The sequence below is a fragment of the Enterococcus sp. DIV1090 genome, assembly GCF_050537975.1.
Classification (GTDB): Bacteria; Bacillota; Bacilli; order Lactobacillales; family Enterococcaceae; genus Enterococcus; species Enterococcus faecalis.
Map to the genome: position 1 here is coordinate 2,452,501 of NZ_CP172917.1, position 115,343 is coordinate 2,567,843.

Genomic DNA, 115,343 nt, shown 5'->3' on the forward strand with positions numbered 1-115,343 from the left:
TGCTTTTCACCTTTCCCTCACGGTACTGGTTCACTATCGGTCACTAGGGAGTATTTAGCCTTGCGGGATGGTCCCCGCGGATTCCGACGGAATTTCTCGTGTTCCGCCGTACTCAGGATCCTCCTAGGTGTTGTCAGCATTTCGTCTACGGGGCTTTCACCCTCTTTAGCGGAATTTTCCAAATCCTTCAACTATACTAACAGACTACCATATTGGAGTCCTACAACCCCAACAAGCAAGCTTGTTGGTTTGGGCTCTTCCCGTTTCGCTCGCCGCTACTCAGGGAATCGAATTTTCTTTCTCTTCCTGCAGGTACTAAGATGTTTCAGTTCTCTGCGTCTACCTCTAATCAGCTATGTATTCACTGAAAAGTAATATCCTATAAAAGATATTGGGTTCCCCCATTCGGAAATCTCTGGATCATAGCTTACTTACAGCTCCCCAAAGCATATCGGTGTTAGTCCCGTCCTTCATCGGCTCCTAGTGCCAAGGCATCCACCGTGCGCCCTTATTCACTTAACCTTATCAACCTTACGGTTGGGTCTTGATCACTTCTTCTAGCGATAGAAGGTTAATCAATAAATAAGCAATTGAACTTATTAAAAAACTCATTCAACGCGGTGTTCTCGGTTTGTTTTGATTCTTTTTACTTCAATATCCAGTTTTCAATGAACGAATCTGATAGCAAAAGCTATCAATGGAGCCTAGCGGGATCGAACCGCTGACCTCCTGCGTGCAAAGCAGGCGCTCTCCCAGCTGAGCTAAGGCCCCGAACTTATTTGATTGAGAGTAGACCTCTCAAAACTGAACAAAGTAAAGACGAAATGTGTATTTCCGTAATATTCCTTAGAAAGGAGGTGATCCAGCCGCACCTTCCGATACGGCTACCTTGTTACGACTTCACCCCAATCATCTATCCCACCTTAGGCGGCTGGCTCCAAAAAGGTTACCTCACCGACTTCGGGTGTTACAAACTCTCGTGGTGTGACGGGCGGTGTGTACAAGGCCCGGGAACGTATTCACCGCGGCGTGCTGATCCGCGATTACTAGCGATTCCGGCTTCATGCAGGCGAGTTGCAGCCTGCAATCCGAACTGAGAGAAGCTTTAAGAGATTTGCATGACCTCGCGGTCTAGCGACTCGTTGTACTTCCCATTGTAGCACGTGTGTAGCCCAGGTCATAAGGGGCATGATGATTTGACGTCATCCCCACCTTCCTCCGGTTTGTCACCGGCAGTCTCGCTAGAGTGCCCAACTAAATGATGGCAACTAACAATAAGGGTTGCGCTCGTTGCGGGACTTAACCCAACATCTCACGACACGAGCTGACGACAACCATGCACCACCTGTCACTTTGTCCCCGAAGGGAAAGCTCTATCTCTAGAGTGGTCAAAGGATGTCAAGACCTGGTAAGGTTCTTCGCGTTGCTTCGAATTAAACCACATGCTCCACCGCTTGTGCGGGCCCCCGTCAATTCCTTTGAGTTTCAACCTTGCGGTCGTACTCCCCAGGCGGAGTGCTTAATGCGTTTGCTGCAGCACTGAAGGGCGGAAACCCTCCAACACTTAGCACTCATCGTTTACGGCGTGGACTACCAGGGTATCTAATCCTGTTTGCTCCCCACGCTTTCGAGCCTCAGCGTCAGTTACAGACCAGAGAGCCGCCTTCGCCACTGGTGTTCCTCCATATATCTACGCATTTCACCGCTACACATGGAATTCCACTCTCCTCTTCTGCACTCAAGTCTCCCAGTTTCCAATGACCCTCCCCGGTTGAGCCGGGGGCTTTCACATCAGACTTAAGAAACCGCCTGCGCTCGCTTTACGCCCAATAAATCCGGACAACGCTTGCCACCTACGTATTACCGCGGCTGCTGGCACGTAGTTAGCCGTGGCTTTCTGGTTAGATACCGTCAGGGGACGTTCAGTTACTAACGTCCTTGTTCTTCTCTAACAACAGAGTTTTACGATCCGAAAACCTTCTTCACTCACGCGGCGTTGCTCGGTCAGACTTTCGTCCATTGCCGAAGATTCCCTACTGCTGCCTCCCGTAGGAGTCTGGGCCGTGTCTCAGTCCCAGTGTGGCCGATCACCCTCTCAGGTCGGCTATGCATCGTGGCCTTGGTGAGCCGTTACCTCACCAACTAGCTAATGCACCGCGGGTCCATCCATCAGCGACACCCGAAAGCGCCTTTCACTCTTATGCCATGCGGCATAAACTGTTATGCGGTATTAGCACCTGTTTCCAAGTGTTATCCCCCTCTGATGGGTAGGTTACCCACGTGTTACTCACCCGTCCGCCACTCCTCTTTCCAATTGAGTGCAAGCACTCGGGAGGAAAGAAGCGTTCGACTTGCATGTATTAGGCACGCCGCCAGCGTTCGTCCTGAGCCAGGATCAAACTCTCATAATAAAAGTTAGAACAATCTTGCGATTGTTAAGCTCAATTTGTTTGCTAGCATATTGCTTGCTTGTTAAAAATGTTTGTTGTCTTGAATTGAATCAAGACGCCCTACACATTTGGTTCGTCTATTCTTTGTTCAGTTTTCAAAGGTCTACGTTACCTCGCAGCAACTTTTATATCATAACAAACTTTCGTTTGGATGTCAAGAACTTTTTTAAAAAAGTTTTTTTAAGTTGTTTTGCTCGGTTGTTGTCGTCTGTTGTGACAACTTCTATATCTTATCATCTCGCTTGTTATTTGTCAACAACTTTTTTGTTGTTTTTTCAAACTTTTTTCGAGATATTTGAAATCAAGAATTGTTATTTAATTATTGATTTCTGAATCGCTCAGCTGTGTGACTCGCCTTGCGACATGTAATAATATATCAAGATTTTGATGTTTGGTCAACACTTTTTTTCAAAAAAATTAAAAGAAGTTTTCAATCTGTTTTCATTCTTTTCAATTATTTCGTTTTTAAACTTTTTAAATCCTAATTGTCTATCAAAACAGTTTGATTCCTTACTAAAAATCGAACAATTTGAATCATATATTTGAAATAGTTCGATTAACTTTTTTACGTACAACATAAAAAAAGAAAGAATCTGTTCGATTATCGACAGATTCTTTCTTTTTTGTTTAAAACATTGGGACACCTTCAATATGATATTTTGACCAAATCGTTTTTAATTCTGCAGGTGCTACCCATGTATAGTCTTTATCCATTTCATTTTTAAGTGCTTGTTCATCCATCTCGAAGACAAACAGCGGAACATTTTCTTTATTGATATGCGCGTTAGTTAATTCTACTAAGCTAATTGAAGTAACGTCCAATTGAACCTCTTCTTTGAACCATTGTAGCATACTAGCTAAACCCGTCATCTCATCAGAAACTTTTGCCATCGCAAACTCAATCGCTTCACCTATTGGATGCATCAAAAATTTTTTACTACCATCGTTTAAGTTCAGTATGATTGTTCCAGCGACTTTTTTGTTAGACACGACATCCACCTCAATTAATTTTTAGATTCACTAACAAAAGAAATTGTAACACACTTTCTGAAAAAATACAGAATTATTTTTCAAGCAACTTATCCATTGCTTCATCAATCCACTCTGGAAGTTCTTTGTCTAAGGTTGCAAAGCCAATTTTTTTATTCTTATCCGTAAAATATTTTTTGCGTCGATGGTTCACTGAATGAACTTTGTCTTCAAGGGTCCGTAAAGATAAGCTAATCTTTTGAGAATATTCATCAACATCAATAACTTGAACGGTTACTTTTTGTCCAACGGTTAAGAGTCCATGGATATTTTTGGTAAAGCCAGCTTGTACTTCCGAAACATGAATCAGTCCTTGTGTTTCTTCGTCTAAAGAAACAAATGCGCCATATGGTTGAAGTCCGGTAATTGTGCCAGAAAGTACCATACCAATTTTGTACTTCATCAAATTTCCTCTTTTCATACGATAAATTTCTTTTTCCGTTTCTACTCATTTAAAATAATAGCATTTTTTCAACGTTTGTGCATTATTTCTTCCCTAGTTGTTAAAACTATTGTTTCATCTTTTAAGCAAAATCTACTATACTATAGGAAGTAAGACTTTATATAGAAGAAAAGGAGTTATCTTATGTTTAATTTTAATGAAACCATTGATCGTCGCCACACGAATTGTGTTAAATGGGACACCGTTGAAACGAGTTACCACGAAAAAGATTTACTACCTTTATGGGTTGCTGATATGGATTTCAAAGTACATCAGCCTATTCTTGATGCCTTTTCACAAGTTATTGAACAGGGCATTCTAGGATATGCGATTGCACCTAATGAACTGTATCAAGCAATTCAAGATTGGCAACGGCAACACCATCAATTGATTGTTGAAAAAGAAGAAATTTTGTTTAATAGTGGCGTGGTACCCAGTTTGGCCACAGCCGTTCAAGCGTATACAGCACCTGCTGATTCTGTCATGATTTGTGATCCAGTCTACCCCCCTTTTGCAGATGTGGTAAAACAAAATGAGCGTAGACTTGTGCGCCATTCTTTACTAGAAGTTAACGGACATTATGAAGTTGATTTGGTTAAAATGGAACAACAGATAATCGAAGAAAAGGTGAAACTGTTACTTTTTTGTAATCCCCATAATCCTGGTGGACGTGTTTGGACAAAAGAAGAATTGCTAGCAATTGGCCGTTTATGCCAAAAACACCAAGTAACTGTGGTTAGCGATGAAATTCATCAGGATTTGATTTTCAAACCGCATACCTTCACTTCCTTCACTGTCGCTGATGAAGCATTTAAAGAATTCACTGTTACCTTAACAGCGGCAACCAAAACCTTTAATTTAGCGGGGATTAAAAATTCAATGCTGTTCATTCCTAATGAAAAACTACGGCAATCTTTCGTATCTTTACAAGACAAAAATCATCAAGGCGGTATCAATACTTTTGGCTACGTGGGAACGGCAGCTGCCTATCAAACAGGGGAGGAATGGCTAACGGCATTACTTGATTATTTAAAAGAAAATATTGATTTTGCCCTTTCTTTTTTCCGTGAAGAGCTGCCTAGCGTTCGTGTAATGGAGCCTGAAGGGACCTATCTTTTATGGTTAGACTTTAGTTCTTATTCACTAACGGATCGAGAACTTCGCGATACCTTAATTCATAAGGGGAAAGTGGTTTTAAATCCAGGAATTAGTTTTGGTCCCCAAGGTTCTCAACACATGCGTTTAAACTTAGCTTGTTCAAAAGAAACTCTCGAAGAAGGCCTTTTACGTATCAAAAAAGCCTTTAATTAAAAACAGCTGTCCTAGTTTTTAGGACAGCTGTCTTTAATTCTTTCTTTTGCGTTTAGCTAAATAAACTCTGACGAACCAGATACCTGAAAATAGAAGTAAAATTTCTCCAATTATGATTGTATAAAATCCTGGTTCATGAACGATTCCTTGCTGATCTACATACGTAAAAAACGTTCCTATAAATGGGAGTATTACTGCAAACAAAGCCAAGGCCATTGGATATCTGTATTTTTCTAACAAATTTGCTTCCTCTCCTTCTATTCTTTAACTCAGTATCCTATAAAGACTTCATTAAAAGAAGCGATTTGGATGCTTTTAAAAAAAAGTTAGTCGTTTTAAGAAAAAAATAAAGAGTACCAACGAATTTGTCCCTCGTTGGTACTCTCTTTTTCAATTGGTTAAACTTATTCACCAATGATTTCAACTGTGTCCATCACGACGTCAAATGTTGGACGGTCTTGGGCATCCCGTTGGACTCCACCAATTTCATCCACTACATCCATACCATCAACAACATGACCAAAAACAGTATGACGGAAGTCTAACCAAGGTGTTCCGCCTTGTTTGTAAGCTTCAATAATTTCTTCTGGAAAACCAGCATCTTCTAACTGACTCATCATTTGAGCTGGAACATTTTGATTAGTAACAACAAAGAATTGGCTGCCATTTGTGTTAGGACCAGCATTTGCCATTGACAATGCGCCACGCAAATTGAAAACATCCCGAGAAAATTCATCCTCAAATGCTTCTCCATAAATACTTTCGCCGCCCATTCCTGTTCCGGTTGGGTCACCGCCTTGAATCATAAAATCAGGAATCACACGATGGAAAATAACGCCATCATAGTAGCCCTTTTTCGCTAATTCAACAAAATTTTTAACCGTTTTAGGCGCTTGTTCTGGGAATAATTGAACAGTGATGTCGCCTCGGTTTGTTTTAATGACCGCTTTTGGGCCTTTAGCATTTTCTAAATCTAATTGTGGAAATTGTGACATGAGAATGTCCTCCTAGATAATTATTTTATAGTTCCATCATATCGAAAAATGCTGAAAATTGCTATGATCTTTTTCCAATGATTAAAGAATGCTTTGATTCGTTAGCCAAACTTGCTTTTTTCGAAAAGCCGTGCTATTTTGTGAAGTGTTCGCAAAACGATCAATAGTTGTCTCAACCCTAAATGAATTAGGAGGAATTTTCAAATGTCTGATGAAAAAGATATTTATGATTTAACGATTATCGGCGGCGGTCCTGTTGGATTATTTGCCGCTTTTTATGCGGGAATTCGTAAAGCGAAAACGAAAATCATTGATAGCCTGCCACAATTAGGTGGTCAGCTAACAATGCTGTATCCCGAAAAATATATTTATGATATTCCTGGATTTCCTGCTATTAAAGCCGGTGAGTTAATTGCCAATTTGGAAAAACAGATGCAGCCATTTCAGCACGATGTTTGCTTGGAAGAAGAGGTCACACACCTTGCACAGGAAGCAGATGGACTTCTGCGCTTAGAAACAACTAAAGGCACACATTATTCTAAAACGGTTATCTTTGCGATTGGTAACGGCGCTTTCCAACCTCGACGTTTAGCTATCGAAAATGTTGAAGCCTTTGAAGGTGAGTCAATCCATTATTATGTGACTGACATGAAAAAATTCGCTGGCAAAAAAGTTGCGATTGCTGGTGGCGGCGATTCTGCAATTGACTGGGCTTTAATGCTAGAAAACGTTGCAGAAGAAGTATCTATTATCCATCGTCGCCCACAATTTCGCGGCCACGAACATAGCGTGGAACAACTGGAAAAATCTAGCGTTTCTATCAGAACTCCTTATATCATTAGTGATATTTTAAAGGAAAACGAAACGTTCACAGGCATCCAATTAACGGAGACAAAAGGTGCCCAAACATTGGATCTTCCTCTGGATGATTTAATTATCAATTATGGCTTCACTTCTTCTTTAACACACCTCAAAGAATGGGGATTAGACGTTTCTAGAAATGCTATTAATGTTCATTCCGATATGTCAACTAACATTCCTGGTGTATACGCTGTAGGGGATATCTGTTCCTATGAGGGAAAAGTGAAATTAATCGCTACAGGATTTGGTGAGGCACCTACTGCCGTAAATAATGCTTTACATTACTTACGGCCCGATGCTCGACGTCAACCAGTTCATAGTACAAGTTTATTTGAAAACGGCGTACCTAAATAAGGTTAGCACTAGACTTTAGCAGTTTTTAAGCCAAGGACAAAAATCTAAATCGGATTTTTGTCCTTGGCTTTCTGCTTTACTGAAAAGCCTTTCTTTTTCTCTTTTAAATTTATTTTTGATACAATAAAAAGTGCTAGGAGGAAGAAAGATGAACCAACCAATTATTTATTTAAATGAAGTATTCAACGAAGAACAACTGGAACAAGTGAAAGCTGTGGCGCCCAATTATCTAGTTAAAACATCTACCGATTATTTATCCTCTGCTGAAGAAGAGGCCATCGAAATTATGTTAGGCTGGCATAAAGAAATTGGTCCGCGTTTATTAGCCTCTGATACTAGTCACCTAAAATGGATTCAGCTCATTTCTGCTGGTGCTGATTATATGGATTTTGATAAATTAAGAGAAAAAGGCATTCTGTTGTCTAATGGTAGCGGAATTCATAGTGTTTCTATCTCAGAACATGTTTTAGGCGTTTTATTAGCACATACCCGCGGACTGCAAGAAAGTATCCAACAACAAATGCAACACATATGGAATCAAACAGCCCCTTCCTATCAACAACTTTCTGGGCAAAAAATGTTAATCGTAGGCACTGGGCAAATCGGACAACAATTAGCTAAATTTGCTAAAGGTTTAAATCTTCAAGTTTATGGCGTGAATACCTCTGGACATGTGACGGAAGGCTTCATTGAATGCTATTCACAGAAGAATATGAGTAAAATTATCCATGAAATGTCCATTGTTGTGAACATTCTTCCTTTGACTGAAACAACAAAACATTTATACAATCAGGCACTTTTTGAAAAAATGGCTCCTGAAACAATTTTCGTAAATGTTGGTCGCGGCGCCTCAGTAGCAACGAACGATTTGATAACTGCCTTAAACAATAAAACCATTGCTTTTGCTGCCTTAGATGTCTTTGAAGAAGAACCTCTTCCCGAAGATAGCCCTTTATGGGAGATGCAGAATGTTTTATTAACACCTCATATTTCTGGCATGACACCGAAGTTCAAATCAAAATTACTGGCGATTTTTATTCCAAACTTAAATCAATTTGTGACGGATCAGACCCTCGTCAAAAACCAAGTTTCCTTAAAAAAAGGCTATTAACTCAAAAAAGGCCTTCAACCATCTTTCAAGTAATTGCATGGTTGAAGGCTTTTTTTTGCTATTTTTTACCAGATAACCTTGAAGTTATCATTTGTCGATGCTTGAATGATTGGATGTTTTTTCAAATATTCTGCAATCAGTTCCGTCATATCAATTTGAATTTCTCGAATAATTTTTTCAGGTTGGAACATTTGATAGTTTCCGCCACCGACTGCTCGGTATTGATTTGTCACGATTTCCAAAACATCTTCTGCTTGCACTGCTTTGCCATGATAATTAAGTTTCGTCACTCTTTCACCAAACGGTTGTCTTAAATCAAGCGTATACTCAATGCCTTCATACATATCATAATTATAGTATTGTGGTTTTGGATCGACATATTTCGGGTTGAAAATTGGTTGGCCTTTTTCTAACACAAAATAAGTAGCGCTTTGTTCTAACGCTTCACGGAGGTCTTGTCCAGTGACACGCAATACAGCCAAGGTATTTGGATAAATATAGTTGGTAATGATATCGCGCATCGTAATTTGGTTATTAAACCCTTTGCCTTCATTGTTAAAAAGTGCAGTCCCTGAAATATCCGTTCCGCTTGAAGCCATTTGGACGTTATTAATAAATTCTATATACGGATGTTCTTTGAGGCGTACGGCATTCGGATTTTGAATCGTCATATCCCCTTCCACATTTCCCACTGGTTGATCAAGCCACTCTTCTACCTCGTCATGTAACGCTGTTGTCAAAGCTAAAACTTCTGCATCTGGTTGTTCGTTTCCAACAGGATGAATAGCTGCGTCACTTCCAATAACGCGATAGCCTTTAGCCATAGGTTCAATTTCTAAAGTAATTTCTCCAACAAAAGCTCCTCGAAAACCTGGTTGAATCACAGGTATTCCATTCAGTTTTGTAGCAATTTCTCGATGTTGGTGACCAGTGACTAAGGCATCAATCCCAGGAACTTTTTCCAATAAATCGTAGCCTTCATTTTCTCCTGTTAGTAATTCCGTGGGTTCCCCTGTTTCTAAATCTTTTTCAAAACCGCCATGGTAAGCGACAACAACTAGATCCGCTTCTTCCCGCAGTTTTGGCACGTATTCTGCCGCTGTTTCAACGACACTTTTAAACGTTAAATCTTTGACTGTTGCCGGCTGTTCCCAATGAGGAATATATTGAGTCGTCACGCCAAGGATGGCTACTTTAACCCCTTGTTTTTCTATGATGACATACGGCTGACCGAAATAAGGTTGTCCATCTTTACCAAGAATATTGGCAGCTAAAACTGGCTGTTGATAACTGGCAATCGTTTCCTTTAAATAATCTAATCCGTAATTAAATTCGTGGTTACCTAAAATGCTAACATCATAATTCATTTGATTAATGATCTTAGTGATGGCTTCCACTGAATGTGTTTCTGCTTTTCTTACGTAGTAACTAAGCGGCGAACCTTGAATAAAATCCCCATTTTCAATTTGAAAAACTGGTCCTTTGGCAGACGCACGTAACTTTTTCAGCATGGTTGCTGCTTTTGCGGTTCCAAAAGGCAAATCCATCTTTTTTTCACTATAACTTGTTGGCATAATATACCCATGCATATCACTTGTTGCTAAAATTTTTATTTGCATTTTGTTTCTCTCCTTCTTCCGCCCAAAAGAACAGGAAGGTTAGAACACGAGCCATAACGACTCAGATCCCAACCTCCCACGTCTGTTTATTTATTGATTATTGGTTCCATGCTTGTTCAAATTGTGATGTTGCATCTTTCAATAATTTTTTCGTGTCTTTATTTGATGAAGCAAAAATACTTTCCATAATTGTCCGCATTTCATTATAGGCTGAATCAGCATTTTCTTCTACTGGGATAGCGAATAAATCTTTTACTGCGTTTTCAAGTTGTGCAGGTACTTTGGTTGTCTTAGAATTTTTGTACTCATCACTGTGTAAAACAGATTCTAAAATTGGCATATAACCTGTTTGTTGTGCCCAGTACAATTGTGAATCAGGCGTAGCTAAGAATTTCATGAATTCAAATGCCGCTGTCCGTTGTTCTGGCGTAGCACTATCGAACATATAAATATCTGTTCCTTGTTGTAAGTTGATTTTTTCAGGACGTGGTGCAACACCGTATTCATAGCCACCAGCTTCAGCATCTTTTTGAACAAAACCAGCACCAGCAATACTACCGACAAACATTGCTACCTTTTTGTTTGCAAATGGGCCAGATAAATATTTATCTGAACCAGCTGTGCGGAAGTAACCTGCTTCGATACCATCACGGTAATAGTCCACGACTTCTTGTGAATCTTTGCTTGTTAAATCTAAGTCTTTATTAAAATCAACGCCTTTGTTTTTCATTCCAATTGCGTAATAGTTATTTAACGAGTCAAAACCAGCACCAACGACTTCTTTGTTGGATTTTTCGTAAATTGTTTTAGAAGCTTCTTTTAATTCCTCTAATGTTTTCGGTACTTCAACACCATATTCTTTCAACAAATCAGCATTATAGAATAACATTTCTGTCGATTTATTAAATGGAATGCCGTATTGTTTGCCGTCGATTTTGGCGCCATCTAACAATACTTCACGAATTGGTTCTGCATCTTTCCAGCCGATTGTGTCATCATCCATATATGGTTTTAAGTCCACTAACATTTCATCTTGTGCAGCATTCCATAACCAGCCTGGGTACGCTTGCGTAATTGTTGGTAAATCTTTTGGTGAAGTTAAAGTCGAATTGATTTTGGCTTGTAAATCAGGGTAAGCAGATTGATTTTGTAATTCCACTTTAATTTTTGGATTTTCTTTCATGAAGTCTTTCGTTAATTTTGTTAACGCTTCTTCTTGAACCCCATTCATTGCATGCCAGAAAGTGATTGTCGTATCTTCCTTCACTTCTTTCACAATATCGTTTGATTCTTTGGCCCCATTACCGTTACCACAAGCCCCCAATGCGAAAATAGCTGCGGTTGCTAACACTGTTGTTGCTAGAGTTTTGAACTTCATTTTTTTCTCTCCCTTAAAAAAATTTATAAAACAATTTGCTCGCCACGTTCTGGCAATATTCTTTCACCATACGGGTTTTCCAGTTTTTCTGGTTTTAACGTATGGATTGGAACCAATACTTGAGGTTCAATCAATGCAATAATTTTATCCAGATCTTCTGGAATTGCATGTCCTGAACAAGCTAAGCGGACAAAAGTAATGTCTTTTTTAGCCAACAAATCTAAAAACACGCGATACTGTGGATCAAAGTCCCCTAACGGTTGTGCATCACTGTGAATGTATAAACTACCTTCTTGGAGGTTGTCAAACTGGTTCACAACTTGCCACAAATAGTCTGTTTTGTCCTTTAGTAACGTGTCATACGGGATTTCTAACGCTGGATTCAATTCTGGTATTTTACCAGATTCAGCATAATAATAACGAACTTCTATTCCAAATACTTCAAGTAACAACGCAGCCATATTTGCTTCTAAAACGACTGTACGTGGTGACTTTTCAATAATCTTAGCAAAACGTTCCACGTTTGCTGGATAACCATTAAAGGTAATTTGTCGATTCGGGTTTTCTAGTTCTAAACGAACCAAGTGCTGAACAAGATCTTCTTCACTGACAACCGCTATTTGGGCTGGATCTGGTTCACGTTCTGGGAAGCTAATGCTTACGCCTTCCATCATTAATAATTCAGTATGTTTAGCTTTTTCACAAAAAGCTAAAGTCTCTTCACGATTATGGCCATGTAAGCGCAAATCACCTGTGTATGTGATGAAATGGTCAGGCGTGCGAATCAGTAATGCCGAAGCACCGTACGCATCATGATCAACAGGCACGATTTCCACTGAAATTTCGCCAACTTTAATCACATCGTTTTTATTAAGACCAATCATTTCTCGGGTAAAATTCTTTTCTTCAAACGGTGATGGAATCAAAAAATCACCTTTGCGATTTAAACTATTTAGAATCATTTTCGTTTCTTTTAGGGTGTACAACGGAACAGCTGGGTCTAAATAATTAATCATGCGTGAATGATCTAAATGGGCATGAGATAAGAAAACAGCGGTGTGTTGATACTCTTTGTCTTCTGCACCATGATATTCATAACCTAAACGTGGATCATATAAGTCTTTTAATTCTGGCACTAAACGATTATTAATTAAGGTTTCAATGTGATCATCGGGCAAATCTAATTCTGGTCGAAATTCTGTACCAAAATCAAAGAAGATGTGGGCATCTTTATACGCCACTTCAATCACGGTTCCTCCAATTGTTAAAATGCCACTGTGAAAAGTCACAGTTGTTTTAGCCTTTGATTCCATTTTTTGCAACTCCTCTGATAATTTCTTTTCTGAAAATCAAGTAAATAATTAAAATTGGAATAACGGTTAATGTTGCAGCAGCCATTTGTAAATGTACGTCACTACCGCTCTCTGTCGCAAAGGCCGATAGTCCATTATTCAATAGACGGTATTTTTTCTCGTTCGTCACCAATAATGGCCACAAGAAAGAATTCCAACTAGAAATAAATGTTAAAATCCCTACTGTTACCAACGCTGGTTTTGACATTGGTACTAAAATACGCCAAATATATTCTAAATCACTAGCACCATCAATCTTGGCAGCCTTGTAAAAAGTATCAGGAATACCTTTTAAATAACCATTTAAATAGTAAATATAAAAAATACTAGTTAAAAATGGAATAATTAAGGCGCTGTAAGTATTTAACAAACCTAATTGCGCAATCGTTTGATAATTGGTAAAAATAATAGATTCATACGGAACCATTAACAACGAAATCATCAAAGCAATGACCACATTTTTAAAACGGAACTTCAAACTCGTTAACGCGAATGAAGCTAACACGGCGGTGACTACCGTAGCAATCGTTGTAACGCCTGAAACAAAGACTGTGTTCAAGAAATACCGAAGAAAGGGTGCTTTTTGAAAGACCTCTGTGTAGTTTTGCCATTGTGGTTGTTTTGGAAACATGGTTGGCGGCATGCTGGTCGCTTCAGAGTAACTCATTAAACCAGCTAAAATCATATAGACAAATGGAAATAACGTAATAACGGCTAAAATGCCTAAGAAAACAAATGCGATAATCGTTAAAACTTTTTTCATTGGCTTATTGCCCCACTTTCTTTAAGAGTTTATTTTGTAAGAAAGTGACCACTAAAATAATCACAAATAAAATCACTGTGGCGGCCATCGCAATTCCGGGACGCCCTGCAATGTGGAATTTGTCATAAATATAGTACACTGCGGTTGTGGCACTATTGGCAATCCCCGCACGACCACCGAATAAAGCATAAACTTGTGTATAAACTTTAAAGGCGCCAATTAAATTGACCGTTAATAAAAAGGCAATGGTCGGGACTAGTTGCGGAAACGTAATACGTCGGAAAATTTCGCCGTCTGAGGCGCCAAACATTTTCGCTATTTTAAAGTGTTCTTCATCAATATTTCTCAAGCCCGCCAACAAAATAATAATATTAAATGCTAAACTCGTCCAAACCCCAAAAATAATCAATGTTGGCATACTCATTTGAACATTATCTAGCCAGTTGACAGAAGGAATACCGAAAAAGCCTAAGACGTAATTGACAATTCCATAATCGCCATTAAAGAAGTAACGGAAGACAATCCCAATGGCAATCGTACTCGTTACATAAGGCATAAAGAAAATCGTTTCAAAGAAACTCTTATGTTTAACTTTTTCAAAGATAATCCAAGCAATTGCTAGGGAAATTATCAAGGCAATCGGTACCACAGCAAATGCATAGAGCGCTGTATTTTTTAACGCTTTATAGAAGATTGGATCATTCAATACACGTTGATAATTTTCTAAACCAGCGTAGCGTTGGTTAATTAAGGAACCTTTTTGGAAGCTCATCCACAAAGAACGAAACAGCGGATAAACGCTAAACAGTAAAATGATTCCTAATGATGGCAGAAGGAAGAGCCATGCTTTTGGTTGATTTTCTGGATTGTATTTTTTCATTAGTAAACCCGGTCTCCCGCTTCGTTAAAGATAAATACTTTTTTATATGAAAAATCAAAAGATAAAGTGTCTCCTTCTTCAATCGCTTCTTCTACACTTACAATTGATTTCACTTGTTCATTTCCTAATGTAAATCGTAAAATACGTTCTCGACCAATCAATTCCACTAAATCTGTCGTTGTGGTAAAGAGACCTGTTTCAGTTGGTACCACATCTTCTGGACGAGAAGCAAACGTATATTTCCCGTCAGTCATTGGCATTTTAAAGCGTGCTTGCTCAAAACGCTCAAGCGGAATTTCAAAACTTTCGTGGTACATTTTGCCGTCTTTCACTTCAACAGACAATAAATTAATAATTGGGTTACCTATGAACTGAGCAACAAATAAGTTATTTGGTTCTAAGTAAAGGTTTTGAGGTTCATCATTTTGTTGAATAACCCCTTCGTTTAATAAAATAATTTTATCACTGATTGATAGCGCTTCCTCTTGGTCGTGCGTTACAAAGATTGTTGTAATGCCTACTTCTTTCACCAAGCGGCGGATTTCTTCACGAATTTTCAAACGCAAACGTGCATCCAAGTTACTTAAAGGCTCATCTAATAATAAAACATCTGGTTTTTGAACTAACGCCCGGGTAATCGCAACACGCTGTTGTTGACCACCAGAAAGTGTGCCTGGCTTTTTATGGCTTAACTCTTCAATATTCGTTAGTTTCATATATTCTTCGGCAATAGCTTGTGCCTCTGCCTTGGGAACTTTCTTACTTCCTACCGTCAAAGGAAACATTACGTTTTCTAGAACAGTCATATGTGGATATAAGGCATAGTTTTGAAAAACGAACCCGATGTTCCGATCTTTTGGTGCTGTTTTGACAACCGATTGCTGTCGAAACTGAATATCTCCATCACTTGGATGTAATAAACCTGCAATTAAGTTTAAAATTGTGGATTTCCCACACCCACTTGGTCCTAACAAACAAACCAAGTCCCCTTGCTCAATCGTAAAATTGACCGATTTTAACGCTTCAAACCCATTATCGAATACTTTTTTCAAGTCGATAACTTCTATCATGACCCAACCTCCAAAAAAACATTTAATAGCATACCTTTTGATTTTAACATTTATTTCTTACAACCGCGAGAGCAAAGCTGTTTCATTAAGATAAAAATAGGTAAAGTTAATGTATTTTTTATGTAAAAAATGTTGTTTTTCTGAAAAGCCTGTTTACACTTTTTTTAACGCATAACAAAAAAGCAGAGAATTTTTCTCTGCTTTTTTGGTTATTTTTTAGAATCTTTTTCTGATTCCTTTACAATATAAATTGGTCGTTTTTTCGTTTCTAAGAAAATTTTGCCGATATATTTGCCAATAATTCCTAAACATAATAGTTGCAAACCACCTACAAAAAGTACAATACAAACCATTGAAGGCCAGCCGCTTGTTGGATCACCATTAACTAATGTTCGAAAGATAATCACTAACATTGCTAGTGCAGAACCAATACACGAAAAGGCGCCAACGTATGAAGCAATATTCAATGGTGTCTCTGAAAAATTGACAATCCCGTCAATTGAATAACTTAATAGACTCCAGAAAGACCAAGAGGTTTCTCCAGCAATTCGTTCTCGATTTTTAAATTCAATATATTCTGTTTTAAAGCCGACCCAGCTAAAGATCCCTTTTGAAAAACGATTATACTCAGATAACTCTAAAATCGCATCGACCATTTGTCGGGTCATAACACGAAAGTCACGGGCACCATCCACCATTTCTGTCTCAGCAATTCGATTAATGAGTTTATAGAACATCCGAGCAAAAAAGCTACGAATGGGCGGTTCACCGTCTCTTGTTATGCGTCGTGTGCCAACACAATCTAAATCTGTACTGGTTTCAATCATCTCAATCATTTGAGGTAATAACTCAGGCGGGTCTTGTAAATCAACGTCCATGACTGTCACTAAGTCACCTGTTGCTTCTTTTAAACCAGCGTATAAGCCCGCTTCTTTCCCAAAATTTCGTGAAAAAGAAAGATAACGGACCTTCTCTGGATGTTCGCGATAAAGCTGTCTTAAAACAGCTAACGTATTATCTTTTGAGCCATCATTCACAAATATATATTCTACTGAATGAGACAGTTGCTGGCTAATTTTTTCTACTTCTTCAAAAAACAGCGGAATCGCTGCTTCCTCATTATAACAAGGGACAACAATTGATAACATTTTATTTCCTCCACACTTCAGTTAATTATCATTATACCATATAATAGCCTTATTAAATAACGATATCCAACTAAAAATAACTTAAATAGAAAGAACCTGAGAAAAAATCCAAAACGATTTTTTCTCAGGCTGACTAGCGGTTAAACGAAAGCAACAGAAATAGTCCTACGCACTACTTCAGCCTCTTTTGTTTAGCACTAAAATTATTTTGTTAAATCTTCTTGGTTTGCTTCAAATTGATAACGCGGTTCATCATTCTTTTCATCGTAATCAACAATCAAATCATACCCTTTAAAGAACCAATCATCTGTTTCTTCAATAAAATAGGTAATCCCATCTAGGTTCTCTTTAATCATTGGCTCATCTGGCGCTTCTACAGACATCGCAATGGAAAAACCATCATGAACAGGTGTTTTTCCGTAAATTTTTCCGAAAAAACGAATGCCTGTCTCAGGCTGAACCCCGGTTTCTTCTTTAAACCATTGTTGGGCTTTCGGTGTCACTTCTAATTTCATTCTTTGTTCCTCCTTCACATCTCTGTCGCCATTTATTGTAGCACAGCGCAGTGCTTTTAGAGAATAAAGTGCTTAGCCATTCATTTTTTCATCTAATAAATCAACGTCTGCGGTATCACCGATAACTAATAAATTGTCGTTTTCTCGAACAATTTCAGAAGCATCTGGCGAAGCAATTACTTCTGTTTTCGAGCGGCGAATCGCTACCACAGTTAAACCAAATCGCTGACGGAAATTTAATTCTGCTAAGGTTTTATTGTAAAATTTAGGATTGGTGACCCGAACCTCAGCTAATGAAAATTCGCTAGATAATTCAATATAATCTAAAATATTGCGTGAAACAAGTTTATGGGCAATTCGAATACCCATATCCCGCTCTGGGTGAACGACCATGTCTGCCCCAATTTTATCTAAGACACGGGCATGATATTCATTGACTGCTTTGGCTAAGACATTGGGAACCCCCATCTCTTTAACCATTAATGTTACTAAAATACTCGCTTGAATATCTTCACCAATTGCCACCACTACGTGATCAAAGTTCCGAATCCCTAAAGAACGCAACGTCATTTCATCTTGAGCGTTAGCCACCACTGCATGCGTTGCAATATTCATATATTCATTGACACGGTCTTCACTGCTGTCAATGGCCAAAACTTCTTGACCAGCTTCCACCAAAGTTTGGCATATGCTGCCGCCAAAACGTCCTAAACCAATAATTGCAAAATTTTGTTTCATTTCTTCTGACCGCTCCTGTCTGTTCGTTAAAATTAGTATAACAAATCCATAAATAAATTCCTAGAAGGATTTCCTAGAATTTATTTATGGATTTATCTGATATTTATTTGGCTAAACCATGTTGAAAAGCATAAATCGCCGCTTGGGTCCGATCATCCACATCTAGTTTTGCTAAAATGTTTGAAACATGTGTTTTAACTGTTTTCAAAGTGATAAAGAGTTCATCAGCTATTTCCTGATTACTTTTACCTTGTGCAATCAACATTAAAATTTCGTGTTCTCGATTTGTCAAATCTTCATGCAACACCGGCTCTTGTTTTTTTGTTAACCGTTCCATCATCTTATGCGTCACTTCAGGTTCCAACACACGCTCTCCGCGATAAGTCGCCCGAATTGCATCAGCAATCTCATGTGCTGTTGATGTTTTTAATAGGTAGCCCGCTGCACCAGCTTCAATCGCCGGATACACTTTTTCATCATCAATAAAACTCGTCACAATAATAATCTTGGCTTCTGGCCAATCTTTCAAGATCGCTTTTGTTGAATCAATGCCGTCCATTTCTTCCATTACCAAATCCATCAAAATAACATCTGGACGTAGTTCCAATGCTTTTTCATAGCCAATCTTACCATTTTCTGCTTCGCCTACGACTTCTATATCCTCTTGAATAGATAAATATGATGAAACGCCTAAACGGACCATTTCATGGTCATCCACTAACATTACTTTGATCACTTGCAGTTTCCTCCTTTATGACAGGAACTTTAATTTCAACGCTGGTTCCCTGCCCTTTAAAACTAATAATTTTAACTGTACCGCCCATGCCGACAACACGTTCTCGAATATTATTTAAGCCATAACTACCGGCTTTATTACTTTGTTCCTTCATATCAAAGCCGACACCATCATCAACAATACGCAATAACACGTTTTTATCGACTTGGTGTAAGTATACCTCTAATTCCTTTGCTTTGGCATGTCTTAAGGTATTTGAAAGTAACTCCTGCACAATTCGGAAAAGATGATCCTCAATGCTGCTATTTAAATGAACATCTTCAACATCCCAAATCAATTCAATTTTAATTTTTGTTTGTAGTTCTTTCAGTAATTGTTCAATACCTTTACGCAAACTTTTTCCTTCTAGACTGATAGGACGCAAGTGCAATAGTAGCGCGCGCATTTCCGATTGGGAGGCATTAATGATTTCTGCCACCATGGCTAGTTGTTTACGATATGGTTCCGGGGTTTCTGTTCGTTGTGCTTGTTCATTTAAGGCAGACAACATCATCATGGCTGCAAAAAGTTGTTGACTGACTGAATCATGCAACTCCCGCGCCAAACGATGCCGCTCGTTCTCTAAAATTTCTTCTTTTGTTTGCCCATCCATTAATTGCGGTCGACTGTTTAATAATTGCAATTCTTTAGACATCTCTAATAATTTATTTTTAATCGACCAAATATCTTGTTCGACTTCGGTTAGATAATGGTCTTGATTTTCACTGGTCGTTGGTTTGTTTAAGACTGGACTTTCATAATTACCGTTGGCCAATAACCGAAGTTTTTCTTCAATCCGTCCATATTGCCCTTTTTGAACCAATGAAATCAGTAAAAAGGTCAATAAGCCTATTAGTAAGGATATGAGAACAATGTGCACAATTAGTGGTAAATAAAAGACTTTTCTCTGAAGAAGCTCTAATAACCACCGGTTTTGTTTAATCGAATGAAAATATGAAAACAATGTAATTAAGATAACAATAAAGGTGCTAAGGGACGCATATAATGAAATCATGCGTCTTGAAATCCGATCGGTCATACACGGATCACCTCAACATCTCCTACTAAAGTGTTCGTCATAATTTTCAAACGACGAAGATTGGTATCATAATCATTGCTGTAAATTTTTAATGATTCGTTTTTCAATTGATATTTTTCTTCTTCAAAACGTACCGTTCCGTAAAAAGTTGAATGTTCTAACAAAATAGCTACACCTAACGGCACTAGAATTCGCGTGCGGCCAAAACCTTTACGAATAATAATAATATTGTCTTCTTTCGGTAGTAGCGTATTACCTAAATCAATAATGGTGTCCCCAGAGATTAAATCAATATTGATGTCGTCCCATTCATAGATATTGTTACCAATGCGTTCGTTGGCAAACCAGCGGCGTTTAAATCGTTTGCCATTTTTAGGTTCTTTTGCCGCCGTCTCCACCATAATCATTTGTTTTTTACGCCAAGGTGCTCGCTCAGCTATATCCACGCCTGAAATCTCAAAGCCTTTTAAGCCGATAAAGAGTACGCCAAAAATCAACATAAACCAAACAGCCGTGCTGTTCATTGCACCAATGACAATAAAAACAACGCCGAGGACGAATTGAAAGTTGTTAAAATGTGTTTTATATGCTTTCCTGGAAACATAGGCCACAAGTAAAACGCCAATTGTTAATAAAACAGCTAATCCAGGATTATGTACAATTTGCCATAACGCCAGAATAAAAAGTAATGCTTCTGCGACGATAAAAAAGCGCCAAGGGTTATTCATAGATTTGCCTCCTCCCTCTGTCATTTATTTTACTCGTTTATTTTATTTAATCATAGTGGTTTGCGCCTCAGGTTACCATAGGACTTTAGCCCTAAATGTCATAGATTGCGAAAGGACAGGCCTTGGAAGCTGCCTGCCCTACTCAATTATTTAGTTTGCTTCAACTTTTGTAATTTTAACTGTCATGTCGCCACCAGGTGTTGCAATAATCACTTGGTCGCCTAATTGTTTACCAATTAAGGCTTGCGCAATCGGTGAATCGTTAGAAATTTTACCAGAAAATGGATCGGCTTCGGCACTTCCTACGATTGTGTATTCCTCTTCTTCTCCATCAGGCAATTCTTGGAAAGTAACTGTTTTACCGATGGAAACTTCGTCTTGGTCCACGCCATCATTATCGATGATTTCTGCAAAACGAATCATATTTTCTAACGTTGTAATACGTCCTTCAACGAAAGCTTGTTCATCTTTAGCTGATTCATACTCTGAGTTCTCTGAAAGATCCCCAAAGCTACGAGCGATTTTAATACGCTCTACGATTTCTTTACGTTTAATTGTTTTTAATTCTTCTAGCTCTTGTTCTAATTTTTCTTTTCCTTCAAGAGTCATTGGATATACTTTTTCTACCATGTTAATTCTCCTTTTTCGCTTAACGATACGTAGTTCTTGGTTGGTTATTGAAAAAAATTCCGCTTTCAATCCACAAAAGAGTACCACGCTTTTTCTAAATTGTAAATATAATTATTGAATTTTTGTGATTTTGCTAAATTTTATTTATATAAATTTCTAGTTGCTACTCTTTCCCTCTGTTAAACAGATTACTTTTTGAGTATCTAAAAGCTTGGTGAATCATACAAAATTGATTCACCAAGCTCTTTTATGTTTTCATTTTATTCACTACTTGAATTATTGACATACTGATCTACTAATACTTGATGTTCTTCATATGTTTTTGAGAAGTAGACTTTTCCTGTAGAAATATCTGCTACAAAGTATAAATAGTCACTTGGTGTCGGATTCAAGACTGCTTTAATTGACTCCTCACTTGGGCTATCTAATGGTCCTGGTCCATAACCAGTATTTTTATACAAGTTATAAGACGAGTCCACTTCCAAGTCAGCATACGTTACAGTTTCTTTGTGTTCTCCTAGAGCATACAAAATAGAAATATCTGATTGGATTGGCATATCGGCAGCCAAGCGGTTAAAGAATACTTGCGCAATTTGTTTGCGGTCTGCTTCTTTGACTCCTTCTTTTTCAACCAATGAAGCTAACGTTAAAACTTGCTGATTGGTTAAATTCTTTGCATGAATTGTCGGCGTATATTGTTCCATTACTGTGTTCATTTTAGCAACCATCTGTTCGACAAATTCAGGAAGTGTTGCTTTTTTGTAGTAATCATAAGTTGCCGGGAACAAATAGCCTTCTAAGCGATAACGAACACCTTCTGCGGTTGCAGCACTTTCAAGTAAATCAGGATACTTAGCCTTCATTTGATTGAAGAAGTCTTCGTTTTTCATTAATGCAATGAAATCTGCTTTCTTGAAATCTGTATTTTTTTCAATAGCTTCGCCAATTTTATCTATATCGTAGCCTTCAGGAATCGTTACTTTGCCATCTGCGATTTTAGTTGGTTCTGGCGTGCCTCCTTCTTTTAGCATTTCACCAATTTCATCGAGTGTCATGCTTGGAGACATTTGATAATAGCCCGCTTGAAAATCTGTTAAGTTTTTAAATTTTACGTAGTAGTTAAAAACCATTCCGCTTTTAATGACGTTGCTTTCTTCTAAAACCGCAGCAATTTGCTTATTAGAAGATCCTTCTGGGATATGCACTTGAACAAGCTTCTTATTGTTCTTGTCTAGTGGCTGTAGCCCAGCATCTACATATTTATAAAAAGTAAACCCAAAGATTGCCATCATTAAAACCAATACAGAAACTACAATTAACACGATACGACCGACTAAACGATCTTCTTTTTTACGTGTTTGTTTTTTTGTATTTGTTGGCTTTTCGTCTGTTTCAATCGGGGTTGGCTCTTCGACTGTCTGTGTTGTCTTGTCTTTCCCACGTCTTCGAGCAGCTCTAGAACCTGCACGTGTTTGTGTTGTGCGGCTCGCTGTTTCTTGTGATTCATCAGATGAAGGTTGGGGAGACCTATCATTTTTTTCAGAGGAATCAGGTTGATCGCCATCATTTCTACCTTTTAAAGACCCAGTTACTTGATCTCTAAGCGAAGATTTGGGATCTTGGTTATTTTGGTTATCATTAGCCAAAACTAACCCTCCTTACTATTCTATCGTTTATGACTGAAACTATTATACATGAAACCTCTTTAAAATTAAATGTTTTTAATAAAAAGACCGTCATTCCCCGATAAAAAATTCATCATTGACAACGTTTAAAGCCTATGATGGCGCTTTTCTATTGAAACGATAATAAATCTTAAAATCCTCCTAAATTTATCGAAAATCCATTTTCTATTAAGAATTTTGTAGCAAAATAGCACCTAAGTCTTTAGGCGATTGTACTAGGAATGTTGCTCCCGCCTCTTGTAATTCTGTTTCTTCACCAAATCCATACAAGACACCTATACTATCTAAGCCATTTTGTTGAGCACCAAGAATGTCATGATTACGATCACCAACCATGATAATCGCTTCTTTGGTTGGATCTAATTGAGCTTCCGTTAATGCATACTGAATCACATCTGCTTTTTTAGAACGATGACCGTCCATACTCGCTCCATAGATGCCTGTAAAATAACGATCTAAATCAAAATGAGTAATAATCTTTTTAGCAAATTCTTCTGGCTTGGAAGTCGCAATGTATAACTTTGCTCCCGCTTCCTTTAACCTTGTTAACACTTCTGGAATCCCTGGATACACATGGTTTTCAAACATACCTTTTCTCTGATAATACGCTCGATAATGACCCACGGCTTGTTGCGCTGCTTCAGCTGAAGGCGCCATGTGCAAAAATGACTCATATAAAGGCGGCCCTATGAAAGAACGTAACGTCTCCTCGCTAGGAGCTGGCCAGCCTAATTGTTCTGTTGCGTACAAAATAGAACGCATAATGCCGCTACCAGAATCCGTAATTGTGCCATCTAAATCAAATAAAATCGTTTGATACATCTTCACTTCACTACTTTCTAGCATTTTTTGTCTAATTGATTCTTCAAAATAAGATACGCAAAAGAAGCACATTTTTCAGCGCTTCTCTGCCTTTTTATTTATTTTGCTGTAAACGTATCTGGTTTTTTATCTGATTGCTGCATTTCATAGGCAATGGCTTCAACGATTCGGCGGCTAGCTTGACCATCCCCATACGGATTTTGTGCATGCGCCATCGCGTGGTAAGCATCAGAATTAGTCAATAATGTTTTCGCCTCTTGATAGACTACTTGTTCGTCTGTACCAACCAATTTCAATGTTCCTGCCGCTACGCCTTCTGGACGTTCCGTTGTATCTCGTAAAACTAAAACTGGCACACCTAAGGAAGGAGCTTCTTCTTGCACACCACCAGAATCAGTTAAAATTAACGCACTTTTCGCTGCAAAATTTTGAAAATCTTTGACATCCAATGGTTCAATTAAATGCACACGAGCTAATTCACCTAAGTGTTCCGCTACTATTTCACGGACTTTGGGATTTTTGTGCATAGGGAAAATGACTTCAATTTCTGGATGTTCCATTACAAGTCGACGAACAGCTTTAAACACATTTGCCATTGGTAGGCCTAAATTTTCACGACGATGCATTGTAATTAGCACGATGCGTTGGTCCGTAGGGATTTTTTCCAATAAATCATTTTGATAGTGGGCATCAACAGTGTACGCCATCGCGTCAATCGCTGTATTGCCAGTTACATAAATATGTTCTTCTGGATGATTTTCTTTGATTAAATTGTCCTTACTTTGAGTAGTTGGGGCAAAATAAATATCAGTTAACACATCTACCAGTTGACGATTCATTTCTTCCGGAAACGGAGAATATTTTTGCCAGGTCCGTAATCCTGCTTCCACATGTCCCACCGGAATCTGTTGATAAAAAGCAGCTAACGCAGCCGCAAATGACGTGGTTGTATCGCCATGAACCAAGACAATATCCGGCTGTTCTGTCACAAGAACCTCAGTTAATAAATTCAAAACACGACTTGTAATATCTGTTAAGGTTTGCCCATCTTTCATGATATTTAAATCATGATTCGGTGTAATTTGAAAATCTTCTAACACTTGATCCAACATTTGGCGATGTTGCGCTGTTACGACTACTACAGAGTCAAATCCTTGACTTTGCTCTTCTAAAACTTTGATTAAAGGGGCCATTTTGATTGCTTCTGGCCGTGTTCCAAAAACCGTCATTACTTTAATTTTCTTCATCATTTTCCTCCTAATTCTATGTTAGTTTCGGGTATTTTTGTTGGCGAAATTCTTCTGCTCGTTGGATATAATGTAAGGCGTTCGTATGATTACTAGCTATTTCTGCTGCCGTTAACGGACGGATAACCTTCGCTGGTCGACCAAATGCTAAAACATTTGGCGGGATAATTTTGCCTTCTGTCACTAAAGAGCCCGCACCAATCAGGCTGTTTTCTCCAATAATAGCGTTATTTAGAATGGTTGAACCCATGCCAATCAAAGCACCATCACCGATTTTACACCCGTGTAACATGCATTGATGACCCACTGTTACATACTTGCCTACAATTGTCGGGGCATCTTCATCAACATGAATAATCGTGCCATCTTGAATATTACTACCTTCACCAATGGTAATTGTGTTACTGTCACCTCTTAAGACCGACTGAAACCAAATATTACTATCCTTCGCTAGTTGTACGTTTCCATAGACATCTGCACTAGCAGCAATAAAATATTCTTTTTTCAAACTCTGTCACCTCTTTTCATTAAGTATAGACAAGAATTCCTCACTTTCATAGTAAAAAAGACAAGAAAAGAGCGTGGGACAAAAATCACTTTGGATTTTTGCTCCACGCTCAAAAACTGATAAACGGCGGGAACAAAAGCAACTCCTTCGGAAATAAGCCGGAATTCTCCAAAAATTACAGAACAATTTTCGGAAATTCCTTCTTATTTCTCGGAGTTAAACGCTTCTGTCCCGACCTCTTTTTATTCCTCATAGTCGCCTTCTTCAGCAAATTGACTATTGTATAGTTTTTCATAGAAGCCACCTTGTTCCAGCAACTCATGATGCGTACCTTTTTCAATGATTTCTCCTTGTTTCATAACAAGAATTAAATCAGCTTCACGAATAGTTGATAGGCGGTGGGCAATAACGAAACTCGTTCGTCCTTCCATAACACGATCCATTGCTTTTTGAATTAAGGCTTCCAAGCGTGTATCGACTGAACTAGTCGCCTCATCTAAAATCAAAATTTTCGGATCAGAAATTACCGCTCGGGCAATGGTCAACAATTGTTTTTGACCAAGGGAAACGTTATCTCCCTCAGAATTGATTTCCATTTCATACCCGTCTGGCATTGTCCGAATGAAGTGATCCACATTGGCCGTTTTCGCTGCATCCACAACTTCATAATCCGTGGCATCCAACTTCCCAAAACGAATGTTATCTGCAATGGTACCTTTATACAACCAAGCATCTTGCAATACCATTCCAAATACAGATCGGACATCACTACGGTTCATTTTTTTCGTGTCAATGCCATCAATTTTAATGGCGCCTTCTGTTACATCATAAAAACGCATCAGTAAGTTGATTAAGGTTGTTTTCCCAGCGCCAGTTGGTCCCACAATCGCAACCATTTGGCCCGCATCAACTTTAAAGTTCAAATTACGAATTAACGGTTTTTCTGGGTCATAACTAAAGCTGACATTTTCAAATTCAACAGAGCCTAAAATAGGTTCTGGTAAAGGAACATCTTGTTCGTTAAGTTCTTCTTCTGGTTCATCTAGGATTTCAAAAATCCGCATGGTCGAAGCTGAAGCGCTTTGTAAAGCCGCAGACAACTGCGTAATATTCCCCATTGGTTGGCTAATTTGCCAAATATATTGAATAAACGCTTGTAATTGCCCCACTACGATCACACCAGCAACCACATAGTAACTACCAAGGACAGCTACCCCGATATAGGTCCCATAAGCGGTCATCTGAACCAATGGCAACATTAATCCTGAGATAAAGGATGCTTTGAAACCAAAACCATTTAAACGATGATTGACTTGTTTAAAGCCTTCAAGGGTTTCTTTTTCCCGACCATATAGTTTTAAAACACTGAACCCAGTCATATTTTCTTGAACATAACCATTTAAGTCTCCTAAAGAATTTTGCATTCCTTGGAAATATTTCTGGGAGATTTTAACAATTGTTCTTGAAATAATCAGAGACAACGGAATCATAATTACTGAAAAAATCGCCATCAGCGGATTGATTAAGAACATCATCACTACCGCCATCACAATACCTAAGACTGCTGAAACAATATTGATAAAACTTTGTTGCATCGCATTGCTGACAGCATCCACATCGTTCGTCACCCGTGACAAAATATTTCCTTGTTGGTTCTTATCAAAATAAGAAACTGGCAAACGATTGATTTTTTCTTCAATATCGCGACGTAAATCGCGCATGGATTGTTGAACGACATTCGTCATTAAAAAGCCTGACAAAAATTGTGCCACACAATAACCTGTTCCCACAACTAAAATCCAAATTAAACATTGGATTACATAATCAAAATTAATGGATTCGCCAGCCGCAATATTACGGCTAATTTCTGTCGTTGGTAATCCAGTCAAATAAGGCAACGCTGCATTAAAGGCAACGGTTAATATTGTAAATAAAATAACTAAATAAAACGTCACTCGGTACGGTTTAATATAGCGACCGATTCGTTTCATAGAAGAAAAGGCGTGTTTCATGCTAATTCCTCCTCTGACAATTGAGAAGCCGCAATATCATAGTAAATTGGACAAGTCTCAAGTAATTCACGATGTGTGCCAATTCCGACCACGTCGCCTTCGTTTAAAACAACAATGCGGTCCGCATGCATAATTGTTCCAACACGTTGTGCCACAATTAAAACAGTGGATTCTGTTGTTTCTTTTTTCAGACGCGCTCGTAAATTTGCATCTGTTTGATAATCTAACGCAGAAAAACTATCATCAAATATATAAATTTCCGGATTGCGAATAATCGCCCGTGCGATAGCTAAACGTTGTTTTTGACCACCAGAAAAGTTCGTGCCACCTTCTGAAAGAGGTTCATCATAGCCTTGCGGTTTTTGTGAAACAAATTCTGTGGCTTGAGCAATGTCAATTGCTCGTTCCATTTCTTCTAACGTCGCATCTTCCTTACCGTAGCGAAGGTTATCAGCAATTGTACCAGTAAAAAGTAACGCTTTTTGTGGAATATAGCCAATCTTATTGCGTAATGCACTAAGTTTGTACTCTTTTACGTTCACTCCATCGATTAAAATTTCACCTTCTGATACATCATAAAACCGTGGAATCAATTGAATTAATGTTGATTTCCCACTACCTGTGCTCCCAATAAAGGCCACTGTTTCACCAGGTGACGCCTTAAAACTTACATTGCGGATGACTGGGCTTTCCGCATGTCCAGGATAGGCAAAGGTTACATTTTTAAACTCTAGATAGCCTTTAGTAGCTGTTTCTGTTACGCCTTCTTCTTCACGAATAGCTGGTTCCATATCTAAGGCTTCTTGAATCCGCGAAGCCGAAACCGCAGCCCGCGGATACATCATAAAGACACTGGCAAATAACATAAACGAGAACAGCGCATGAAAAATATATTCAATAAAAGCAATTAAATTCCCAACTTCTAAATCCCCATGGCTGATTTGAACAGTCCCGCTCCAAATGATTAAGACCATTACAATATTAAATAAGAAAAAGAACCCTGGTTGGGCTGCTGCCATTAAACGAAACAGGCTTTTTGAACTTTTAGTGTAAGTTTCATTAACTTTATTAAAACGAGATTCTTCAAATTTTTCATTAACAAATGCGCGTATTACCCGCAATCCAGAAAGATTTTCTCTTAAAATCCCATTGATTCCATCTAAGTTCTTTTGTTGCTTTTTAGATAACGGTTCTGACAAACGAGCAATTCCGACAACTGCTAGCAGCAGAAAAGGCAAGGCACCTAAAACGTACATTCCTAACGACGGACTCGTTCGCATCACCATGTAAAGACTGGCAATAAACATCACTGGCGTCATAAAGCCAAGACGTAAAATATTTCCCATGAAGAGCATAATTTGGTATGCATCATTGGTAGTTCGCGTAATTAAGGAAGAAACCCCAATACTTTCATATTCACTGTGTGAGAAAGTTTGAATCTTTTCAAATAAATCATCACGAATATCACGAACAATATTTGTTGTAATTCTGGCACCAAAGTACCCTAGCAAAATATTCATTGCGACACCAATAATCGTAATTACAACCATCCAAATCCCTTGCTGATAAATATAGTCCATATCTTTAGGAATAATTCCTTTGTCAATCATTCGTGCTAAAATGGTCGGCAAGCCTAATTCAATCAAAATAAAACCAAACACACAAATAAAATCAGCAAAAAGTAATTTCTTATAACGCATTGTGTAACGCCACATTAACTTCAATTAATCATCTCCTTCTTATCTTACTTTAAATTTTCTAGTACCCCCACTGTATCAAAAAGAAATCGGTAATACAAGCTGTCTGGCTAGAAAAAACAGCCTTTCTCTTTCTATCCTTTCCCTTTTAGATTTTCTAAAAAATAGATAATTTTAATGATTTACTTATACGATTAAAATTGCTACTTCCTTTTGATTGTGCCATAATTGGGAAAAACTGAAAGGACCCTTTGAATGAAAAAATTATTCTTCATTTTTCTCGGTTCCTGTACGTTTGCTTTAGGCACGTTAGGAATCTTTTTGCCGCTTTTACCCACCACTGGTTTTTATTTATTAACGGCCTTTTTTTGGATGCGTAGTTCAGATAAACTTTATAACAAATTTTTAGCTTCTTCTTATTATCAAAAATATATCCAAGAAGCCTTCTTTGAGAAAAAAATTACTCGTAAAGGTAAATGGAAACTATTTATTTCCATGTTTCTTTTATTTGCCATTCCGTGTTTAATTGTCCGAAATACGTTGATGACTACGACTTTAGCGATTGTTTATTTAGCCCACGTGATCGGCTTAAGTTGGTATTGGCGTCCTAAAAAAAAGGCACTCGAACTTGATCAAGAATAAGGTGAAACAAGAAGTTTGTTTTTTTTAAAAGTCCAGTGAGTGTTTCTATACTTCCTTATCATTCTATGATAAAATAAGCTTAATTGTTGTTATTCACAACACACGGGACGGTTGAAAAAAGAACACATAAAATCAAATACCCAGAATGAAGCAAAGTCGAGGCTTCATTTCATCATTAACAGATGTTTTTGATGAGCATTCTTTTTTAGGTGATCAGCACCTCGTTTTGTTGTGTTTAATTTTCTGTCTTAAAATGAAAAAAACTATAAATTGCTACTATTAGTAGCTGAAGGAGAAATGAATCGATGATTTACAAAGTATACTATCAAGAAACAAAAATCAGAAACCCAAAAAGAGAAGACACAAAATCTCTTTACATGGAAGCCGATAGCGATGTAATCGTGCGCCAATTAGTTGAAGAAAATACCCCATACAATATTGAATACGTTCAATTATTAGACGAAAAACATCTTGCTTACGAGCAAGAACATGCGGACTTCACTCTAACGGAGTTTTAACATGAAAGTAAACATAAAAAATAACGAAACTGGCGTTTTTGCAATCGGTGGTTTAGGCGAAATTGGAAAAAACACATATGGGGTACAATTCCAAGATGAAATTATCATTATTGATGCTGGGATCAAATTCCCAGAAGATGATTTACTTGGGATTGACTACGTGATTCCAGATTATAGCTACATCGTTCAAAATTTGCATAAAGTCAAAGCACTCGTTATTACCCACGGTCATGAAGACCATATTGGTGGCGTTCCTTATCTTTTACGTCAAGCGAATATCCCAATCTATGCGGGACCACTAGCCTTGGCTTTAATTACCAACAAACTAGATGAACATGGTTTATTGCGAGAAGCGGAATTACACGAAATTAATGAAGATACGGTGATTCGTTTTAGAAAAACAGCGATTAGTTTTTTCCGGACGACTCACAGTATTCCTGATGCCTTGGGCGTTGTGGTTAAAACGCCTTCTGGTAACATTGTCGCAACAGGTGACTTTAAGTTTGACTTTACACCCGTTGGTGAGCCAGCCAACTTACACAGAATGGCGAAATTAGGTGAAGAAGGCGTCCTTTGTCTTCTTTCAGACAGTACCAATGCTGAAATACCCACCTTTACAAAATCCGAAAAAACAATTGGGACCTCTATTTTAAAAATCTTTGAAAAAATTGATGGTCGGATTATCTTTGCCAGTTTTGCTTCAAACATTTTCCGTTTACAACAAGCTGCTGATGCAGCCGTGAAAACAGGTCGCAAAATTGCTGTTTTTGGTCGTAGCATGGAAAATGCCATTGTCAATGGCGAACGCTTAGGCTACATCAAAGTGCCAAAAGGAACGTTTGTCGATGCGGCGGAACTGAATCAATTGCCAGCAAATGAAACAATGATTTTATGTACTGGCTCTCAAGGAGAACCTATGGCCGCGCTTAGTCGGATTGCTAACGGTACACATCGCCAAATTAGTATTCAACCAGGCGATACGGTTGTTTTCTCAAGTTCACCAATTCCTGGAAATACGACAAGCGTTAACCGTTTAATCAACTTATTATCTGAAGCCGGTGCAGAAGTTATCCACGGAAAAATCAATAATATCCATACTTCTGGTCACGGTGGACAAGAAGAGCAAAAATTAATGCTTCGCTTGATGAAGCCTAAATATTTCATGCCTGTTCATGGTGAATTTAGAATGTTAAAAATCCATGCTTCGCTCGCTCAAGATACAGGGGTTCCTGAAGAAAATTGCTTTATCATGGGCAACGGCGATGTCTTAGCTTTAACGGCTGATAGCGCACGTCCTGCTGGTCACTTCAACGCTAATGACGTGTACGTTGATGGAAATGGTGTCGGTGATATCGGTAATGTTGTTTTACGCGATCGTCGTATCTTATCTGAAGAAGGTTTAGTTTTAGCGGTAGCAACAGTTGATATTAAAAATAAAGAAATTATGGCTGGTCCAGACATTCTTTCCCGTGGTTTTGTCTACATGCGTGAGTCTGGTGATATGATTCATGAAGGCCAACGTCTTTTATTCAATGCTCTACGTGAAGCAATGAAAGATAAAAACTGTACCGAAGCAAAATTAGGCGAAGCCATGACGACCGCTTTACAGCCTTTCTTGTTTGAACAAACAGAACGTCATCCAATGATTCTGCCAATGATTATGACTGCCACAGTTAGTGATCAATAAAGCTCTCATTTAATAGAGAAGAAAAATGCTTGTCCATTTTTCTTCTCTATTTTTTCTAACAAAAAAACACCTAACATGCGTTAGGTGTTTTTGGATTATTTTTTATTAGTTTTTTTCTACGTTAACTGCTTGAGGGCCACGGTCTGAATCTTCAACATCGAAAGTCACTGCTTGACCTTCTTCTAAAGTTTTGAAACCATCACCTTGGATAGCTGAGAAGTGTACGAATACGTCGCTTCCGTCTTCGCGTGAGATAAACCCAAAACCTTTTTCTGCGTTAAACCATTTTACTGTTCCTTGTTCCATTCTTTTGTTCCTCCTCGTGCATTTGCACATAAATAGTCGTAACTTTGCTCGCTTCCAATAGAATATTTAAAAAAATTTAAAAAGTCTACATAATTCCAAACAAGATTACCCTTTCATTTTACACGTGATAAAATATTTTTGCAAGAATTGTCCTCATTCTGAAGCAAAAAAATTCTCTTCTCTCAAACTAATGTATCCGCTATCACCAACAATAATATGATCCAACAATTGAATCCCCATCATTTCGCCACATTCTTCCATTCGTTTGGTAAATTGGATATCTTGTGGAGACGGCGTCGGATTGCCAGATGGATGATTATGAGCTAATAGTATGCGAGCAGAAGAATATTTAACCGCTTCCCGAAAAATTTCGCGTGGATGAGCAATACTTTGATTCAGTGAACCTTTGAAAATCGTTTTCTGTTGGATAATGTCATTCTTGGTATTCAAGTAAATACAAATTAAATGTTCTTGTTGCAGTCCCTTCATCTCTTGGAGTAATCGTTGAGCGACTTGTTGACTGGACGTAACTTTGCCAAATTTGATTTGACTACTTTGATAAATTCGACACCCTAATTCAATGGCCGCACGTAATTCAATGGCTTTCACTTGGCCAATGCCTTTAATAGCCATTAACTCGTTCAACGTGGCTTGCTGCAAATAAGAAAGTTGCTTAAACTGTTTTAACAGCGTTGCGGCAACAGTCATCACGTCTGCTTCTTTTGAGCCAGTACGTAACAGAATCGCCAACAACTCTTGATTCGATAATGCTTTTTCTCCTATCGCTAAGAGCCGTTCTCGTGGTAAACAATCACTCGGCATCTCACGAATAAACAGATCCGATACTTGCATAAAAAAACCTCCTTTGCTAGTCATTAATAAACTACGCAAAGGAGTGTTGTTTTTATTATTTTAAATAATGTGGCGCTTGATGTAAACTCTCCAAGACATGTAATGTTTTCTCTTGGATAACTTCAGTTGGTTGCAATAAATCAGGTACCATGATCACTGGAATGCCCGCACTATGAGCCGCACTTACCCCATGAAATGAGTCTTCGAAAATCAAGGTTTTCGGGGCTTCTGTTCCTAAAAGTTGACGTGCTTTTTGAAAAATTTCTGGGTCCGGTTTTGCTCGTTTAACATCCTCTGCTGAAACAATTCCTACAAAACGATCCTGAATCCCAGCATGGCTTAATAACATTTCAATTGCTGGACGGACGTTACTTGAAGCAACTAATCGAGGAATTTTTTGATCATCTAAAAAGTCGAGGAATTCCACCACCCCTGGTTTTAAAGGGACGTTACCAGATCGAAACTCTTGCAGGGTATCATCATAAGAACGGCGGATAAATTCTTCCACTGTGTCATGACCATAGGATGCATAAATACGTCGGTAATTCTCTTGTACTTCTTCATCGGAAATCCCAACATAGTCTAAATAGACTTCTTTACTATATGGTAACCCCATTGCATCTGCTACTTTTTGAGTAGATGTATAGTAAATCAACTCCGTATCAAAAAGCAACCCATCCATATCAAAAATTACGCCATCAAATTTCTTCATCATTTCCTCCTATAGTTAAAAGTAATTCTCTTACTTGAGAAACAAAATATAATGAACCTGTTACTAATAATAAATCATCTGTCGACATTTTTTCTAAAATTTCGCCTAAGCCAAATTGCCATAAAGACACAATTTCTGTTAAATCGTCTTCATATTTTTCCATTTCTGTAAGTGCAATAGCTTTAGGGTAATCAAAGCTAGTTAAGTAAAGATGCGCATTCGGTACTTGCTTTAAGTCCTGAATCATCTCATCCACATCTTTAGTTGCTAAAGCTGAAAATAAAATATGAATCGTGTGTTGTGGAAACTCTTTGCGCAAGTTTTCAACTAAGCGTTTTACTGCATGATCATTGTGGGCACCATCTAAAACAATCAACGGTTCATCACTAAGACGTTCCATTCGAGCTGGCCATTGCGCTTTAGCTAACCCTTGAGTAATGTCTCGTTCTTTAAACGGCAAATGTTGTAGTTGGCAATACTTGTCAAATAATTGAATAGCTACCGCCGCGTTTTCTACTTGGTGACGCCCCAACAAGGGAACTTTAATCTTTGTCAGTTTGCCCATTTCTCCATAGAAATTAAATACTTCCCCCCATTGTGTATCAGGATGTAGATATTCCACTTGATACTCTTTGCCAAAACGAAAAATTGGACTCTGTTTTTCTTGTGCGACTTTTTCAATGACTGCTAGCGCATCAGCACAAATGTTGCCTGTTACTACTGGGACTTTTTCTTTAATAATACCCGCTTTTTGATAGGCAATTTCAGCAATTGTTTCACCTAAAATTTCTGTGTGATCCTTCCCAATTGTCGTAATTCCCGTCAATAATGGCATCACGACATTGGTGCTATCAAGTAATCCACCTAAGCCAACTTCAACAACTGCGATATCCACTTGTTCATTCACGAAATAGTCCAAGGCCATTCCTGTCAATGTTTCGAATTCTGTAATTCCAGCCACTTCAGTGATCTGGTCTAATTCTTTAATGATTGGTTGATACTTTTCCACATAAGTAATCAATTGTTCGTCTGAAATTGGTTGACCATTTATCGCAATTCTTTCATTAAATGATTCAATATAAGGAGAGGTAAAGGTTCCGACTTTCAAGCCCATTTCTTCTAATAGACAGCGTAAATATGTCACGGTTGAGCCTTTACCATTGGTTCCTGCGATATGAATCGTTGGCACTTTGTTTTCTGGATGATCAATTTTTTCTAATAACGCATTAATCCGATCCAAACCAGGTCTTGAACCAAAGGGTAACCGGCTATGAATCCATTCAATGGCTTCTTCTATTGTTAATTGCATCTTGTCCAACTCCTTGTCTTCTTCTACATTATAACTAAGTTAGGTGACTTTTTCACTAATAACCAATTGAAACTTTTTCTTGAAAACTTTTTGCATTTTTCATAATTTTGCGTTATTAGCGGATACATTAATGAACTTATGGTAAACTAACATTCTGGATGGTTCATTCCAGCCAGCCAATTAAAAACTATTTTTAGAGCGTTCAACACGCTTATTCATGATTTTTTTATAAAGGTGGACTTATTTTGATGAAAAACAAATCGAAGCTTTTATGGTTAGGAAGTTTTTTCTTGCCGTTTTTACTTCTATTGCTTGTATGGATGACATTACAACTTGCGCCTTTTGGTGACAACAACTTATTAGTTAGTGATTTAGGCACACAATACATGCCTTTCTTGAGTTTTTTAAAACGCTCTTTTCACGAGGGAATAACTACATTCTACTCTTTTTCCAATGAGATTGGTGAGTCGATTGTTCCTTTGGCAGCCTATTACTTACTGAGCCCTTTTAATGTGTTGGCTTTCTTTTTTCCTTATGAACAATTACCTATAGCAATTTTATGGATTATTACCTTAAAACTTGCCTTGATGGGCACGACGATGTTTAGCTATTTAAAATACACCTATCAAAAAGTTGATGGCACCACGTTACTTTTTTCAACGTCCTATAGTTTCTGTGGCTTTGTCACCGTCTATAGCCAAAACTTTATGTGGTTGGATGCACTAATTCTATTCCCGCTTATCTTATTGGGACTCCAACGTTTATGGGATCAACGCAAATGGGGCTTATACAGTATAACCCTGTTTTTAGCGATTGTGACGAATTACTACATGGGTTATATGATTTGTCTCTTTGCTGTTTTGTACAGTATCTATTGGTTCTTTAAAAAGAATACCCAAGCCCATGCTATTCGGCAATTTTTTAAACAAAGTCCGTTATTCATCCTCGTTTCTTTTTTAACAGGAACTGCAACTAGCTTTTTATTATTACCTGCAGCAGAAGGGATGCTCTATACAAAAAAAGCAGATTTTGATGTCTCGACGTTCTTTTTAACGCCTAAGTTCAACACTTCGTTTTTCTCGCAATTAGGCTTAGGTTCTATTAATTATGAGTTGCGTTTAGACCATTTACCAACCGTTTTTGCTGGATTATTTGTGACACTCCTCTGTGTTGCCTATTTTCAAACGAAACAAATTGCGTTAAAAGAAAGAATAGCTTCAGCAATTCTTTTATTCATTCTCTTTTTAAGCTTTTGGTTAGAAGCCTTTAACACTGTGTGGCACATGTTTCAAAGCCCAGCTGGTTTCCCTTACCGAAATGTCTTTATTTTTAGCTTTTTATTGATTGTCTTTGCCTATGAAGTTTGGCTTAAAAAAGTGACCATTCCTTGGACCGCACCTATTATTTTTAGTCTGCTGTTAGTCATTGGCTACGGATCTTTGTATTATGGTCCACAAAAGAATCTCTTAATTTCGATCAATTATTTATGGCTAAGTTTACTTTTTATTTGGTTGATTTTCTTTTGCTTGCGTTTAGCACACAAAAAGGCCTTAAGAAACTATGTAGTCGTGGCTTTATTCTTACTGGTCAGCACAGAATTAACAACGAATTTCTGGATTTCTTTTAAACACATGCCCTTTGGTAGCCAAGCAACATTTGCCCAAGATTACCGAAAACACAGCCAATTAATCGATGAAAAAATGGCCTCAGCACCAGAACTTTATCGCATGAAACAAGTCATTCCTTCCAAAGAAACAGGGTTCCGTGAAATCAATAACGGCTACAACAATCCTTTACTTTATGGCTATGCTGGCGTTTCTAGCTATACTTCGACTTTAACTGCCACTACCCAAGACACATTAAGTGCGCTAGGTTTATATCGAAAAAATGATCGCCGGATTGCTTATGTGGATAATTCACAACTAACCAATTTACTTTTAAATGTGAAATATGACTTTTTACCAATTGAAAAACCTACGAGTGAAAAATTGCTAAAAACAGTTGGTTCCACGAAAATCATGGAAAATGATGAAGCGATCGGTATGGGCTTTTTGGCGCCAACCGCATTAACCAAGTTAAAATTAGCAAAAAATAATCCTTTAGATGCCCAAGAAGAACTCCTGCAAACGCTCGTGCCGACGGATAAACCTTACTTTAAAACAGCTTCGTTGATAAATGAACCTCATCATACCAACGAAACAATTGAAGCAACCTTTAAAGTGAATAGCACTGGTGACTTGCATCTTTATATTCCGAATTTAAAATGGAAAAAAGTTACAAAATTGAAGGTAAACCAACAAGTTATCTCGACGCCGATTTATATTGCAACCAATCAACTGTTCAATTTAGGGCATTTTGAAAAAGGAACTACCGTGACCCTGTCACTAACTGCTGAACAAGTGGTTGATTTAACTAATTGGCAACTTCAAACTTTAGACCAAACAGCCTTTAATCGTGCGGTTGACAAATTACGCCAACAAGCTCTTCACGTGAATGCAACTAAAAAAGGCCATTTAAATGGCGCACTGAATGTACCTGGAAATGACACTCAGTTACTGTATACGTCCATTCCTTATGACCAAGATTGGCAAGTCAAATCGTCGCTACAAAAAGAACCCTTAAAAACACAACGCATTCTAGGTGGCTTTTTAGCTGTTGAAGTCCCAGCTGGCAAACAGCAGTTAACCTTTGCCTATCATCCAAGAATGATTTATCTCGGTACTGCCGTCAGCGGAACGGTTTTACTGGGAACGGCTGGTTATCTTGGCTTTAAAAAATACCGTCGAAAACGTCAGGAGGCCACTCATGACTAATCAGAAAAAATTTTTAAATGGACTCATTCGGTGGTTACCCCTAGTTGGACTGGTGCTTTTCTTCGGCTTAATTCTATGGGGATATTCCAGAGGAATTTTTCATTCTGTTGCTTCCTTGCAAGCTTTTATTAAACAGTTTGGTAACTATGCGGTTCTGTGTTTCATTCTTTTACAAATCGTCCAAGTGATTATCCCTATTCTACCTGGAGGAATCTCTTCTGTTGCAGGAATGTTGATGTTTGGCAATTTGCAAGGCCTTTTGTATAGCTATCTTGGATTGATTATTGGTGAGTTTATTGGCTTTTTACTGGTTCGTTACTATGGACGTAGCTTTGTAAAAATAATCCTTTCTCCCAATAAATACAAAAAATTTGAAGAGATTTTGGACAAAAATGAACACAATGTCAAAAAGCTCTTAATCTTTACTATGTTAGTCCCCTTCGCTCCAGATGATATTGTTTGTTTAGTGGCGGGAATTACAGATATTTCTTTAAAAGAATTCATGAAAATTGTTCTTTTATTGAAATTCTGGTCTGTGGCTACTTACAGCTACTTAATGTTGTATTTGTTTCAATTATTTGGCAAATTATAACAAAAAGACAACAAAACCAAAGTTTGGTTTTGTTGTCTTTTCTTTTTTAGATTGAACGTAATTGGGCAATCCGTTCTTTGACAGCCTCTTGTTTTTCAAGGTAGTCTTTTTCTTTTGCACGTTCTGCTTCCACGACCTCATCTGGTGCGTTTGACACAAAACGTTCATTTGAAAGTTTGCCTTGCACACGTTTGACTTCTTTTGTCCATTTGTCTAATTCTTTTTCTAAGCGAGCAATTTCTTCCTCGATATTAATCAACCCAGCTAATGGTAGGAATAGTTCTGCGCCTGTTAATACAGCGGACATGGCTAATTCTGGCGCTTCTATTTCACGGCTGATGACTAATTCCTCTGGATTACAGAAGCGTTCTAAGTAGCTAGTATTAGCTGTTAAAAATTCTTCTACTTCTGTATCGTTTGTTTTAATTAACAAAGTAATTGGTTTAGAAAGTGGTGTATTCACTTCTGCTCGAATATTCCGAACCGAACGAATAACTTCTTTCAGAACTTCCATTCCTCGAGCTGCTGCTTCATCGTTAAATTCTTCATGAACAACTGGGTACTCTGCCACAACCAATGACTCACCTTGATGCGGAATTTTTCCCCAAATTTCTTCTGTTACAAACGGCATAATTGGATGCAATAAGCGTAAGATTTGATCCAATGTGTACACCAAGATGCTCCGTGTTGATTGTTTAGCTGCTTCATTGTCTCCGTAAAGAATCTCTTTACTCATTTCAATATACCAATCACAGAAATCATCCCAGATGAAGTTGTATAATTGGCGACCTGCTTCACCGAATTCAAAGCGATCAAATAATTCTGTCACACGGGCGACTGTTTCGTTTAAGCGCGTTAAAATCCAACGATCAGCGACAGTCTTTTCACCACTAAAGTCAATATCTGCAGCAGTCATACCTTCTACATTCATGATAACGAAGCGACTTGCATTCCAGATCTTATTGATAAAGTTCCAAGAAGCATCCATTTTTTCATAACTAAAACGAACATCTTGACCAGGTGCTGAACCATTTGATAAGAACCAACGTAACGCATCTGCGCCATATTTTTCGATGACATCCATTGGATCAATCCCATTCCCCAATGATTTACTCATTTTGCGTCCTTGCTCATCACGAATTAAGCCGTGAATTAAGACATTTTGGAAGGGACGTTCGCCTGTAAACTCTAAGCTTTGGAAAATCATACGACTTACCCAGAAGAAGATGATGTCATAGCCAGTAACTAATGTGCTTGTTGGGAAGTAACGTTGATAATCTTCGCTTGCTTCATCTGGCCAACCCATCGTTGAAAATGGCCATAAAGCAGAACTAAACCATGTATCTAAGACGTCACTATCTTGAACCCAATTTTCACTGTCGGCTGGCGCTTCCATCCCAACATACATCTCGCCCGTTTCTTTGTGATACCAAGCAGGAATTTGGTGGCCCCACCATAATTGTCGCGAAATAACCCAGTCATGTACATTTTCCATCCAACGTAAAAATGTTTGATTGAAGCGTGGTGGATAAAATTCAACAGCGTCTTCTGTTTCTTGATTTTTCATTGCTTTTTCAGCTAATGGTCCCATTTTTACAAACCATTGGGTCGATAAACGTGGTTCCACGACAACGCCTGTTCGTTCTGAATGGCCCACGCTGTGATTCATTGTTTCGATCTTAATTAAGCGACCTAATTCTTTCAAGTCAGAGACAATCGCTTTACGTGCAGCAAAACGATCCATTCCTTCGTATTTTCCAGCCAGTTCATTCATCGTGCCGTCTTCGTTCATAACATTTACTCGAGGTAAGTCATGACGATTACCGACTTCAAAGTCATTTGGATCATGGGCAGGTGTGATTTTTACAACCCCTGTTCCAAATTCCATATCTACATAGTCATCTGCAATAATTGGAATTTCTTTATCTACTAATGGCAAGACAACTGTCTTACCAATAAGTTCCTGATACCGTTCATCTTCTGGATGGACCGCAATCGCCGTATCTCCCAACATTGTTTCAGGACGCGTTGTCGCAATTTCAACAACGCCAGAACCATCTGATAATGGGTAGCTCATGTGGTAAAAAGCTCCTTCAATATCTTTATGGATTACTTCAATATCAGACAATGCTGTTTTCGCTTTTGGATCCCAGTTAATGATATATTCACCACGGTAAATCAAATCTTTCTCGTAAAGAGAGACAAACACTTTACGAACGGCCTCAGATAGCCCTTCATCTAAAGTAAAACGTTCACGGCTGTAATCTAAAGAAAGGCCCATTTTTGCCCACTGTTCACGAATGTGAGAAGCATATTCTTCTTTCCATTCCCACACTTGATCAACAAATTTTTCACGACCTAAGTCGTAACGTGAAATTCCTTGTTGTGCTAGTTTCTCTTCTACTTTTGCTTGCGTAGCAATTCCAGCATGGTCCATTCCTGGCAGCCATAACGTATCAAAGCCTTGCATTCTTTTTTGGCGGATAATCATATCTTGTAATGTTGTATCCCAAGCATGCCCTAAGTGTAGTTTCCCTGTTACATTGGGTGGTGGAATAACAATTGAATAGGGCTTCGCTTTTTTGTCGCCACTTGGTTTAAATAAATCTTGATCTAGCCATTTTTGATAACGGCCAGCTTCGATTTCTGTCGGTTGATATTTCGTTGGTAAGTTTTTTTCTTCTGACATTTTTTCCCCTTCTTTCTTAAAATACGCGATTTGGAGCGGTAATTATTTTACAAATGAGTTTTTTTGGCTAAACACTAAAATACGCCCTAAAATACTTTCGTATTTTAGGGCGTAGATTCATCTTATTTACGCGGTACCACCTAAATTGCATTTGAATTGAATTCATTCAAATGCCACTCATTCGTGAGATAACGTTCACGAAACGAATCGTTCTACTAACGTACTGTGTTCAAACCATTGACTCACAAGCTACCTTCTCACTGGTTGTGTAAAAGTCTTGCACCTGAACGACTTTTTCTCTAAAACGACGCCAATGATACTCCTCTTGTTCGCTGTCTTTGCTTCATTCTACAATGAAGCGCAAGCAAAGTCAATTTGTAATCTAGAGGGATTACACTTTTTTTGCAGCTTCTAACGCTTGTTGATAATCGGGTTCCGACGAAACTTCTGAGACGATTTCTTCATAAACTAACGTTCCTTCTGGGTCAATCACAAAAATAGCACGTGCTAAACGGCCCATTTCTGGAATATACAAACCATAAGCTGCACCAAATGAGTCTTCAGTATCATGAAGCATTTCCATTTCGACACCCTCAGCGGCACACCAATTTGCTTGTTCTTCAACTGTGTTATTGGAAATCGTGATAATCTGAACACCGTCTAATTTCGCCGCTTCTTGATTGAAACGTTTCGTTTGCAGTGAACAAACACGTGTGTCGATATCAGGAACCACACTAATTAAAACCGTTTTACCTTTATAATCTGCCAAGTTGATTTCTTGGTTGTTTAAATTTTTCAAAGAAAAGACGGGAGCTTTTGTGCCAACTTTAGGCTGTTCACCTGTCAATTCTAATACGTGCCCTTTTCTTGTAACATTCATTCTGAAATCCTCCTTTTCCACTTTCAATAATAAGTATAGTAGAGGATTTTTATGAAGACAATTTTATTGCTTTGGGCTATTTGCTAGTGAAAAAGTTTCATTAAAATAAATTAGTGTTTGCAGTTCCGTTGTTAAATCAATATACTGCACACTAACGTTGGCTGGCACACTGACACGGTCTGGCGCAAAATTTAAAATCGCAGTCACACCCACTTGTACAATTTTGTCGATGGCTTTTTGGGCATGGTGACTTGGTACTGTAGAAATGGCTACCGTGACCCCTTCTTGTCGAACGAATGCTTCTAACTCAGACATATCATGAACTAATAATCCATTAATCGTGGTGCCAACTAAAGCTGAATCATTATCAAAAGCACAGACAATATTCAAATTCTCGTTGCGTCTAAAATTATTTTTTAATAATGCCTTGCCTAAATTGCCACAACCAATCAGAGCAATTCTTTTTTCTTCTTGCGTATTTAAAATATTACTAAATACCTCAATTAAATACGGCACATCGTAACCATAACCGCTTCGGCCCAGTTCACCAACGTGGGAAAAATCACGCCGAATCGTTGCAGAAGGAATCTGGATCATTTCACTAAACTCTCGTGATTTAATGCGTTTAACACCAGAATCCCCTAACATTTTTAAATAACGTAAATAAACCGGCAAACGTTTTGCCGTTGCTTTAGGCATTTTTTTCTCCATCCTCTGTCCTCCTTGTTACCTACTTCACATATTCAGTTTATCACGGTTCCCCTCTCCGAGCAACTTGTTTGTGAAATAAGTACAAAATAAATACAGTGACGTCTAAGCGACCGTCACTGTATTTATTTCTTATAGGAAATCTGCAAATTCGTCTTCTTGTTTATCTTTCGCTGTTTCTGCTGAAATCTCTGTAATTTTGAGCCCTTCTAAGGCCCGAGCCATTAAACCTTCCAAGTCTAAGCGCGCTTCATAATCTTGCGCTTTATCTAAGCGAGGTCGTGTTTTCGGTTGCGGTGGCGCAAAAATTGTACAACAATCTTCGAAGGGTTGGATGGCTAATTCAAACGTGTCAATTTTTTCGGCAATTTCGATAATTTCTGTCTTATCCATTGAAACAACGGGTCGAATTATCGGTGTTGAGGTAACCTCATTAATTGCTACCATGCTTTGAAGTGTTTGCGAAGCCACTTGTCCTAACGATTCACCATTAATAATGACTAAACCTTTCCGCATTTCACGAATTGCATCTGTTAAGCGTAACATTAAACGTCGTGTAATGGTCATTAAGTAGCCTTGGGGAACGACTCGTTTTATTTCTTCTTGAATTTCTGTAAAGGGCACTTCAATAAATTGAATAGTTCCTACATAAGGGACTAATTTTTCAGCTAAATCTTTAGCCTTTTGTAACGCTTGTTCACTTGTATAAGGTGGACTAGCAAAATGGACAGCTTCCACTTCCACGCCACGTTTCATAGCTAAATAACCTGCAACTGGTGAATCAATGCCTCCTGACAACATCAACATACCACGACCACTGGTGCCCACTGGCAATCCACCCGCACCACGAATCGTTTCATAAGATAAATACGCTGCATCTTTACGAATTTCAATTCTTAAGTTAATATCAGGCTTTTTCATTTGTACTTGAATTTCCGGAATGGCTTCAATAACAGCCCCACCTAATTCTTGATTCAAGCCATTTGAATCAAGTTCAAATGAATGGTCCGAACGTTTAGCAGTAATTTTAAACGTCTTACCTGGCGTATAAACTTCCCGAACAACCTCTTGAACCATTGCACGAATCGCTGGCATTTCTTTTTCAATACGAATACTTGGTGAAAAATTTTGAATCCCAAACACTTTACTTAGTTTCGGAATCACTTCTTCACTATCTTCCCCATTTAATAAAATATGCATTCTGTCTCGATCTGCATGGATTTTCAATGCTGGAAAATCAGCTAACGCACGTTTCACATTTTGTGCTAACTGCATGATAAACGTTTTACGATTTTTTCCTTTAGTTGATAATTCGCCATAGCGAACCATAATTTCTGTATACTTCACTCAATTAATTCCTCTCTGTTCCTGTATCTTCACAGGTCAATGTCTTTGCAAATTATACATCAAATAAGGGGCGTTTTTCTAGTGCTTAGTCGAAAAAAAATAGTTGATTCATAAGTTCATTGTCTTATGAATCAACTATTTGATAACTTTCTCTCTTGCTTATTGCGCATTCAGGATCCACATGAATCCGACAAAAACAAAGAACAAGCCATACATAATTGGCGAAACTTCTTTCCCACGTTTTGCCGCAATCATTGTAATTGGATAGAAGATAAAGCCTAAGGCAATCCCATCTGAAATGCTGTATGTCAATGGCATTCCTAACAAGATTAAGAAGGAAGGAATCGCAATTTCCATCTCGTTCCATTTAATTTTGCTTAAGGATTGTGCCATCAAAACACCAACAATAATCAACGCTGGTGCTGTAACTTGCGAAGTGACAACTGCTAACAAAGGAGAAAATAGCAAACTGAAAATAAATAAAATCCCAGTTGTAATAGCTGTGATTCCTGAACGACCACCCACAGCAATCCCCGCAGATGATTCGACATATGCGCCAACTGGCGATGTCCCTAATAGAGAACCAGCTAACATCGCTGTTGAATCAGCGGCTAAAGCTTTCCCCACACGCGGCATTTTATTGTCCTTCATAAAACCTGCTTGATTGGCTAAGCCCACCAACGTACCAGCGGTATCAAAGAATGTTACTAATAGGAACGTTAAAACCACGACCCACATTTGAATCGTATTGATATCTTTCACATGTCCTAACGCCACTAAAAATGTTGGTTCTAAACTTGGCGCGCTTGAAATAATCTTATCAGGCATTGGAATAACCCCTGTCGCTAAACCAACAATCGTTGAAATTGCCATCCCAATAAAAATACCACCAGGCACTCGACGAACTAACAAAATTGCAGTTACGACTAAGCCGACAATGGTGACCCACGTTGAGCCAACGTTCAAAGGTCCTAAGCCAACGAGTGTCGCATCATTAGCCACAATTAAGCCACCTTGGCTTAAACCAAGAAAAGCAATAAACAACCCGATCCCACCTGAAATGGCAAATTTCAAGTCTGCAGGAATTGCATCAATAATTAGCTCGCGTAATTTAAAAATTGTAATTAAAATAAATATCAATGAAGCCACAAAAACGCCTGCTAATGTCGTTTGCCAAGGAATCCCCATACCAACAGAGACTGAATAAGCAAAGAATGCATTAATTCCTAAAGCTGGTGCTGTCGCAATCGGATATTTCGCCAACACACCCATTAAAATACAACCTAAGGCACTCGCTAAAGCGGTGGCAGTAAAAACAGCGCCTTCGTCCATGCCAGAAGCACCAAGTACGGTTGGATTAACGAACAAAATATACGCCATTGAGATAAATGTGGTGAAACCAGCTAACATTTCTCGTTTCATATTCGTATTCAATTGTTCAAGTTCAAAATATGAACTTATTTTTTCTTTCATGTTCCGTCCTCCTAAAATCTAAATATTTTACAATGTTCGTAAAATATTCAATTTATTAATGAAACAACGTGTTTAATCATATAATAAACCAACAAATAAGTAAATATCAAATTCTAAATTCTGTAAAAAACGAACAATCACGATTAAAAAAAGTATTCCTTTCTAGGAATACTTTTTAAATTAAATCGTTTGTGTGGTCGGGCGAACAACCATTTCACTGATTGACATACGATCTGGCGTGTCTATGGCAAAGACCACTGCTTGCGCAATGTCTTCCGCCTTTAAGCCCCAACTTAACTGTTCTAGATGTAACGTTTCAGCTACTACTCGATTAGAAATTGTTTGATAAAGTTCTGTTTGTACAGCACCTGGTGAAATAATCGTTGATTTAATGTTATTCTCTCTTTGTTCTTGTCGCAATCCTTCCATAATTGCTCGAACAGCAAACTTTGTTCCACAGTAGACAGCCGAATCTGGATAAACGACATGTCCTGCCACAGAATCAGTAGCAATAATCTGCCCTGATTTTTGTTCAACCATAATTGGAAGAACTGCCGCAATGCCATTTAAAACACCCATAATATTAATATCTAGCATTTGACGCCATTCTCCTTTTGGTGCTTCAATAAGAGGCGCCGTTGGCATAACTCCTGCATTGTTAAAAAGAACATCAATTCGTCCATATTTTTCCATTGTAAGCTTGATTACACGCTGAACTTCCTCTTCTTTCGTTACATCTGCTTGTTGCACGAGAATCGTTGCTTCAGGAAGTTCTTTTTTTATAGCAATTAAACGTTCTTGTCGACGTGCTGCAATGACTAACTTCGCTCCTTTTCTGGCAAGTAAACGGGCTGTTGCCTCACCAATGCCACTGGAAGCGCCCATGATAACAATAACTTTTTCTGATAATGATTTCATTATATTTCCTCCTTATCTTCCTGAATCCAACGAATAATTTTAGCTGGTGTTCCTGCAACAATAGCGTTAGCTGGCACATCTTTAGTTACAGTCGCATTAGCTGCTACGATAGCATTTTCACCAATCGTAATACCTGGTAAAACAGTGACACCCGCGCCTAACCACGCAAATTTTTTAATGGTAATTGGTGCTAGCAATACGCCTCGCCGTTTCATTGGCATTTCCGGATGATTGACACTTAAGAGATTAACGCGCGGACCAATTAAAACATTGTCTTCAATTATAATGCCCCCTAAATCAACAAACATAGCTGCCCGATTAATAAAAATATTTTTACCAAAATGTATATTGCGTCCAAAATCTGTATAAAAAGGCAATAAAATCGTAACGGTTTCGTCAATTTTGTCTTGGATAATCGTGGCAAGAAGATTCCTTACTTCATTATGTGTGTAGGCTTGTTGATTTAATTCTATTAAATAGCGACTATTTTCCTCTTGAATCTGATGAATAAGTTGAAATAGTGGTTCATCTTTATCAATGCTACCTGTTGCAATTAGTTCTTGGAGATTTTTTGTAAGCATTCCTAATCGCCTCCTTTTGCTAAATTTATCGTAATACGTGACAGCTCCTCTGTCTAATACTTATAATAAATAGATAAGTATGCGTTTTAGTTATAGGAGGGAAAGTAATGGAATTACGAGTGATTCACTATTTCTTAGCAGTGGTCCAAGAAAAAACGATTAGTGGCGCAGCCAAACAATTGCATGTATCACAACCAACATTATCTAAGCAATTAAAAGAATTAGAGGAAGAATTAGGCGTGACATTATTTATACGAGGAAATCGACAAATACAATTAACACCTGAAGGAGAATATTTAGCTAAACAAGGGCAAGATATTTTAAGCTTAGCGAATAAAACAGTCACCAACTTGTCGCAAAATGAATTCATTAATGGCGAAATCACGATTGGTGGCGGCGAAACAAAAGCTATGTCTTTTTTAGCGAATGCACTACAACAAATAACAAGCCAGCACTCAGCTGATATTCACCTTCATTTATACAGTGGGAATGCAGATGATGTAATAGAACGGCTAGACAAAGGATTATTAGATTTTGGTTTAATTATTGAGCCTGCACCTAAACAAAAATATAGCTATTTAACATTACCAGTTGTAGATACATGGGGCTTAATTACTGTAAAGGACCATCCCTTAGCCACTAAAAATGTTATTACTGCAGCCGATTTAAAAGAAGAACCTTTATTTATTTCTCGACAAGCACAAGTTCCGAGCCAACTCTCTGATTGGCTCGAAGCAAGTCTAGATCAGTTCCGAATCGTTGGGACCTACAACTTACTTTACAACGCTTCACTGATGGTAGAAGCTGGGCTAGGTAGCGCCCTAAGCATTGATGGTATTCTAGAAACAAAGCAAACAAATTTACGTTTTATACCGCTATATCCTGCTTTAACAGCCAAAATTAGTTTAATTTGGCGCAAAAATACGGTTCTTTCCACAGCTGCTGCATTATTTTTAGAACAAATAAAAAAAAGTATTCAACGCCCTGAATAATAGGTCGTTGAATACTTTTTTAAATCATCACTGTGATCGTAGCTGCTGCCAAAATCAAAACTAAGCCGATAATCGTTACGGTCATTTCCTTGGCTGTTTTCTTTTGACCTAAGAACCAAATACCTGTCAATGTTGCAAGCACAACTGATGTTTGGGATAGAATAAAGCCAGTTGCCAAGCCGTTCATATCTGGCTGCGCTGAAATTAAATAAGTTAACGCTGCAAAGGCGAAGAAAAAGCCTGAAAAAATTTGTTTGTAAGAAACAGCTTCTATAAATGGGGATGTTTCCCCACCCTTAATAGTGACAACTGCTGAGTAAATAACTGCCACAATTACCATGCCTATTGCTTGTGGTAAAAAGGCATGCATGCCATCAATTGCCGTCGCTTGGGGTGCTGCAGAGTACGCCCAATAGCCGATTTCACCAACGGCTAATAGAAGAACTGCTTTTTTCATAATCCCAGCACTCTCAGCGGACTCCGTTTCCGACCAGACCGTCATTTTGGCACCAATCATGATTAACACTAAGGCAAATGCGCCTAACAATTTGGCTGTCGCACCTGGCCAGTTTCCTAAGAAAAAGACACCCCAGAGAGAAGCACCTAAAAGTTGGAACGCGGTCGTTACTGGCATAGCACGTGATGACCCAATCATCGTGAAGCATTTAAATGTAATGATTTGCGCACAGGCCCAACCGACACCAGATAAAATTGAAAAGAATAAATCCATGCCCGTTGGAAAAGCTAAACCATTAATCATTGAAAAAATAGCGGCAAAAATTAATGTTCCTAAACTGGTCCCGAGAATTTGATTCACTGGACGACCACCAATTTTGGAAGCGATTGTTGGGAAAAGCCCCCAACCTAGAAGCGGTCCTAAACCGATTAATAATGCAGTCGCATTCATCTCTATTTCCCCTCTCTCGTTTAAAAGACAACGTTACTTTCTAATAAAATATTTGCGTAAGGAGTCATTTCCCCTGTCCGAATAAATGCATGGCAGTTGTTTAATTCTTGTTTCATTTCTGTATGAGGAATAAAACTGATGGGAGTTTCTGGTAAACGAGTTTCAATTGCTGCCAACATGTCAGGATTTTCTGTTTTAATTTCTTCTGCTAAATAAATTCGTTGAACTGCCAATTCCTCAAGGACATTGTTTAAAACTTCCATAAAACTAGGGACACCATTGGTAACTGCTAAATCAATTTTTTCTGTAGTTCGAGGCACAGGCATGCCTGCATCACCAATACTTAATTTATCAAAATGACCCATTTGTGCGATGACGCGGGAAATATCTGAATTAATAACTTTTGTTTTTTTCATGTCGCTCGCTCCTTTTTATTTGTCTGCCAATTCGTGTTGATAAGGAATCGAAGGTTGGGCTCCAAAACGTTGAACAGTCAACGAGGACGCCTTGTTTCCATAACGAATAGCTTCTTCCAAATTGCTAAAGTCTTTCTCTAATATACTACTTAATGCGCCAATAAAAGTATCGCCAGCAGCCGTTGTATCAACCGCTTTCACTTTAAAAGCAGGCACAATACCACTTCGTCCATTGACGTCATAAAAGGCGCCTTTACTACCTACTGTAATAATTACTGCTTCAATCCCTAATTGATGAAGTGCTTCTGCGGCTTTACGCATACTCGCTTCATCTGTGATTTTAATGCCTGTTAAAATTTCGGTTTCTGTTTCATTTGGTACAATCATATCTGTCACGTTTAGTAATTCTTCAGGAACTTGTTCTAACGCAGGTGCGGGATTTAAAATCGTTTTGACGCCTGCTTTTTTAGCAATTTTAAACGCTGCAATCGTACTATCAATCGCACTTTCAAATTGGGCAATCACAAAATCACTTTTTTCAATAATTTCTTGATGTTCCTGTACTTGTTTTGGCGTAAAGGCGTTATTGGCTCCTGCGTAAATCATAATGCTATTTTCACCAGCGTTATCTACCATAATAAAGGCTTGGCCAGTAGCTGTTTTCTCTAAAGTGGTAACCCCAGTTAAATTAATTTCATCTTGACTCATTAAATCAGTCATCATAGCTCCAGCGCCATCATTTCCCACAGCACCAATAAAATATGTTTCTGCGCCTGAACGTTTCGCTGCAACTGCTTGGTTTGCTCCTTTACCACCACCTGCTGTAAAATGTTCAATGGCGTGAATTGTTTCGCCTGGTTTTGGCATTTCTTTGACTCTTAATGTTGTGTCTAAATTGATACTTCCGATAATTGTAACCGCGTTCATTTTCATCCACCTCAATAAAATTTATTTTTTCATTCTAATTAAAACGTTTTAGTAAAACGTTTTAATTCCACAACAAAAATATAGCACACCTTGAAAGCTATTTCAAGGGTGCTGTCGAAAATCGTTCAATCAGTTGGACAGGCAAGGTTTGCTCCTCCCAATCTTTTGCAGGCTGATGGATTCTTTCCAATAATAAAGTCGCCGTAGTTTGCCCCAATTGAAAAACAGGTTGAGCAATTGTTGTTAGCGGCGGCGAAACATACTCGCACATATCAACATTGTCATAACCAATAATACTATAATCCTCAGGAATTTTTTTGCCTGCTTCTGCTAATCCTCGATATAAACCAAAAGCAATTTCATCATTGATAGCAAAAATTCCGGTGCTCTCTGTTTTTAAAATTTCGGGGACAGCTTGGTAGCCGCCGATTTTTGATAATTCTGTTTCGATTAACTGGACCTTTTCCGTATAAACAGAACAAAAACCTTTTAACCGTTGCTGAATATTGACTGGCGCATGTGGTGGCATTACCACGACGACCTGTTCATGTCGTTGCTCTTGTAAATGCTCTGCTGCTAGTTGCCCACCTCTATAATCGTCTGTCAAAACAGCGTCGCTAAAGCCTTCTGCTTTTTTTTGGTCAAGTACAATAAACGGAATCTTTTTCGCACGTAGCGTTTCATTAATCGTTTGATTGGAAATTTCAGAACTTGCAATCACAAAACCATCGACACTGCGACGAATCAACTCTGTTAAATATTCATGTTCTCTTGTAACATCTTGGTCCGCATTGCATAACATCAGTATAAAATTTTCTTTGTATAAAACACTTTCAATTCCTCGAATCAATTGCGCAAAAAATGGGTTGGTAATATCAGGTACGATTACGCCAATCGTCTTACTTTTTTTCATCACCATACGTTGCGCAAAATAGTCGGGCTGATAGTTTAATCGCTCTTTTGCAGCCAATACTTTTTCGACCGTTTTCCCACTAAACCGTGCCCCATTCCCGTTTAAAATTTGTGAAACGGTAGTAATGGAGACACCTGAGTCATTGGCAACATCTTTAATTGTAACCTTTTTATTTGTCATCCTACTTCTCTCCTTGCCGTGAACGCGCCCATTCACCGGACCTCTTAATCTCATTTAATTTACTACAATCATTTACTTTACGCAACCACAAATAAATACGTACATTCGTTTAAACCGTCCTTTCATCCCTTCAACAAATTTCGTTGTTCTACTTTTAAAATGTTATACTGTAGAAAAAATGATTTACTTTTTGCTGAATGGAGGGCCTTAATTGAAAAAGAAATCGATTGGTTTGTTGTTAGCTAGCGCATATTTGTTCCACGCACGTTCTCGTCAAAAATCCTTAAAAGCCTGTCTTTTTGAAGATTCTTTATGTCTTTCCCAAATTGCTCGCCTTGAACGAAATCCGAAAGTCACCAAGGCTTTTTATCATTGGCAACGATCATTAAATGAACAAGTAACTTTGCCAAAACATTTACGTCATCTTTTTCCTCTTCAAGAAATGACTCAATTTCCTACGATGTATCGCATGTCAAACTCCGTTATTGCGCCTACCAAGAAAGCTGTACTGTACCTGCATGGTGGGGGCTTTACATTGAATCTCGCCTATAGCCAATTAGACTTTAGTTATAAACTAATTGAAGATCTCCCTTTTGCAACAGATTATTTTATCCCTGTATATCCATTAGCACCAAATAAGTCTTTTGCTGATATTTATAATCATTGCTATGCTGCTTATCAAGAAATTTTACAGCATTATGATCCCGAAGATGTTATTTTATTAGGTGATTCTGCTGGTGGCACATTGGTTTTAAACGTATTGCAGAATTTAGCCATCGATTTCCCTGAACGATTACCAAAAGCTGCTGTTTTAATTTCTCCTTGGTTAGATGGACATTTAGACATTCCCGTTGCCAAAAGTTATCAAAAAAAGGACAAAATGATTGGCATGAACTATTTACAATTAATTGCCCAAGAGATTGATGACACGGCTAATCACTCCACACTTTCTTTAAATTGCTTGTCCTTTGATTATCAAAAATTTCCGCCACTTTTTTTCGTGGGCGGCACACATGAAGTTTTTTGCCCTTCCTATCACCAATTTTTAAAACAATTAGGGCCACGACCACAAGATGCTTGCCGATTGGTGCCTGGCATGCAACACGTTTTCGCAATGAAACAATACTTGCCAGAAGGACGACAAGCGCGGAAACAAATTGCACAGTTTATCCAAGAACAATGGTAAAAGGCAAATGGGACAGAAGTCAAAACGACTTCTGTCCCACTTGCCTTTTTAGAACAAAACACTTAGTTTTCTTCGGCGACTTTTTTCTCCCGCATAGTCAAAACAGCGCTAGCCAAAAGAACAACCACTACAAAAGCAATGATTCCTCCTACTAAAAGACTCGGACCTGCCTCACCTAATTTGCCTAAAAATAGGCCTGGGATTAAATAATCTGTATCCGCAAACGTTGAGGATGCTAACTGTAGATCACCCAAGACTGGTAAAATAAATAACGGTAACCAACTAATTAATAAGCCATTAAACGCAGCCCCTAAAATCGCTCCTCGACGTCCCCCTGTGGAATTTCCAAAAACGCCTGCCGCGGCACCACAGAAAAAGTGCCCGACAACGCCTGGTATAATCACGGTGGTATTCAGACCAACCATCGCTAACATTGAAATAGTTCCCACAATAAAGCTCACAAAGAACCCAATCAAGACAGCATTTGGCGCATAAGGAAAGATAATGGGAACATCAAGTGCTGGTTTAGAATTAGGCACTAATTTTTTAGCAATTCCTTGGAAAGCTGGCACAATTTCTCCTAAAACCATCCGCACACCCTGTAAAACCACTACGAAACCAGCCGTAAAGGTTCCTGCTTGAATTAATGAAAAGATAATCGCATTTTCGCCATTGCTTAACTCATGCTCGACATAGCCTGTCCCAGCCAGCAAAGCCAAAATCACATAGACAATCGACATCAAAATCATAATTGAGATGGTTGAGTCTCTTAAAAAACCAAAACTTTTAGGAATTTTAATATCTTCCGTTGACTTTTCTTTATTCCCAAAGACTTTTCCAATAAAGCCACTTGCCGCATAACCAATATTCCCTGTATGCCCCATTGCTACTTTATCATTTCCAGTAATTTGTTTCATAAAGGGCTGACAAAGAGCAGGTGTCACTGTTAATAAAGTTCCTTCAAATAAACCACCTAAAAGAATCATTGGTAAACTAACGCTAAAACCGGCCCCCACTAAAATAACAGCTGTCAAACACGAAACGTACATCATCGCTTGACCTGTCAAAAAGATATATTTAAAACGTGTAAAACGCGCCAACAGAATATTAACAACCATGCCCACCAACATAATCAGAGCAGTTGGTGTCCCATATTGTTGCAAGGCAATCGCTACAACTGCTTCATTACTAGGCACCACGCCTTGTGTATTTAATGCGGTTTGGAACATCTCCGCAAAGGGCGTTAATGAGTTCGCCAATAGCCCTGCGCCACCAATTAAAACTAAGAAGCCGACGAATGTTTTCAACGTTCCTTGAACAACATCAGAAAATTTCTTTTTCTGTAAAACTAATCCCAACAAAGCAATTAATGAAACCAGAATCGCTGGCTGGCTAACAATTGAAACAAATAAATTCAATAAAGTTTCCATGTTTTTCCTCCTTCTTATTGATGTGCAATGCCATTGTCATCTAAAACTTTCAAGACTTTCTCCTTCGTTTCATCGTAATCAATAATCGCATTTAAAGGAATGATTTTTTCATCAGGAATTGACCCTAAAGCATCTTGCAATGTTTTTTCGACAAAGAAGTAATCAGCCATATCGCCACTGGCACTCCCGACATCTGTGTGATCAATTTGAAAATTATCTGTATCAACACCGACTTCCTCTAAAATTTGTTGGATATTCATTTGCACCATAAAACTTGTTCCTAAACCACTTTGACAAACTGTAAAAATCTTCATCTTATTTCTCTCCTTCTTGGATAATTGATAATATTTCTGGGACGGTTTCAGCCGCCACTAAGCGATGTAATGATTCTTTTTTTGATAGAATTTTTGTCAGACTAGATAAGGCCCGTAAATGTGTTTCGTTATCTGAAGCAGCTAAACAAATAAAAAGGTGAATTTCATGCTTAGGATCTTCCAATAAATCGACACTTTTTTGGATTTTTAGTAATGACATGCCTAACTGATTAACGCCATCTTCTGGTCGCGCATGAGGCAATGCTACGTCTGGACAGATATGGATAAATGGCCCAAACGATTCGACTTTTTGAATCATTGCATCAATGTACTTTTCCGTAATACTGCCATTTTTTAATAACGGCTTGGCAGCTTCTGTAATTCCCGCTCGCCAGTCTGCAACTTCAGGCAGGACTTGGACTGTTTCTGTTGTTAATAATTCCGATAACATTGGACGCAGATCCTCCTCTTTTTCTAAAATTTTGTTCATTTTACGATGCAAGACACGATATAACTGCGCTTCTGTGACTCCTTTTTTTAAGGAAATGTAAGGTTTTAACGCATCTAAAATATCTTTAACATCTGGCATGGAAATACCTGGCAATAACCAATCTGATTGAACTTGGTGCATCAATTGATTTTTCTCCAAAGAGCTCATAATGGGCTTGGTAAGATAAACCTTTTTGGCTGTTTCAATAGGGACCGTTGAGAAAATGATGTCATAGCTTTTTTCAGATACATTCTCTATTTCCCTCACCGCATTCGTTTCTTTAAATTCAATCATTGGAAATAGCCGACGCAATTCCGATTGCAAAATCAACGAAGAACTGATGCCACTGGGACAAACAATTAGCGCTTTTAGCTTTTCTTGCCGCTGTTCATTTTTTTGCCCGAAAATTTCTCCACCAAATAATATGGTAAAAAAACCGATTTCCTCTGACGGGATTGACCGTTTCGTTAATTTTTCTAAAGGAGCTAACGCTTGTTCACAAAGATGATAAAGCGACCGGTACGATTGTCGAATATCCTTGATTAAAACATTCGGCAAGTAAAAGCCATAGTTAATCCGAAAATAAGCAGGAACCAGATGATAATACACATTCATGAGCAATTCACGAGGCTGTTCAAATTGAACGACGGCCAATAATTCCATTTTCCGAATAATTTCACCAGAAATATCTAATAAAAACTCTAACTTCGTATCTCGCAATTCTCCTTGCAAGGCTGTCATTAAACAAATCGTGAAAAAAAGACTCTCAGTTTCTATATTCGCCACTGGCCCAACTAAATCACTTAAAATACGACGACTGACGGGATAAGCGCGTAAGGACTGAATTAACTGGTTCTCAGGCCAGACGACTGTTTCATATTTGCCTAATCTTTTTTGAGAAAAAGCAAGAAAGTAACTAATTTCATCCAATCTGCTGGGTACCAGTTGAAGCTGCGCTTCCTGGACGGCTAATTGAATGCCGTCACGCATTTTTGCGTATTGGCTCATTTGATGCTGACTGAGCCAGCAAAATAAAGCGAAGGTGCCCGACTTTTGTTGTAAGAGGCGGGCAAGCCAATTTTTCCCGAAACGACGGATCCGAAATTCATCTCCTTCTAGGTAAAACCCTCGTTTTCGTTCGTAGGATAAAGCAATGTTTTCAGTTGCTAGTTGGTGTCGTACTTTTTTGATGTCCGCTAAAATAGTACCTTTCGAAACATCTAAAAAATTTTGGTAATGATACACCGATAGTTCTTCGATTTCTGAATAAGTGAGTAAAAAAATGAGTGCTTGTCTTTCTGTTTCGCTATAAATCACTTGACGTTGTTGAAAAAGTTGTTTTCCCCATTCATTTGCGGAAAGGTTTGGAATGCTGACGGTATTCTGTTGAACTTCTCCGCCTATTGTCGAAAGTTGTGTCACTAATTCTCGTTGCGAAAGATCGGTTATTTGTTGAGCCAAAGAGAGCGCAATTTTTTGCCCTGCATACTCGTCAAGGAGATAACTTATTTTATAATTCACAGCTGTGTCCTCCTGTAATCATCATATAATGATAGCGCTTTAATTTCTATCTAAGTTGGGTACAAATGTCTACTGTACTTTTTTGATAAATTGTACCGTTCTTTATTTTAAAGTTAACAAAAACCCGTTGCAAGTTTCTTAAAAACTTACAACGGGTTGTCATTATGTTAATTGTGTTTGTAATGCGATATTCAGCAAGATAGCCACCGCTACCCAACCGCCACACATCACCAGAAGCAGCCAACTAAACATTGATTGTTTTACTAAAGACTGCTTGGGCTTTGCTTGATGAACAAAATTCATGCTATTTACTAAGAACAGTAAAAACAAAGCAAAACAAAGGACGGCCAAGCCAGCACAAATCCAAATCCACATCGTAATCTCCATCTATATTCCTCCTTCTACAATTGACTCTGTTTATAAAAACAGCACATTATTTTTTCTTTTTCCTTTTTTTATTCAAATAATAGAAACTTGTTAGTACTACGAGTAAACATGCAATACCAAGGCTGTAAAGCCACGTGCTATTTCGTTCACCTGTCCTTGGTAATGACGTCTGTGCATTAGTCGGATTCGTTTTAGCAGTGGTTTTTCTGCTCACTTTGTCTTGTTGTTGTGACATTTTTTTATCTTTATTAGTGACTGGTTGTTCTGTTGACTTAGTGCCAACTTTCGTTTTTAGGGGTGCCTTCCCTCCATAAAACGTCACACCGATATTCGTTTGTCCCGCTTCTTCTGCAAAGCTCTCAGAAGAAGCGGTCAGAATCGCAATGCTGACGGTTAAAAGTATTCCCAATGTCACCAGAAGTGATCCTTTACTTTTCGCTGTCATCATCGCGCACTCCTTGTCTATTTTTCAAGGCTGCCTGTTTTTCTTGTTGTAAATAGGCTTGTTGTTTCAGTGTTGCTTTCTGTTGCGTAAAACGCCAAATAGCTAGAATTAGACTCACAATTGTTGCAGCTAACAAGCCATAAAAAGCTTGATTCCACCAAGTCGGTAGGACCAATTTCACTACTGCTTCTTTATTTAATTTTTTCGCTTCTTGACTACTGATGGTAAATTCTTGCTTAAACGGCCACACTTGTTGTTCATCTTCTTTCAAGACCGCTTTTCCTTCAAAAATATAGGTTCCTGGACGAACATCTTCTTTCCCGAAATCTAAATGGAAGTTCATCGTCGAATTTGGCGCAAAACGAACACTTGGTAAAATCCGTTTGGCATATTCTTTCGTTTCGCCTTTTTTCGTTACTTTTCCTTCTAAACGTACTTCAGGAAAAATAGCGGATGTCGGATTCTGAATAACCGCTTGGACCGATTTATTTCCTAAAGCAATGGTCGGAACTAATTTAACTAATTGAAGAGTCTCTGCTAGATACATCGGTGTATCTTCTGACATTCGTAAAGCAATTGCTACATTAAATCCATATCGACTGGTTAAACCCGTTGATTTTCCTTTTTCTTCCTTTTCATCTTCTGCAAGCGAAGCATAAACACCACCCAAAACTAATCCTTGGAAACCATTCGCTGGAATTTCGACAGTCATTTTGGCTGTTACGGTTTTCTTAGCGGGAACTTTTACATGTTCCTCAGGTAATTTAATTAATGTTGTCAAGGGTACTTTTAAACTTGAATCTGGTTTTTTCTCGAAATCATTGTACACAATTAAACCATTGTCATTCGTCACAGCATTCGCCAAATTTAAATCAATCGTCAATTCTTCATCTGTTTTATTAATTAATGATAATTCGACTTCTTGTTTCTGTCCTGGTTTTACAATGAGATCGTAGTAGGATTGCGTATTTTTCGCTTGATTCTCAGGAATATTGGGTTTAACTGTAAATTTTGTATTCATGTTGTCATCCGCTTCTTCTGCTTGTACAGCAGAAGGGATGCTTAATGCCATCACACAAATAAAAACTGTGACGATTAGCCAGCGCATTGTCTTCATTATTTGTTCCTCCTATGTATCGAAAAGGAGCCGTGCACCACTGCGCAGCTCCTTTTCTAGTAATGCAGTATTCTCGTTAGTAACTGTTTATGGCGCAGCCACTAATGTCCAAGTTACGTTACCTGTATACGCACCATTTGTAATTTGTGAACTAGGTGTTGTAATGTTTAATTTTACATTTGATAATTCAGAATCCCATGTACCTTGACCTTTACCAACTGCTGCTGTAGCAATTGATACAGCTGCTCCACCTACTGGAATAGTTGTTCCAGCAAATTCAGGACTTCCTGGATCTGCTGCAAAGGCAGCCACATCACGTGAGTATTTTGTTGTTGTTTCATCATATTTCGCTACCGCTCCTGTTTGTGCAAAGGTAATTGAACCTTCTAACGTAGCAGTACCGTTTTTCATTTCAGCAACGCCTGCAGTAACTGACCAACCCGCTTGTGTTCCACGAACATCCCCGACACCATAACGTTTTGTTTGGGTACCTGTCGCATCTAACGAAATCGCTGATAAATCAGAACTAACTTCTGTCGAAGCAAATTTGAATTCTGTTGGAACATATAACAAATCAAAGTTAGTATTCGTACCTGGTCCTGGCTCTTGTGTGCTTCCGTCATCTCCATCACCCGTACCGCCTGGTAATGAACCACTTGTCATCTCTACGTTTGCTGGTGTTGTACCAGTCGTTGTTGCATGCGCTGCTGCAGGAGCGATGCTTGCCCCTAAAATTGCCGTTCCTGCAAATAAAGTTACCAATGTTTTTTTCTTCATTTTACTCTCTCCTTTATATCTTGGTTAATTAATGAATAAAAAAGTGAAAAACTTTTCTATCTCAGTAGAACGTAAACTAAGTATAGCGAAAAAAAGACTGCTTGTGATTTCAAATTTTAAACACCTCATGCAAAAAAAATGAATTTACTATAACAGCAAGGTTCCAACGACTTTTTGTGCCTTTGAAAACGTAATTTTCAAAAAAGATATTGTTTTTTTTCATATATAAAGTGGTAATTTTATAAAAAAACAGCGAGAAAACGTCAAAACATTAGTAACAAACACTAACATTTTGACGTTTTCTCGCATTTATTAAATCAAAATTTCCTCAATATTTTTAAAAAAAATAGTGAAAACTAAAATTATATCGTTTTCATAGACAAAACGTACATTTTTTCTTACGAAAATTGATAATCACTCGCTGACTATTCTCTAATCAACGCTTGCGTTGTACAACGGAAAGAACCACCTAACATTCTAGAAACATGGTAATCAATTGCCTCAACTTTGATACCTTTTACTTCTATTTGAGGAATTAAGGTTGTAAACGATTGGTCTGTTATATACGTTTCTTCGTTAAGCGGCAGACCATTTGTCACTAAATACGCTGCTTCTTGCAAAGTAACGTGAATTTTTTCCCAGTTGGCTAATTGCGCAGGAAGTCCATCCAAAAAGGCCTCTTCACAAACAATCATCAGGCCTTCTCTCAACAAGCTTAACGCACAATCTAAGTGGAGAATATGCGGATGTAACCGAACCGGCACCACTTCATAACCAAAATGACCAATCATATTGGCTAACCACTGAATTCCTGCTAAGTTACTTGCCAAGCCAGAGTAGCCCACAAAAATTGTTGTTCCTAGAACTAAAACATCGCCGCCTTCAATAAAGGGACCTGCTTCACTTAGAGCCCCTTCAGAAATGTCAGGTTGTGGCGCAGCAAAATAATAGCCTTCTGCTTCTTGTGTCCACTGCTGAATAATCGGACGAATTGGTAAAATTTCTTGTCGACGGTGTTGAAATCTTAAGTTTCCTTCTATTAAGAGATTTCCAATTGTAAAAAAAGGGTCTCGTGAAAAGAAGTTACTATATCCTACGCCCAATTCCTCGCCATGTTCTTTTTCATAGGTTGTCAATAAACGTGGACGAAATACTTCTACGCCATAAGATTCTAATACTCCTTGCATGACTTCTTTTTCTTTTTCCCAACGCACTTGTTGTTCTGGTGCAAAGTCTGCTAAATCACGCCCTTCATTATTCTGTGTTAAACGGGCATTTTCCTCTGTTAAAAAAGTCGTATCCGCTTCATCAAATTTATCTGGTAAACAAAATTGCGATTGTGCTAAAACAACTGAACGTAACGGTGCAAATTCACTTTCAACATGCATTTTTTTCATTATTTGACCTCACTTTTATCTGGTTACCTTCATTATAACAGAGATAAAATTTTTATGCCTTCAATGAAGAAAAAGCAGAACTTCTATACGTTCTGCTTTTTCTTCATTTTGTTATTTGCCAATACCTTTATCTTTAATCTCAGCTTTTTGCCCGGTGCCATCTACTAAGCCAAAAATAATCTTCGCTTGGTCTGTATTATCAATTTGTCCTGAAAAAGCTTCTGCTTGTGGGCCATAAGCATAGACATTTACATCTTCTCCTGTGTGTCCGCCAGTAGTCCAACCAGTATTCGAACGTTCATCAAAAATCTTTCTTAATGCCTGAGCGATTTTTTCAACATCTTTTGACTCCGCCGCTGTTTTCACTGCTTTCAATTCAGCCTCACTTAATTGAAAATCAATATACTCAGTCACTGTTTTTTCCACATTACCATTTTTAATAATTTCTTCTGCCATAAAATCAGGCGTGCGTTTTGCCGCATGTAAAGGCTCCGTCAACCAGTTGTATTGATCTCCTTTGCCTAAAGACAAGCCCCCTGTTGAATGATCTGCAGTTGTAACCACCAATGTTTCACCATCTTTTTTGGCAAAATCGATGGCCTTTTCAAACGCCGCTTCGAAGTCTTGCATTTCGCTCATCGCGCCAACAATATCATTGCTATGCCCGGCCCAATCGATTTGACTACCTTCAACCATTAAAAAGAAACCTTTTTCATTTTTATCTAATCGTTGAAGAGCCGCTTCTGTCATATCAGCTAATGAAGGGACTTCTTCCGTTCGGTCAATCATTTTAGGTAGCCCGCCTGGTGCAAACAAGCCTAAAATTTTGTCGTCTTGGTTCTCATTTAACGACTTTTTGTCTGTGACATGACCATAACCCGCTTGGGAAAATTCTTTGACTAAATCACGATCTTTCCGGGCAAATAATTCGGAGCCGCCGCCAAGTAACACATCGACTTTGTGTTGTCCGTCGATTTGATCATCAAAATAGTCATCGGCGATTTCTGCCATATTTTTGCGTGAAACATTATGTGCGCCATATGCAGCAGGGGTTGCATGTGTTATTTCAGATGTTGCTACAAGCCCCGTTGATTTCCCCACTTTTTTCGCACGTTCCAGCACTGTTTCTGTTTTGGACTTGTCATTATCGAGCGCAATAGCATTATTGTAGGTTTTCACTCCAGCAGCCATCGCTGTCGCTGCGGACGCTGAATCGGTGACATTCTCTTCTTCATCTTCTGGATAAGTGGCTTGTTGCCCAACTAAATAGGTATCAAAAGCTGTTTGGGGAACACGCTTGTCTGAGTGATTGGCTTTGAAATAGCGATAGCCCGTTGTATACGGATTCCCCATGCCATCTCCAATCATAAAAATAACATTTTTTACTGGTGCTTTTTCGGATTCAGTTGCCTTCGCTTCAGCAACCTCTGTTTGTTTTTCGCCGCTTTTTTGTTCAGATAAATTTGTACAACCCGCTAATGTTGTGAATGTTAATAAGGTAACCCCTAGCAAAGCTCTTTTCTTCATTTCCTTGTTTCCTCCTTCATATCTACCCATACATTGACTATAACAAGTCTTAGTTGATTTCTGATAAATAACAAGTAAACAAAGTGTTAAGTTGTTGTATTGCTTCTGTTAAGTTCCTTATTTGTCGCGTCTTGCTGCTCTTTTTTCGGCTTCTTTGCGTAATTGTTTCTGCGCTTTTTTTGAGCCGCGTTCAATATCTTTGAGTTTCTTTCGTTCATGGAAATCTGTAAATAAACTTTCTAAATCATAGTCTTGCGGATATAGATCTTGTGCTTTCGCTTGTAATTTCAACCGTCTTCGTGGTACATTTTCAATTTTATCATTCACAAATACTTGGATTTCTTGTTCACCCTCATCTGTAAAAACCAACCCAATTTGTTGTGTTTCTGTCAATAGGACACGATCACCTTTTTGATAACGGTCTGTTTCTTCTACAAACGTGGTAAAGGTCGTTTCTTTTGCTTTCAGGGGTTTAAATAGACTTCGATTAGTAGGGTATTCTTTCCGCTGAATATAATGAGCCGCCTTTTCAATGAGCTGTGGCTCCATCTTCATTTTACGTGCAATCCAAAGCGCCTGACTATCGCCAACTTCACCAATTTTCAATTGATATTTGGGCGTTAATGTTTCACGATCGAAGGCCATTGCGGCGGGCACAAAATCGTCATGCTCTTGGGCAAAACGTTTAATTTCACCATAATGGGTCGTTGCAACTACCAAGGCCCCCTTTTGATACATCGTTTCCATGATAGCAATCGCTAAGCCAGCTCCTTCGTTCGGCTCGGTGCCACTGCCAATTTCATCTAATAAAACAAGCGTGTGTCGCTTAACATTACGCAACATTTCCGCAATATTTTTCATGTGCCCAGAAAAAGTGCTTAACGCATTTTCCAGATTTTGCTGATCACCAATATCGACAAAAATTTCATCTAATACTGGAATCTCTGTGCCCGCTTGTGCTGGAATTTGCAACCCAAATTGTGTCATGACAGTCAATAAGCCAACTGTTTTCAAGACAACCGTTTTACCACCAGCATTGGCACCTGTAATGACAAGTCCTCGATACTCTGCTCCTAAAGAAAACGTCAATGGTACTGCGTGTTCTAATAAAAGAGGGTGTTTTCCTTGGACAATGCGCAAGCGTTCTTCTTTGTTTACTTTTGGCGTAATCCCACCAATTTCGCGACTATACTTTCCTCGTGCAAAAATAATATCTAAGGTGGTCATTGTATCGACGGCTTGATCGACAAGTCGTTCTTGCTCATTAATTAACCCAGTTAGTTCTGCCAAAATTTGATATTCTTCCGCTGTTTCTTCCGCTTTTAAGAGTGTCAATTGTTCATTTAATTTACTAATTGCTACAGGTTCAATAAAGACCGTTTGTCCTTTATTGGATTGCTCAATGATTGTGCCTGAAACCTTATTTTTATAGCTAGCTTTGATTGGTACCGTGTAATGTTCCCCTTTTTTCACCATCATATTTTCTTGAATATACAGTTGATTATTTTTATTGCGTAAAAATTTGGTGACTTTTGTTTCAATTTCTTGTTGGCATTCATTGATTTGACGCCGGATTTTCCGAAGTTGTCGAGAAGCATCGGTGGCAACTTTTTGATTATGGATTTTCGTATAAATTTGTTCTTCAATTGCTCTGAAATCAGCTAAGTGCTGACTGTAACTAAATAGGCGTGGTGTTTGGTATTGATTTTTTTCAAAAAACTTCTGGATTCGCTGACTACTTCTTAAAAAGTCAGCGACCTCAATCAATTCGTTTGGTGTAAGGATTAAGCCTTTTTTCACTTGTTGAAGCAAGCGGGTAATTTGGCTCAAGCCCATGAAAGGGACGTGTTGTCCGCTATCAATAATTAAGCGGGCCTCGGTTGTTTCCGTTAAGCGGGACTGCACTGTTTCTAAACGTGTTGCAGGGACCATTTTCGCCAACCGTTCTTTACTATACTCGCCAATCGCACGTGTTTGAACTTCTTTAAGAATTGTTGTAAATTGTAATTTTTGAATGGTTTCATGATTCATTTGTTTTTTCTTCCTTTCTATCACGAAAAGAATACCTGGCGCCTTTAAATAAAAACCAGTTTCTACAGAAAAAAGAGGACAGCGTTCTACCGCTGTCCTCTTTATCATTGGATAAAGGTTACTAAAGAAACCTCTTTTAAAGGAGGTATTTAGTAAATGAGATGACTGACAGGTATCACTTTCTAAGCACACCAAATAAACCTTGCTTGGTTCACTGGTTATTCAACTTATCAATTAGATACCTACGACACTCACCAAAATACCCCACATTCATTTGTTGGTTTTTATTTATTCTCCACTTGAGAGTAGCAAATCTGGTGGAAAAAGTCAACTAAAGATTGGCCCTTTACTTATTCAATGTGTTTTTCATCATGGTTAGTAACGTTTTCACGTCTTCTGTTCTAGTGTCCCCTGTTTCTTGATCGATAATTGAGCTGTAAACATGAGGAATGATTTTTTTAACGCCGGCATCCACCGCAATTTGAACAATTTCTTCAAAGTTTTCTAAATCAATGCCCCCTGTTGGCTCTAAATAAAAGTCATACTTGGCACAAGCTGCTGCTACTGCTTGGTATTCTTCTTTGTGAGCCAAGCCTTTCATCGGGAAATATTTAATGGAACTGCCCCCCATGTCTTTCAACAATTTGATGGCGGTTTCGATAGGCACTTCCGCCGCTGGCGCACCCGAGCTTAACGGACCTGTCGCAATGTTGACATAGCCAACTTTGCCTGTGGGTGAAACCAAGCCATTAATTACTGTTTCGTCTTGACGAAGTAAGGCCCGCGAAGCGCCGACACCTGTGAAGACTTGGTTCACGTGTTGCGGTTGTAGAACTTCTGATAAGCGAGCCACCATTTGACTTTGATTAGGATCGCCAGCCCCTAAGCCGACAGATAAAGCGTTGTTGGTTGCTGCTTGGTATTTTTTCATATCGTCAATGGCTGCTTCATCGGTTTCATAGTTTTTTGAAAGAACGCCTAACACAACATGCCCTTCTGCTGCTTCATAACAGGCTTGGGCATTTTCTACTGAATTGGCTAAGACGTTTAAACAAATGCGTTCTTCTAAATAATTAGGTTTTAATGACATGGCTTATTTCTCCTTTGTCTCCATAATTTCTTGTAATCGTTGCACGATTTTGTTCATTTCTTCTTGATTGACAGAACGAATGTCAAATTCAATGATGCCATTGTTGGCTTGATATTCACGCGTATAAATGGCTGGACTTTCTGCTTTTAACGCTTGGATGACTTCCTTAGCGGTTTTTCTGCCGTCCACTTTGACACTGGCGCGATAAATGTCTCGTCCGGCGCCATCTTGGACGATTTTAGCGGTTAAATCTGACAGGTTGTTGATGGCTTCAACAAACGGTTTTAAGCGCTCTTGCATCGAAGCCCCTGATTCACTGCCATGCGCCAAATATTCTTCCACTGCTTGGGTAAAGCCCAGGATATTGTCTTTGCCAATTTTCATTGCTCGACCAATGCCTTTGCCTTGTAGGCGCACCCAGTCAATGTATTCTTTTTTCCCGACCACTAAACCGGCACTTGGCCCTTCGATGGCTTTGGCGCCGCTGTAAATCACCAAATCAGCGCCTGCTTCAGTGTATTTGAAAAGATCTTCTTCTGCTGCCGCGTCAACAATTAGCGGCACCTTGTGGCGTTGCGCCACTTTGGCCGCTTCGGCCACCGTCAGCATACTTTTTTGCACGGTATGGTGGCTTTTGATGTATAGAATGGCCGCTGTTTTTTCGGAAATCATCATTTCCACGTGTTCTGGACTGCACATGTTGGCGTAGCCAGCTTCCACTACTTGGCCGCCGCCTTGCGCTACCATGACTTCTACAGGCGTGCCGTAGTCCACGTTGTGCCCTTTAGGCAAAACAATCTCTCGCTGTTCAATTTTTTCTGTATAGGGATGATACGCGTGGTACAAGCTGCCTTTTCCAATCAGGGCAGCCACCGCTTGGGCAATCCCCGCCGAAGCCGAGGAAACGATTTGGGCATCTTCTACCTTCAACAAGTTGGCTAAAAAGGCCCCTGTTTGCACACTAAGTTCACTCATTTCAAAGAAATGTTCGCCGCCGAATCGTTGCGCTGCTAGGACTGCCTCCGAAACTTTGGAGACACCTAGAATGGTCATTTTCCCAGAAGCGTTGATGACTTCTTTTAAGTGGAATTTTTCGTAACTATTCATTATTTTCTCCTTTATAACAAACCAAAGAATGAAGTGACCAAACTAACTAAGACAATCGTGCCGATAATGATACCGTAACGTGGGCCTTTTTTTACCATGAAGAAATAAATAGCCATGACTGCTGCTAAAGGAAGTAACCCTTTCATAATTTGATCTAGGATATCTTGTAAAACAATTGTGGCACCGCCAGTAACTTTAAACGTCATCGGGCTAGCAATTTTAACATAACTCGCACTTAAAGCGCCCATCATCATCATTCCTAAAACATTTGCTGAATAAATGACTTGTTTAATTTTACCGTCTTTTAACAAACTTAAGATTGAATTACGCCCTAATGTATAGGACTTATTTACTAACGTCCAACTGATGTATAACGTAATGGCTGTGTACAGAACCAACGGACCGATACTTCCAATCACGTTACCTCCTTTAGCCATTGGAATAAAAATGGAAATGATTAACGGCATTAATGCTGCCCAAATAATCGAATCGCCAATCCCAGCCAGCGGACCCATCAGTCCAGTTTTAATCGATGTGATCGCCGTATCAGAGATCGCTGCGCCATTGGATTTTTCTTCCTCCATAGCAATTGCAATCCCTTGAATTGAAGCCCCTACTGTTCCTTCAGTATTAAAAAAATTCAAATGACGTTTCAGAGCTTCTCTTTGTTGTTCTTCATCGTCTGCGTAAAGTTTTTTAATTGCAGGAATCATCGATGCACAAAAAACTAAACTTTGAAGACGTTCATAAGAATTTGATAATTCACAGCCTAGTTGATAAATCCAAAAGGCTTTGGATAATTCTTTTTTAGTAATTTTTTTCTGTTCCAATTGTTGTTCATTTGCTTGTGTCATTTGTTCCATTATGCTGCCTCCTCACTCAATGCCTTGTTTCTAACTAAAAAGGCAATACAGATTCCTAAAATAGCGACGGCCATAACTTCTGCGCCAAAATATACTACTGCAACAAAACCAATTAAAAAATAAGGAATCAAATTTTTCTTGCCAATTACCATAATTGTTAAGGCGAAGCCTAACGCTGGTAAAATACCACCCATTACTTCAAAGCCGTGCATCAACCATGCTGGGATAACTTCTAAGACTTTATTCACCACAGATTGACCAAAAAAGTTCGCCGCAAAAACCAACGGAAAGCGAATTAAAAATCCCGCTAAAGCTGGATAAACAAACGCAGCTCGGTAAATCCCCCCATAATTTAACTCTTCCGCATATTTATCAGCCATATGCACCCACGTCGCATTGATGGTGCGCCGTAATTGATCCATAAAGACGCCTAACACACCAAAAGGAACAGCTAGTGCAACAGCCGCCTCGGCATTCATTCCCACACCTAAAGCAATCGGAATCGCGATTGCTGAAGCTAAAGCCGGATCACTAGGCACATTGCCGCCCGGTGTGGAGGTGACTCCGAGATAAACAAGTTGAATCCCCGCACCCACAACCATTGCTTCACTAAGTTTTCCTGTTACTAAACCAGCCACCAACGCTGCACCTAATGGCTGAGACAGCATGCCTGAAAATGTGTACCCAAAACGCAAACGTGCAAACCAATAATAAAGTCCCATAATAATTGAAACACCTAAAACGCCCATATGATTCTCTCCTTTTTCTCTGATTATAGTGATTGATATTTTTCAATTAATTTTTGAATTGGTAGGGGATTTTCTTCGGGAATCGCTTGGAAGAAAACATGGATGCCCTTCGTTAAAAGTTCAGTCAAAATTGCAACATCTTCTTCAGATAAATTGATATTTTTTAAAACATTTTTCCGATTTGGTCCGCCACCTAAGCCACCAACTTGAATCTCCTCTTTAATAATTTCTTGGTCCACCATCGCTTTTAAGGTCGTTAAATCTGGCACTAAAAATAACACCTTTTTCTCTTCCTTTTCTTGCGATTCCCAATATTCTTTGGCACTTTCAATCCCTTTAATTACTACAGAAACCCCTGGAGGCGCCGCCATTAAATAAATACTTTGTAAAAATTCATCTTGCTCTAGTTCATCACTCACTACCAAAATTTCATTTGCACCTGATTGTTGTAACCATTTAGTCACTACTTGTCCATGGATTAAACGGCTATCGACTCTTGTTAATACGATTTTTGACATTCTGTTCACCTGTACTTTCTTATTTTGGAATTTCTAAAATTTGACAACTGTCTACTGCTGCTTGTTGAATCATTTCTGCATCTTGTAAACGAAATCCAGGACCACTTTGTTTCATGACGGATTCTAATAATAACGATGTACATAATCCGGACACAATCAGGAGGTCATAATCTTTTGATAAACGCAATGCAACATTACTAGGTGTGCCGCCTTTAACATCTGTTAAAATTAGCAACTGGTTGTGCCACGTTAATTGGTCAATTTTTTCTGTGACTCGTTCTAAATAATCCCCCAGTGAATCCTCTGCTTGTAATGCTACTTCATGTACATTTGTGACTTCTCCAACGATCATCTGGACGCTTTTGACTAATTCCAAGCCCCAACCATTGTGTGTTAAAAGTAAAATAGGTTCATTTTCCATAAACAAACTCCTTTGCTAATTAATCATTTTATTAAAAGCAATAAGTGTGCCAACTTTCATTTCCGTTTGAATTAAGCCTTTTCAAAGAGCAATTCATAAATATAGCGCACTTCCAAAGGTGGAATCAACAAATTATAGGACACTTCAAGCGGTCGAAACGCCATTTTTATGACAGATACAGCTTCTGGCAACTCTCGATATGACACTTCATAAGCTGTCGGGTCATATTCTGGATTCAACAATTGCCGTTCTAACATACAAGCACAATGAATGATAAAACGAAGTAAAACCTTTTCGTCACTTTTTATTTTAGTTTGCAAGCAAATGTCTGAATAAATCTTAGCTAATTCGATTGAAATGGTTGTAGGATTCAAAACCGTTAGTAAGTCTGTAATAGCTTCGATTGATAATCCTTGAATATATTTAGCTGAAACTTTTTTTAGTAACTCTTGGTTTTGTTTTTCTTCTAAATGATGGCCTAATAATTCGAAAACTAGCTGAATGCCCCGCTTCGATAGTAAATCTTGTAAAGAAATAAACGGAATATCTGGCACTTCTGTCTTTACGGTGCCAATGATACCAACGATTTTCTCTTCTTTTCGAACAAAAGAATGCAAACGATCAATGTCTTCCACTTCTCTTTTCTCTAAAGTAATGATGCGTACATTCGTTAGTAATTCATTAGGAAAAGTTTTTAGTAACAACTGTTCAATTTTAATAGCAGTCCCCATGCCAGTTAGACAGGAAATAATGAGAACTTTTGCCTCGTTGAAGCGACCTTTACTGCAAATCAAGGCGCGATGATTTTTTTCTTTTAAGACTGGTAATAGATACTCAAACGCCGTCGATTCATAAATGACTTCTCGGGCCACTTCTAGCAATGTTAAGAGATTGATATTGCTAATTAGCAGCACTTCCATTTGAAACGTTTGACTGATAGCATTACCAAAGTAAACCAGGGAACCGATGTCCACCATTAAAATAATTTTTTTATACTGATTTTGCTTTACAATTGCACGGACTTTTTCTAATGTTTCTTCCACTGATTGATTAATCGGCATATCAACTGCACGCATGACAGTTGTTGAAAACAGAAGGTTGGTGTACTCAACCATACTGCTGGCCGTCGCCGCACCATGTGCAACGACGATAACGCCACAGTTTTCTTCAACTGAGTGCGCTCTTTTTTTAGCTGTGACTTTACGAATAAATAGATCAAAAAAGAGGATTTCCGTATCAGCAAAAGAAATCCCGAACAATGTTTGTAGAAAGTCCACCATGGTCTTAGCAGCTTGATACTGGGTTACTTTGCCAGAATAGATATTTTTGGTATCTGAATAAAATGTTTCATTCATTTGTGCAGAATAAAAAACAGCAGAATAAAGGTGGACAATTAAAATATTCTGGAAATCCTCTGTCAATTTTTCTTGGATTAATTGTTCAAAAAAGACAATGGCTTCTTGAATTTTTGGCTGCAATGTTTCGTCAATGGCCTCTATGGCTAGCGGTTCTTGAGCAAAAATATCCATATCATAAAGTTGCTCGACTTTGTTTTGCATGATTGCTAGCGCATCCTCTGTCGAAAGAGTTAATTTTTTCAAATCCGCATATTCTTTCAATAGAAAATTATAAAAACGATCATTTTTCAGACTTTCTGATTTAAGTAACTCTTGACTGCTTAAATAAAAATGGTTGTATTGAATCGTGAGGCCATCGTTAGGTATCCACTCATTAAAAGCCAGCAGACTTTCTACATCAGGTTGCTCTTTGACTGTTCCCTCGTTTGCTTCAATGCAAATAGTTTCCGTTAATTGATCGAACACCTCTAAATAGGCTTGTGCGCTCATAAATTGAATCGCCGCTTTCAATTCGCCAACGTTGGCTTCAAAATGAGTAAACGTTAATTGTTTCAACGCCTCATAACGAATATGGATATTCTTTTGAATCCGTTGACTTTCTTCTAAGAAAAAGGACAAAATCAATTGAATTTTTTCTTTCATAGAGCGCTCGGCTAAAGCTGGAATGGCTAATGTCACAGGGATCCTTCTTAAAAACGTTTTCAAAAAATGTTGATTGACTGCTTCGGTTGTTGCAAAAATAAATTTTATCGATACATTTCTTTGTTTTTCGGCTTCGCCCATCCGTGTAAAATACCCTTTATCCAAAACTGTAAACAATTTTTCTTGGCCTTCGCTCGTTAATCGATGGACTTCATCTAAAAATAAAAAACCGACATCTGCCAACTCCACTAAGCCTTTTTGGTCATTGACGGCACCAGTAAAACTGCCTTTTTTATAGCCAAACAGATGCGAAGTTAATAATTCTGGATTGTTGAAATATTCTGCACAATTAAAATAAATAAACGGAACTTCTTGGTTCATTTTAACTTGATAAAATTGGTGTAATTGTTCTGCAATTAAGGTTTTCCCAACCCCAGATTCTCCAGTAAGTAAAATATTCAAGCCATTAGGCGGATATAAAATAGCGGCTTTCAACTTCTTGATGGCGTCTGCTAAGCTCCCATCAAAACCAATTACGTTCGCAAATGGATTCATTTTCAGTAGCTGCTTTTTCTTATGTATCTGTTCTGTCTGTTGATAAATGTCCTCTTGCAGCGAAGCGAGGGAATCGTAGCACGTGCTACTTTTAAAAAAAGGAAACTGTTCCTCTAAGTAGTCTTTATCAAAAAATAACACTGGTCTAGATTTAACTTTAACGACTTGGTCTTTTCTCACTAATTCTGAAAGCTCTTCACTAACAGCGGTTCGGGTATAGCCAGAGGCCTGACTTAATTGCGAAGCCGTTGCGGGCAACAAGGTTGCTTTGCTACTTGGATTTTGTACGTGAAACTGTTTTAACGCTTGATGAATATTATCAATTCTCATAGTCTTTTCCCCATTTCTTTTTTGATCCAAAAGTTAATTTATTATACATTAAAACGGAAGCGGTTTCTTATTTACCATGAAAAAAATCAAGTCTTTAACCAAAAGATTAAAGACTTGATTTTTATTCTCCGTATTGTACAAGTTGTGTATTTTCACAATGAAAGTCCAAGAAATCTTGGATTTTTTTACCATTGAAGTAGTTATCAATGACTCGCATGACCGCATTGTGGCAAACAAATAGGTAAGTTTCCTCTGAAGCCAAGGCTTCCTCAATCAGGGGATAAATTCGACCCGCGACATCTAGGACTGATTCCCCTTCTGGAAACGGCAAGGAAATCTCAGAACGATTTTCTTGGAAAGCCGTTGTTTCAATCGGTTCACCATCATAAATACCAAAATTCATCTCAATTAAACGAGGTTCTGTTTCAATCGTCAATTGATTTCGTTCCGCAATTTTACGTGCTGTTTCTTGCGCCCGTTTTAAAGGCGACGCCAGTAAACGGTCGATTTGAATTCCTTGTTTGGCAATTTTTTCAGCTACCAATTCCGCTTGTTGATAGCCTTTTTCGGTCAATTGCGCTTCCGCATGACCACAAATTCTACGGGCCACATTATAATCTGTTTCACCATGTCTCACTACGTACAGCATTTTTCCACCTCAGTTTTTTGTCTTGTGTCTATTTTATCTGAAATTTGGTCACAATAACACCCTATTTAGCGGTAACTTTCTGGTAATTTAAATTTGCCTTCTTGCTCAAACTGTTCGCCTACTTGGAATAAGAGATCTTCACGTCCACGAGCAGCCAGCAATTGAATACCTAAGGGTAACCCCGTTGCCGTAACATGTGTGGGCAAGCTGATGGCTGGTTGTCCTGTCAAGTTCGCTAGTTGAGTATATGGTGTTAGCTGTAAACTTTTATCAAAATAATCATAGATTAATTCAGCTAACTCTGCTTCTGTTAATTCTGCTGCTTGCGCCATTCGTTGACGAATGTGCTCACTTTGCAAATCTTCGTTAATTTTTGGTGCTGAAAAAGCCGTTGTTGGTGATAAAAACAGATCAAATTTTTGAAAAAGTTCTTCCATCGTTACTGCTGCTTGATCCCACAACTGTAATGAATGAACATAGGTGGCTGCTGGAATCTTTTGGCCAAATTGATGCATGGTCCATGAAAAAGGTTCGATTTCTTCTTTGCGAATTGGGCGCCCGAGCCCCTGTTGAATGCTGTTCATCATCGCTGTAGTTTCTGCGCCGTTCATTTGATAATAGGAGCGAATCAGCGCTGCACCATCGACTGGATAAGGAATCTCAATGATTTCATGGCCAGCGGCTGCCAGAAAATCAGCCGCTTGTTTCGCCGCTTGTGTTGCTTCTGGCGAAATCAGTGAGCCGATAGGCGAAGCGGTACACAGAGCAATTTTTAGCCGTTGTTTTTTAGGGTGTGTTTGCCATTCTGCCAAGGGCGCTTGGTAGGGGGCGCCACTGTGGCTACCACGTAGGCCATAAAATAACGCTTTGGTGTCTCTCATAGAAATAGTCAACGCAAAGTCAATCGAGGCACCTTGCCAGCCTCGCCAGCCTTCTGGGCCGACAGGCATGGAGCCACGGCTAGGTTTTAAGCCAATTAAGCCACTAAAAGAGGCGGGAATTCGGATGGAGCCACCGCCATCGCTAGCGCCGGCTATAGGAACAATCCCGCTAGCGACAACTGCGGCAGCGCCGCCACTGGAACCGCCTGGCGAATGTTCCAGGTTCCAAGGATTGCGGGCTGGCCCGTAAAGCGCAGGATCCGTAATATTTTTAAAGCCAAACTCTGGGGCGTTGGTTTGTCCTAATGGCATCAAACCAATCGTTTCTGCTTGTTTGACAAAGTTAGAGGTAGTTGTTGCAGTACTATTTTTAAAAAGTTGCGAACCGGCCGTTGCTGACCACCCCGCTTTTTCTTGGCCTAACATTTTCAATGGAAATGGCAAACCAGCAAATAGTGTGTCCTGCTGTTTATTTTTTTGATAAGTTTCTTCTGCTTCTTGGCTATCAAAGGTTACAAAGCCATTGATCTTTGGATTTAACTTTTGGACTTTTTTCTCAATATCCTTTAAGAGTTCTGTGTGACTTACTTTCTGTTCTTTTAATTGTTGTACCCAATATAGTCCGTCTTTCATACAGACCCACCTCCTATACTATTCCTTATTAGTATAGCATGGTTTTTAGGGGTCATCCTGTGATGGTGATTTTCATTCGTCAAGTGCTTCTCTATTTTAAGTAAATAATTCGCCAATGTAAGGAAGCAACTGCGGATGCAGTTTGTAGCCTTTATACCGTGTATTTTGGATACCTTGTTTTTTAAAGCCCCCTACTTGAATTTTTTTATTTAATTTTGTCAGCTGTTTGGTCATTTTTTTTCGATTATTGGCTGTTTCTTCTGTGTCATATATTAATTTACAAAGGCGCTCCATTGGTAAGTGTTCTTTTGGCGTACTATACAAGACAGCCAGTAGTGCACGTTCTGCGGCTGTTAGCTTTATCCCCTCTACATCTAACTTTTCATCTTCTCGTTGGATGGGTTTATTTAATTCTGCCAAAAGGAGATTTTCTCTTAACGTATCCAAAGTCGCATCCAATCGTAACCAATTGAGAATGCCATATTGATAGCTAATGCTCAATTCTTCCGAGGTAGGAATGTCTTCCGAGCGAAGAAACAACGGCGTTTTAACTCTGGCTAATTCCTTTAGATATAAATATTGTTCTTTGCGAGGAATCGTTTCGCTGAGAATGATGGCATCAAATTTTCGATAAAACAAATGACTTTCCTTAATTTCACCAATCAGACACGTCGTACAAAAAACTTGGTGATCTAAATGCTGTAAGCGGTTTTGAAAAGCAGTTTCTGATAAAATATTTTTTGTGATGACCATTATTTTCATTCTTGATTCCTCCTTAATTCTTTTTTAGTTCAAAATTTTCTCAATTTTCGTGTTTTGTTTTGATATATTTAGTATACTGGAAATTTTTCGAATTAAAATTTAGAAATTTACAAGCAAATCAGTCATTAACAGTCATTCCTATAATCCCTGATTTATAAAGGCTTTCTAATAGTCTTATTTAAAAAATATTTGTTATTTAATCCTCAACGTGCTATTTTTTCAATTTTTTTCTTTTTTATTTAGCTGACAAACGTCAAAAGGTTGGTAGCTAATATCAACCTTTTGACGTTTGTTAGCTACTTTCTCTTGAAATCTTTGGATTTTTTTCTACTTTCACTAAAAAAAACAGCCAAAAATGGCTGTTTCTTTGCTATTTATATTTATTTCATAATATCGATTAAGTCTTTTTTCGAAGCTGCCGAGGCAGGGAAATAGCTAAATACAACCCCGATAAAGACAGAAATCCCAATGGCTAATGAAACGGTCATTAAATCTGGTCGAACAGAAAACGGTAGTGCCATTGATGCTAAGTAGGCAATAATCATTCCTAAAAGATAACCAGTAATTCCGCCGATTAAGGTCAAGGCAATCCCTTCTGTTAAGAATTGCTTTTTAATATCACTGGCTGTCCCGCCCAATGCACGTCGGATACCAATTTCCTTAATCCGTTCTGAGACCGAAATGTACATCATATTCATAACGCCGACCCCAGCAATTACCAGTGAAATAGCCGCAATTGCGGAAATAAACAAGGTTAAATTATTTAATAAAGAGCCCATTTCCTTGATGGTATCTTTAACATTATATTCTTGATATGTCCCGCTGTTTTTCATGGTTCCTTGTTGAGAGAGAGTTTTTATTGTTTCTTTCAATACTTGATCTGGTTGATAGCCAGGTGCTACTGTTAGCTTCAACGTAGATGTATCTTTTAGCTTGCCGAAATAATGTTCATAGGTCTTTTTGGGAAAATAAAGCAATGAGTCATCATTACCTGGACCAATGGCACCGCTGGTATTGGTTGTCACGCCAACAATGGTAAAAAGTTGCTCTTTATATGGAAAAGTTCGATTAACTGCTGCAGTTGGGTCTTGGTAGAGTTCTTTGGCAACCAGTTCATCCACCACCACTGTTTTATCCAGTTTTGCATTGTCTCCATCATTCAGTTGGCGTCCCGCCAACAATTCTTTGGTGGTTTTGTCGGCAAGTTCATAGGTTACAGAAAGATTTTTCGGTCCTGCTTGAAAATTCAGTGTACCTTTTTGGGCGCCATCAACTTCTCTTTGATCAAAATCAATTTTTTCTACGCCAGGAACCATGCGCACGACCCCTAAATCATTGTCGGTAAACATCGCTTGGTCACTAAACATATCCGAAGTGTTGTAGGCCGAAAAAGAAATCTTTTTCACATTTTCTTTTTGTTTTTCAGCGGATAATTTATCGACCATGTCTTCTTTAAAGCCGTTACCGATAGCCACGATGGTAATCACCGAAGCGATCCCGATGACAATCCCTAGCATCGTTAACAAGCTGCGTCGCTTATTTTTCAAAATGGAACGGAAGGCGGTTTTCCAAATAATTGAACGTTTCATGTCAGCACCTCCTCTAAAATCTTTCCATCACGAACTTTAATCAAACGATTGCAGTATTCAATTGTTTCTTCATCATGTGTCACTAAAATAATGGTGACACCTTCATTGTTTAATTGCTGAAAGAGCGTTAAAATTTCTTCCGATGTTTTACTATCTAAAGCCCCAGTTGGTTCATCTGCAATAATAAAACTTGGCCGATTGACAATCGCACGCGCAATGGCAACACGTTGTTGTTGTCCGCCCGAAAGTTGTTTTGGATGCTTCTTGCCTTTATCTGGCAAGCCGACTTTTGTCAGAACTTCGTGGACACGATCTTTGGCTTCTTTTGGGGTTAACCCACTATATAAAAGAGGTAATTCAATGTTTTCTTCAACTGTTAGTGTTTCAATTAAACTAAAATTCTGAAAGACAAAGCCGACTGCTTCATTTCTAATTCGGGATAGTTCCTTATCAGAAAAGTCGCCAATTTCACGGTCTTCAAATAAATACGTTCCTTCAAACTTTTTATCAATAAAGCCTAGCAAATTAATCAAAGTCGATTTCCCAGAACCAGAAGGACCCATAATCGCTAAAAATTCTCCAGCGTCTACTTGGAGGTTAATATCATCTAACACATGCAGTGTTTCTTCTTCGGAATAATAATATTTATGAATATGGGCTAGCTTAATCATTGGCAGCTACCTGAACATCTTGATTATCTTTTAATTCTTTATTGGGATTGGCAATCACTTGGTCTTTCCAGTTCAAGCCACTTTTGACAACTTTACGACCTAAATTTGTTTCTGTTTCAATCGGTGTTTTTTTCGCTTTGCCCGCTTTGTAAACATAGACAAATTCTTTTTCGCCTTCTTTTTGGATTGCTGCTGTCGGTATAATCATTTGTTTTTGCGGTACAGCGATGCTAGTAGACAAGCCTTCTGCCCAAGGAAAATCACCTTCTACTGTAAATTGATAACTCACTACTGGATTGCCTTCATTTTTAGCTATTGGGGTTTGCGCAATGGAAACAATTTTGCCTGGCGCTGATTTGCCTGAACCAACGGTCGTCACTGTTACTTCTTCCCCTGTCTGTAATTTATCGTAATCATACTCGGTTACTTTTCCTTGAATATTTTTCTTTTGTGTTGCAATTTTAATGACTGGTTTGTCGGTACTACTCATGGCACTAGCATCGACAGTGACTTGGCCATCAATTGGTGCTGTAACGACTGTGTTGACTTTGCCACGTGTTTGTTCAAGCGTGTTTGCTGCTCCGACGGCATCACTGTTGGCTAATTGAAGGGCTTGGTTAGCTTGGGCGACTTCACTATTCGCAGCACTAACGGCTTCATTCAATTGCTGAATTTCCGCATTTAGTGTTTCTTTCTCTTCAGCCTCTTTTGCGGTGTTTAATTTTTGCTTGGCTGCAGCAACTTTGTTTAAGGCTTCATTGTATTTTTGAGTGGCTAAGTTAACGTTCTCTTGTGCTTGTTGGACTTGAAGATTGTTTCGATTAACGGCATTCGCTTGTTCTGTTTCTGTGGCTTGGATGTCTGAGTTATTGTACGTTAACAATGGACTATCTTTCTTGACTTCTTTACCATTTTCAACATTTATTTCGGCAATTTTTCCTAAAGAAGGATCAAAGAAAATATCCCGAGTATCTAGAAAACTCACTTGACCATCTAATTTTAATGAGGCCATTTCTGTAATGGTATACGTTGTGTATTCAGGTTCAACTTCTTTTGAAGAAAAAACTGTTTTTGCTCCGATAAATCCGACGACGACCACTGCGGCACCAATACCGAACCACACTTTTTTATTTCGCTTCTTCTGGCCTGACTTTTTCATTTATTTGTTCCTCCTTGATTTCTGTTGACGAGTTTGTCATTTTATTTAGTATATAATGAATAAAAAAACTGGTCCCTTCATCTTCCTATCATTCCTCTTACAGTTTTGACACATCTTTATTTAACAAAAAAACGTTTATCCTGTGTAAAAGGATAAACGTTTTTTGTTATTTTATTGTTCTAATTGACCCAACCAGCCAGATGTACCGCCTAGAACATTGGTTACTTGATACCCTTGTTGACTGAGAAACGCACACGCTTGTGCGGAGCGCGATCCCATTTGACAAATCAGATAATAGGGCTGGTTTTTATCTAATTGCTGATAATTTTCGGTTAAAGTACTTAAAGGTAAGTTGATGGCCTGAGGGACATGCCCCAGTTGGTATTCCATTTCTTCTCGTACATCAATAATCGGTAATTTTTTTCGTTTTGCTTCCTGATAAAATTCAGGCATGCCAATCGTGTTATACATTTTCTAGTTCCTCCGGTTTTACCATTCGATATAGCGCAAAAGCACCATCTAAATTTTTGGCTGAGATGCCTGCTTGTTTTAGCATCCGTTCTGCAATATAACTACGCAAACCGCTGTGACAACTAACAATGTACTCCGTTGACTTGTCTAATTCCTCCAAACGTTCTCTTAACTCATTTAAAGGAATAGAGACAGCATTTTTAAATTGACCATTGGCTCGTTCGGCGGGATTACGGACGTCTAATAAAACAGCCCCCTTAGCTAATTCGTTGGATAACTCATACCATTGAACGTTTTCACTCAATCCTTCTACAAGGTTCATCGCTGCATAGCCTAACATGTTCACAGGATCTTTCGCTGAACCAAACGGCGGCGCATAGGTAAACTCTAATTCAGGCAAATCAAAAATAGTTAACTGTCCTTTAATAGCGGTCGCAAGAATATCAATCCGCTTATCTACGCCCTTTGCCCCAATTCCTTGTGCGCCATAAATTTCCCCTGTCGTAGGATGGAAAACTAATTTTAACTGAAGATCTGTTGCGCCAGGATAATACCCCGCATGGTCTTTTCCACTGATATGCACAACAGCTGTTGTTAGTCCAGCAGCTTTAGCAGCCCGTTCGCTTAAACCAGTTGAAGCAGCGGTTAAATCAAAGACTCGCACAATGGCGGTCCCAATGCTTCCTTGATTTTTTCTCTCTAACCCAGCAATCACATCCGCTACTTGACGTCCTTGGCGATTGGCAGGAGAAGCTAAAGAAATCAGCGCATCTTCTTGAGTGATTTGTTGTTTCACTACAATAGCATCCCCAACCGCATAAATATCGGGTTGATTCGTTTGATAGCGTTCATCAACAACAATACCGCCACGTAAACCAGTTGCTACACCTGCTTCAACTGCTAAGGTATTTTCTGGTTGGACCCCCACCGACAAAATGGTTAAATCAGAATCTAATGTTTGACCGTCTTCTAAGCGAATCACTTGTCCTTCTTCTTCAAAAGCAACCGCAGATTGTCCCGTAATTACTTGAACATTGTTTTTGCTTAATTCAGCTTTGACAAAAGCGGCCATTTCTTCGTCTAATGGCGGTAAAACATGGGGTGCCTTTTCCACGAGAGTGACTTCTAATCCGCGTTTTTGTAAGTTTTCTGCCATTTCCAAGCCAATGAAGCCTGCGCCAATCACGACGGCTCGTTTTGTTTCTGGTGTCAAGGCTGTCATAATTTGATCTAAATCAGGAACATTTCTTAATGAAAAAACATTTTTGGCTTCTGCCAATCCTGTAATTGGTGGCACAAAAGGTTTCGCCCCTGGTGATAAAATTAATTTGTCATAGTGTTCTGTTAAAATTTCTGTTTCATGTTTCACTGTGATCACTTTTTCTATTGGATCAATAGCCACGACTTCATGGTGAGGACGAACATCTAAATTAAACCGTGCCTTTAACGCTTCGGGTGTTTGAACAAGCAGTTGCTCTCTTTCTGCGATTTCGCCAGAAACGTAGTAAGGCAAACCACAGTTTGCAAATGAAACAAAAGGGCCTTTTTCCATGACAACAATTTCAGCATCTTCCATTAAACGACGTAAGCGTGTCGCTGCTGACATACCACCAGCCACGCCTCCGATAATTACAATTTTCATTTATTTTCCTCCTTTAATTTGACCAGACCATTGGGACATCCCGCCACGAACATTAATCACGTGATAGTTTTTTCTCGCTAAAATTTTGGCCGCATTTTTGCTGCGCATGCCGGACTGGCAAATCACATAGACCTCGTTAGCGGATTTGTTGTAGGCGGGAATTTTGTTAAGTGGGACATTAATCGCTTGTGGAATATGCCCTGCGCGGTATTCGCTAGGTGTCCGGACATCTAATAACGTTATCTCTTTAGATAAACGTGACTGCAATTCCTTTGTTGAAATACTTGGCGTTTTTTTAAACAATTGAAATAACATTTTGTTCTCCTTCTCTTATATACCTTATGGGGTATATTTAACATGAAAAAGTTAGACTTGTCAACTGAAGAGATTTCTACCATTTTTAGATTCAAAGAAAAGATAGTTGACAAAAATACCTCGTGTAGGTATATTTTAAACCAATCACTACTCTTAAGGAGGGGCAAAATGACTGAAGAAAAAAAGAAAGTGCTGAATCGTTTACGCCGCACAGAAGGTCAAATTCGCGGGATTCAAAAAATGATTGATGAAGAAAAAGAATGTATCGATGTTATCACTCAGTTGAGTGCGGTCCGTTCTAGTATTGATCGCGTAATGGGGATGATTGTTGCGGAAAATTTAAAGCATTGCTTTGAAAATCCTGAAAAAGATCCTAAAGAACAAGAAGAGCGATTAGCACAAGCGATTAATATGATTGTCAAAAAGTAAAACAACGCAAACTTATTCAGCGTAAGATAAGTTTGCGTTGTTTTTTTATTTATCAGACGAATCTGCCCCGCGTTTTTTTAAATTAACAAGCATAAAAAGAATCGTGCCAATTAGTAAAATCACGACGGCGATATAAAAGCCCATGACTTTCGAACCCGTTGTGTCTGAAATTTTCCCAGTTAAAGCTGGGGCAATCACAGATGACATCATGCCGAAAAAGTTAAACACGCCCAAAGTAGTGCCAATTCCAATTTTTGGTGCATTTTCACCTAGCCAAGAAATAATAATCGGTTCTACAGCTAATTTTCCTAAGAACCCATACATAATTAAAGCAATTAATAACAACGTCGCATTACTTACTTGTACAGTTAACAAGAGCATGGCTGTTGCTAAAAATTCTAAAACAACGATGAATTGAACTTTTTTATGCATGTACTTATCCGCCAACCGACTAAAAAATAACGCTCCTGGAATAGAGGCAAATGCGACCAGCGAAGAGGACAATCCAATTGCCGCTCCTTGGAAACCACGTTCGGTACTTAAAAAATTAGGTAACCAAGTCACAATCATATAATATGCATAACAAGTGCCAAAATATAAAATATACGCAAATAGCATATGTGGCGCAAACAGTTTTTTAAAGGGCACTTTTTCTTTTACCGCTCCGTTATCTTTTTCATCAACAACGGTTGGCTGAATCAAGGCCATGTCTTCTTTATGATTGCGAATAATCACTTGAAAAGCCACTAACATACAAATAATCATAAAGGCGGAAATGTACATCATCACTTGCCAAGGTAATCCTTTTTGGGCAACTAAATAACTAGATAAAATCATTCCTAAACCTGAACCAACGGCTGAACCACTGTTGACAATAGCTGTTGCAAAACTTTTTTTGGCTTGAGGAATGTTTTGCGACGTCAACGAGTAAGCCGAGCCATAGAAAGAACCACATCCTAAGCCTGCCAATAAGCTACCTAAGTAAATTGTTCCAATCGTTTGGGCTTGGGCAATCAGTAATGCTGCCAGCGCAAACAAGATAAAGCCTGGAATTAATACACGTTTTTTCCCAATTTTGTCTACCAAGAAGCCTGCAGGAATCTGCATGACTACGTAACCGAGAAAATAAAAGCTAGAAATGGACCCTAGGGCCGTATCGGAAGCGTTACCATTTAGAGACGCGCGAATTTGTGGATAAACAGGAGAAAGCGCGGAACGATAAATCCAGATTGTTACCCAGCCCATACATAGTAAAATAACGATTTTTTTCCAATAAGCCAACGAACTTTTTGTCTTGTCTGTCATTTTCTTTTCCTCCACCAATCATTTTTTTGGTTAACGTTTCACAAGGAACAAAAGCACTACGCTTTTTTACGTAGTGACCTTTGTCCTACCTTCTTTTTTAGTTTAAATACTCAGCCAATGCATGAGTACTACCGCTACCGCCTTCAAATTGATAACCTTGGTGTTTCAATACAGTCTCAAAGGCACTTAAGAAATGCAACACATTGTCTTCGCGACTGCTGTAACCCATATTACCGACCCGCCAAATTTTTCCTTTTAAATCACCGAAGGAAGAGGCAATTTCAACTTTAAAATGATCCAGTAATAAGCTCCGCACTTTTTCACCATTAATTCCTTCTGGAATGACCACAGGAATGACTGTTGGTGTTTTTGTGTCTAACTTCCCGAAAATTTCTAAGCCCATTTTTTGCAGACTTTCAACTAAAATACGATCGTTTTTCCGATGGCGTGCGTAGACATTTTCCATGCCTTCTTGAAGTAACAAGCGCAGCCCTTCATGTAGCCCATAAATCATTGTAGTCGCTTCTGTATGGTGATTTAAGCGCTCTGGTCCCCAATATTTTTCTAATTGCGATAAATCCAAGTAGTTACTTTGAATGAACCGTTCATTCCGCGCATCCGCGCCAAGCCCTAACTCTTTTTGGTAACGGCCCGCCAGATAGTCGGCCACACGTTGGTTGTAAGTAATCAAAGAAAGGCCTGAAGGTACACTGACACATTTTTGAGTGCCTGCTACCGCAATATCAATCTTCCAATCATCGACCTTTGTTTCGACACCGCCGTAAGTCGCCACCATATCTACTACGAAGAAAATTTCATTTTCCCGACAAAAGGCGCCAATTTGATCCAGTGGTTGCATTTGTGCATTCGCCGTTTCGCCGTGGACCATCGCAACAATTTTTGGTTGATGTTCTTTAATCGCTTCAATCACCGTTGTTTGTTCAAACGGTGCGAGCCAGTCCTTTTCTAAATAAATGACTTCGGCCCGGGCGCGTTCGCAAATTTCACCTAATAAATAAGCAAACCGGCCATACGCAGGCACAAGCACTTTGTCACCTGGCTCAATCAATGCAAATAACCCCGCTTCTAAGCCTGAACGTGACGTGCCATCAATGGCAAAGGCTTGTTGATTCTTTGTGGCAAAAGGTACTTTAATCATTTCCCGAACTTCGTCCATAATCTGTAGAAATTCTGGATCAAATTGCCCTAAAATTGGTTGACCCATTTGACGAAGTACCGATGGATGGGCTTCGACTGGTCCCGGCGTCATGATTGTTCGCCGTACAAAATTTGGTTGTTGATACATAGTAATCCCTCACTTCATTTTTAATTCTTCTCTTTTATTATCTTTGGAAAAACCCAGAAATTCATTGTTCAATTTGCACTATTTTGACTTTGTTTTTTAGACATATTCAATAACTATCTTTTGTACTCCTTTTTATTCTTCGCTATACTATAAAAAAAGGAGGTTGTTGTGATGAAAATATTAGCTGAGGTCTTGGCTTTACCAAGATTTTCTGACTTACAATTATTATCGTCTCACTCAAACTTAACACAGCCCTTGGAAAGTGTAGAAATCACGGAAACACCTGATGTGGCTGATTTTATCCCTAAAAATGTCATGATTTTAACAACGGCAATGATTTATAAAGATGATCAAGAAAAATTGAAACCTTTTATTGACTCGCTAAAACAAGCAGAGTGTACGGCTTTAGGAATCAAAGTTGGGCGGTTCCTTGACGAAATTTCACCAGAAATTGTTGCCTATGCCAGTGCCGTTGATTTGCCCCTGATTAAAATTCCTAGCACACAGCCACTAGGCGGGTTGTTGCATGAAATTGTAGGCTATCTTCGTGATAGCAAAACCGAACAGATGTCTGTAGCATTTGACATCCAAAAGCGTTTTTCAACATTATTAATGCAAGATGTTGATGCTACGCGCTTCATCGCTGAATTTGCGAAAATTTTAAATGCGCCAGTTATTTTATTAAGTCCTTGGCAACAGGTGATTGCCCACTCGAATTATTTTTATGGCAATCAAAAATCGGCGGAGTTTTTTATCAAACAATTATCAAAAGACCACTTTCAACAATTGGCACAAGAAAAAAAAATCTTTCGTTTACAGGATGAGCGACAAGAAAACATTCAAGTAGCTGGCTTTCCAATTCGTGTGAACGATTATTTTCCCTATTATTTATTGGTCTTATCTCCTGAACAGATTCCTTATCCTATTTCTGAATTTGCCATTGATCAGGCCATTTTAGTTTTGACTTTTATGTTATTTAAAAACCAGAAAATTGCTGAATCTTTTGAGCATCTCAAAACAGACTTTTTGGACCGCTTGCTTGATACACATCAAGAAGCGCTGAGTAAACATCAAAATTGGTTGGAACTTTGGAAAAATTATCGTTTAATCAACAGCGATTATTATCAATTAGCGATTGTCTACGGCGTGACTAAACCAGAAAATGAAACCCATATTCGTTATCAGCAAGCGGAAGGGCAACTAATTTTCCAATGGCTCAAAGAACAATTGCCGGAAATCCTGCCAGATGTCGCCTTGTTTAAATTAAAAAATCAAAATAAAAGTATCTTGATTTTTCAATCTAAGAAAAATGACCATTTGATGATTTTGCAAAACCTCGCTGAACGTTTGCAACAGTCTTTGCCTATTACCATTCGCTTTGCTTTAGGCAATGCTTATGAAAACCTAGAAGATTTGCCTAATTCTTATATTGAAGCTTCCTCGACATTAGAGGCTTCTTTACACGCTCAAAAACCAGCAACTGTGCAATTGTTCCATCCCAAAGGCCTAGCTGGACTTTTTGAAAAGATTGGCACTGAAGATGTTGAATACTTTTGCCAGCAACAATTGAAAGAGTTGGCCTATCCGACGGAACCGACGTTACAAGAATTACGAAAAACCTTAAAAGTTTTTTTAGATTTCAATTGCGAAATTACTAAAACGGCCAACGCTCTTTACCTTCACAGAAACACCATTAAATATCGCATGAATCAATGTGAAAAATTATTAGGTACCTCTATTCAAGAGCCTGAGACGAGTTTACTCTTACGGGTAGCGCTGGAACTTTCAGAAAAATAATTAACAGGAAAATAGCCGAATAAAAGTAACGTCTACCAAGAAGAAGGACTCTACCGTTCACCACTGCGTGTTCAAATCCTATTGTTCCGAGGTCATTACTTTACATTCGGCTTTTCGTTATAATTCTGGTTCACGATTGGCATCTTTGGAATAAACGTACATTAGCGGTTCTTCACGGCCAACCGCATAGGCCGCTTGTGGCACATAGGCACTCATGAAAATATAGTCCCCTTTTTCCACTGGATACCATTCATTGTCCAAATTGTACATCCCTTGGCCACTAATTAAATACGCACCATGCTCTTGGACATGCGTTTCAATATAGGCATGACTAGCACCTGGTTCAAAAGATAAGATATGCATATTCATATCAAAGTCAAACTCTTTCGGCAATAAACTCCAAAGTAAAACGTCTGTCATTCCTTCATATTCTTCGGGTTGTTGGTCATGAATTGACCCAACCACTTTATAAGGTTGATGGCCCGCCAACGGCTGATAGCGTTTTTTATATAAGAAAACTTCTGTGTCCGCTTCCTGTGCGTTCGCTAAATACATTTTCATTTCAGGCGTAAAGTAGGCATAGCCCCCCGCTTCAAGCTCATGGGTTTCTTGACCATCTGAAACGCGCAAACGACCGTCAATAACATAAACCAACGTTTGGATCCCGTCGCCACCAAAACCAGTTGTTTGTTGACCATTTTTATGAAACGTAGCAATGTAATCCACAAATGTCGCACCTAATTTAGGCGATCCCAAAATGGAAATATCGACATTTTCAAAACCAGGTACTGCATTTTGCACCAAACCATCATGGGGAATAATGGCGTAATTGTCTTTTTTTATCACAGCTCTTGATGTTAACAATTCTTTTTGGTAACCAACTCGATTATTTTTATAACCCATCACAATTCTTCCTTTTCTATCTTATTTATACGCTAATTCATATAAGGTATCTGCTAAAAGCTTGACGCCTTCAACCAAATCTGGAAATGCCGTTGCTTCTGCAGGATTATGACTAATCCCACCAATACTTGGCACAAATATCATCGCTGTCGGGTAATGAGGCGCAATAATTTGCGAATCATGCCCAGCACCACTATGCATCATACGATACTGATATTTGCCTTCTTTGGCTTTTTGTTCAATAACTTCTACAATTGCTTGATTCATCGGTACAGGGGCTTCATCCATCCAACGGTCAATCGTAATCGTTAAGCCTAATTCTTGAGCAATTGTCTTCATCCGTTCTTCTAATTCACCTGTAAAATGTCGTAAAAAAGCAGCGTCGGTATGACGGCAGTCAATTGTAAATTCCACTTCTCCAGGCACCACGTTGACTGTATTGGGTTTCGGAATGACTTTGCCGAATGTTAAAACTAACGGATCACCAATTTCATTCGCACGATCAATGGCTTCTGCACAAATTTTAGCAAAACCATATACCGCATCATGACGGTAACTCATTGGCGTAGTGCCTGCATGATTGGCTTGCCCTTTTAAGTTAACCGTGTAGCGACGTTGCCCTACAATACTATGAACAACACCGACTTGGAGCTTTTCGTTCTCTAAAATATTGCCTTGTTCAATATGAATTTCGACAAATGCTTCAATGTCCTCACGTCTTGTTTGCTCCTGCCGAAAATCAAAGCCTTGGCGATGCATCTCATCAACAAACTTTTTACCTTCGTTGTCAGAGATGTCGACTACTTCTTCACGTTTGGCTTCACCAACGACATTTTTGCTTCCCCAGAAAACCGTTGGAAAACGACTCCCTTCTTCTTCAGCCATGGAAAGCACTTCTAAAGAACGCCGTGGTTTCCCATATTTGTCTAATAAATATTGAACAGCCGTCATGGAAGCAATGACACCATATTGACCATCTAAGGTCCCACCATTAACTACTGTGTCGATATGTGACCCAGTTAAAATCGTTTCCTGAGGAAATTCCGTTCCTGCCACTCGACAAAACAGATTCCCGACTTCGTCAAATTGCGTTTCCAGTCCAAACGCCTCAGTTTGGCTTTGCACATACTTTTGTGCTGCCAACCACGAATCTGTATAAAGTAAGCGTGTCATCCCTCCTGCAGGATCACTCCCAATTGCTGACAACTCTTCGATTCTTTGTTTTAAAACTTTTTCCAAGTCCATCACAAAACCTCCTGACTGATTACACTCTGATTGTAAACGTTTCCCTAGTTATCTTCATTGTACTTATCAAACAAAATTAAGCCTTTTTTTGTGCAAAACAACCAATGAACATTCTCTAACTCATGGACAGAGGCGCTAATTCAATCACACTTCTGTCCCTTTTCATTCTAAAATAGGTGTTTAATTTTTGATAAATACGCCGTTAAACGCCTCGGTTACCCCAGTTTCTTGTGCGTAAATTGTTTCGCCTCTTAAAATTGTTTGAATCACTTGGGCCCCAATTTCACGACCAATGTAAGGACTAATTTTATTTCGATATTCTAAATCTTCTGCTTTTAAGATATACGGCGCATTAGGTTTAATTAGTACAAAATCGGCATCCTTACCAATGCTGATGCGGCCCTTTTGTGCTAAGTGATAACGGTCAGCTGGGTTTGCTGCAATCATATCCGCGAATTTTTTCAAGGATAAACCACGTTTTTGGACGGCTTCATCGAATAACACATCGACGTTATTTTGAACACCAGAAATGCCGCCCCAAGCTTCAAAAGCATTGGTTGTATCTTTTAAGTCTGGCGTACAAGGAGAATGGTCAGAGGTTACAAACGCGATGCCGCCTGTTTGCACGTGGTTCCATAAGGCGGCTTGTTGGTCCGCGTCACGAATCGGCGGCGAACATTTGACAACTGGACCAATGGCATCAAGTTCATCCGTGGTAAAATATAAATAATGCGTACATGTTTCACAAGTCACATCTACCCCTTCTGCTTGGGCTTTTAAAACTTCTTCCACGCCTTCTTGACAAGCCACATGACAAATATGAATCCGACAACCTGTTTCTTTGGCAAATAAAATAGCTTTTTGAATCGCTTCAACTTCGGTAAACACAGGACGTGTAGCTACATATGCTGCTAAAGTCGTTTCGCCATTTTGATAAGCTAACGCGCCTAATTTATCCGTAATTGGCGCATTTTCTGCATGGATTGCTAGCACTTTGCCAGTCTTAGCAACTTGTTTCATTCCTTCATATAGCGAATAATCGTCGACATTTTGAAAATCTCCTTCAATTGAACGATCGCCGCACGTTCCTAAAAAGCATTTATAGCCGGAAACGCCTCCTTCATCAAGTTCCTGAATCCCACCAGCCAAGTTGGTCGGGACCATGCCCCCAAATGACCCTACATCTACTTTTAGTTTATTTTCTCCTGCCTTGTATTTGATCTCAAGAGAGGTCTTATCCACACTTGCTGGAATCTGATTTAAAGGCATTTCCATAAAGGTCGTCACGCCCCCTTTGGCACAAGCGGCCGTTCCTGTGACATACCCTTCCCATTCATCGCGGTAACCACCACCAGGATCGGTAATATGAACATGAGCATCCACCATCCCAGGACTAACGACTAAACCCGTCGCATCAATCACACGTTCTCCTGACAAGTCTTGCCCAATCGCTACGATTTTTCCTCCTTGAACGGCGACATCCGTAATGACTTCTCCAGTTTCTAAAATAACTAACCCGTTTTTAATCACTAACTCTGCTTGCATTTATTTTCCCTCCTGATAAGCTGTTTCTTTCACTTTTTTTGAATCCCAAGTCCATTTTTTTAACACTAAGTACAGCACAAAACCTGTGGCAAAGCCCACAAACCACGAAATATCAGCAATGATTTTAACCTGTGGAATAAATTGACCACTTAAGGAAAGAACCAACGCCAGAATAGTAGCGACATACGCCGGCTTGTTTAATCCGTAAAAAGGATTGGCTTCCTCTTTTTTGTGTTTATCTACGTATAAAGCATTTAAATCAATTTGTTGCTTTTGAACAAAATAATAATTCGCAATCATCACACCAGCGACTGGTCCTAAAACAGCCCCAATTGCGTTCAGAAAAATAAAAATACTATCGGCGTTTTCCATCAGTTTCCAAGGCATAATAAGAAAGCTAATAACACTGGCAATCATGACGCCTTTTTTATACGTCATTTTTTTAGGAAACAGCGCCGCCAATTGATAACCTGCCGGAATGATGTTCCCCGTTGCATTCGTTGAAATAGTCGTTAATAAGAAAACCGACATGGCTAAGACCACCACCGCCACATTATCTAAACGATCAATAATGTTTAAAATATTCCATTCTTGAATCCCAAAATACAGCGAACCACCTAACAGAATAACCACACTGGAAAAAGCGAAAATCCCATAACCAACAACTAAACCTGCTGTTTGCCCCACAACCTGAGCACGCGTCGAGCGCGCATTCTTAGTAAAATCCGCCACACTCGCACCAGGCGCTGACCAAACGGCCACAACCGAGTTAAAAATAATCAGATACGCCACCAGTGGATTGACTGAACGAATCGCACCAGAAACTTGATAGGACAAAATTGGTGTTAAACCGCCCCCAGCTCGAATGGCCCAAATCGTTAATCCAATAATAACGACATAAATCAACGGACTTAAAATGGCGGTAAACCGGTTCAAAATTTTGCTACCACCGAAACCTATTGCCACATTTAAGAGCCAGAAAAGAGTAAACGCCATTAATTCAGATAGCCTGAGACCAAAAAACTGGAATGATCCACCAATTTCTAAAAAGTTCGGCCAAAATTTCCCGAGAATAATTAATAAAGCCAGCGATCCTGTAAATGTTTGCAGACCAAACCAAGCAATCGCGGCCACACAACCTCTTAAGAACCCTGGCAGTTTTGCCCCGAGACTGCCGTAAGTAGACTGTAAGTGCATCGCAAAAGGAATGCCATATTTAGAGCCAGCCACGCCATTCAAATTCATGAAAGTTGCTACAATGAATGAGCTTAACACAACTGCCAGCATAACTTGCAGCGGCGATAAACCTAAGAAAATAAAGCCGCCCACTGCTGCATAATTCGGGATATTATGAATCGAACCCATCCATAATGTAAAAAAATTGCGCGCGCCCATTGTCCGTTGTTTCGGGCTACTTGGCAACAAATCCTCATTGTAGCCACGTGCTTTCATCGCTGTTTCTTCTTGAGCTGTTACTTGAGACACATTTTTCTCCACGACAAACTCTCCTTTTTATTAAAAAATTTTTTCTATTAAAACACCCTGCCTTCTCTTTTTTGTCACTTTTGCACAAACATGCGTACTACTCTCATCACACGAATTGTAAGCGCTTTTTATAACAAGAATCATTAGTTACCCCAACTAAATAACAAACGATTCTTTGTTCACTTTGAACGAAAAAATAGCAACCTTTTTTATATCGCCCTCTCACTCTAAAAAATAAGAAACAAATCTTTTTATTCACATATTATGTACAACTTCTCTTTTCCAATGCTAAAATACGCTTATTATTAAAAATGACATAAATAAATTATACAGTTAAATGAAATCCGACACAACATTTTTTAATCAAAAACACACAAAACAGATAAACTGAAGTGGATTTTCAGGAAGAGACCCATCCTGAAAAAAGACACTGACAAAAGAGTTTTCTCACAAGATCGACAACTTTTCACAGATTCAAAATCTTCTTTTTCAATTTTTACGTTTTAAAAAATAACATTTTGAAAATAAAAAATTGCTTAATTTTAATCAAAAAAATAAACAAAGATTTCAGATTTTATCAGAAATCTTTGTTTATAATGCATTTCCTCTAAGCTAGTGGCGAATAAGTTTTTGGTTTGTCGATCAAACTCATTGAGCTTTTGTATTTGCTTGTGGAGCTTGTGGGGCTTGTGGAGCTTGTCAATGTCTTGTTGCATACTATCAGCCATCTTAATAAAGGTCCGTTGGGCATTTTGTAAGAGTTCATAAATTCCTGGAATCGGCTGACTATGGGCTAATGCGGCGACTGCCCTAGCAAAATCGTGCAATAATTGTTGGTTGGCTTTCATGATTTTTAGGTTTTATATTTACTTTAAATAGAGTGCTTACAGTTAATTCAAACCACAACCACTCTAGTTATTTTTAATGAATATACAGTTAGCTTTTGGTAGTTATTTGAAACTTGATTAGTGAGTTCACGCTTACTAGTCAAGACTTTACTATTTGACGCCAATCAGATAGTAAAGTGCCTTTTTATTTTACTAATCTAATTGTTTAATGCTTCCTTCGCATATGAAATATCCATCTCCAAATCTAAATCTGGAAATTTTTTCTGCAGTTTTTCTAATGTATCAATAAAATCTTCACTTTGTAGATTTTCCGATATATCTTCAAATACTTCGCTTATCCATTCTAATTGACTTTCAGAACAATTATTCAGATATTCAATCGTGGCTTTCTCATCTTCTGAAAATATTTGCGTCAATTCATCCCATATTTCATTAATTCTTGGGTCATCTGGTAATAATTTTTTTCGTTCATTTATTAAATTTTCTATTTTTTCAGAAACAATCATTTTTAGCTCTCTCCTTCTTTTACGGTTGTCTAGAGTTATCAGGTATTATTGTTGTCACTTTTCCATCTTTCTTTATTATCCCCACTCTAACACCATCATAATCTCCAAATGCCCATTGACCATCAGGTAATTTCTTATTCTGTGGAAGATTATTTATATGATTACCAGCATCACGAATTTTAGAATCATTCCATTCTTTAGGAAACCATGACTGACCATTTCCTGTTCGTTTCATTTTATTTTTATGACTTGGAATATTCCCCGTTCTAACACCATTTGGATATTCTTTAACAATATTAAAATCTATATCATTTTCTTTCAAATAATCCATATTACTTTGCCCATGACCACCATTAATCAATCGATTATTAGTATTGAAATCTCCTAAATCAGCATGCTTTAATATTGAATCAGGTACATTATTTCTCACATTAGCCCCACCGACTTTATTATAAGTCATGCTCCTAGCACTTTTAGGCTTATCTATATCTAACACATAAGTCTTTCCGTTTTTACTTCCTCTTAAAACAGCGTTATCTGTTCCTCTAACTTCGTTAGAAAATGTCTGGGTACTTCGGATTGCTGCGGCACTTAATCCTAACATCCACAGGGAATCCCACACACCTGATTCTTGGATTTTATCCATAACTCCTTGGCCTTTTGACAGGAGACCTAATCCAAAAACTCTGTCATCTTTTTCAAAGTAATTATAGCCTTTTTTCTGCTGATTATTGACTCGGGTAGTCAGTTCCTTTGACGTCAGTTCTACTACATCTAAGTCATATTTTTTTACTAGAGAAGCTAAGTTTCCTGATAGTTTTTTCTCGTCTATTCGGTAGGAATAGCCGTCTTTTTCTAACATGTAATAATTGAAACCGTTCTTTTTATCATGAACATAAAGAATGGTGCAACCCGCTAACAGCTGTTTGTCAGTCACTTCATTTTTAGTATCTTTTTTAATTTCCGTGAAGTAACTTTTATCAACCCCACTTGGCAAGGTGTAGAGGCCGTTGCTTTTGACAGTTGTTTCATTCAGGACTAAGATACCTTGCATCGCCAACTGCATTTCTTCTAAGCTAGTGGCGAACAGGTTTTTGGTTTGTCGGTCAAACTCATTGAGCTTTTGTATTTGCTTGTGGAGCTTGTCAATGTCTTGTTAGAGTCTTGTATCAATGGTTTGTTGTTTATTTGATCAATATTAATCTTTCATTAAAATTCTTGATTCAAAATTTCCCATGTAATTGATTTTGCTTTATCAATCGGTTCATTTAAATCTATTCTTTTATCGTAATCATCATCCCAAACATAAAATTCACCTAAGCCACCTCTTGGAGGATATAACGATTCATTCATTGTTTTTATCTGCGTCATGTCAGGATTGCTGTCTAATAAATTTAAAATATATTTAATTGTTTGAATTTGAGGAATATTTGATTTATCTCCATAATGTATTAAATTGTCCAAAAGTATTTGGTATTGTGTTTTCAATATTTTTATATTATCCATCATTCTTCCCCTTTTTATTTTAATTTTGATTCACTAATTATTTCTATCCCTTTTAATTTCCAAGGCTCAGAAATAAATATCTGAGTATGATCTAATCCACCAGCATATAACCCATTCTGTAATCCCACAGGTCCCTCATAAATAGTTGTTCCTTTTGGGACCTTAATTTTATACGTAGCGTTCACAATAGATTGACCTTCTAAAAATCCAGTTTTTGGGTTTATCCACTGAGGCTTTACTGCTGTATCTATTCTGACTTTAGCGACTGACTCAGGAGCTTCATAAGTAAACCATTGTCCCAGAGCATTTTTTCCTTTACCAGGCATTGTCAATCCCCCAGCTTCACCCGCTCGATAAAAGTATGCATCTTGGGTCAAAACTCGCTGGTTATACCGTCCTCCATAGAAATTCTTAATTGGATAACCATACATTTCAGAAAGAGGACCAGGGTTAGAGAATCCATTGTATGTGTACTTTCTCATATCATATTTAGAACTTACTGATTTTTTCCCTTGTCCAGAATTTTTCAATCGTGAGGCTGTTTTATTCCCATAATAAGAACCTAGCACCACATTACCAACTTCTGTTAATGTGCCTGCCCACGCCGCATACTTAAATCGATTGGCTTGACTTTCAGTTATCTTTTCACCTGTATAAGGATTAATGCCTATATTTGCACAAGCAATGGTTTTTCTGCTGATTTCTTCTAGACTGTCGGTTTTCTTGATTAGCTCTATTTTTGGTTTGGCTGTTTCAAGAACCGTAGAAGCTTCTTTTTTAATTTCCGTGAAGTAACTTTTATCAACACCACTTGGTAAGGTGTAGAGGCCGTTGCTTTTGACAGTTGTTTCATTCAGGACTAAGATCCCTTGCATCGCCAATTCCATTTCTTCTAAGCTAGTGGCGAACAGGTTTTTGGTTTGTCGGTCAAACTCATTGAGCTTTTGAATTTGCTTGTGGAGCTTATCAATGTCTTGTTGCATGCTTTCTGCCATCTTAATAAAGGTCCGTTGGGCATTTTGTAAGAGTTCATAAATTCCTGGAATTGGCTGACTATGGGCTAGCGTGGCGACTTCCCTAGCAGAATCGTGCAATAATTGTTGGTTGGCTTTCATGATTTTTATTTTTAATTTGAGTTTGTCTTCATCTAAAAAACCTTCACTGGCAATAAACCCATCCGCAGCGCTGTATTTGGCCAAATCACTTTGGACATTATCAACGGCGGCAGTCATTCGATGAATCGTCGGAATCACTAATTCTGAAAATAGCCCTTTTCCCGCATTATAGGCAGCACCAGACAATGTATGACCGTCGATAGCTGCGATTAGTTGCTGACAACCAGCTGTTAGCTCACTGGTGGTTGTTCGGGCAACTGCTAGGTTGCTGGACAGCGCACGCATCATTGCTGAAGAATCGCTACTGGAGTAGATTAATCCCATGACAACCGACTCCTTTCTCTTTGGAGCTGTAGTCGTTCTTCATTCGATTGTGCGGTTGCTTTTGTGTATCTTTGACTTAATTCATGTGTCTGTTGTTGTAAAAAGCCCTTTAAATAGCGTTGTTTTCCAGAGAGCTCCTCTTGCTCCCAACGCGTAGACTTACCGTCTTTATGAATCACTTCTGCGTTGAGTTGCTCAAGTTCGCGAAAATTTCTAGTTAGTTCATACTCTAGTGTACCAAAAATGGTTTGGATTTGCTTCTTTTCCTTCGACAATTGATCCATCGCTCGTTCTTTTTCGACAATCTGTTCCGCATAGTTCCTTCTTAATTTTTCATTCGTATCCTTTTCCATCGTTTCTCCTTATTTTAACGTTGTTTGGCTATCTCTAGCCGCCATCGTTGCCGCTAATTTGGGGAATTTATTGGCTTGTGCGTTGACACCATTGACTACTTTTGCTAATTGATTGAGCAGTTGATTACTGACTTTAACCCCTTTTTTCATGCTTGAAATATTGCTTTCTCCTAAATGACATGTTTGTTTTTTATTCACAGATACATTCTTAATCCCGGCAATTGCCTTTTGGGCAGCGCCTTGATTGGATGCAATTTTTACCATATTTCCTCATCACTCCTTTTCATTTTTTTACCCACATCAAACTAAATCAATTATAAATAAAATGATAACTAAAATCAAAACGTTTTTCACTAACAACAAATTTAATAAGGTTTAAAATTATGTTTTAAAAAATAAATAAATGTTATATAAACAAAAAAAACTTAACTAAATAGCCTTTTAAAAATAAACGAAACCTAAAAAACAAAAAAATAATATAATTTTTTTATATAAAAATAAAAAAAGTGAAAATAATCGCCTTTTGATTATTTTCACTTTTCTCTACTACAATTCCTTTAACAAAATAAAATCCGTCTGTTCATCGTCTCCCATAAAAAATGAATGTTGACTATAATAGCGGTAGCCAATCGTTTTATAAAATGCCCGCGCCGCATCATTGTGTTCCCAGACACCTAGCCACAGTGCTTTTTTACCAAATTCACGAGATTTCTCTTCCGCCAGTTCTAACAATTTTGTCCCCAGCTTCTTTCCTTTAAACGCAGGCAAAATATACAATCGCTCAACCTCGAGCTTTTCTGGCCCCATCGGTTCCGTTTGTGCCCTCTCACGATTTAATTTCATGTAGCCAGCTAATTGATTATCGACAAAGATAAAATAAAAGTCAGAGTGGGGATTAGCCAATTCCTTTTGTAATTTTTCTAAATTGTAGGCTTCTACTAAATAGGCTTGCATATTTTCTGGCGTATTGTACGGTCCAAAAGTATCTGTATAAGTTTCAATGCTGATTTCTTGTAACGCTGGTGCATCTTCTATTGTTAATTTTTTTATTTCTCCCATCAATCAGTCGTCCTTTCCTTAATAATTTCGAGTGTTCCCTTTTTTGACAAATTCCCAATCTTCGCTGACATTTTTACGCATCCGGACTAAGTACTCTGCCAATTGTGAAATTTCCACTTCTGACAAGCCTTGCAAAGCAACTTGATTCGAGTGTTGATTTTCGCGCACAATGATTGGATAAACGTTTTCCCCTTTTTCTGTGGCATAAATCCGCTTAATTTTTTTGTTGCTTGCATCTTCTTGACGATAAATAAAGCCTTGTTCTTCCAAACGCTTAATCGCCCGCGCCGCTGTGGTTCGATCAACTTTAATCAGTTCGGCGATCTTTTCTTGGATAATTCCAGGATTTTCACAGACCCTGACCAAATAAAGATATTGTCCTCGTGTTAAAGATAATTCCTTAAATTCAATATTACTGATTGAATCTAAGGCCCGCGCAATCATGCCAATTTCTCTTAAAATATCTGTCACTAGGACACTTCCTTTCGCTAATATTTTATGATTGTCATTACTTTAACTTATTTTTGTTGCAAATGCAACAAAAATAAGTATAAAAACTACAGATTTAAACAATTTGAGCATTCGTGAAAATAAAATAATTATTTCTTTTGTTATATTAACAAGTAAGATAAAATTAGTTATAGCGTCTATAGGAGGAATAGTATGAAAAAATTATTTTGTGTTATTTTAGTTATTTTTTTAACAGGTTGTAGTTCTCAAAAAGCGAATGAACCTAAAAAACAAGAAAATCCTACCAATCATACAACATCAATAAAAAGCAGTACTAATCATTACAGTTCTAGCACAGAAACAAGCTCTAGTAATAAACTAAAAGAAACTTCAGAAAGTCCCAGTACCACTCAGGCTTCGTCAAAGTCTAAAAATGAAGTATCCACAAATGTCGAAGAAGCAAATTCTTTAGAAGCAACACCTTATGCTGTCGATCTTAGTAGTTTAAACAATCCACTCGTATTTAATTTTAAAGGAATGAATGTGCCAACTTCAATTACGTTAGAGAACTTAAATTCAACACCAACTGCTACCTTCCGAACTAAATTGTTTGGGGCTGAAAATGGTCAAGTGAAAGAAGCCATTAATAAATATGAGCTATCTATAAATACAATTCCTACAAAAGAGATTAGAATATTTTCAGCGGCCGATAACAGTATTCGCACCGTTAAAGTAAATACAGAGTTAATTTTAGGAACTAATATTTCTTCAAACGATGAACAAAATAGATCGGGTACTTTATACTTATTCAACAATAAAAATGGTTCGATATCTTTAATCACTCCTAACTACGCAGGCAATGTTACGGATGATCAAAAAGACGTTATGCTAGAAGTAATTCAATAAATAACCTAAAAAAATAATAAAGAGAAAACTTCATACTGAGAAGTTTTCTCTTTATTATTTTTTAGGAACTCCTCTAGAAACTCGTTTTAGTCCCCACTTATTTTTCTTATTTCTTCACCCATTAAGCCCGCGATAGAAAATAGAACATTTCATTTGAAAATGAATTATTGTTCTGCAACATGCACCGTTTGTAAAAATTCTGCGACTGAGAAATGGTATTCTTTCTCTTGATTTCCTTGAATGGTTCGAATCATTTTTTCAACTTCTGGTTGCAGAGCGGCAAATTGAACTTGTTGTCCACGACCTTCTGCTGCGAGACAAAACTCTTCTAAAATATCTAACGCCGTACTATCAATGCTAGGAACTCCTCGCATTGAAAATACTACACCACTTTTTGTTTCCAATTGCAGTAACGTTTGTTTCAATCGTTCAGAAGACATGAAAAATAACGGGCCACTCAAATAAACTACCACCCAATTTTCCGTACAACCGGTCGGTACTAGCCCCATTCTTGACCAATCAACTTCCTCGACATTAATCGTAATCACGGCACTTTTCGCAATGAAAAACAGGCAACCAGCTAAGACCCCTAAAACAATCGCTAAACTCAAGTCAAAAATAACGGTCGCTATCATCGTTAAAAAGAATAAACATAAGGCTGTGTGGAAACGTTTCTGGAAGAATTCTTTAATCACCGACCATTCATTCATTCGCCACGCTGTCACCACTAAAACACCAGCTAACGCAGGCATGGGAATTTTAGACATGACTGGCGATAAAAGCAACATCGATAACAATAAAAAGACCGCATGAAAAATACCCGCTAAACGTGTTTGCGCACCAGATTTAATCACTACGCTCGTGCGGGCAATCGCTGCCGTCGCAGGCACGCCACCGAAAAATGGCAAAATTAAGTTGCCAATTCCTTGTGCCACTAGTTCCTGATTACTGTCTAATGGTTTCCCTGTCATGCGACCAGCCGAAGCGCCACAAAGCAAACTTTCAATCATACCTAACATAGCAATGCTAATTGAAGGCACCAAAATATCCTGAAACGCACTTAATTGAAGCGAACCAAGTTCCAAACGTGTATCACTAAAAATACTTGTCGGAATTTTCCCTACAGTGGCCACTGGCAGTTGAAAAACCACTGTTGCTAACGTAGCTAAAATAATCATCACCAATGAAGCTGGTATCATCGCATTCCACTTTTTCGGAAAGAATACTAATCCAAGCACCACTAAAATCGACATAACCGTCGTTGGTATACTTAAATCAAAGCCCAATGAACGATAACTGCTGATTTTCTCAATTAAATTGTGGCCTTCTGAACGAACCCCAAAGAAATTATCAAGCTGCCCCAACGCAATAATAATAGCAATTCCTGAAGTAAACCCGGTAATGACCGGTGACGGAATAAAAGAAGTCAAGCTCCCTAAACGCAAAATCCCTGCCAAAAGCAAGAAAATTCCTGCCAAAAAGGTGGCCAACAAAATCCCTTGCATGCCATGCACTGCCGCAATTGACATTAAAATAGCTGCCATCGCACCTGTTGGTCCTGAAATTTGATAAAACCCACCTGAAAGGCTCCCAATCACAATTCCAGCGATAATCGCCGTGATCATGCCAGCTGCTGCAGTGGCGCCGCTAGAGACCCCAAACGCTAACGCTAACGGCAACGCGACGGCTGCGACAGTCAAACCTGCCAAGAAATCTTTTTTCAATTTTTTTTGATTATACCCTTTAAATTCATCCCTTATCATTTGTGTGTACTTTTTAAACATTCGCATCCTCTTTTCATGAAATTTCCATTCTAAAGATATCATATTTTCGGAAAGATAATAAGGTGTTTTGTGAAGGAAATCGCTAAAAAATTTTTTTCACCTCATTTAGACAAAATTGTCTAATATTTTAGGAATTTAGCCACCGCTGTTTCCTAGAGTATGATATGCTTAACTAGTAAACAGGCTTCACAAACTTACATTAATTGGGGGAAACTATTATGTGTACAGGCATCAAGATTATTTCCAAAACAAATGATATTTTTTATGGACGTACGATGGATTTTACGTTTGATTTTTTTGGCAACGAAGATCCAATTGCACCAAAAATCCCTACTCTAATTGCTCAATTTCCAAAAGGTACAGTTCTAAATAGCCAACTAAATCCTTGGACGGCAAAATATGCCTTTATGGGACTAGCAATGTCAGGCACAGATCAACCAGCGAACGATGGTAAAACCGTCAGCCTTGCTATCACAGATGGTATCAACGAAGCCGGCTTATCTGGTGATATTCAATATTTAATGGAATCTTCAACAGCACCTGCTGAAAGTTTAGCAGATCGTGGTTTAACACCTCATATTGCAGAAGAAGTACTTGCTTATATTTTGAGTAATTTTGAAAGCGTTGACGAAGTAAAAGTAGCTTTTGAAAAAATCGGCCTGTTAGATCAAAAATTCCAACTTGATTCATTGGGGGAAGTTCATTTCACCTTACACTGGACCATTAATGATAAAAATAATAATAGTATCGTTTTGCAACCAACAGATAACGGAGCGTTCGTCATTTATGATTCGATTGGCGTAGTCACAAACAGCCCAGAATACAATTATCATTTAACCAATGCACGAAACTATATCGGAATGCGCAACTACGCTATTAAAGAACCTTACACTTTAAAATCAGGCGCAACACTTGACCCAATTGAAGGTGGGACTTCTTACGGACTATTAGGAATCCCAGGAGACTTCACTTCGCCGTCACGCTTCATTCGTGCGTTATACTATTCTGACAATCTCCAAGAATTTGATAGCTCTGAAGGGATTATGCAACTCTATCGCGCCTTCCAAACAGTGATGATTCCTCGGGGGATTGGCCATTTAGGTCAAAGTAATTCTCTGTCTGATTTCACACATTATTGGTCAGGATATGATGTGACTAATCTAACCATGTATGTCCAACCAGAAAGTACTACCTCATTTACAAAATACACTTTGGATCCAGCTTTAACAGAAGTTACTACTTTTGCTGTTTCTAACGAGCTACTACTAACAGATTTAAATCAATAAAAACACAAACAACGTCTCTGACCATGTGCTTGGTCAGAGACGTTGTTTCGTTCATGCGTTTAGTTGTTCAGTTATTTTATCATACCACTCCGGAAAATAGAGCTTACAACTCTGCACCATTGGACTCAATGATCTTTTGATACCAATAAAAAGAGGCTTTCTTTTTTCGAGCCAGCGTCCCCTGACCTTCATCATCTAAATCTACATAAATCAAACCATACCTTTTACCAATTTCTCCAGTTGAAGCACTAATTGAGTCGATGGCACTCCAGACGGTAAAACCAATTACTGGCACACCATCTAAGACAATCGCTTGTTTCACTGCCAGCAAATGTTGTTGTAAATAATCAATGCGATAATCGTCATAAATTTCACCATTTTCTGAACAATGATCAACTGCTCCTAAGCCATTTTCAACAATCATAATTTCTTTCTCATACCGTTGATACAAACGATTTAAACTAATCCGCAGTCCCAGTGGATCCACTTGCCAGCCCCATTCAGATTGCTCTAAAAAGGGATTTTCCCCTCCTGTTGCCATATTTCCTGCTACTGTTTCTGGTGCAGTAGTCCAACTCATATAATAACTTATACTAACAAAGTCCACCACACCTTCTCGTAGGTCTTGTTCATCTTCTTCTGTAATAACTAGTTGGACATCCAGTTGCTCCAACATTTTTTTAGCCCACGGAGAATAATATCCTCGAATCTGAATATCACCAAAATAATAGGTTTCCTCATCATCCATCATTGCTTGAAAAACAGATTCAGGGTGACAATTGTGCGGATAAGTCGGGCCATACATAAGCATTGTTGCAAAACGATAGTTACTTGAATATTTCCGACCTAATTGAACCGCTTTTGCACTTGCTACTAACTGATGATGCGCCATTTGGAAAATTTCTTGATAATTTTCTGTATGAATCCCAGTAGAAAAATAAGGCATATACGTAATAACATTAATCTCATTAAACGGAATCCAATAGCGGACACGATCACTGAATCGTTGAAATAGCGCTTCACAAAAGCGTAAATAGAGCGTAATGACTTGGCGATTTTTCCACGAACCATATTTTGTCACTAAATTTTCTGGTAAATCAAAATGTGAAATCGTTATAATTGGTTCGATTCGATGACGCTCTAGCTCGTCCAAAATTTTTTCATAAAATAATAAACCTGCTTCATTAGGCCGTTCCTCTTCTCCAGTTGGAAAAATGCGTGACCATTGGATTGAAAATCGAAGACTTTTAAATCCCATATCAGCGAACAGTTGGATATCTTTTTGATAACTTTCATAAAAGCCAATCGCTCGATGAGAAGGATAGTATTGATTTACATCCACTTGTTGAGTTATTTGACGTTTCTCCCCTTTTTTACAACGCAAAGCCAAATCTAAATTACTCAAGCCTTTTCCGTCACGGTTATAGGCACCTTCTACTTGAGTAGCAGAAATTGCACCACCCCACAAAAAATCATTTGGCATACTGCTCAATTGTTTTTTTTCGCTGCTACTCATTTTCTTGTTCTCCTGTCGCTAAGGTCTGCTCTTCTTTCACTGCTCGTTCATCAGCCATACGGAAAAACGGATAATATAACAACGTCAGAGCAATTACCACAGCAATCATTGCCAACCCAAAGCGAATGCCGCCATAGAAAGTTTCTGCAACAACTGGTGGTGTCACCCAAGGTAATTCAACCGTTGGATTATAGTAATTTAAGAAACCAACTTTATAGAATAAATGTAACACCAAACCACCGACAGCTGTTGAACTTACCAACGGAATAAAGAAAATAGGGTTCAGCATAATCGGAACACCGAAAATCAATGGCTCATTAATATTGAAAATACTTGGTACAACACCTAATTTACCAAGGGATTTGTATCGTTCTGATTTTGCTCTTAACATACAAAAGGCTAAACCAATCGTATTCCCAGTTCCGCCAACCATAATAATACTAGAGAAAAACATAATTTCTGGATAAGGCAACGCTTGACCAGCAATAAATGCATTAATATTAGCTAAAAAAACTGGCGCCATCACAGCAAAGAAAATATTAATAATTGGACTTGGATGAATACCAAAAAACCATAATAGATTTGCTAGTGTAAAGACTACAATAACCGTCATTGGTGATTGACCTAATGATGCAATTGGTTTACTCACTAGCTCGGTTAAAAAGCTCATCGCATCCCCCGAACCAGTATATGTGAAAATAGTTTTGACTAATAAAGCTACCACAAAAATTATCATGGCTACAAAGGTTGGACTTAACGAATCTGTCACCATCGTAGGAACGGAATCAGGTAATTTAATTCGTAAAAATTCTTTTTTCATTAAATAACTATATAACATAGTTACACCTAAACCGACTAGAATAGCTACAAAAATCCCGTCAGTCCCAATTGATGCTGTTTTAATGACAACTGTTTCTTCTCCACCTAATTTAACGGCAAACTGTGGTACCAAGATCAAGAAAAATGCCAAAGATAAAATAACACTAGTGATGGGAGTTTGTTTTTCCATCTTCGCAGTTTCATACGCAATGGTACAAACAATGTAAACAGCGTACAAGCCACTGGTCATAGCAATGACTTCTTGAATGATTGGAGCTAACCCAATGGATGTTAAAAATTCTTGCCAAATTGGAATAGGAAAATTCCCTACAATTGCGATAAAAGCAACCCCTAAAGAAACGGGTAAAACAGCCATCATCCCATTAGTTAGTGCTTGAATGACCTTACTTTTTTGCATTCTTTCAGCGATTGGACCAATAAACTTTTCTAAAAAACGTTGAAATTTATCAAACATACAATTCTCTCCTCTTTCTAATTTACGTTGAGTATACACCTTAAAGTTACTTCAAGGTAAAGCGGTTTTATAAACTAATTTTGTGTTATACTAAAATTGAGGTGAATGCTGATGAACCAAGACCATCTTTACTCGCTAGAAACGATTGCTTCCTTGTTGAAAATTCCTAAGTCCACATTGCGCTATTGGGAAAAAGAACGGTTGATTCATTCTGTTCGAGGCGATACAAATGATTATCGACAATACACAACAGAACAGCTGATTGCTATCTGTGAAATCAAGTTTTATCGCGACTTAAATTTTTCCATTAAAGAAATTAAAAACTTATATACCAACCCATTATCAGATACCCAGAAATTACTAGAAAATGCACGTCAAGATTTAGAAGAACGCATTACACAGTTAAAGCAAATTCACAGAAACTTAATCACTTATCAACAAAAATATGAAGAAGTCAGCCAACTACAAGAGGAAGTCTTGAAAGAAGAAATACCGCCGTTTAAAACTCTTTACTATTTCCACCCTGCTAAAGCAGAAAATCTTTTGCTTTACTTAAATGATCCAAGTATTTTAGGCTTTGTTTTATCACCAGATGAACAAACTATTGAACATTTTTCAACGACTAATAAAGACAGCGCCGCTTTCCCTTTAGTCTTACACTGGGAATTCGATGCTTCTAAAAGCTACTATAGTCAACTGATTTGTATAGAAGAAAGTAGTAATCAGTTGCAGCCACAACAAATTCAGAAAAATCTAATTTACTTACAAGAACAAGGCTATCAAGTCCATCAACTATTGGGCCGCTATCTGCTTTCAAAAAAACATCAAGATTACTATCAACTATGGTTTGAGTGTTCTAATTAGAAAAACGTCAAATCGGCTTAATCCCCTAAGTCGATTTGACGTTTTTCTAGTTACTCTTAATAATTTTATTTTTCAATAGCCATTGTAAAAATAACACAAGGACTACAACTGGCCAAAGCGTGATTGGGAAAAAGAGCCCCACAAAAATGCCTGGTACAAGAATCGTCCCTAAAATCTGGGTTGTTAAACTCGTAGCAAAAATTGCGACAACAAAAAGCGAGTCAATTGTTGGGAAAAATTGTGCGACCGCAAACCCGATTAAAATAGCTGAAAAAACGACGGGAAAAATATCGCCACCTATCCAACCCGTGTGTAAACAAACTTGTAAAAATACTAGTTTCATTATCGCAGCGACCACCAAGATATACCAGGCTTGTTGACTACCAAAACTAGGAACTAAATGCATAAAAGATTGTCCTGAAAATAGTAATCTTGGCATTAAAATAACAAAAAGAAAAATACAGGCTGCACCAAAGCTTACCAGTATGCTTTGCTTTTCTTCAAAAGGTTGGCATAGTTTAGCCAGAGCAGCTTGCAACCATTGATAGGCGTTACTAATCACAAAAGCAGTTAATAAAGCGGGTAAAATCAGCCATAACGAAGCCATTTCAATTTTTCCAGTTCCTAACTTCGTAATAAACGATGGGTGTCCCACCAATTTCATTAAAAAGGTAAACACCACCAACCCGTTCACAATAAATAACCCGTTCATCACTTGTTTCAGTTTCTTTTTATCCACAGGAGCGAGCCTCGTATCGTAGCGCTGAACAAACTGTTGCGGATGTAGTAAGCGCTGGATTTTTGTCCAAAATGTTTGCTGTTCTTGCTCGTCATAATGAAAATAAAGGTACCGTAACTTATCAGATTGCCAGACTGACAACGAAATAATTGCTCCCAACAATGCGGCTTCAGGACCGACACCAGCCCCGAAAATTAAAATTACCAAGGCGGCCAATAAATTTCTAAACACACCTGAATAATCGACCGATTGTTTCGCCTTCAATTCTGTCAGCGCCTCATGCGCCGTTTGTGGTACTTGCCCGAAGCGTTTCTTCAGATAACTCAATACCCACGCTCCTAGCACACACAAGACAAAATAATAGAGGATTGGCCACTTCATTTGCGCTGGCAATACCTCCCAGAGCAGAGTCGTTAACTCTCCTTCAATGATTAAAAATGCTCCTGAAATTCCCGCGATGATACTACTTAAAAATAACCCACTGACGATAATTGTCCACATTTTTCTGTTACGCATACTTCCTCCAAATGATAGTTGTTTCTTTTATAGTAGCAGATAGTTAGTGGTTTGTGTTTGAAGATTTTGGGAAGGATTTATTTTTTTGAAAAAATTGAGGTTATGAAAAGATTCCATTTTTTATTGATTAAATTATCCTTCTTGTATAATCGTTTCTTTTAGCTATATATATTCCATTAAATTAAAAACCGCCACTTATATTGCTTCTTAAGTTCCCACAAACAACGCCACTTCCAGCGCCAACAAATCCACTTCCTTATCAAAATCCAACAGCACTAGCTGTTCAATTTTCTCCAATCGTTGTAACAAAGTATTACGATGAATAAAGAGCTTTTTGGCTGTTTGAGACAAGTTTCGTTTTGATTGAAAATAGACATTCAGTGTATGGACAAAGTCGGTATGTTGCTGTTGATCACTTTTCTGCAATGGTTGGAGATATTTGTTTCTGAGGGTTGCTTGTCCTTCTTCTAAAAAATAACGTTGTAGTGTCTGTCTAAGATGAAAATTCGCGTAGGAAGCAATCCTCATTTCAGGTTTTTCTGCAATGAATTGGCGTTGAAAGGCTAAAACGTCAATCGCTTGTTGATACGATTCATGAATCTGGGTCAGACCTTGAATCTTAGGTCCTATTGTTAGGAAAAGTTCCACATCTTCTTGTACTTTCATTAACTGATTTATGCTACTTTTTGCTAGGCGTTGCATCATTTTCAGATAATCGCCTTCTTTTTCAGGTGGATTTTCAACTAATAAGACAAAGGAACTGTCAATTTCAATACAAACAATTTTTTGTTTGTCCCCTAAGATAACTTGGTTTAGCTGGTTGCCTAAAATAGACATTCTTTCTTGCCTTTGGCGTTCATTTAAGGTTAATGAAATTAGCAAAATCGCATAGGGCTTATCTATTGCCAAGCGATAATATTGTTGAAATTGTTGGAAAACAGCTTGATCCCTCTTTTCATGCGCAATCAGCTTAAAAAATAATTCGTTTCGTTGTTGGTATTCTTCAAATTTCCGTGAGTATTCCAATTGCAATTGTAAAAGTAAGTAATGAGCTGTGATTTTAAAATGAGCCACGTCGACTGGTCGTAATGGGGCCAAGGTGTTCCAGACGAGCAAATAATATAAAATAACATTTTTCTTTTTAATTGGATAAATTTCAATTGGCACCACTTGGTTCTGGAGTTTCAACTGTAAATGAATCGGTTCTTGATAAAAGCGTAATAATGGATGACTTTGTTCCAGCAATTGTTTTTGGAACTCTGAGGTTTCTTGTCTATCTTCTAAAATGCTAGAAATACGAATTGGATTTTTAGGCAAGTCAAAAAAATTAACTCCTTCAAAGTGGTCATTCAATAACAAGACAGGATTTTGAATGGTTTCTGCTAGATCCTGCAGCAAATGAAAACTGCTACTTCCCGTTTCTAAGATTTGGTAAATTTTATTATGCAATGCGGTTTCTTGCGCATTCATGTCAAATTGTTCTAACGTGACACGACTTTTCAACACGTCAGCAATTTGCGAAAAGGTGTAATTGTAAGGAATTGCTAAAATAGGAACGTTCATTTCATCTGCTAATTTGATTAGGTCTGGTGGAACTTCTTCAAAATAACGTTGGGTTTTAAATCCTAAGGCAGCACAATGGTGTTTAGCTAGTTCTTTCAAAAAATTTTTCTGTAATTTCCGATCATCTTTAAATATGTACCCTGTCGTTAACAGCAGCTCACCTGCTGTTAGCCAATCTAAAATATCAGGATTTTCTAAAATATTGACTTTTAAAATCGGTTGGTCCTGATTTTTATGTCCTGCCACTAAGGTAATGCCAGGTAATTCTTCTAACGTTAATAAATCACTCACTTTTAACATCATTTATCCTCCCAATGTACAAATTGTCCATTCAAACTTGTAAATCAATGTCATTTTTAGCAATTGTTTAGCGTGCTGGATTCTTTTATTATGAAGTCGTGAAAGCGCTATTAAAAAGGAGGTCGTTGGAATGACAAAAATTTTAGCTTATGACCAAACGATTTTATCGAAACTCCCTCATCAAACATTGACTAGTTTGCAATGTTTTACGCACGCTATTAATTATGGTCATGTAGACACCCAAGAAATTCTCTTGACCATTTCAACGCATCCCGAACATATAGCACCTAACACGATTATACTCGATGAAAAAAAACTTAGCCATTTCGCTGATTTACCTGTCCAAATTGAGCCCCTGTTTATCCGGTTAGGCCGACGACAATTAACCCTAGCCGATGCCCAAATTTGGCAACCAACGCCACTTTATTTAACACCCAGTAAAACAAAGATAGCTATTTTTTTAACGTATATTCAGCAAACTCGTTTCAATCCTTGGCAAGCGCTTTTTCCTGTTTCGCCGTCAACCTTTCTTTTTGATTCTTATAGTCGGACCCAGATTCAAAAAGAAATGATTCATTTTCAACAGGCTTGGGAGCAAAAATCTTTTAAAATAGCTCTTGATTGTTTAACGAAGATTTTGGGATTGGGGATTGGTTTAACCCCCACTGGCGATGATTTTATCACAGGATTACTTGCTAGTTTTTCTGCTTTACAGCAGCTTCCCTCGAATTTCCAACAGCTGGCTGTGCTAGCCAAGGAACGAACGAATGCGGTCAGTTATGCGGAAATCCATGAAGCAGTGAACGAACGGTTTTCTCAGCTAGTTCAGCGTGTTTTTTTATCAATTGAAAGTGGAAATACAAACGAAATGGCTCAAGCGGTTTCAGCTTTAGAGGAGGTGGGCTCAACTTCAGGAAGCGACATACTTTGCGGCATTATTTTTGGTTTAAAACTATTTTGTGAGGAGAATAATCATGACAATTCAAACAGTAATTAAAAAGAACGCCTATTTTGATTCAGTTACTTTAATGACCATTTCAACACGAGCCAATGAACTGGCTGGAGTTAAAACCGCAATGATTGGGATGGGAACCGACATGAATCTTGAAGTGATTCGGAATGTTGGTTTATATACACCCGCCTTGGATCATGTTACAACAGGTGATTTATTACTTGTTTTAGATCTTGATGACCAAGCGAACTCAGAAGAAATTTTACAGCAAGTCGACGAGTTATTTACGAAGAAAAAGAAAACCGCTTCTTCTGAAGTAACCTATAAGACGTTAGATTCAGCCCTTCATGAAGAGCCTGATGCCAACTTAGTTGTAATTTCTGTCAATGGAAAATTTGCTGCACGAGAAGCGCATAAAGCTTTAGATCAGCAAAAACACGTCATGCTCTTTAGTGATAACGTGACGGTTGACGAGGAATTAGCGTTAAAACAAAAAGCACACGAAAAAGAACTGTTTGTGATGGGCCCTGATTGTGGAACAGCGATTATTAATGGCGTTGGGTTATGTTTTGCTAACGAGGTACGTTCAGGAAATATTGGAATTGTCGGCGCTTCTGGTACAGGCAGCCAAGAAGTTAGTGTCCAAATCCATAAATATGGTTATGGGATTTCACAATTAATTGGTACTGGCGGCCGTGATTTGTCTGCTGAAATTGGTGGGCTGATGATGCTTGACGGGCTGGATGCCTTAATGGCTGACGAACAAACTAAGGCAATTTTACTTATTTCTAAACCGCCTGCTCCAGAAGTAACAGAGAAAATTTTAAAAAAATTAGCTGTTTCAACTAAACCAGTTGTTATTTATTTTATCGGCAGTGAACAAACGGAACGAAAAATAGACAACGTCACTTTTGCTACTTCTTCTCTGGATGCAGTTCAAAAGGTGATTCAATTTAGTCAAACACAGGAAGCGGAAACCAGCCTCTATCAAAATCCGACAGGCGCAACGTTAACAGCTATCCAACAGCAACAAGCCCCTTCTCAAAAATTTGTTCGTGGGTTGTTCTGTGGTGGCACTCTTTGTGATGAACTTTTATATGCTTTAACAGAAGTCTCTGATGATGTTTATAGTAATATTCATAAAATTCCTGAACGACAATTAGCAAATCCTGACCACAGCCAAGCACATACATTGATTGATTTCGGTGATGATCGTTTCACAGAAGGCCGCCCACATCCAATGATCGATCCGACTTCTCGGATTACTCGCATTCTTCAAGAAGCCAAAGATCCTGAAGTGGCAGTTTTAGCGTTAGATTTTGAATTAGGTTATGGTTCTCACGAAAATCCCGTTGGCGTGTTAGCGGAAGCGTTAAAGGAAGCCAAAGCAATAGCAAAAGCAGATGGTCGTGAGTTAGCCATTATTGGCTATGTTTTAGGGACCGAAGAAGATCCACAAGATATTCATGAACAGCGGAAAATTTTAGAAGATTTAGAGGTTCTCGTTGTCGACAGCAGTCATCAACTTTGCGAAGCCACCAAAACTTTTGTAAAAGGAGCGAACGAACATGAGCAGAAATGATCTTTTTAAACAGCCTTTAGATACGATCAATGTAGGCATTGACTTTATTCATGAAGATATGAAAAAACAAGGGATTCCTTCACATCAAGTAAATTGGGCACCGCCAGCCAATGGTGACCCAGAGCTATTAAAATTATTGGATCAATTAAAAAATCCAACATTTTATGAAAAAATCCAACAAGCCAACGAAGAAGCGGTTACCCGCATTATTCAATCAAAACCTATTTTAGTGGGATTTGATAAAGCAATTAATGTCATGCCCGATATGACTGAAACGACCATTTTACATGCTGGGCCACCCATTACTTATGAAAATATGTGCGGACCGATGAAAGGTGCCGTTCAAGGAGCGCTTGTTTTTGAAGGATTAGCAAAAGATCTAGCTGATGCCGATCGGGTTGCTCGTTCTGGCGCGATTACGTTTTCTCCTTGTCATGAACATGATGCCGTTGGTTCCATGGCTGGCGTGACTTCTCCGAATATGTACGTTCATATTATCAAAAATGAAACGTACGGCAACACGGCTTTTACTAATTTAAGTGAACAATTGGCGAAAGTTTTACGATTTGGTGCAAATGATCAATCCGTCGTGGATCGCCTGATTTGGATGCGCGATGTTTTAGGTCCATTACTTCATGATGCCATGACTTTTTGTCCAGAAGGCATTGATTTACGCTTAATGCTTTCGCAAGCCTTGCATATGGGCGATGAGTGCCATAATCGCAATGTAGCCGGAAGTACGTTGTTAGTCCAAGCATTAACACCTTACATGGTTCAAACTGATTTTTCTCGTGAACAATTAAAAGAAGTATTTGAATTTCTTGGCAGTTCTGACTATTTTTCTGGTCCGACTTGGATGGGCGCCGCTAAATGTGCGTTAGATGCTGGGCATAATGTGGAGAATAGTACAATTGTCACCACCATGTGTCGCAACGGGGTCGAATTTGGGATTCGTGTCAGTGGAATTGGCGGAAATCACTGGTTTACGGGGCCTGCCCAACGGGTGATTGGTCCGATGTTTGCTGGTTACACACAAGAAGATGCTGGTTTGGATATGGGCGATAGTGCTATTACAGAAACGTATGGGGTTGGCGGATTTGCTATGGCAGCTGCACCAGCAATTGTCCCATTAGTTGGCGGAACAGTGGCAGAAGCATTGAATTATTCAAAAGAAATGCTGGAAATTACTACGAAAGAAAATCCCAATGTCACGATTCCTGTTTTAGATTTTATGGGGATTCCTTCAGGCATCGATGTCTTAAAAGTCTTAGAAACAGGGATGCTGCCTGTCATTAATACTGCTATTGCTCATAAAGAACCGGGGATTGGTATGATTGGCGCTGGATTGACTAATCCGCCAGCAAATGTCTTTAACGAGGCACTAAAAGCTTTAGTAGCTAAAATAAACTAATTTCAAAAACTTAGTAAAATGTCATTTTTTTTGGAGCGATCATATGAAAAATAAATCGATCAATTACGAAGCCGTTTCAGCTCTTGTTGTAAAAATTTTTTTGGGAATGTTCCTGTATTGGATCATGAATGGCTTTCGACATGTGTCTAACTTTTTTCCTTACAATGACGTAGTTACCAAAGTGAATCAGCAGGGATTTTACAAATTTATCTATTTTGTTATGAACTTCACGGAAGGGGAATTTTACGGTGGACTTTTTACAACGCTTTTCTTACTAATCGGCGGTCTGATTGCTTGGCAACTTTATCGAAAAAATTCAAAATGGCAGGGATTTGCAATTGCTGGTGGCTCTGGTGCTTGGCCTTGGGTACTTGCTTCTCAGCTACTTTCCCTCTTTTTAACTATTTATGTTTTTGATTTTACACGCTTTTTTACAAAAGAAGTGTTGTGGTTACCAACGTTTATTGTGGTTGTCGGCACGCCGCCAGCTTTAACGCTCGTTTATGGTCCTGGCTGGAAAAAATTAGGAACGATTTCTCTGTTGAGTGCGCTTTTCACCTTTCCGTTTGCCAATTGGCTGAATGCGCAATTGATGCCCCTTTTAAATGTACCTGGGACAGTTTCCAACGTTACCACAATGGCTTTTGTTGGCTGGATTGTTTCAGCCATCTGTCATCAACTTCCTTGGATGGTTCCTTCTGTTGCACCAATCGCTCAGAAGCGGCAAAAACAACCTAAAATTGAAAATACGCAAACCTTTCAATGGTCAATACGACGCACTTTTGCCGACTTCTCCGAAGCTTGGTTTTATGGAAATGAGTTAGTTGGAGGTTTGGTAATTCTAGGCGTTTTAACAGATTGGTTTGTCAATATTAATCATATTACAAATGGTTCTGGCTTGGTTCCTGACATTTTAATGGGACAAATGATTGCTTCGGCTGTTGGTGTTTTTCTTTATCGAAAACATTTCGCTGAAGAAGGTTGGTATCCAACGTTTATGCCACTGGTCAGTATTGTTCCTGGTGTGATTTTAATGATGGGTGGTGGCTTTTGGCTTTCCCTGACCATCGCCGTTTTAGCAGGAATCAGTGCGGCCCCTGTCGGTAGCTATATTGCTAAACGATTACCTCCGTTTGTTCCTGGTGCTGTCGGCTTTGTATCAGGAATGGCTGTTGTAACCATTTTATTGTCAGCCGTTTTGCATACATTTGATATTTTTGTATAGTGAATAAAAAGAAGCGAATGACGATTCGCTTCTTTTTTTAATTGACCAATCCCCTTTTTATCCGTATTCTTAAGCAAAAGGAGGTTTTGCCATGTACTCCATGTTAAAACGTGTGATAACGGAAAAAGATTTGCTTCGGCAAATTCGTTTGTTGGAACAGTTGTTAAATGTTCCTCAGCTGACAGCCAAGCGTTTAGCCACGCAAATCCAGACGACAGAGCGAACCGTTTTTTCGGATTTACAGTATATTCGCAGTCAATTACCCGCCGACTGGTCCATTGAAACCGATAGCAGTGGTATTCGGTTACGCAATCAGGGGAATGCGCAAACCAATGAGCTTTGGTCATTATTTTTACCTCAATCCATTAGTATTCAGCTATTAAAAGAGCTACTATTTACGAAAGAGTTGGTGACAACTTCTTTTTTGAGCACTAGTGGTGTTTCTTATGAAACTTTGAAGCGACATATCAAAAAGATGAATCTGGCCTTACGTGATTTTCATTTAACGATTCAGCTAACCACAGCCACCATTCAGTTAATCGGGGCAGAAAGCAATATTCGGATTTTTTATCATCGCTTGTTGGTGCCTTTTACTCATAATAATTATTTTTTTGACGATTATTCTATTCATGAGGAGCATTATTTTCAATTTTTGAAACAAGTTTACAGTAGTGAGTTGACGGTGGAAACGGAAGAAATTTTTGGCGCTTGTTGGTTTTTTATTAACACGATTCGCAACAAAGCCAATTGCCGAGTGAGTCAATTTTCTTTTGATTCAAAAGATGTCTTGTTTCAACTTTATCAACCGTCCTTGGCAAAACTTTATGCTTCTGAAGGTATCTATTTGCAAGGAGAAGAAAGTTTTTTCGCCTTCTTTTGTTTCTTAGAAAGCTGGAATTACGATAATGTCTATGGCGAAACGTTGGCTTCTGCGCTCCACACTCATTACAGTCAGCTGCGAAAGTCGTTACAACAGTTTGTCACTAATTTGTCCACTGAAGAAGCCCGGCCTGATTTAATCCAAACAAATTTATTGGATAATCTGTTATTGTTATTCATTAAATATACCGAGTCCCCAACACTTTCTGAGCAATTTCAATTGGAATATCAAGAATTAATGACCGAACAAGCCGCAGAGGACCTTGCGTTATCAAAGAGCAACCAAGAACTTTTGGAGATTTTATCTCGCTACACCACGATTGAAGAACCGACTTATTTTCTTAGTTTGGCTTCTTTGTTAGAAAAACAAGCCATTTATTCCATTCAGGCCCAAACGATGACTGCCTATTTCCTCTTTCAAGGGGAACCTGCTTGGAAAGCTTTTTTGCAACAAGAATTAGCTGCTTATTTAGGTACTCGTGTGAAATTACAAGCTATTGAATATGTGGAACTAAGCCAGTTGACGTTAAATGAAGCCGACATAATCATTTCCAATTTTCCCTTGGATCATCTTGATCTTCCTGTCTTTTATCTCTCTTTAATTCCAACAAAAAATGAACTCCGCCGACTAGCAGAGCTCACTCTTCATTCTTATTTTTAAAGGAACTAGCGAGGACATTCGCTAGTTTTTTGGCTTTCTTTCGTCATGAATCGTTTGGTTATATATTTTTCCCCTTCAACAAGGAAAAACAGACTCACAACATGGACGAAAATCATTGCTAATTGAAGGCCATTTAAAGAAGTTGTGCCAATTAATTGCTGCGCTACTGGCCAGTAAACTACTAGCGCTTGTAGTAAAAAGAGGATTCCTAATGAAGCAAACAACACTTTATTTTGGAAAAAGCCTGTGCTTAACGACGGATCAACCAACTTACGACAGTTGATCATATACGCTGCTTGCGCTAAGACGATACTTTGTAAGAGGAACGTTTGCTGTAAGGCTTGGCCCTCAAATTGTAATGCCATAAGGTAACCTGGCACCATAATGAGTACCGACACATAGACGATTCTAAAAATACTGTACTTTGTTAAAATGCCTTCGTTGACATCTCTTGGTGGTCGTTTCATGGTATCAGCACTCGCTTTTTCAAAACCTAATGCATAAGACAAAGTAATCGTAGTTACCATGTTTACCCATAATATCTGGACAGGTGTCAACGGTAGAGGATGATTCATTAAAAGCGCCCAGACAACAATTAAACCTTGTGCTAAAGAGGTTGGCAAGAAGAAGGTAATCGTCTTTTTCAAGTTATCAAAAATGCGGCGTCCTTCTTTCACGGCTTTAGCAATCGTATGGAAATTATCATCTGCCAAAACCATATCTGCGGCTTGTTTGGTTACTTCACTTCCTTTAATTCCCATGGCAATTCCGACATCGGCTTTCTTTAGTGCTGGCGCATCGTTCACGCCATCGCCGGTCATCCCGACAATTTCACCATTGTTTTGTAAAGCCGTGACAATTCGTAATTTATGTTCTGGCGTCGTTCGTGCAAATACATCGACTTTTTGAACGTGCTGAGCTAATTCTTCATCTGACATAGCATCAATTTCTAATCCTTCAAGGACTTTTTTCGTATGCTTTAAACCAACTTGCTCGCCAATGGCTTGCGCTGTATCTTTATGGTCTCCGGTAATCATTTTGACGGAAATACCTGCTTCTTGAGATTCTTTGACGGCTTGAATGGCACTTTCTTTTGGCGGATCGATGATGCCTGCCAGTCCAGCAAACGTCAATCCTGACA

General features: G+C 38.5%; 106 protein-coding genes, 1 tRNA gene, 2 rRNA genes and 1 other annotated feature (2 of these 110 only partly in view). Of the genes, 20 read left to right on the plus strand and 89 right to left on the minus strand.

Annotated elements, in window-relative coordinates; all coding sequences use genetic code 11:
* The 6 genes from IGL48_RS11985 to IGL48_RS12010 all read right to left on the minus strand — a co-directional run.
* A 23S ribosomal RNA gene (locus IGL48_RS11985) occupies positions 1-522 on the minus strand; it reaches 2,391 nt to the left of the window's first position.
* Positions 523-698: 176 nt separating this feature from the next.
* A tRNA-Ala gene (locus IGL48_RS11990) sits at positions 699-771 on the minus strand.
* Between the two features lie 79 nt (positions 772-850).
* Positions 851-2,411 (minus strand): 16S ribosomal RNA (locus IGL48_RS11995).
* Together the 16S and 23S rRNA genes with 1 tRNA gene alongside form the textbook arrangement of a ribosomal RNA operon.
* A gap of 434 nt (positions 2,412-2,845) precedes the next feature.
* Positions 2,846-3,094: a hypothetical protein gene (locus tag IGL48_RS12000; protein WP_025190615.1), complete on the minus strand. Its 249-nt coding sequence runs from the start codon at positions 3,092-3,094 to the stop codon at positions 2,846-2,848.
* Positions 3,078-3,449, minus strand: coding sequence for a hypothetical protein (locus tag IGL48_RS12005; RefSeq protein ID WP_002385270.1), 372 nt, complete (start codon positions 3,447-3,449; stop codon positions 3,078-3,080). Before IGL48_RS12005 ends, IGL48_RS12000 begins: the two co-directional genes overlap by 17 nt.
* A gap of 64 nt (positions 3,450-3,513) precedes the next feature.
* On the minus strand, positions 3,514-3,882 hold the full coding sequence (locus tag IGL48_RS12010) for a CvfD/Ygs/GSP13 family RNA-binding post-transcriptional regulator (protein WP_002365178.1): 369 nt from the start codon (positions 3,880-3,882) through the stop codon (positions 3,514-3,516).
* A gap of 183 nt (positions 3,883-4,065) precedes the next feature.
* Between IGL48_RS12010 and IGL48_RS12015 the strand changes: the two genes are divergently transcribed.
* Positions 4,066-5,232, plus strand: a complete 1,167-nt coding sequence (locus IGL48_RS12015; RefSeq protein ID WP_048949562.1) for a MalY/PatB family protein — start codon at positions 4,066-4,068, stop codon at positions 5,230-5,232.
* A gap of 33 nt (positions 5,233-5,265) precedes the next feature.
* Here IGL48_RS12015 and IGL48_RS12020 read toward each other — a convergent pair whose 3' ends face one another.
* Together IGL48_RS12020 and IGL48_RS12025 are read right to left on the minus strand one after the other, a co-directional pair.
* Positions 5,266-5,472, minus strand: coding sequence for a DUF3955 domain-containing protein (locus IGL48_RS12020; protein WP_002355151.1), 207 nt, complete (start codon positions 5,470-5,472; stop codon positions 5,266-5,268).
* 164 nt (positions 5,473-5,636) lie between these two features.
* Positions 5,637-6,227 (minus strand): peptidylprolyl isomerase, encoded by a 591-nt coding sequence (locus IGL48_RS12025; protein ID WP_002355150.1) that lies wholly within the window; start codon positions 6,225-6,227, stop codon positions 5,637-5,639.
* Between the two features lie 204 nt (positions 6,228-6,431).
* On the opposite strand from IGL48_RS12025, the gene IGL48_RS12030 reads away from it, so the two are divergent.
* Both IGL48_RS12030 and IGL48_RS12035 read left to right on the plus strand, forming a co-directional pair.
* Positions 6,432-7,442, plus strand: a complete 1,011-nt coding sequence (locus tag IGL48_RS12030; protein ID WP_002397651.1) for an NAD(P)/FAD-dependent oxidoreductase — start codon at positions 6,432-6,434, stop codon at positions 7,440-7,442.
* 148 nt (positions 7,443-7,590) lie between these two features.
* Entirely contained in the window at positions 7,591-8,553 is a 963-nt protein-coding gene (locus tag IGL48_RS12035; protein ID WP_048949563.1) for a phosphoglycerate dehydrogenase, read from the plus strand.
* Positions 8,554-8,618: 65 nt separating this feature from the next.
* On the opposite strand, the gene IGL48_RS12040 is transcribed toward IGL48_RS12035, so the two are convergent.
* From IGL48_RS12040 to efrA, 19 genes are all read right to left on the minus strand, one after another.
* On the minus strand, positions 8,619-10,172 hold the full coding sequence (locus IGL48_RS12040) for a bifunctional metallophosphatase/5'-nucleotidase (RefSeq protein WP_002419148.1): 1,554 nt from the start codon (positions 10,170-10,172) through the stop codon (positions 8,619-8,621).
* Positions 10,173-10,269: 97 nt separating this feature from the next.
* Positions 10,270-11,550, minus strand: a complete 1,281-nt coding sequence (locus IGL48_RS12045) for an extracellular solute-binding protein (RefSeq protein WP_002359172.1) — start codon at positions 11,548-11,550, stop codon at positions 10,270-10,272.
* Between the two features lie 23 nt (positions 11,551-11,573).
* The gene (locus IGL48_RS12050; protein WP_002359171.1) at positions 11,574-12,863 is read right to left on the minus strand and encodes an MBL fold metallo-hydrolase; all 1,290 of its coding nucleotides are present in this window, start codon (positions 12,861-12,863) and stop codon (positions 11,574-11,576) included.
* Positions 12,847-13,665: a carbohydrate ABC transporter permease gene (locus IGL48_RS12055; RefSeq protein WP_002355144.1), complete on the minus strand. Its 819-nt coding sequence runs from the start codon at positions 13,663-13,665 to the stop codon at positions 12,847-12,849. The genes IGL48_RS12050 and IGL48_RS12055 overlap by 17 nt, the downstream gene beginning before the upstream one ends.
* Positions 13,666-13,669: 4 nt before the next feature.
* The gene (locus IGL48_RS12060; protein WP_002355143.1) at positions 13,670-14,545 is read right to left on the minus strand and encodes a carbohydrate ABC transporter permease; all 876 of its coding nucleotides are present in this window, start codon (positions 14,543-14,545) and stop codon (positions 13,670-13,672) included.
* Positions 14,545-15,615, minus strand: a complete 1,071-nt coding sequence (locus IGL48_RS12065; protein WP_002355142.1) for an ABC transporter ATP-binding protein — start codon at positions 15,613-15,615, stop codon at positions 14,545-14,547. Before IGL48_RS12065 ends, IGL48_RS12060 begins: the two co-directional genes overlap by 1 nt.
* A 209-nt stretch (positions 15,616-15,824) precedes the next feature.
* Positions 15,825-16,763 carry a glycosyltransferase family 2 protein gene (locus IGL48_RS12070; protein ID WP_002373102.1) on the minus strand — a complete coding sequence of 313 codons (939 nt, stop codon included), beginning with the start codon at positions 16,761-16,763 and terminating at the stop codon, positions 15,825-15,827.
* A gap of 203 nt (positions 16,764-16,966) precedes the next feature.
* Positions 16,967-17,296, minus strand: coding sequence for a HesB/YadR/YfhF family protein (locus IGL48_RS12075; protein WP_002355140.1), 330 nt, complete (start codon positions 17,294-17,296; stop codon positions 16,967-16,969).
* Between the two features lie 54 nt (positions 17,297-17,350).
* The gene (locus tag IGL48_RS12080) at positions 17,351-18,016 is read right to left on the minus strand and encodes a potassium channel family protein (RefSeq protein WP_002355139.1); all 666 of its coding nucleotides are present in this window, start codon (positions 18,014-18,016) and stop codon (positions 17,351-17,353) included.
* A 103-nt stretch (positions 18,017-18,119) separates the two neighbouring features.
* Positions 18,120-18,752, minus strand: a complete 633-nt coding sequence (locus IGL48_RS12085; protein WP_002355137.1) for a response regulator — start codon at positions 18,750-18,752, stop codon at positions 18,120-18,122.
* Positions 18,727-19,830 carry a sensor histidine kinase gene (locus IGL48_RS12090; RefSeq protein ID WP_002365182.1) on the minus strand — a complete coding sequence of 368 codons (1,104 nt, stop codon included), beginning with the start codon at positions 19,828-19,830 and terminating at the stop codon, positions 18,727-18,729. Before IGL48_RS12090 ends, IGL48_RS12085 begins: the two co-directional genes overlap by 26 nt.
* A complete protein-coding gene (gene liaF / locus IGL48_RS12095; protein ID WP_010821831.1) occupies positions 19,827-20,558 on the minus strand; it encodes a cell wall-active antibiotics response protein LiaF in 732 nt (243 codons plus the stop codon). Before liaF ends, IGL48_RS12090 begins: the two co-directional genes overlap by 4 nt.
* Positions 20,559-20,708: 150 nt before the next feature.
* Complete coding sequence (gene greA, locus IGL48_RS12100) at positions 20,709-21,188, minus strand: transcription elongation factor GreA (protein ID WP_002355133.1); 480 nt, start codon at positions 21,186-21,188, stop codon at positions 20,709-20,711.
* Positions 21,189-21,448: 260 nt separating this feature from the next.
* Entirely contained in the window at positions 21,449-22,834 is a 1,386-nt protein-coding gene (gene mltG, locus IGL48_RS12105) for an endolytic transglycosylase MltG (RefSeq protein ID WP_002415850.1), read from the minus strand.
* Between the two features lie 207 nt (positions 22,835-23,041).
* A complete protein-coding gene (locus tag IGL48_RS12110; RefSeq protein WP_002386325.1) occupies positions 23,042-23,719 on the minus strand; it encodes an HAD family hydrolase in 678 nt (225 codons plus the stop codon).
* 74 nt (positions 23,720-23,793) lie between these two features.
* Entirely contained in the window at positions 23,794-24,945 is a 1,152-nt protein-coding gene (wecB, locus tag IGL48_RS12115; protein ID WP_025188780.1) for a non-hydrolyzing UDP-N-acetylglucosamine 2-epimerase, read from the minus strand.
* 13 nt (positions 24,946-24,958) lie between these two features.
* Positions 24,959-25,450 (minus strand): gamma carbonic anhydrase family protein, encoded by a 492-nt coding sequence (locus IGL48_RS12120; RefSeq protein ID WP_002355129.1) that lies wholly within the window; start codon positions 25,448-25,450, stop codon positions 24,959-24,961.
* A 242-nt stretch (positions 25,451-25,692) separates the two neighbouring features.
* Positions 25,693-27,462, minus strand: coding sequence for a multidrug efflux ABC transporter subunit EfrB (gene efrB / locus IGL48_RS12125; protein ID WP_002365186.1), 1,770 nt, complete (start codon positions 27,460-27,462; stop codon positions 25,693-25,695).
* Positions 27,459-29,186: a multidrug efflux ABC transporter subunit EfrA gene (gene efrA, locus IGL48_RS12130; RefSeq protein WP_010708444.1), complete on the minus strand. Its 1,728-nt coding sequence runs from the start codon at positions 29,184-29,186 to the stop codon at positions 27,459-27,461. Before efrA ends, efrB begins: the two co-directional genes overlap by 4 nt.
* A gap of 228 nt (positions 29,187-29,414) precedes the next feature.
* On the opposite strand from efrA, the gene IGL48_RS12135 reads away from it, so the two are divergent.
* The 3 genes from IGL48_RS12135 (at position 29,415) to rnjA (ending at position 32,006) form a co-directional block, all read left to right on the plus strand.
* Positions 29,415-29,801: a YbaN family protein gene (locus tag IGL48_RS12135; protein ID WP_002355126.1), complete on the plus strand. Its 387-nt coding sequence runs from the start codon at positions 29,415-29,417 to the stop codon at positions 29,799-29,801.
* A 305-nt stretch (positions 29,802-30,106) separates the two neighbouring features.
* Complete coding sequence (locus tag IGL48_RS12140; RefSeq protein WP_002355123.1) at positions 30,107-30,319, plus strand: DNA-directed RNA polymerase subunit epsilon; 213 nt, start codon at positions 30,107-30,109, stop codon at positions 30,317-30,319.
* Between the two features lies 1 nt (position 30,320).
* The gene (gene rnjA, locus IGL48_RS12145) at positions 30,321-32,006 is read left to right on the plus strand and encodes a ribonuclease J1 (protein ID WP_002355122.1); all 1,686 of its coding nucleotides are present in this window, start codon (positions 30,321-30,323) and stop codon (positions 32,004-32,006) included.
* Positions 32,007-32,111: 105 nt separating this feature from the next.
* Here the strand turns inward: rnjA and IGL48_RS12150 are convergent, their stop codons facing one another.
* From IGL48_RS12150 to IGL48_RS12165, 4 genes are all read right to left on the minus strand, one after another.
* On the minus strand, positions 32,112-32,312 hold the full coding sequence (locus IGL48_RS12150) for a cold-shock protein (RefSeq protein WP_002355121.1): 201 nt from the start codon (positions 32,310-32,312) through the stop codon (positions 32,112-32,114).
* Positions 32,313-32,465: 153 nt separating this feature from the next.
* Positions 32,466-33,164 (minus strand): RadC family protein, encoded by a 699-nt coding sequence (gene radC, locus IGL48_RS12155; RefSeq protein WP_002365188.1) that lies wholly within the window; start codon positions 33,162-33,164, stop codon positions 32,466-32,468.
* 55 nt (positions 33,165-33,219) lie between these two features.
* Positions 33,220-33,879 carry an HAD family hydrolase gene (locus IGL48_RS12160; protein WP_002385286.1) on the minus strand — a complete coding sequence of 220 codons (660 nt, stop codon included), beginning with the start codon at positions 33,877-33,879 and terminating at the stop codon, positions 33,220-33,222.
* Entirely contained in the window at positions 33,863-35,185 is a 1,323-nt protein-coding gene (locus tag IGL48_RS12165; protein ID WP_002371398.1) for a bifunctional folylpolyglutamate synthase/dihydrofolate synthase, read from the minus strand. Before IGL48_RS12165 ends, IGL48_RS12160 begins: the two co-directional genes overlap by 17 nt.
* Before the next feature lie 248 nt (positions 35,186-35,433).
* On the opposite strand from IGL48_RS12165, the gene IGL48_RS12170 reads away from it, so the two are divergent.
* Entirely contained in the window at positions 35,434-37,998 is a 2,565-nt protein-coding gene (locus IGL48_RS12170; protein ID WP_025186225.1) for a YfhO family protein, read from the plus strand.
* Entirely contained in the window at positions 37,991-38,590 is a 600-nt protein-coding gene (locus IGL48_RS12175) for a TVP38/TMEM64 family protein (protein ID WP_002355114.1), read from the plus strand. Before IGL48_RS12170 ends, IGL48_RS12175 begins: the two co-directional genes overlap by 8 nt.
* 46 nt (positions 38,591-38,636) lie before the next feature.
* Here IGL48_RS12175 and IGL48_RS12180 read toward each other — a convergent pair whose 3' ends face one another.
* The 7 genes from IGL48_RS12180 to IGL48_RS12210 all read right to left on the minus strand — a co-directional run bounded on the left by IGL48_RS12180 (position 38,637) and on the right by IGL48_RS12210 (position 47,186).
* The gene (locus IGL48_RS12180; protein ID WP_048949397.1) at positions 38,637-41,279 is read right to left on the minus strand and encodes a valine--tRNA ligase; all 2,643 of its coding nucleotides are present in this window, start codon (positions 41,277-41,279) and stop codon (positions 38,637-38,639) included.
* A 102-nt stretch (positions 41,280-41,381) separates the two neighbouring features.
* Positions 41,382-41,621, minus strand: a binding site (T-box leader).
* Positions 41,622-41,670: 49 nt separating this feature from the next.
* Complete coding sequence (gene tpx, locus IGL48_RS12185) at positions 41,671-42,159, minus strand: thiol peroxidase (protein ID WP_002355111.1); 489 nt, start codon at positions 42,157-42,159, stop codon at positions 41,671-41,673.
* 63 nt (positions 42,160-42,222) lie between these two features.
* Positions 42,223-42,870 (minus strand): redox-sensing transcriptional repressor Rex, encoded by a 648-nt coding sequence (locus tag IGL48_RS12190; protein ID WP_430601650.1) that lies wholly within the window; start codon positions 42,868-42,870, stop codon positions 42,223-42,225.
* A gap of 129 nt (positions 42,871-42,999) precedes the next feature.
* On the minus strand, positions 43,000-44,214 hold the full coding sequence (gene thiI / locus IGL48_RS12195; RefSeq protein ID WP_002359156.1) for a tRNA uracil 4-sulfurtransferase ThiI: 1,215 nt from the start codon (positions 44,212-44,214) through the stop codon (positions 43,000-43,002).
* A gap of 159 nt (positions 44,215-44,373) precedes the next feature.
* Positions 44,374-45,687: an NCS2 family permease gene (locus IGL48_RS12200; RefSeq protein WP_002355107.1), complete on the minus strand. Its 1,314-nt coding sequence runs from the start codon at positions 45,685-45,687 to the stop codon at positions 44,374-44,376.
* A gap of 180 nt (positions 45,688-45,867) precedes the next feature.
* Positions 45,868-46,605: an SDR family oxidoreductase gene (locus IGL48_RS12205; protein ID WP_002359155.1), complete on the minus strand. Its 738-nt coding sequence runs from the start codon at positions 46,603-46,605 to the stop codon at positions 45,868-45,870.
* Positions 46,605-47,186 (minus strand): DapH/DapD/GlmU-related protein, encoded by a 582-nt coding sequence (locus IGL48_RS12210; protein ID WP_002375707.1) that lies wholly within the window; start codon positions 47,184-47,186, stop codon positions 46,605-46,607. Before IGL48_RS12210 ends, IGL48_RS12205 begins: the two co-directional genes overlap by 1 nt.
* 107 nt (positions 47,187-47,293) lie before the next feature.
* On the opposite strand from IGL48_RS12210, the gene IGL48_RS12215 reads away from it, so the two are divergent.
* Positions 47,294-48,178: a LysR family transcriptional regulator gene (locus IGL48_RS12215; protein WP_002370030.1), complete on the plus strand. Its 885-nt coding sequence runs from the start codon at positions 47,294-47,296 to the stop codon at positions 48,176-48,178.
* Between the two features lie 19 nt (positions 48,179-48,197).
* Here the strand turns inward: IGL48_RS12215 and rbsU are convergent, their stop codons facing one another.
* From rbsU to rbsR, 4 genes are all read right to left on the minus strand, one after another.
* Positions 48,198-49,085 (minus strand): ribose/proton symporter RbsU, encoded by an 888-nt coding sequence (gene rbsU / locus IGL48_RS12220; RefSeq protein WP_002359154.1) that lies wholly within the window; start codon positions 49,083-49,085, stop codon positions 48,198-48,200.
* 20 nt (positions 49,086-49,105) lie between these two features.
* Positions 49,106-49,501 (minus strand): D-ribose pyranase, encoded by a 396-nt coding sequence (gene rbsD / locus IGL48_RS12225; RefSeq protein ID WP_002359153.1) that lies wholly within the window; start codon positions 49,499-49,501, stop codon positions 49,106-49,108.
* A gap of 15 nt (positions 49,502-49,516) precedes the next feature.
* Complete coding sequence (gene rbsK / locus IGL48_RS12230; protein WP_002381157.1) at positions 49,517-50,434, minus strand: ribokinase; 918 nt, start codon at positions 50,432-50,434, stop codon at positions 49,517-49,519.
* A gap of 91 nt (positions 50,435-50,525) precedes the next feature.
* Positions 50,526-51,521, minus strand: a complete 996-nt coding sequence (gene rbsR / locus IGL48_RS12235; RefSeq protein WP_048949586.1) for a ribose utilization transcriptional repressor RbsR — start codon at positions 51,519-51,521, stop codon at positions 50,526-50,528.
* Between the two features lie 211 nt (positions 51,522-51,732).
* On the opposite strand from rbsR, the gene IGL48_RS12240 reads away from it, so the two are divergent.
* Positions 51,733-52,707, plus strand: coding sequence for an alpha/beta hydrolase (locus IGL48_RS12240; RefSeq protein WP_048949585.1), 975 nt, complete (start codon positions 51,733-51,735; stop codon positions 52,705-52,707).
* Between the two features lie 62 nt (positions 52,708-52,769).
* Here IGL48_RS12240 and IGL48_RS12245 read toward each other — a convergent pair whose 3' ends face one another.
* The 26 genes from IGL48_RS12245 to IGL48_RS12370 form a co-directional block, all read right to left on the minus strand.
* Positions 52,770-54,137, minus strand: coding sequence for a PTS ascorbate transporter subunit IIC (locus IGL48_RS12245; RefSeq protein ID WP_002355097.1), 1,368 nt, complete (start codon positions 54,135-54,137; stop codon positions 52,770-52,772).
* 14 nt (positions 54,138-54,151) lie between these two features.
* A complete protein-coding gene (locus tag IGL48_RS12250) occupies positions 54,152-54,451 on the minus strand; it encodes a PTS sugar transporter subunit IIB (protein WP_002355095.1) in 300 nt (99 codons plus the stop codon).
* A gap of 1 nt (position 54,452) precedes the next feature.
* Positions 54,453-56,462 carry a BglG family transcription antiterminator gene (locus tag IGL48_RS12255; protein ID WP_010825513.1) on the minus strand — a complete coding sequence of 670 codons (2,010 nt, stop codon included), beginning with the start codon at positions 56,460-56,462 and terminating at the stop codon, positions 54,453-54,455.
* Between the two features lie 162 nt (positions 56,463-56,624).
* Positions 56,625-56,849 (minus strand): hypothetical protein, encoded by a 225-nt coding sequence (locus tag IGL48_RS12260; protein ID WP_002397619.1) that lies wholly within the window; start codon positions 56,847-56,849, stop codon positions 56,625-56,627.
* Positions 56,850-56,895: 46 nt separating this feature from the next.
* Positions 56,896-57,297 carry an LPXTG cell wall anchor domain-containing protein gene (locus tag IGL48_RS12265; RefSeq protein WP_048949584.1) on the minus strand — a complete coding sequence of 134 codons (402 nt, stop codon included), beginning with the start codon at positions 57,295-57,297 and terminating at the stop codon, positions 56,896-56,898.
* On the minus strand, positions 57,278-58,411 hold the full coding sequence (locus tag IGL48_RS12270) for a DUF916 and DUF3324 domain-containing protein (protein WP_002397621.1): 1,134 nt from the start codon (positions 58,409-58,411) through the stop codon (positions 57,278-57,280). The genes IGL48_RS12265 and IGL48_RS12270 overlap by 20 nt, the downstream gene beginning before the upstream one ends.
* Positions 58,412-58,498: 87 nt before the next feature.
* A complete protein-coding gene (locus IGL48_RS12275; protein ID WP_002368346.1) occupies positions 58,499-59,188 on the minus strand; it encodes a WxL domain-containing protein in 690 nt (229 codons plus the stop codon).
* A gap of 425 nt (positions 59,189-59,613) precedes the next feature.
* Positions 59,614-60,585, minus strand: a complete 972-nt coding sequence (locus tag IGL48_RS12280) for a dimethylarginine dimethylaminohydrolase family protein (RefSeq protein ID WP_048949583.1) — start codon at positions 60,583-60,585, stop codon at positions 59,614-59,616.
* A gap of 111 nt (positions 60,586-60,696) precedes the next feature.
* Positions 60,697-62,142 carry an alkaline phosphatase gene (locus IGL48_RS12285; RefSeq protein ID WP_002381148.1) on the minus strand — a complete coding sequence of 482 codons (1,446 nt, stop codon included), beginning with the start codon at positions 62,140-62,142 and terminating at the stop codon, positions 60,697-60,699.
* A gap of 87 nt (positions 62,143-62,229) precedes the next feature.
* Positions 62,230-64,143 (minus strand): endonuclease MutS2, encoded by a 1,914-nt coding sequence (locus IGL48_RS12290; RefSeq protein ID WP_410200063.1) that lies wholly within the window; start codon positions 64,141-64,143, stop codon positions 62,230-62,232.
* Positions 64,144-64,489: 346 nt separating this feature from the next.
* The gene (dagF, locus tag IGL48_RS12295; protein ID WP_002361094.1) at positions 64,490-65,233 is read right to left on the minus strand and encodes a 2-dehydro-3-deoxy-phosphogluconate aldolase; all 744 of its coding nucleotides are present in this window, start codon (positions 65,231-65,233) and stop codon (positions 64,490-64,492) included.
* A 3-nt stretch (positions 65,234-65,236) separates the two neighbouring features.
* A complete protein-coding gene (locus IGL48_RS12300; protein ID WP_086318184.1) occupies positions 65,237-66,340 on the minus strand; it encodes a DgaE family pyridoxal phosphate-dependent ammonia lyase in 1,104 nt (367 codons plus the stop codon).
* A gap of 11 nt (positions 66,341-66,351) precedes the next feature.
* Positions 66,352-67,203 (minus strand): PTS system mannose/fructose/sorbose family transporter subunit IID, encoded by an 852-nt coding sequence (locus IGL48_RS12305; RefSeq protein ID WP_002359140.1) that lies wholly within the window; start codon positions 67,201-67,203, stop codon positions 66,352-66,354.
* Entirely contained in the window at positions 67,203-67,952 is a 750-nt protein-coding gene (locus IGL48_RS12310; RefSeq protein WP_048949426.1) for a PTS mannose/fructose/sorbose/N-acetylgalactosamine transporter subunit IIC, read from the minus strand. The genes IGL48_RS12305 and IGL48_RS12310 overlap by 1 nt, the downstream gene beginning before the upstream one ends.
* A 23-nt stretch (positions 67,953-67,975) precedes the next feature.
* Positions 67,976-68,470 (minus strand): PTS system mannose/fructose/N-acetylgalactosamine-transporter subunit IIB, encoded by a 495-nt coding sequence (locus IGL48_RS12315; RefSeq protein WP_002355078.1) that lies wholly within the window; start codon positions 68,468-68,470, stop codon positions 67,976-67,978.
* 19 nt (positions 68,471-68,489) lie between these two features.
* Positions 68,490-68,891, minus strand: coding sequence for a PTS sugar transporter subunit IIA (locus tag IGL48_RS12320; RefSeq protein WP_002365282.1), 402 nt, complete (start codon positions 68,889-68,891; stop codon positions 68,490-68,492).
* Positions 68,892-68,962: 71 nt separating this feature from the next.
* Positions 68,963-71,776 (minus strand): sigma 54-interacting transcriptional regulator, encoded by a 2,814-nt coding sequence (locus tag IGL48_RS12325; RefSeq protein WP_048949427.1) that lies wholly within the window; start codon positions 71,774-71,776, stop codon positions 68,963-68,965.
* A gap of 121 nt (positions 71,777-71,897) precedes the next feature.
* Entirely contained in the window at positions 71,898-72,425 is a 528-nt protein-coding gene (locus tag IGL48_RS12330) for a histidine phosphatase family protein (RefSeq protein WP_002359138.1), read from the minus strand.
* Between the two features lie 65 nt (positions 72,426-72,490).
* Positions 72,491-73,939 (minus strand): amidase, encoded by a 1,449-nt coding sequence (locus IGL48_RS12335; RefSeq protein WP_048949428.1) that lies wholly within the window; start codon positions 73,937-73,939, stop codon positions 72,491-72,493.
* A gap of 96 nt (positions 73,940-74,035) precedes the next feature.
* Positions 74,036-74,701 carry a helix-turn-helix domain-containing protein gene (locus tag IGL48_RS12340; protein WP_002359135.1) on the minus strand — a complete coding sequence of 222 codons (666 nt, stop codon included), beginning with the start codon at positions 74,699-74,701 and terminating at the stop codon, positions 74,036-74,038.
* Between the two features lie 380 nt (positions 74,702-75,081).
* Positions 75,082-76,290: an ABC transporter permease gene (locus tag IGL48_RS12345; protein ID WP_002359134.1), complete on the minus strand. Its 1,209-nt coding sequence runs from the start codon at positions 76,288-76,290 to the stop codon at positions 75,082-75,084.
* On the minus strand, positions 76,287-76,961 hold the full coding sequence (locus IGL48_RS12350; RefSeq protein WP_002365285.1) for an ABC transporter ATP-binding protein: 675 nt from the start codon (positions 76,959-76,961) through the stop codon (positions 76,287-76,289). The genes IGL48_RS12345 and IGL48_RS12350 overlap by 4 nt, the downstream gene beginning before the upstream one ends.
* Entirely contained in the window at positions 76,954-78,120 is a 1,167-nt protein-coding gene (locus IGL48_RS12355) for an efflux RND transporter periplasmic adaptor subunit (protein ID WP_002361088.1), read from the minus strand. Before IGL48_RS12355 ends, IGL48_RS12350 begins: the two co-directional genes overlap by 8 nt.
* Before the next feature lie 171 nt (positions 78,121-78,291).
* Positions 78,292-78,591: a rhodanese-like domain-containing protein gene (locus IGL48_RS12360; protein ID WP_002355066.1), complete on the minus strand. Its 300-nt coding sequence runs from the start codon at positions 78,589-78,591 to the stop codon at positions 78,292-78,294.
* Complete coding sequence (locus IGL48_RS12365; protein ID WP_002355065.1) at positions 78,584-80,233, minus strand: FAD-dependent oxidoreductase; 1,650 nt, start codon at positions 80,231-80,233, stop codon at positions 78,584-78,586. The genes IGL48_RS12360 and IGL48_RS12365 overlap by 8 nt, the downstream gene beginning before the upstream one ends.
* Positions 80,234-80,548, minus strand: coding sequence for a rhodanese-like domain-containing protein (locus IGL48_RS12370; protein ID WP_002365287.1), 315 nt, complete (start codon positions 80,546-80,548; stop codon positions 80,234-80,236). It abuts the gene before it with no gap.
* A gap of 168 nt (positions 80,549-80,716) precedes the next feature.
* Here IGL48_RS12370 and IGL48_RS12375 point away from each other — a divergent pair, with 168 nt between their 5' ends.
* Positions 80,717-80,977, plus strand: coding sequence for a metal-sensitive transcriptional regulator (locus tag IGL48_RS12375; RefSeq protein ID WP_002355063.1), 261 nt, complete (start codon positions 80,717-80,719; stop codon positions 80,975-80,977).
* 45 nt (positions 80,978-81,022) lie between these two features.
* On the opposite strand, the gene IGL48_RS12380 is transcribed toward IGL48_RS12375, so the two are convergent.
* The gene (locus tag IGL48_RS12380; protein ID WP_010824209.1) at positions 81,023-82,282 is read right to left on the minus strand and encodes an MFS transporter; all 1,260 of its coding nucleotides are present in this window, start codon (positions 82,280-82,282) and stop codon (positions 81,023-81,025) included.
* A gap of 97 nt (positions 82,283-82,379) precedes the next feature.
* Complete coding sequence (locus tag IGL48_RS12385; RefSeq protein ID WP_048949429.1) at positions 82,380-83,588, minus strand: pyridoxal-phosphate-dependent aminotransferase family protein; 1,209 nt, start codon at positions 83,586-83,588, stop codon at positions 82,380-82,382.
* Positions 83,589-83,759: 171 nt separating this feature from the next.
* Between IGL48_RS12385 and IGL48_RS12390 the strand changes: the two genes are divergently transcribed.
* A complete protein-coding gene (locus IGL48_RS12390; protein WP_282852848.1) occupies positions 83,760-85,385 on the plus strand; it encodes a PucR family transcriptional regulator in 1,626 nt (541 codons plus the stop codon).
* A 117-nt stretch (positions 85,386-85,502) separates the two neighbouring features.
* On the opposite strand, the gene allE is transcribed toward IGL48_RS12390, so the two are convergent.
* The 13 genes from allE to sylA form a co-directional block, all read right to left on the minus strand.
* The gene (gene allE, locus IGL48_RS12395; protein WP_002384779.1) at positions 85,503-86,288 is read right to left on the minus strand and encodes a (S)-ureidoglycine aminohydrolase; all 786 of its coding nucleotides are present in this window, start codon (positions 86,286-86,288) and stop codon (positions 85,503-85,505) included.
* A 21-nt stretch (positions 86,289-86,309) separates the two neighbouring features.
* On the minus strand, positions 86,310-87,533 hold the full coding sequence (allC, locus tag IGL48_RS12400; protein ID WP_010777958.1) for an allantoate deiminase: 1,224 nt from the start codon (positions 87,531-87,533) through the stop codon (positions 86,310-86,312).
* 180 nt (positions 87,534-87,713) lie between these two features.
* Positions 87,714-89,078: an allantoinase AllB gene (allB, locus tag IGL48_RS12405; RefSeq protein WP_010824211.1), complete on the minus strand. Its 1,365-nt coding sequence runs from the start codon at positions 89,076-89,078 to the stop codon at positions 87,714-87,716.
* Positions 89,079-90,575 (minus strand): allantoin permease, encoded by a 1,497-nt coding sequence (gene allW / locus IGL48_RS12410; protein ID WP_010824212.1) that lies wholly within the window; start codon positions 90,573-90,575, stop codon positions 89,079-89,081.
* A gap of 530 nt (positions 90,576-91,105) precedes the next feature.
* Positions 91,106-91,411 carry a hypothetical protein gene (locus IGL48_RS12415; protein WP_229236154.1) on the minus strand — a complete coding sequence of 102 codons (306 nt, stop codon included), beginning with the start codon at positions 91,409-91,411 and terminating at the stop codon, positions 91,106-91,108.
* A gap of 197 nt (positions 91,412-91,608) precedes the next feature.
* A complete protein-coding gene (locus IGL48_RS12420) occupies positions 91,609-91,917 on the minus strand; it encodes a hypothetical protein (protein ID WP_010824213.1) in 309 nt (102 codons plus the stop codon).
* A 19-nt stretch (positions 91,918-91,936) separates the two neighbouring features.
* Positions 91,937-92,971, minus strand: a complete 1,035-nt coding sequence (locus IGL48_RS12425) for an EndoU domain-containing protein (RefSeq protein ID WP_010824214.1) — start codon at positions 92,969-92,971, stop codon at positions 91,937-91,939.
* 155 nt (positions 92,972-93,126) lie between these two features.
* Complete coding sequence (locus tag IGL48_RS12430; protein ID WP_010824215.1) at positions 93,127-93,426, minus strand: hypothetical protein; 300 nt, start codon at positions 93,424-93,426, stop codon at positions 93,127-93,129.
* A gap of 11 nt (positions 93,427-93,437) precedes the next feature.
* Positions 93,438-94,862, minus strand: a complete 1,425-nt coding sequence (locus tag IGL48_RS12435; protein ID WP_430601651.1) for a T7SS effector LXG polymorphic toxin — start codon at positions 94,860-94,862, stop codon at positions 93,438-93,440.
* Complete coding sequence (locus IGL48_RS12440) at positions 94,853-95,215, minus strand: hypothetical protein (protein ID WP_010824655.1); 363 nt, start codon at positions 95,213-95,215, stop codon at positions 94,853-94,855. The genes IGL48_RS12435 and IGL48_RS12440 overlap by 10 nt, the downstream gene beginning before the upstream one ends.
* A 9-nt stretch (positions 95,216-95,224) precedes the next feature.
* A complete protein-coding gene (locus IGL48_RS12445; protein WP_113826025.1) occupies positions 95,225-95,479 on the minus strand; it encodes a hypothetical protein in 255 nt (84 codons plus the stop codon).
* Between the two features lie 282 nt (positions 95,480-95,761).
* Positions 95,762-96,274, minus strand: coding sequence for a GNAT family N-acetyltransferase (locus tag IGL48_RS12450; protein WP_010824218.1), 513 nt, complete (start codon positions 96,272-96,274; stop codon positions 95,762-95,764).
* A gap of 18 nt (positions 96,275-96,292) precedes the next feature.
* On the minus strand, positions 96,293-96,745 hold the full coding sequence (gene sylA, locus IGL48_RS12455; RefSeq protein ID WP_002367362.1) for a transcriptional regulator SylA: 453 nt from the start codon (positions 96,743-96,745) through the stop codon (positions 96,293-96,295).
* 192 nt (positions 96,746-96,937) lie between these two features.
* On the opposite strand from sylA, the gene IGL48_RS12460 reads away from it, so the two are divergent.
* On the plus strand, positions 96,938-97,630 hold the full coding sequence (locus tag IGL48_RS12460) for a hypothetical protein (protein ID WP_010824219.1): 693 nt from the start codon (positions 96,938-96,940) through the stop codon (positions 97,628-97,630).
* A gap of 164 nt (positions 97,631-97,794) precedes the next feature.
* On the opposite strand, the gene IGL48_RS12465 is transcribed toward IGL48_RS12460, so the two are convergent.
* Complete coding sequence (locus IGL48_RS12465; RefSeq protein ID WP_025190629.1) at positions 97,795-99,456, minus strand: SulP family inorganic anion transporter; 1,662 nt, start codon at positions 99,454-99,456, stop codon at positions 97,795-97,797.
* A gap of 176 nt (positions 99,457-99,632) precedes the next feature.
* On the opposite strand from IGL48_RS12465, the gene IGL48_RS12470 reads away from it, so the two are divergent.
* Positions 99,633-100,700: a choloylglycine hydrolase family protein gene (locus IGL48_RS12470; protein ID WP_002367364.1), complete on the plus strand. Its 1,068-nt coding sequence runs from the start codon at positions 99,633-99,635 to the stop codon at positions 100,698-100,700.
* Positions 100,701-100,803: 103 nt separating this feature from the next.
* Here IGL48_RS12470 and IGL48_RS12475 read toward each other — a convergent pair whose 3' ends face one another.
* Together IGL48_RS12475 and IGL48_RS12480 are read right to left on the minus strand one after the other, a co-directional pair.
* Positions 100,804-102,216, minus strand: coding sequence for a glycoside hydrolase family 1 protein (locus IGL48_RS12475; RefSeq protein ID WP_010824221.1), 1,413 nt, complete (start codon positions 102,214-102,216; stop codon positions 100,804-100,806).
* Positions 102,209-103,510, minus strand: a complete 1,302-nt coding sequence (locus IGL48_RS12480) for a PTS sugar transporter subunit IIC (protein WP_010824222.1) — start codon at positions 103,508-103,510, stop codon at positions 102,209-102,211. Before IGL48_RS12480 ends, IGL48_RS12475 begins: the two co-directional genes overlap by 8 nt.
* A gap of 111 nt (positions 103,511-103,621) precedes the next feature.
* On the opposite strand from IGL48_RS12480, the gene IGL48_RS12485 reads away from it, so the two are divergent.
* The gene (locus tag IGL48_RS12485; protein WP_010824223.1) at positions 103,622-104,374 is read left to right on the plus strand and encodes a MerR family transcriptional regulator; all 753 of its coding nucleotides are present in this window, start codon (positions 103,622-103,624) and stop codon (positions 104,372-104,374) included.
* A gap of 46 nt (positions 104,375-104,420) precedes the next feature.
* On the opposite strand, the gene IGL48_RS12490 is transcribed toward IGL48_RS12485, so the two are convergent.
* Complete coding sequence (locus IGL48_RS12490; protein ID WP_002378924.1) at positions 104,421-105,629, minus strand: hypothetical protein; 1,209 nt, start codon at positions 105,627-105,629, stop codon at positions 104,421-104,423.
* Between the two features lie 207 nt (positions 105,630-105,836).
* Positions 105,837-107,495, minus strand: a complete 1,659-nt coding sequence (locus IGL48_RS12495; RefSeq protein ID WP_002378925.1) for a PucR family transcriptional regulator — start codon at positions 107,493-107,495, stop codon at positions 105,837-105,839.
* A gap of 127 nt (positions 107,496-107,622) precedes the next feature.
* Here IGL48_RS12495 and IGL48_RS12500 point away from each other — a divergent pair, with 127 nt between their 5' ends.
* The 5 genes from IGL48_RS12500 to IGL48_RS12520 all read left to right on the plus strand — a co-directional run bounded on the left by IGL48_RS12500 (position 107,623) and on the right by IGL48_RS12520 (position 114,202).
* Complete coding sequence (locus tag IGL48_RS12500) at positions 107,623-108,489, plus strand: DUF2877 domain-containing protein (protein ID WP_048949377.1); 867 nt, start codon at positions 107,623-107,625, stop codon at positions 108,487-108,489.
* Entirely contained in the window at positions 108,467-110,026 is a 1,560-nt protein-coding gene (gene fdrA, locus IGL48_RS12505; protein WP_048949376.1) for an acyl-CoA synthetase FdrA, read from the plus strand. The genes IGL48_RS12500 and fdrA overlap by 23 nt, the downstream gene beginning before the upstream one ends.
* Positions 110,013-111,437, plus strand: a complete 1,425-nt coding sequence (locus IGL48_RS12510) for a DUF1116 domain-containing protein (protein WP_113826027.1) — start codon at positions 110,013-110,015, stop codon at positions 111,435-111,437. The genes fdrA and IGL48_RS12510 overlap by 14 nt, the downstream gene beginning before the upstream one ends.
* Positions 111,438-111,480: 43 nt before the next feature.
* Positions 111,481-112,662, plus strand: coding sequence for a hypothetical protein (locus IGL48_RS12515; protein WP_010823247.1), 1,182 nt, complete (start codon positions 111,481-111,483; stop codon positions 112,660-112,662).
* A gap of 100 nt (positions 112,663-112,762) precedes the next feature.
* A complete protein-coding gene (locus tag IGL48_RS12520) occupies positions 112,763-114,202 on the plus strand; it encodes a helix-turn-helix domain-containing protein (RefSeq protein ID WP_161797700.1) in 1,440 nt (479 codons plus the stop codon).
* 5 nt (positions 114,203-114,207) lie between these two features.
* Here the strand turns inward: IGL48_RS12520 and IGL48_RS12525 are convergent, their stop codons facing one another.
* Positions 114,208-115,343: the end of a cation-transporting P-type ATPase gene (locus IGL48_RS12525; protein ID WP_002385260.1), read on the minus strand. 1,417 nt of this gene lie beyond the right edge of the window; the window shows 1,136 of its 2,553 coding nt (coding positions 1,418-2,553); its start codon lies beyond the right edge, outside the window — the gene reads right to left on this strand; the stop codon is at positions 114,208-114,210.

What these genes read in the sequence shown, in the direction of transcription:
- IGL48_RS12010 (WP_002365178.1), bottom strand. Translation starts at nt 3,882, where the DNA reads ATGAAGTACAAAATTGGTATGGTACTTTCTGGCACAATTACCGGACTT.
- IGL48_RS12015 (WP_048949562.1), top strand. Translation starts at nt 4,066, where the DNA reads ATGTTTAATTTTAATGAAACCATTGATCGTCGCCACACGAATTGTGTT.
- IGL48_RS12025 (WP_002355150.1), bottom strand. Translation starts at nt 6,227, where the DNA reads ATGTCACAATTTCCACAATTAGATTTAGAAAATGCTAAAGGCCCAAAA.
- IGL48_RS12030 (WP_002397651.1), top strand. Translation starts at nt 6,432, where the DNA reads ATGTCTGATGAAAAAGATATTTATGATTTAACGATTATCGGCGGCGGT.
- IGL48_RS12035 (WP_048949563.1), top strand. Translation starts at nt 7,591, where the DNA reads ATGAACCAACCAATTATTTATTTAAATGAAGTATTCAACGAAGAACAA.
- IGL48_RS12040 (WP_002419148.1), bottom strand. Translation starts at nt 10,172, where the DNA reads ATGCAAATAAAAATTTTAGCAACAAGTGATATGCATGGGTATATTATG.
- IGL48_RS12045 (WP_002359172.1), bottom strand. Translation starts at nt 11,550, where the DNA reads ATGAAGTTCAAAACTCTAGCAACAACAGTGTTAGCAACCGCAGCTATT.
- IGL48_RS12050 (WP_002359171.1), bottom strand. Translation starts at nt 12,863, where the DNA reads ATGGAATCAAAGGCTAAAACAACTGTGACTTTTCACAGTGGCATTTTA.
- IGL48_RS12055 (WP_002355144.1), bottom strand. Translation starts at nt 13,665, where the DNA reads ATGAAAAAAGTTTTAACGATTATCGCATTTGTTTTCTTAGGCATTTTA.
- IGL48_RS12060 (WP_002355143.1), bottom strand. Translation starts at nt 14,545, where the DNA reads ATGAAAAAATACAATCCAGAAAATCAACCAAAAGCATGGCTCTTCCTT.
- IGL48_RS12065 (WP_002355142.1), bottom strand. Translation starts at nt 15,615, where the DNA reads ATGATAGAAGTTATCGACTTGAAAAAAGTATTCGATAATGGGTTTGAA.
- IGL48_RS12070 (WP_002373102.1), bottom strand. Translation starts at nt 16,763, where the DNA reads ATGTTATCAATTGTTGTCCCTTGTTATAATGAGGAAGCAGCGATTCCG.
- IGL48_RS12080 (WP_002355139.1), bottom strand. Translation starts at nt 18,016, where the DNA reads ATGAAACAAAATTTTGCAATTATTGGTTTAGGACGTTTTGGCGGCAGC.
- IGL48_RS12090 (WP_002365182.1), bottom strand. Translation starts at nt 19,830, where the DNA reads ATGACCGATCGGATTTCAAGACGCATGATTTCATTATATGCGTCCCTT.
- liaF (WP_010821831.1), bottom strand. Translation starts at nt 20,558, where the DNA reads ATGAATAACCCTTGGCGCTTTTTTATCGTCGCAGAAGCATTACTTTTT.
- greA (WP_002355133.1), bottom strand. Translation starts at nt 21,188, where the DNA reads ATGGTAGAAAAAGTATATCCAATGACTCTTGAAGGAAAAGAAAAATTA.
- IGL48_RS12110 (WP_002386325.1), bottom strand. Translation starts at nt 23,719, where the DNA reads ATGCTAGAAAGTAGTGAAGTGAAGATGTATCAAACGATTTTATTTGAT.
- wecB (WP_025188780.1), bottom strand. Translation starts at nt 24,945, where the DNA reads ATGATGAAGAAAATTAAAGTAATGACGGTTTTTGGAACACGGCCAGAA.
- efrB (WP_002365186.1), bottom strand. Translation starts at nt 27,462, where the DNA reads ATGAAACACGCCTTTTCTTCTATGAAACGAATCGGTCGCTATATTAAA.
- IGL48_RS12135 (WP_002355126.1), top strand. Translation starts at nt 29,415, where the DNA reads ATGAAAAAATTATTCTTCATTTTTCTCGGTTCCTGTACGTTTGCTTTA.
- IGL48_RS12140 (WP_002355123.1), top strand. Translation starts at nt 30,107, where the DNA reads ATGATTTACAAAGTATACTATCAAGAAACAAAAATCAGAAACCCAAAA.
- rnjA (WP_002355122.1), top strand. Translation starts at nt 30,321, where the DNA reads ATGAAAGTAAACATAAAAAATAACGAAACTGGCGTTTTTGCAATCGGT.
- IGL48_RS12150 (WP_002355121.1), bottom strand. Translation starts at nt 32,312, where the DNA reads ATGGAACAAGGAACAGTAAAATGGTTTAACGCAGAAAAAGGTTTTGGG.
- radC (WP_002365188.1), bottom strand. Translation starts at nt 33,164, where the DNA reads ATGCAAGTATCGGATCTGTTTATTCGTGAGATGCCGAGTGATTGTTTA.
- IGL48_RS12160 (WP_002385286.1), bottom strand. Translation starts at nt 33,879, where the DNA reads ATGATGAAGAAATTTGATGGCGTAATTTTTGATATGGATGGGTTGCTT.
- IGL48_RS12165 (WP_002371398.1), bottom strand. Translation starts at nt 35,185, where the DNA reads ATGCAATTAACAATAGAAGAAGCCATTGAATGGATTCATAGCCGGTTA.
- IGL48_RS12170 (WP_025186225.1), top strand. Translation starts at nt 35,434, where the DNA reads ATGAAAAACAAATCGAAGCTTTTATGGTTAGGAAGTTTTTTCTTGCCG.
- IGL48_RS12175 (WP_002355114.1), top strand. Translation starts at nt 37,991, where the DNA reads ATGACTAATCAGAAAAAATTTTTAAATGGACTCATTCGGTGGTTACCC.
- IGL48_RS12180 (WP_048949397.1), bottom strand. Translation starts at nt 41,279, where the DNA reads ATGTCAGAAGAAAAAAACTTACCAACGAAATATCAACCGACAGAAATC.
- tpx (WP_002355111.1), bottom strand. Translation starts at nt 42,159, where the DNA reads ATGAATGTTACAAGAAAAGGGCACGTATTAGAATTGACAGGTGAACAG.
- IGL48_RS12190 (WP_430601650.1), bottom strand. Translation starts at nt 42,870, where the DNA reads ATGGAGAAAAAAATGCCTAAAGCAACGGCAAAACGTTTGCCGGTTTAT.
- IGL48_RS12200 (WP_002355107.1), bottom strand. Translation starts at nt 45,687, where the DNA reads ATGAAAGAAAAAATAAGTTCATATTTTGAACTTGAACAATTGAATACG.
- IGL48_RS12205 (WP_002359155.1), bottom strand. Translation starts at nt 46,605, where the DNA reads ATGAAATCATTATCAGAAAAAGTTATTGTTATCATGGGCGCTTCCAGT.
- IGL48_RS12210 (WP_002375707.1), bottom strand. Translation starts at nt 47,186, where the DNA reads ATGCTTACAAAAAATCTCCAAGAACTAATTGCAACAGGTAGCATTGAT.
- IGL48_RS12215 (WP_002370030.1), top strand. Translation starts at nt 47,294, where the DNA reads ATGGAATTACGAGTGATTCACTATTTCTTAGCAGTGGTCCAAGAAAAA.
- rbsU (WP_002359154.1), bottom strand. Translation starts at nt 49,085, where the DNA reads ATGAATGCGACTGCATTATTAATCGGTTTAGGACCGCTTCTAGGTTGG.
- rbsD (WP_002359153.1), bottom strand. Translation starts at nt 49,501, where the DNA reads ATGAAAAAAACAAAAGTTATTAATTCAGATATTTCCCGCGTCATCGCA.
- rbsK (WP_002381157.1), bottom strand. Translation starts at nt 50,434, where the DNA reads ATGAAAATGAACGCGGTTACAATTATCGGAAGTATCAATTTAGACACA.
- rbsR (WP_048949586.1), bottom strand. Translation starts at nt 51,521, where the DNA reads ATGACAAATAAAAAGGTTACAATTAAAGATGTTGCCAATGACTCAGGT.
- IGL48_RS12245 (WP_002355097.1), bottom strand. Translation starts at nt 54,137, where the DNA reads ATGGAAACTTTATTGAATTTATTTGTTTCAATTGTTAGCCAGCCAGCG.
- IGL48_RS12250 (WP_002355095.1), bottom strand. Translation starts at nt 54,451, where the DNA reads ATGAAGATTTTTACAGTTTGTCAAAGTGGTTTAGGAACAAGTTTTATG.
- IGL48_RS12260 (WP_002397619.1), bottom strand. Translation starts at nt 56,849, where the DNA reads ATGGAGATTACGATGTGGATTTGGATTTGTGCTGGCTTGGCCGTCCTT.
- IGL48_RS12265 (WP_048949584.1), bottom strand. Translation starts at nt 57,297, where the DNA reads ATGATGACAGCGAAAAGTAAAGGATCACTTCTGGTGACATTGGGAATA.
- IGL48_RS12270 (WP_002397621.1), bottom strand. Translation starts at nt 58,411, where the DNA reads ATGAAGACAATGCGCTGGCTAATCGTCACAGTTTTTATTTGTGTGATG.
- IGL48_RS12275 (WP_002368346.1), bottom strand. Translation starts at nt 59,188, where the DNA reads ATGAAGAAAAAAACATTGGTAACTTTATTTGCAGGAACGGCAATTTTA.
- IGL48_RS12280 (WP_048949583.1), bottom strand. Translation starts at nt 60,585, where the DNA reads ATGAAAAAAATGCATGTTGAAAGTGAATTTGCACCGTTACGTTCAGTT.
- IGL48_RS12285 (WP_002381148.1), bottom strand. Translation starts at nt 62,142, where the DNA reads ATGGGTAGATATGAAGGAGGAAACAAGGAAATGAAGAAAAGAGCTTTG.
- IGL48_RS12290 (WP_410200063.1), bottom strand. Translation starts at nt 64,143, where the DNA reads ATGAATCATGAAACCATTCAAAAATTACAATTTACAACAATTCTTAAA.
- dagF (WP_002361094.1), bottom strand. Translation starts at nt 65,233, where the DNA reads ATGTCATTAAAACCTAATTATTTAGAAGAACGCATTTGTTTAAACGTC.
- IGL48_RS12300 (WP_086318184.1), bottom strand. Translation starts at nt 66,340, where the DNA reads ATGAATAGTTACGAAAAATTCCACTTAAAAGAAGTCATCAACGCTTCT.
- IGL48_RS12305 (WP_002359140.1), bottom strand. Translation starts at nt 67,203, where the DNA reads ATGGAACAAATGACACAAGCAAATGAACAACAATTGGAACAGAAAAAA.
- IGL48_RS12310 (WP_048949426.1), bottom strand. Translation starts at nt 67,952, where the DNA reads ATGGGCGTTTTAGGTGTTTCAATTATTATGGGACTTTATTATTGGTTT.
- IGL48_RS12315 (WP_002355078.1), bottom strand. Translation starts at nt 68,470, where the DNA reads ATGTCAAAAATCGTATTAACAAGAGTCGATAGCCGTTTAATCCATGGA.
- IGL48_RS12320 (WP_002365282.1), bottom strand. Translation starts at nt 68,891, where the DNA reads ATGGAAAATGAACCTATTTTACTTTTAACACACAATGGTTGGGGCTTG.
- IGL48_RS12325 (WP_048949427.1), bottom strand. Translation starts at nt 71,776, where the DNA reads ATGAGAATTGATAATATTCATCAAGCGTTAAAACAGTTTCACGTACAA.
- IGL48_RS12330 (WP_002359138.1), bottom strand. Translation starts at nt 72,425, where the DNA reads ATGCTGTACGTAGTGAGACATGGTGAAACAGATTATAATGTGGCCCGT.
- IGL48_RS12335 (WP_048949428.1), bottom strand. Translation starts at nt 73,939, where the DNA reads ATGAAAGACGGACTATATTGGGTACAACAATTAAAAGAACAGAAAGTA.
- IGL48_RS12340 (WP_002359135.1), bottom strand. Translation starts at nt 74,701, where the DNA reads ATGAAAATAATGGTCATCACAAAAAATATTTTATCAGAAACTGCTTTT.
- IGL48_RS12345 (WP_002359134.1), bottom strand. Translation starts at nt 76,290, where the DNA reads ATGAAACGTTCAATTATTTGGAAAACCGCCTTCCGTTCCATTTTGAAA.
- IGL48_RS12350 (WP_002365285.1), bottom strand. Translation starts at nt 76,961, where the DNA reads ATGATTAAGCTAGCCCATATTCATAAATATTATTATTCCGAAGAAGAA.
- IGL48_RS12355 (WP_002361088.1), bottom strand. Translation starts at nt 78,120, where the DNA reads ATGAAAAAGTCAGGCCAGAAGAAGCGAAATAAAAAAGTGTGGTTCGGT.
- IGL48_RS12360 (WP_002355066.1), bottom strand. Translation starts at nt 78,591, where the DNA reads ATGTATAACACGATTGGCATGCCTGAATTTTATCAGGAAGCAAAACGA.
- IGL48_RS12365 (WP_002355065.1), bottom strand. Translation starts at nt 80,233, where the DNA reads ATGAAAATTGTAATTATCGGAGGCGTGGCTGGTGGTATGTCAGCAGCG.
- IGL48_RS12370 (WP_002365287.1), bottom strand. Translation starts at nt 80,548, where the DNA reads ATGTTATTTCAATTGTTTAAAAAAACGCCAAGTATTTCAACAAAGGAA.
- IGL48_RS12375 (WP_002355063.1), top strand. Translation starts at nt 80,717, where the DNA reads ATGACTGAAGAAAAAAAGAAAGTGCTGAATCGTTTACGCCGCACAGAA.
- IGL48_RS12380 (WP_010824209.1), bottom strand. Translation starts at nt 82,282, where the DNA reads ATGACAGACAAGACAAAAAGTTCGTTGGCTTATTGGAAAAAAATCGTT.
- IGL48_RS12385 (WP_048949429.1), bottom strand. Translation starts at nt 83,588, where the DNA reads ATGTATCAACAACCAAATTTTGTACGGCGAACAATCATGACGCCGGGA.
- IGL48_RS12390 (WP_282852848.1), top strand. Translation starts at nt 83,760, where the DNA reads ATGAAAATATTAGCTGAGGTCTTGGCTTTACCAAGATTTTCTGACTTA.
- allE (WP_002384779.1), bottom strand. Translation starts at nt 86,288, where the DNA reads ATGGGTTATAAAAATAATCGAGTTGGTTACCAAAAAGAATTGTTAACA.
- allC (WP_010777958.1), bottom strand. Translation starts at nt 87,533, where the DNA reads ATGGACTTGGAAAAAGTTTTAAAACAAAGAATCGAAGAGTTGTCAGCA.
- allB (WP_010824211.1), bottom strand. Translation starts at nt 89,078, where the DNA reads ATGCAAGCAGAGTTAGTGATTAAAAACGGGTTAGTTATTTTAGAAACT.
- IGL48_RS12415 (WP_229236154.1), bottom strand. Translation starts at nt 91,411, where the DNA reads ATGAAAGCCAACCAACAATTATTGCACGATTTTGCTAGGGCAGTCGCC.
- IGL48_RS12420 (WP_010824213.1), bottom strand. Translation starts at nt 91,917, where the DNA reads ATGATTGTTTCTGAAAAAATAGAAAATTTAATAAATGAACGAAAAAAA.
- IGL48_RS12425 (WP_010824214.1), bottom strand. Translation starts at nt 92,971, where the DNA reads ATGCAAGGTATCTTAGTCCTGAATGAAACAACTGTCAAAAGCAACGGC.
- IGL48_RS12430 (WP_010824215.1), bottom strand. Translation starts at nt 93,426, where the DNA reads ATGATGGATAATATAAAAATATTGAAAACACAATACCAAATACTTTTG.
- IGL48_RS12435 (WP_430601651.1), bottom strand. Translation starts at nt 94,862, where the DNA reads ATGGGATTAATCTACTCCAGTAGCGATTCTTCAGCAATGATGCGTGCG.
- IGL48_RS12440 (WP_010824655.1), bottom strand. Translation starts at nt 95,215, where the DNA reads ATGGAAAAGGATACGAATGAAAAATTAAGAAGGAACTATGCGGAACAG.
- IGL48_RS12445 (WP_113826025.1), bottom strand. Translation starts at nt 95,479, where the DNA reads ATGGTAAAAATTGCATCCAATCAAGGCGCTGCCCAAAAGGCAATTGCC.
- IGL48_RS12450 (WP_010824218.1), bottom strand. Translation starts at nt 96,274, where the DNA reads ATGGGAGAAATAAAAAAATTAACAATAGAAGATGCACCAGCGTTACAA.
- IGL48_RS12460 (WP_010824219.1), top strand. Translation starts at nt 96,938, where the DNA reads ATGAAAAAATTATTTTGTGTTATTTTAGTTATTTTTTTAACAGGTTGT.
- IGL48_RS12465 (WP_025190629.1), bottom strand. Translation starts at nt 99,456, where the DNA reads ATGATATCTTTAGAATGGAAATTTCATGAAAAGAGGATGCGAATGTTT.
- IGL48_RS12470 (WP_002367364.1), top strand. Translation starts at nt 99,633, where the DNA reads ATGTGTACAGGCATCAAGATTATTTCCAAAACAAATGATATTTTTTAT.
- IGL48_RS12475 (WP_010824221.1), bottom strand. Translation starts at nt 102,216, where the DNA reads ATGAGTAGCAGCGAAAAAAAACAATTGAGCAGTATGCCAAATGATTTT.
- IGL48_RS12480 (WP_010824222.1), bottom strand. Translation starts at nt 103,510, where the DNA reads ATGTTTGATAAATTTCAACGTTTTTTAGAAAAGTTTATTGGTCCAATC.
- IGL48_RS12485 (WP_010824223.1), top strand. Translation starts at nt 103,622, where the DNA reads ATGAACCAAGACCATCTTTACTCGCTAGAAACGATTGCTTCCTTGTTG.
- IGL48_RS12490 (WP_002378924.1), bottom strand. Translation starts at nt 105,629, where the DNA reads ATGCGTAACAGAAAAATGTGGACAATTATCGTCAGTGGGTTATTTTTA.
- IGL48_RS12495 (WP_002378925.1), bottom strand. Translation starts at nt 107,495, where the DNA reads ATGATGTTAAAAGTGAGTGATTTATTAACGTTAGAAGAATTACCTGGC.
- IGL48_RS12500 (WP_048949377.1), top strand. Translation starts at nt 107,623, where the DNA reads ATGACAAAAATTTTAGCTTATGACCAAACGATTTTATCGAAACTCCCT.
- fdrA (WP_048949376.1), top strand. Translation starts at nt 108,467, where the DNA reads ATGACAATTCAAACAGTAATTAAAAAGAACGCCTATTTTGATTCAGTT.
- IGL48_RS12510 (WP_113826027.1), top strand. Translation starts at nt 110,013, where the DNA reads ATGAGCAGAAATGATCTTTTTAAACAGCCTTTAGATACGATCAATGTA.
- IGL48_RS12515 (WP_010823247.1), top strand. Translation starts at nt 111,481, where the DNA reads ATGAAAAATAAATCGATCAATTACGAAGCCGTTTCAGCTCTTGTTGTA.
- IGL48_RS12520 (WP_161797700.1), top strand. Translation starts at nt 112,763, where the DNA reads ATGTTAAAACGTGTGATAACGGAAAAAGATTTGCTTCGGCAAATTCGT.